Annotated in this window: 88 protein-coding genes; 42 read left to right on the top strand and 46 right to left on the bottom strand. The window is 61.6% G+C overall.

The features are described 5' to 3' along the window. Positions 1-80: 80 nt before the first annotated feature. Positions 81-1,259, top strand: a complete 1,179-nt coding sequence (locus ACW9HX_RS13675; RefSeq protein WP_457381072.1) for an NAD(P)/FAD-dependent oxidoreductase — start codon at positions 81-83, stop codon at positions 1,257-1,259. Positions 1,260-1,377: 118 nt separating this feature from the next. Here the strand turns inward: ACW9HX_RS13675 and ACW9HX_RS13680 are convergent, their stop codons facing one another. Continuing rightward, on the bottom strand, positions 1,378-2,019 hold the full coding sequence (locus ACW9HX_RS13680) for an HD domain-containing protein (protein ID WP_457381014.1): 642 nt from the start codon (positions 2,017-2,019) through the stop codon (positions 1,378-1,380). A gap of 190 nt (positions 2,020-2,209) precedes the next feature. Here ACW9HX_RS13680 and ACW9HX_RS13685 point away from each other — a divergent pair, with 190 nt between their 5' ends. Then, on the top strand, positions 2,210-3,175 hold the full coding sequence (locus tag ACW9HX_RS13685) for a GlxA family transcriptional regulator (protein ID WP_457381073.1): 966 nt from the start codon (positions 2,210-2,212) through the stop codon (positions 3,173-3,175). 223 nt (positions 3,176-3,398) lie between these two features. Here ACW9HX_RS13685 and ACW9HX_RS13690 read toward each other — a convergent pair whose 3' ends face one another. Further along, complete coding sequence (locus tag ACW9HX_RS13690) at positions 3,399-5,810, bottom strand: penicillin acylase family protein (protein WP_457381015.1); 2,412 nt, start codon at positions 5,808-5,810, stop codon at positions 3,399-3,401. A gap of 103 nt (positions 5,811-5,913) precedes the next feature. Next, positions 5,914-6,492 (bottom strand): DUF6436 domain-containing protein, encoded by a 579-nt coding sequence (locus ACW9HX_RS13695; protein ID WP_457381016.1) that lies wholly within the window; start codon positions 6,490-6,492, stop codon positions 5,914-5,916. Between the two features lie 97 nt (positions 6,493-6,589). Between ACW9HX_RS13695 and bipL the strand changes: the two genes are divergently transcribed. Beyond that, entirely contained in the window at positions 6,590-7,543 is a 954-nt protein-coding gene (gene bipL / locus ACW9HX_RS13700) for a phospholipase BipL (RefSeq protein ID WP_457381017.1), read from the top strand. A gap of 119 nt (positions 7,544-7,662) precedes the next feature. Here bipL and ACW9HX_RS13705 read toward each other — a convergent pair whose 3' ends face one another. Next, positions 7,663-8,415 carry a DUF2059 domain-containing protein gene (locus ACW9HX_RS13705; RefSeq protein ID WP_457381018.1) on the bottom strand — a complete coding sequence of 251 codons (753 nt, stop codon included), beginning with the start codon at positions 8,413-8,415 and terminating at the stop codon, positions 7,663-7,665. A 108-nt stretch (positions 8,416-8,523) separates the two neighbouring features. Between ACW9HX_RS13705 and ACW9HX_RS13710 the strand changes: the two genes are divergently transcribed. Both ACW9HX_RS13710 and ACW9HX_RS13715 read left to right on the top strand, forming a co-directional pair. After that, entirely contained in the window at positions 8,524-9,156 is a 633-nt protein-coding gene (locus ACW9HX_RS13710) for a 2OG-Fe(II) oxygenase (protein WP_457381019.1), read from the top strand. Position 9,157: 1 nt separating this feature from the next. Then, a complete protein-coding gene (locus ACW9HX_RS13715) occupies positions 9,158-9,643 on the top strand; it encodes a DUF523 domain-containing protein (RefSeq protein ID WP_457381020.1) in 486 nt (161 codons plus the stop codon). Positions 9,644-9,846: 203 nt separating this feature from the next. Here the strand turns inward: ACW9HX_RS13715 and ACW9HX_RS13720 are convergent, their stop codons facing one another. After that, positions 9,847-10,410: a transporter substrate-binding domain-containing protein gene (locus tag ACW9HX_RS13720; protein WP_457381021.1), complete on the bottom strand. Its 564-nt coding sequence runs from the start codon at positions 10,408-10,410 to the stop codon at positions 9,847-9,849. A gap of 134 nt (positions 10,411-10,544) precedes the next feature. On the opposite strand from ACW9HX_RS13720, the gene ACW9HX_RS13725 reads away from it, so the two are divergent. After that, positions 10,545-10,970 (top strand): DUF4399 domain-containing protein, encoded by a 426-nt coding sequence (locus tag ACW9HX_RS13725; protein ID WP_457381022.1) that lies wholly within the window; start codon positions 10,545-10,547, stop codon positions 10,968-10,970. A 63-nt stretch (positions 10,971-11,033) separates the two neighbouring features. On the opposite strand, the gene serA is transcribed toward ACW9HX_RS13725, so the two are convergent. After that, complete coding sequence (gene serA / locus ACW9HX_RS13730) at positions 11,034-12,263, bottom strand: phosphoglycerate dehydrogenase (protein WP_085709015.1); 1,230 nt, start codon at positions 12,261-12,263, stop codon at positions 11,034-11,036. Positions 12,264-12,469: 206 nt separating this feature from the next. Between serA and ACW9HX_RS13735 the strand changes: the two genes are divergently transcribed. The 4 genes from ACW9HX_RS13735 (at position 12,470) to ACW9HX_RS13750 (ending at position 16,742) form a co-directional block, all read left to right on the top strand. After that, positions 12,470-13,864, top strand: coding sequence for an FAD-binding oxidoreductase (locus tag ACW9HX_RS13735; protein ID WP_457381023.1), 1,395 nt, complete (start codon positions 12,470-12,472; stop codon positions 13,862-13,864). 40 nt (positions 13,865-13,904) lie between these two features. Continuing rightward, positions 13,905-14,570 (top strand): fumarylacetoacetate hydrolase family protein, encoded by a 666-nt coding sequence (locus ACW9HX_RS13740; RefSeq protein WP_096817485.1) that lies wholly within the window; start codon positions 13,905-13,907, stop codon positions 14,568-14,570. 224 nt (positions 14,571-14,794) lie between these two features. After that, entirely contained in the window at positions 14,795-15,718 is a 924-nt protein-coding gene (locus tag ACW9HX_RS13745; RefSeq protein WP_457381024.1) for an SdiA-regulated domain-containing protein, read from the top strand. Positions 15,719-15,824: 106 nt separating this feature from the next. After that, on the top strand, positions 15,825-16,742 hold the full coding sequence (locus tag ACW9HX_RS13750) for an SdiA-regulated domain-containing protein (protein ID WP_457381025.1): 918 nt from the start codon (positions 15,825-15,827) through the stop codon (positions 16,740-16,742). 146 nt (positions 16,743-16,888) lie between these two features. Here ACW9HX_RS13750 and rpiA read toward each other — a convergent pair whose 3' ends face one another. After that, positions 16,889-17,563 carry a ribose-5-phosphate isomerase RpiA gene (rpiA, locus tag ACW9HX_RS13755; RefSeq protein ID WP_096817491.1) on the bottom strand — a complete coding sequence of 225 codons (675 nt, stop codon included), beginning with the start codon at positions 17,561-17,563 and terminating at the stop codon, positions 16,889-16,891. A 148-nt stretch (positions 17,564-17,711) separates the two neighbouring features. Here rpiA and ilvA point away from each other — a divergent pair, with 148 nt between their 5' ends. Then, positions 17,712-19,226 (top strand): threonine ammonia-lyase, biosynthetic, encoded by a 1,515-nt coding sequence (ilvA, locus tag ACW9HX_RS13760; RefSeq protein ID WP_457381026.1) that lies wholly within the window; start codon positions 17,712-17,714, stop codon positions 19,224-19,226. A 39-nt stretch (positions 19,227-19,265) separates the two neighbouring features. Continuing rightward, on the top strand, positions 19,266-19,691 hold the full coding sequence (locus tag ACW9HX_RS13765; RefSeq protein ID WP_457381027.1) for a DUF2269 domain-containing protein: 426 nt from the start codon (positions 19,266-19,268) through the stop codon (positions 19,689-19,691). 118 nt (positions 19,692-19,809) lie between these two features. On the opposite strand, the gene ACW9HX_RS13770 is transcribed toward ACW9HX_RS13765, so the two are convergent. Next, a complete protein-coding gene (locus tag ACW9HX_RS13770) occupies positions 19,810-20,466 on the bottom strand; it encodes a histidinol-phosphatase (RefSeq protein WP_457381028.1) in 657 nt (218 codons plus the stop codon). A 143-nt stretch (positions 20,467-20,609) separates the two neighbouring features. Here ACW9HX_RS13770 and ACW9HX_RS13775 point away from each other — a divergent pair, with 143 nt between their 5' ends. Further along, positions 20,610-21,089, top strand: a complete 480-nt coding sequence (locus ACW9HX_RS13775) for an RNA pyrophosphohydrolase (protein ID WP_003229203.1) — start codon at positions 20,610-20,612, stop codon at positions 21,087-21,089. Between the two features lie 22 nt (positions 21,090-21,111). Continuing rightward, on the top strand, positions 21,112-23,388 hold the full coding sequence (gene ptsP / locus ACW9HX_RS13780) for a phosphoenolpyruvate--protein phosphotransferase (RefSeq protein WP_457381029.1): 2,277 nt from the start codon (positions 21,112-21,114) through the stop codon (positions 23,386-23,388). A gap of 224 nt (positions 23,389-23,612) precedes the next feature. On the opposite strand, the gene ACW9HX_RS13785 is transcribed toward ptsP, so the two are convergent. After that, entirely contained in the window at positions 23,613-24,359 is a 747-nt protein-coding gene (locus ACW9HX_RS13785; RefSeq protein ID WP_457381030.1) for an NRDE family protein, read from the bottom strand. Positions 24,360-24,488: 129 nt separating this feature from the next. Between ACW9HX_RS13785 and ACW9HX_RS13790 the strand changes: the two genes are divergently transcribed. From ACW9HX_RS13790 to ACW9HX_RS13800, 3 genes are all read left to right on the top strand, one after another. Continuing rightward, complete coding sequence (locus tag ACW9HX_RS13790) at positions 24,489-25,271, top strand: sulfite exporter TauE/SafE family protein (RefSeq protein ID WP_457381031.1); 783 nt, start codon at positions 24,489-24,491, stop codon at positions 25,269-25,271. Positions 25,272-25,367: 96 nt separating this feature from the next. Next, positions 25,368-26,183, top strand: a complete 816-nt coding sequence (gene lgt / locus ACW9HX_RS13795) for a prolipoprotein diacylglyceryl transferase (RefSeq protein ID WP_169432340.1) — start codon at positions 25,368-25,370, stop codon at positions 26,181-26,183. Between the two features lie 50 nt (positions 26,184-26,233). Beyond that, positions 26,234-27,205 carry a thymidylate synthase gene (locus ACW9HX_RS13800; RefSeq protein ID WP_114886153.1) on the top strand — a complete coding sequence of 324 codons (972 nt, stop codon included), beginning with the start codon at positions 26,234-26,236 and terminating at the stop codon, positions 27,203-27,205. A gap of 128 nt (positions 27,206-27,333) precedes the next feature. Here ACW9HX_RS13800 and cadR read toward each other — a convergent pair whose 3' ends face one another. Continuing rightward, a complete protein-coding gene (gene cadR / locus ACW9HX_RS13805; RefSeq protein ID WP_064600182.1) occupies positions 27,334-27,783 on the bottom strand; it encodes a Cd(II)/Pb(II)-responsive transcriptional regulator in 450 nt (149 codons plus the stop codon). An 84-nt stretch (positions 27,784-27,867) separates the two neighbouring features. Here cadR and ACW9HX_RS13810 point away from each other — a divergent pair, with 84 nt between their 5' ends. The 8 genes from ACW9HX_RS13810 to ACW9HX_RS13845 all read left to right on the top strand — a co-directional run bounded on the left by ACW9HX_RS13810 (position 27,868) and on the right by ACW9HX_RS13845 (position 37,489). After that, the gene (locus tag ACW9HX_RS13810) at positions 27,868-30,123 is read left to right on the top strand and encodes a heavy metal translocating P-type ATPase (RefSeq protein WP_457381032.1); all 2,256 of its coding nucleotides are present in this window, start codon (positions 27,868-27,870) and stop codon (positions 30,121-30,123) included. Between the two features lie 16 nt (positions 30,124-30,139). Continuing rightward, positions 30,140-31,003, top strand: coding sequence for a LysR family transcriptional regulator (locus tag ACW9HX_RS13815; RefSeq protein WP_102619666.1), 864 nt, complete (start codon positions 30,140-30,142; stop codon positions 31,001-31,003). A gap of 256 nt (positions 31,004-31,259) precedes the next feature. Beyond that, a complete protein-coding gene (locus tag ACW9HX_RS13820; RefSeq protein WP_457381033.1) occupies positions 31,260-32,336 on the top strand; it encodes a putative 2-aminoethylphosphonate ABC transporter ATP-binding protein in 1,077 nt (358 codons plus the stop codon). Further along, on the top strand, positions 32,336-34,060 hold the full coding sequence (locus ACW9HX_RS13825; RefSeq protein ID WP_457381034.1) for a putative 2-aminoethylphosphonate ABC transporter permease subunit: 1,725 nt from the start codon (positions 32,336-32,338) through the stop codon (positions 34,058-34,060). Before ACW9HX_RS13820 ends, ACW9HX_RS13825 begins: the two co-directional genes overlap by 1 nt. Positions 34,061-34,107: 47 nt before the next feature. Continuing rightward, on the top strand, positions 34,108-35,133 hold the full coding sequence (locus ACW9HX_RS13830) for a putative 2-aminoethylphosphonate ABC transporter substrate-binding protein (RefSeq protein ID WP_457381035.1): 1,026 nt from the start codon (positions 34,108-34,110) through the stop codon (positions 35,131-35,133). Positions 35,134-35,277: 144 nt separating this feature from the next. After that, entirely contained in the window at positions 35,278-36,411 is a 1,134-nt protein-coding gene (locus ACW9HX_RS13835) for a TIGR03364 family FAD-dependent oxidoreductase (protein ID WP_457381036.1), read from the top strand. After that, complete coding sequence (locus ACW9HX_RS13840; protein ID WP_457381037.1) at positions 36,411-36,977, top strand: phosphonate degradation HD-domain oxygenase; 567 nt, start codon at positions 36,411-36,413, stop codon at positions 36,975-36,977. Before ACW9HX_RS13835 ends, ACW9HX_RS13840 begins: the two co-directional genes overlap by 1 nt. Before the next feature lie 86 nt (positions 36,978-37,063). Beyond that, positions 37,064-37,489 (top strand): hypothetical protein, encoded by a 426-nt coding sequence (locus tag ACW9HX_RS13845; protein WP_457381038.1) that lies wholly within the window; start codon positions 37,064-37,066, stop codon positions 37,487-37,489. Here ACW9HX_RS13845 and ACW9HX_RS13850 read toward each other — a convergent pair. Both ACW9HX_RS13850 and ACW9HX_RS13855 read right to left on the bottom strand, forming a co-directional pair. Next, positions 37,486-38,871 carry a GTPase/DUF3482 domain-containing protein gene (locus ACW9HX_RS13850; protein ID WP_457381039.1) on the bottom strand — a complete coding sequence of 462 codons (1,386 nt, stop codon included), beginning with the start codon at positions 38,869-38,871 and terminating at the stop codon, positions 37,486-37,488. The two genes, ACW9HX_RS13845 and ACW9HX_RS13850, sit on opposite strands and share 4 nt — an antisense overlap. Beyond that, positions 38,864-40,237 (bottom strand): DUF2868 domain-containing protein, encoded by a 1,374-nt coding sequence (locus ACW9HX_RS13855; protein ID WP_457381040.1) that lies wholly within the window; start codon positions 40,235-40,237, stop codon positions 38,864-38,866. The genes ACW9HX_RS13850 and ACW9HX_RS13855 overlap by 8 nt, the downstream gene beginning before the upstream one ends. Before the next feature lie 85 nt (positions 40,238-40,322). On the opposite strand from ACW9HX_RS13855, the gene ACW9HX_RS13860 reads away from it, so the two are divergent. Further along, positions 40,323-40,835 (top strand): dihydrofolate reductase, encoded by a 513-nt coding sequence (locus ACW9HX_RS13860; RefSeq protein WP_457381041.1) that lies wholly within the window; start codon positions 40,323-40,325, stop codon positions 40,833-40,835. Between the two features lie 40 nt (positions 40,836-40,875). Here the strand turns inward: ACW9HX_RS13860 and ACW9HX_RS13865 are convergent, their stop codons facing one another. After that, a complete protein-coding gene (locus ACW9HX_RS13865; RefSeq protein WP_085697880.1) occupies positions 40,876-42,267 on the bottom strand; it encodes an L-cystine transporter in 1,392 nt (463 codons plus the stop codon). A gap of 240 nt (positions 42,268-42,507) precedes the next feature. Between ACW9HX_RS13865 and ACW9HX_RS13870 the strand changes: the two genes are divergently transcribed. Then, positions 42,508-43,569, top strand: coding sequence for a haloacid dehalogenase-like hydrolase (locus ACW9HX_RS13870; RefSeq protein ID WP_457381042.1), 1,062 nt, complete (start codon positions 42,508-42,510; stop codon positions 43,567-43,569). Between the two features lie 61 nt (positions 43,570-43,630). On the opposite strand, the gene ilvD is transcribed toward ACW9HX_RS13870, so the two are convergent. The 5 genes from ilvD to ACW9HX_RS13895 form a co-directional block, all read right to left on the bottom strand. Beyond that, on the bottom strand, positions 43,631-45,472 hold the full coding sequence (gene ilvD / locus ACW9HX_RS13875; RefSeq protein WP_064380052.1) for a dihydroxy-acid dehydratase: 1,842 nt from the start codon (positions 45,470-45,472) through the stop codon (positions 43,631-43,633). A gap of 266 nt (positions 45,473-45,738) precedes the next feature. Further along, positions 45,739-46,971 (bottom strand): MFS transporter, encoded by a 1,233-nt coding sequence (locus tag ACW9HX_RS13880; RefSeq protein WP_457381043.1) that lies wholly within the window; start codon positions 46,969-46,971, stop codon positions 45,739-45,741. Then, on the bottom strand, positions 46,964-47,920 hold the full coding sequence (locus tag ACW9HX_RS13885) for a diiron oxygenase (RefSeq protein ID WP_457381044.1): 957 nt from the start codon (positions 47,918-47,920) through the stop codon (positions 46,964-46,966). Before ACW9HX_RS13885 ends, ACW9HX_RS13880 begins: the two co-directional genes overlap by 8 nt. Further along, the gene (locus tag ACW9HX_RS13890) at positions 47,917-48,984 is read right to left on the bottom strand and encodes a SagB family peptide dehydrogenase (RefSeq protein WP_457381045.1); all 1,068 of its coding nucleotides are present in this window, start codon (positions 48,982-48,984) and stop codon (positions 47,917-47,919) included. Before ACW9HX_RS13890 ends, ACW9HX_RS13885 begins: the two co-directional genes overlap by 4 nt. 438 nt (positions 48,985-49,422) lie before the next feature. Then, a complete protein-coding gene (locus ACW9HX_RS13895; protein WP_096817544.1) occupies positions 49,423-50,619 on the bottom strand; it encodes a class I SAM-dependent rRNA methyltransferase in 1,197 nt (398 codons plus the stop codon). Positions 50,620-50,885: 266 nt separating this feature from the next. Here ACW9HX_RS13895 and ACW9HX_RS13900 point away from each other — a divergent pair, with 266 nt between their 5' ends. The 3 genes from ACW9HX_RS13900 (at position 50,886) to ACW9HX_RS13910 (ending at position 52,946) form a co-directional block, all read left to right on the top strand. Beyond that, positions 50,886-51,698: an HDOD domain-containing protein gene (locus tag ACW9HX_RS13900; RefSeq protein WP_457381074.1), complete on the top strand. Its 813-nt coding sequence runs from the start codon at positions 50,886-50,888 to the stop codon at positions 51,696-51,698. Positions 51,699-51,742: 44 nt separating this feature from the next. After that, the gene (gene mutM, locus ACW9HX_RS13905) at positions 51,743-52,555 is read left to right on the top strand and encodes a bifunctional DNA-formamidopyrimidine glycosylase/DNA-(apurinic or apyrimidinic site) lyase (RefSeq protein ID WP_457381046.1); all 813 of its coding nucleotides are present in this window, start codon (positions 51,743-51,745) and stop codon (positions 52,553-52,555) included. A 67-nt stretch (positions 52,556-52,622) separates the two neighbouring features. Beyond that, on the top strand, positions 52,623-52,946 hold the full coding sequence (locus tag ACW9HX_RS13910; protein WP_102619681.1) for a multidrug transporter: 324 nt from the start codon (positions 52,623-52,625) through the stop codon (positions 52,944-52,946). 38 nt (positions 52,947-52,984) lie between these two features. Here ACW9HX_RS13910 and ACW9HX_RS13915 read toward each other — a convergent pair whose 3' ends face one another. From ACW9HX_RS13915 to ACW9HX_RS13935, 5 genes are all read right to left on the bottom strand, one after another. Next, entirely contained in the window at positions 52,985-53,236 is a 252-nt protein-coding gene (locus ACW9HX_RS13915) for a YfhL family 4Fe-4S dicluster ferredoxin (protein ID WP_003195146.1), read from the bottom strand. Positions 53,237-53,338: 102 nt separating this feature from the next. Further along, entirely contained in the window at positions 53,339-53,818 is a 480-nt protein-coding gene (coaD, locus tag ACW9HX_RS13920) for a pantetheine-phosphate adenylyltransferase (RefSeq protein ID WP_003229157.1), read from the bottom strand. A 115-nt stretch (positions 53,819-53,933) separates the two neighbouring features. Then, positions 53,934-55,529 carry a GMC family oxidoreductase N-terminal domain-containing protein gene (locus ACW9HX_RS13925; protein ID WP_457381047.1) on the bottom strand — a complete coding sequence of 532 codons (1,596 nt, stop codon included), beginning with the start codon at positions 55,527-55,529 and terminating at the stop codon, positions 53,934-53,936. Positions 55,530-55,570: 41 nt separating this feature from the next. Beyond that, positions 55,571-56,116: a twin-arginine translocation pathway signal protein gene (locus tag ACW9HX_RS13930; protein ID WP_457381048.1), complete on the bottom strand. Its 546-nt coding sequence runs from the start codon at positions 56,114-56,116 to the stop codon at positions 55,571-55,573. 24 nt (positions 56,117-56,140) lie between these two features. Further along, positions 56,141-57,571: a coniferyl aldehyde dehydrogenase gene (locus ACW9HX_RS13935; RefSeq protein WP_457381049.1), complete on the bottom strand. Its 1,431-nt coding sequence runs from the start codon at positions 57,569-57,571 to the stop codon at positions 56,141-56,143. A 146-nt stretch (positions 57,572-57,717) separates the two neighbouring features. On the opposite strand from ACW9HX_RS13935, the gene ACW9HX_RS13940 reads away from it, so the two are divergent. Beyond that, on the top strand, positions 57,718-58,389 hold the full coding sequence (locus ACW9HX_RS13940; RefSeq protein WP_085709051.1) for a TetR/AcrR family transcriptional regulator: 672 nt from the start codon (positions 57,718-57,720) through the stop codon (positions 58,387-58,389). A 27-nt stretch (positions 58,390-58,416) separates the two neighbouring features. Next, positions 58,417-59,271, top strand: coding sequence for a sulfurtransferase (locus ACW9HX_RS13945; protein WP_457381050.1), 855 nt, complete (start codon positions 58,417-58,419; stop codon positions 59,269-59,271). A gap of 6 nt (positions 59,272-59,277) precedes the next feature. On the opposite strand, the gene ACW9HX_RS13950 is transcribed toward ACW9HX_RS13945, so the two are convergent. The 5 genes from ACW9HX_RS13950 to ACW9HX_RS13970 form a co-directional block, all read right to left on the bottom strand. Further along, complete coding sequence (locus ACW9HX_RS13950) at positions 59,278-60,108, bottom strand: AraC family ligand binding domain-containing protein (RefSeq protein WP_457381051.1); 831 nt, start codon at positions 60,106-60,108, stop codon at positions 59,278-59,280. 4 nt (positions 60,109-60,112) lie between these two features. Continuing rightward, positions 60,113-61,111, bottom strand: a complete 999-nt coding sequence (locus ACW9HX_RS13955; RefSeq protein WP_457381052.1) for a hydrolase — start codon at positions 61,109-61,111, stop codon at positions 60,113-60,115. 63 nt (positions 61,112-61,174) lie between these two features. Beyond that, complete coding sequence (gene rsmD / locus ACW9HX_RS13960) at positions 61,175-61,783, bottom strand: 16S rRNA (guanine(966)-N(2))-methyltransferase RsmD (RefSeq protein ID WP_457381053.1); 609 nt, start codon at positions 61,781-61,783, stop codon at positions 61,175-61,177. Next, on the bottom strand, positions 61,783-63,270 hold the full coding sequence (locus ACW9HX_RS13965) for a M16 family metallopeptidase (RefSeq protein ID WP_457381054.1): 1,488 nt from the start codon (positions 63,268-63,270) through the stop codon (positions 61,783-61,785). Before ACW9HX_RS13965 ends, rsmD begins: the two co-directional genes overlap by 1 nt. Next, complete coding sequence (locus ACW9HX_RS13970) at positions 63,263-64,618, bottom strand: M16 family metallopeptidase (RefSeq protein ID WP_457381055.1); 1,356 nt, start codon at positions 64,616-64,618, stop codon at positions 63,263-63,265. The genes ACW9HX_RS13965 and ACW9HX_RS13970 overlap by 8 nt, the downstream gene beginning before the upstream one ends. A gap of 344 nt (positions 64,619-64,962) precedes the next feature. On the opposite strand from ACW9HX_RS13970, the gene ftsY reads away from it, so the two are divergent. The 4 genes from ftsY (at position 64,963) to rpoH (ending at position 69,120) form a co-directional block, all read left to right on the top strand. Further along, a complete protein-coding gene (gene ftsY / locus ACW9HX_RS13975) occupies positions 64,963-66,459 on the top strand; it encodes a signal recognition particle-docking protein FtsY (RefSeq protein WP_457381056.1) in 1,497 nt (498 codons plus the stop codon). After that, positions 66,456-67,127 (top strand): cell division ATP-binding protein FtsE, encoded by a 672-nt coding sequence (ftsE, locus tag ACW9HX_RS13980; protein WP_008065082.1) that lies wholly within the window; start codon positions 66,456-66,458, stop codon positions 67,125-67,127. Before ftsY ends, ftsE begins: the two co-directional genes overlap by 4 nt. After that, positions 67,124-68,149 (top strand): permease-like cell division protein FtsX, encoded by a 1,026-nt coding sequence (ftsX, locus tag ACW9HX_RS13985; RefSeq protein ID WP_457381057.1) that lies wholly within the window; start codon positions 67,124-67,126, stop codon positions 68,147-68,149. The genes ftsE and ftsX overlap by 4 nt, the downstream gene beginning before the upstream one ends. 116 nt (positions 68,150-68,265) lie before the next feature. Continuing rightward, the gene (rpoH, locus tag ACW9HX_RS13990) at positions 68,266-69,120 is read left to right on the top strand and encodes an RNA polymerase sigma factor RpoH (RefSeq protein WP_003229146.1); all 855 of its coding nucleotides are present in this window, start codon (positions 68,266-68,268) and stop codon (positions 69,118-69,120) included. 70 nt (positions 69,121-69,190) lie between these two features. Here the strand turns inward: rpoH and mtgA are convergent, their stop codons facing one another. After that, on the bottom strand, positions 69,191-69,913 hold the full coding sequence (mtgA, locus tag ACW9HX_RS13995; protein ID WP_096817587.1) for a monofunctional biosynthetic peptidoglycan transglycosylase: 723 nt from the start codon (positions 69,911-69,913) through the stop codon (positions 69,191-69,193). Positions 69,914-69,987: 74 nt separating this feature from the next. On the opposite strand from mtgA, the gene ACW9HX_RS14000 reads away from it, so the two are divergent. The 4 genes from ACW9HX_RS14000 (at position 69,988) to trmB (ending at position 72,230) form a co-directional block, all read left to right on the top strand. Further along, positions 69,988-70,368 (top strand): DUF423 domain-containing protein, encoded by a 381-nt coding sequence (locus ACW9HX_RS14000; RefSeq protein ID WP_457381058.1) that lies wholly within the window; start codon positions 69,988-69,990, stop codon positions 70,366-70,368. Between the two features lie 71 nt (positions 70,369-70,439). Continuing rightward, entirely contained in the window at positions 70,440-70,640 is a 201-nt protein-coding gene (gene thiS, locus ACW9HX_RS14005; RefSeq protein WP_007953386.1) for a sulfur carrier protein ThiS, read from the top strand. A 60-nt stretch (positions 70,641-70,700) separates the two neighbouring features. After that, positions 70,701-71,495 carry a thiazole synthase gene (locus ACW9HX_RS14010; RefSeq protein WP_007953385.1) on the top strand — a complete coding sequence of 265 codons (795 nt, stop codon included), beginning with the start codon at positions 70,701-70,703 and terminating at the stop codon, positions 71,493-71,495. A 9-nt stretch (positions 71,496-71,504) separates the two neighbouring features. Then, complete coding sequence (gene trmB / locus ACW9HX_RS14015) at positions 71,505-72,230, top strand: tRNA (guanosine(46)-N7)-methyltransferase TrmB (protein ID WP_085646976.1); 726 nt, start codon at positions 71,505-71,507, stop codon at positions 72,228-72,230. A gap of 60 nt (positions 72,231-72,290) precedes the next feature. On the opposite strand, the gene ACW9HX_RS14020 is transcribed toward trmB, so the two are convergent. From ACW9HX_RS14020 to ACW9HX_RS14070, 11 genes are all read right to left on the bottom strand, one after another. Then, the gene (locus tag ACW9HX_RS14020) at positions 72,291-72,842 is read right to left on the bottom strand and encodes an RNA 2'-phosphotransferase (RefSeq protein WP_457381059.1); all 552 of its coding nucleotides are present in this window, start codon (positions 72,840-72,842) and stop codon (positions 72,291-72,293) included. Positions 72,843-72,871: 29 nt separating this feature from the next. Then, positions 72,872-73,195 (bottom strand): DUF3392 domain-containing protein, encoded by a 324-nt coding sequence (locus tag ACW9HX_RS14025; protein WP_102619691.1) that lies wholly within the window; start codon positions 73,193-73,195, stop codon positions 72,872-72,874. A 20-nt stretch (positions 73,196-73,215) separates the two neighbouring features. Beyond that, the gene (hemW, locus tag ACW9HX_RS14030) at positions 73,216-74,421 is read right to left on the bottom strand and encodes a radical SAM family heme chaperone HemW (RefSeq protein WP_457381060.1); all 1,206 of its coding nucleotides are present in this window, start codon (positions 74,419-74,421) and stop codon (positions 73,216-73,218) included. Further along, a complete protein-coding gene (gene rdgB, locus ACW9HX_RS14035) occupies positions 74,418-75,014 on the bottom strand; it encodes an RdgB/HAM1 family non-canonical purine NTP pyrophosphatase (protein WP_102619693.1) in 597 nt (198 codons plus the stop codon). Before rdgB ends, hemW begins: the two co-directional genes overlap by 4 nt. Continuing rightward, the gene (locus tag ACW9HX_RS14040) at positions 75,011-75,445 is read right to left on the bottom strand and encodes a DUF4426 domain-containing protein (RefSeq protein WP_457381061.1); all 435 of its coding nucleotides are present in this window, start codon (positions 75,443-75,445) and stop codon (positions 75,011-75,013) included. Before ACW9HX_RS14040 ends, rdgB begins: the two co-directional genes overlap by 4 nt. 26 nt (positions 75,446-75,471) lie before the next feature. Further along, entirely contained in the window at positions 75,472-76,092 is a 621-nt protein-coding gene (gene metW / locus ACW9HX_RS14045) for a methionine biosynthesis protein MetW (RefSeq protein WP_457381062.1), read from the bottom strand. 7 nt (positions 76,093-76,099) lie between these two features. Beyond that, positions 76,100-77,239: a homoserine O-succinyltransferase MetX gene (metX, locus tag ACW9HX_RS14050; RefSeq protein WP_457381063.1), complete on the bottom strand. Its 1,140-nt coding sequence runs from the start codon at positions 77,237-77,239 to the stop codon at positions 76,100-76,102. 256 nt (positions 77,240-77,495) lie between these two features. After that, positions 77,496-77,792, bottom strand: a complete 297-nt coding sequence (locus ACW9HX_RS14055) for a DUF167 domain-containing protein (RefSeq protein ID WP_457381064.1) — start codon at positions 77,790-77,792, stop codon at positions 77,496-77,498. Next, positions 77,789-78,379 (bottom strand): YggT family protein, encoded by a 591-nt coding sequence (locus ACW9HX_RS14060; protein WP_096817605.1) that lies wholly within the window; start codon positions 78,377-78,379, stop codon positions 77,789-77,791. Before ACW9HX_RS14060 ends, ACW9HX_RS14055 begins: the two co-directional genes overlap by 4 nt. A gap of 10 nt (positions 78,380-78,389) precedes the next feature. Next, a complete protein-coding gene (gene proC / locus ACW9HX_RS14065) occupies positions 78,390-79,208 on the bottom strand; it encodes a pyrroline-5-carboxylate reductase (protein WP_457381065.1) in 819 nt (272 codons plus the stop codon). Positions 79,209-79,231: 23 nt separating this feature from the next. Then, positions 79,232-79,918, bottom strand: a complete 687-nt coding sequence (locus tag ACW9HX_RS14070) for a YggS family pyridoxal phosphate-dependent enzyme (RefSeq protein WP_457381066.1) — start codon at positions 79,916-79,918, stop codon at positions 79,232-79,234. Between the two features lie 56 nt (positions 79,919-79,974). Here ACW9HX_RS14070 and ACW9HX_RS14075 point away from each other — a divergent pair, with 56 nt between their 5' ends. Further along, positions 79,975-81,009 carry a type IV pilus twitching motility protein PilT gene (locus ACW9HX_RS14075; RefSeq protein ID WP_114886090.1) on the top strand — a complete coding sequence of 345 codons (1,035 nt, stop codon included), beginning with the start codon at positions 79,975-79,977 and terminating at the stop codon, positions 81,007-81,009. A 132-nt stretch (positions 81,010-81,141) separates the two neighbouring features. Here ACW9HX_RS14075 and ACW9HX_RS14080 read toward each other — a convergent pair whose 3' ends face one another. Then, positions 81,142-81,765 carry a C40 family peptidase gene (locus ACW9HX_RS14080; RefSeq protein ID WP_457381067.1) on the bottom strand — a complete coding sequence of 208 codons (624 nt, stop codon included), beginning with the start codon at positions 81,763-81,765 and terminating at the stop codon, positions 81,142-81,144. Positions 81,766-82,013: 248 nt separating this feature from the next. Between ACW9HX_RS14080 and ACW9HX_RS14085 the strand changes: the two genes are divergently transcribed. Continuing rightward, a complete protein-coding gene (locus ACW9HX_RS14085; protein WP_457381068.1) occupies positions 82,014-82,448 on the top strand; it encodes an NINE protein in 435 nt (144 codons plus the stop codon). A 35-nt stretch (positions 82,449-82,483) separates the two neighbouring features. Here the strand turns inward: ACW9HX_RS14085 and ACW9HX_RS14090 are convergent, their stop codons facing one another. From ACW9HX_RS14090 to ACW9HX_RS14110, 5 genes are all read right to left on the bottom strand, one after another. Then, the gene (locus tag ACW9HX_RS14090) at positions 82,484-83,755 is read right to left on the bottom strand and encodes a dihydroorotase (protein ID WP_457381069.1); all 1,272 of its coding nucleotides are present in this window, start codon (positions 83,753-83,755) and stop codon (positions 82,484-82,486) included. Then, positions 83,752-84,756 (bottom strand): aspartate carbamoyltransferase catalytic subunit, encoded by a 1,005-nt coding sequence (locus ACW9HX_RS14095; protein ID WP_095164512.1) that lies wholly within the window; start codon positions 84,754-84,756, stop codon positions 83,752-83,754. The genes ACW9HX_RS14090 and ACW9HX_RS14095 overlap by 4 nt, the downstream gene beginning before the upstream one ends. 27 nt (positions 84,757-84,783) lie before the next feature. After that, positions 84,784-85,287 (bottom strand): bifunctional pyr operon transcriptional regulator/uracil phosphoribosyltransferase PyrR, encoded by a 504-nt coding sequence (gene pyrR / locus ACW9HX_RS14100; RefSeq protein WP_457381070.1) that lies wholly within the window; start codon positions 85,285-85,287, stop codon positions 84,784-84,786. 81 nt (positions 85,288-85,368) lie between these two features. Then, positions 85,369-85,806, bottom strand: coding sequence for a Holliday junction resolvase RuvX (ruvX, locus tag ACW9HX_RS14105; RefSeq protein ID WP_096817618.1), 438 nt, complete (start codon positions 85,804-85,806; stop codon positions 85,369-85,371). Continuing rightward, complete coding sequence (locus tag ACW9HX_RS14110; RefSeq protein WP_457381071.1) at positions 85,806-86,378, bottom strand: YqgE/AlgH family protein; 573 nt, start codon at positions 86,376-86,378, stop codon at positions 85,806-85,808. The genes ruvX and ACW9HX_RS14110 overlap by 1 nt, the downstream gene beginning before the upstream one ends. Positions 86,379-86,493: the final 115 nt, after the last annotated feature.

Raw genomic sequence — 86,493 nt, forward strand, 5'->3', positions numbered from 1 at the left:
TGTGTCAACTGACACACCGCTTTCGCGAGCAAGCCCGCTCCCACAGTTTGTTTTGTGGTGAACAACGTGAGGACACCGTTTTGCGCTCTACCGAAGTCGTGATCATTGGCGCTGGCGCCGCAGGGTTGATGTGTGCACTGACCGCCGCCGGGCGCGGGCGTCAGGTGCTGCTGCTCGACCACGCGAACAAGGCCGGCAAGAAAATCCTTATGTCCGGCGGTGGGCGCTGCAACTTCACCAACATGTACACCGAACCGAGCAATTTCCTCTCGCAGAATTCGCACTTCTGCAAATCCGCGCTGGCCCGCTACACCCAGTGGGATTTCATCGGCATGGTCGCCAAACACGGCGTGCCGTATCACGAGAAAAAGCTCGGCCAGTTGTTCTGCGATAACAAATCCAGCGACATCCTCGGCATGTTGCTGGACGAATGCGATCAGGTCGGCGTCAACCTGCACCTCGACACGTCGATCCAGACCCTCTCGAAAGTCGAGGGCGGTTACCTGCTCGACACCACCCTCGGCCAGATCCAGTGCCAGTCGCTGGTGATCGCCACCGGCGGCCTGTCGATCCCGACCTTGGGTGCCACCGGTTTCGGTTACCAGGTCGCCAAACAATTCGGCCACGACCTGCTGCCGACCCGCGCCGGGCTCGTGCCATTTACCATTACCGATCAGCTCAAGGATTTGTGCACCGAGCTGTCGGGCACCTCGGTGGATTGCCTGGTCAGTTGCAACGACCAGAGTTTTCGCGAAAACATCCTGTTCACGCACCGCGGCCTGAGCGGCCCGGCGATTCTGCAGATTTCCTCGTTCTGGGAGCCGGGCGACACGGTCGAGATCAACCTGCTGCCCGATCACGACGCCGCGAGCTGGCTGCAACAGCAGACTGCCGAACGCCCGAACAGCGAACTGAAAACCCTGCTCGGCGAAATCTTCACCAAGAAGATGGCCAACCTGCTGGCGGATAACTGGTTCGTCTCCAAACCGATGAAGCAGTACACCCACGCCGAACTGGCGGACATCGCCGAGAAACTCGGCAGCTGGAAAGTCGTCCCGGCCGGTACCGAAGGCTACCGCACGGCCGAAGTTACCCTCGGTGGCGTCGACACCCGCGAAGTCTCGTCCAAGACCATGGAATCGCTGAAAAGCCCGGGCCTCTACTTCGTCGGCGAAGTGCTGGACGTCACCGGGCATCTGGGTGGTTTCAACTTCCAGTGGGCGTGGGCCTCGGGTTACGCCGCCGCCCAGTACGTCTGATCCAAAATCAAACGCAAAACCTGTGGGAGCGAGCCTGCTCGCGAATGCGGTGTGTCCTTCAAAATCAATGTTGAATGATATGCCCCCCTCGCGAGCAGGCTCGCTCCCACAGTTGGTTTCAGGCAGACCAGGGAGAGTTGCGAATGACCTCGACGAAATTCATCGGCTTGAACCCCGGCATCTGATCCTTCAGCACATCGGTCTTCACATTGCCGAACGTCGTATGCGGACGGTGACGCAAGCCATCGGCAAACGCGCAGATGATGCACTCCTTGAAGCCCTCACCCCGTGGATGCGCATGCACCACCGCCTCACGCTGCACGGTGGTGAACGCCGCGTAATCCATGCCCAGCACATCCATTTCGACACCCGCCGTCACCAGCGCCACGGTCGGACGCAAATGCTTCGGCACGCCCGGCGTGGTGTGCAGGGCGATAGACAGCCAGACCTGTTCGATGTCGTCGTTGCTCAGCCCGTAAGGCTTGAGAAATGCCGCTGCCGCGTTGGCACCATCGACTTCGAAGCGCTCGTCATCGCTGCGGTGACCTTCGACCAGACCCAGATCGTGGAACATCGCGCCGACGTACAGCAGCTCCGGATCGTAGGTCAGTTGCTGGCGTTCTCCGCTCAACGCGCCGAACAGAAACACCCGGCGCGAGTGGTGGTAAAGCAGGTCGGATTCGATGTCGCGGATGTATTCGGTGGTGGCCCGGGCGAGGGCACTGTCGGGGATCTGGATACCGGCAATCGTGGTGCTCATGGAAGCTTTCCTCTTCGAGAACGCCGTCGCGGCGCTGATGGGCAAAGTCTGTTCTCGGGGGCGAAAGCGGACAATCGATCCATGGCTGCGATCCTTGCCATTCCACCTGCAAATCGTGCCAGCTCGCTTCTGCGGCGCGGATTGGCTAGGGTTGGCGCTGATCCGCCATTCCCCGGGAGTCGACATCGCCATGAACAAAACCGTCGCCATCGTGGTGTTCCCCGGCGTGCAGGCGCTGGACGTCAGCGGGCCCATGGATGTGTTCGCCGAGGCCAACCGCTTTCTGGCGCCGGAGGATCATTACCGGCTCGAAGTGATCGGCGTCGAGCGCGGACCGATGGCGTGCTCCAATGGGCTGACCCTGAGTGCGCATCGGCACTTCAGCGACGTGCCGGACGCTTTCGACTTGCTGCTTGTGGCGGGTGGGCCGCAGTTGCCGTTCCTGGATTTCGGCGAGGCGTTCGATGCGTGGTTGCGCGAGGCCTGTGGGCGGGCGCGGCGGTTCGGCTCGATCTGTAACGGTGCGTTCATGCTCGCCCGTGCCGGGTTGCTGGGCGGGCGCACGGTCACTACCCACTGGAATGACGCCGAGGCGCTGGCGCGGTTGTACCCGTCGAGTCGGGTCGAGGCCGATCGGTTGTACGTCGAGGATGGCCAGCTCTACACCTCGGCCGGGGTGACGGCTGGGATCGATCTGTCGCTGTACCTGCTGGCGCGGGATTATGGTGCCGAAGTGGCGTTGAGCGTGGCCAAGCGATTGGTGGTGTTCACCCAGCGCTCGGGCGGGCAGTCGCAGTTCAGTCCGTTCCTCACGCCCCATGCCGAACCGACGTCGGCGGTGGCGATGGTGCAGTTGTACGTGCTGGCCAATCTCACCGGCGACCTGACCATCGCCGACCTGGCGAATGCCGCGAACATGAGCGCGCGTAACTTCTCCCGGGTGTTTGCCCGGGAAGCGAAAGTCACCCCGGCGGAATTCGTCGAGCGGGCGCGGGTGGATGCGGCGCGGGTGATGCTCGAAAGCACCACGGTGCCGCTGAAGACGGTGGCGTATCAGTGCGGGTTTCGCGATGCGCAACACATGCGCAGCGTGTTCAACCGGCGGCTGGGGGTAACGCCGCAGCAGTTTCGGCTGAATTTTGCGGCGATGGTTTGAGCTGAGGTTGGCTTGAGATCGCTACCCCTCACCCCAGCCCTCTCCCCCTGGGAGAGGGGGCCGATTGGGGAATATTGGAGAGATACGCCGACCTGAGCGAACTCGGCTGAATCCATAATCGACTCCGATCGTTCAGGTCGATGTATGACGCAAGACACCTCGGTCGGCTCCCTCTCCCTCCGGGCGGTCCGACGTTTCGGGAGGGCTGGGGTGAGGGCGGCTTTTAAGGCGCAGCCCGCTTAGGCAGCAACTTCAGCGTACTGCGCGTATTCGCCGTCACCTCTTCCTCACTGAAATGCGCCTGCACATACATCCCGTCCACATACGCCTCCGCCTGATCGTCATAGTGGCTGTCGAACGGCACACCGCTCTGGCCCACCGGGTTGATCGTCAGACTGTGAGCCGGATCCGCGAAGTCCACCAACCGCCGCGTCGATGGCCCATAGGTCACCGGCCACGGCGCCGGGCCGATCTTCGCCGAGAGGTTGTTCGGCACTTCATGGGAGCCCGGCGCGGCGAAGGGGCCGACGTTGAAAATGCGATCCAGCGGTTTCTGCTGACCCAAAGGATGACCATGGGTCAGCGTATGCGCCTTGCCCCACTGCCAGCCAGAGGCATCGTCGCCGAGGGTCTGTTTCAGGTGCGTCATGCTCGCCTGCCACGCGGTGCGCACGGTGTCGGCGCGGGTTTCCTTGCCCGGGGTGTTGCGGTTGTCCCACCACGGCGAGTCGGCGTTGGCGGCCAGTCGTGGCAGCGCTGCGTCGAGCACGCGGGTCGACAGCAAGGTCTCGAGCATGTCGTTGCCCAGCTCATCGCGCATCGCCGCGTCGGCCAGGTCGTAGAGGAACTGGTTGAACACCGTGGCGCTGACGGAATCCAGCGGGTAGTCGCCTTGCCACTGGGCCAGTTGCTCGACCAGTTTCAGCTGCGCCGGGTCGCTCACCACTTCACGCAATACCGGCAGCAACGGTGCCAACAGACGCGGGCCATAACCGGTGGCAGTGCCCAGTTGCAGCTTCTGGTTGGCCTCGTTGTCCCACTTCACAGTCTTGTCGGCGAGCTGACGGTTGAGCTGCTGGCCACGGTCGGCGAGGTTGTAGTAACCGGGAATCTCCATGCCGGTCGGCGATACGGGCTGGAAGTTGGCCGAGACGATATAGCCCCGCGCCGGGTTCTCTTCCTGCGGGTTGGCGCTGAACGGGAAATAGCCGTCCTTGTCCGCCTGATTGCCGCTACCGTCGAGGATGAACTCGGGTTTGACCCCGGCCGGACGCTTGGGTAGCAACGCCGAGGCCCACCAGGCGATATCGCCCTTGGCATTGGCGTAGACGATGTTCAGCCCCGGCGCCTGGACCTTGGCCGCTGCGGCACGGGCCTTGGCCAGGGTGTCGGCACGGTTGAGCTGGTAGAAGCCTTCGAGGATCGGGTTCGGTGTTTCGAGGAAGGCCCACCACATGGCAATCGGGGTTTTCCCGGCGGCGGTGCCGAGGGCGTCATTGACGATCGGCCCGTGAGGCGACTGGCGCAGGGTGATGGTCACCGGCGCCTGGCCTTTCACCGCAATCTGCTGCTCGGTGCTGACCATGTCGGTCCACTGGCCGTGATACCAGACCTGATTCGGATTGTCCGGGTTGACCTTCTCGGCGATCAGGTCCAGGTCATCGTTCTGGAACATGGTCAGGCTCCAGCCGAAATCCAGGTTGTGTCCCAGAAATGCAAATGGCACCAGCGCCTGATGATGGCCGTAGAGTTCAAAACCCGGCGCCGACAGTTGCGCCTCGTACCACACCGACGGCACCGAAAAGCGGATGTGCGGGTCGCCGGCCAACAATGCCTTGCCGCCCTTGCTGCGACTGCCGGCAATCACCCAGGCGTTGCTGCCTTCGAACTGCGGCAGGCCGTTGTCGATCAGTGCCTGCTCGCTGAGGCGGGCGAGGGCGTTCAGGTCTTTCCAGTCATCGGCAGCGAGTGCCGGTGCGCTGCCGGCGCGGCCCTTGGCGAGCACGCCCTTGGGCTGCCAGTCGAGGTCGAAGACGTTGAGGTAATCGGCGCCGAGCTGATCGCGCACATAGGTCAGCAATGGTTCGGTGCGAAACGCGGCGGCGAAGCTGTAAGCCATGTAGCCGGCGACGCTGATGCTGTCTTCGGCGGTGAACGGCCGCTTGGGGATGCCCAGCACGTCGAACTCCATTGGCGAAGCGTGGGAGTCCTGATATTGGTTGATGCCGTCCAGATAGGCTTGCAGGGCCTTCCAGGCCGGCGACTGCTTGTCGAGGCTGGCCACGTAAGTGGCGGCGCGCTCGCGAATGCGCAGGCTGCGGAACAACTTGTCGGTGTCGAGCAGTTTCGGTCCGAGCACTTCGGCCAGTTCGCCCCGGGCCAGGCGGCGCATGGCTTCCATCTGGAACAGTCGGTCCTGGGCGTGCACATAACCGAGTGCGCGATAGAGGTCGGTTTCGTTTTCGGCACGGATGTGCGGCACGCCGCGCTCGTCATAACGCACGGTCACCGAGCCTTGCAGGTTGCGCAACTCCACCTGGCCCTGACGCATCGGTTGCTTGCTGTATACGTACCAGCCGCCGGCGGCGAGCAGTGCAACGATGAGCAAGGCAAGAACGGTGAAGACGCGTTTCATGGTGACTCCTTGTGCATTCGGGGTTGCCGCCCGTGCGGGCTGCAAACAATTAGCACACGCCTCGTGTGCCGTGCATCGCTGTCCTTTAAATGTCCGGAATGCCTTACTTCGTTTCTACTGGCCACGGGCAGTAGCAACCGACCGCCAGCGTGTGGGTGGCATTGACCGGACGATCATCACTCAACGCTTGGAGGATCGGTTCGATAAAACTGTTGCTGGAGTTGCACGTCAGGCCTTCGCTGTAAGGCCCGAAGTACGCCAGTTTGCCGCTACGGTCCCAGATCGCCACGGCCGGGCTGGCGGGAATCTGCTCCGAACCTGGCAACACCGCGATGGTTTTCAATTGGCTGAGCGTTGCGGGCAACTGGCCGTGGCTGCCGGCCTTCTGCACGGCGAAGAACTCCACGCCCTTGGGGCCGAACTGTTCGACCATCTCGGTCAGGTGCTGTTGATTGCCGACGTTACATGGACAGGCCGGATCCCAGAAGTGCACCAAGCGGATGTTGCCGGGGCCGGCGAGGTCGTCGGGCAGGCGCAGCGGATCGCCGGAAAACACCGCAGTGTGTTCGCTGAAGGCCCGCAGGTAGCGGCCCTGAAACCAGTCGTACGCGGCCCACAGCACGCCGGCACACACGATGGCGAGCAGGCTGGCAAACAGTGCGGTGCGGTAGGGCGAGCGCATGGATTTGAGTCCTCAGAGGCGCGCTAGCTTGCCATGCTTGCTTCTACAGATGAATATCGCAGGCCGATAAAGTCTGTTTACCGTTCTGGAATTGCCCATGTCTGTTGCCTTCGATCCCGATCATCTGCGTGCGAGCCTCAAGCCTTTGGCCGAGTGGCAGCCGCTGTCCGAGGAGGCGAAGGCGTATCAGCGGTTCTACAAGACCGACTTTCCGGAGCGCGATGTCTGGCGTGGCATGGGCCGGTTCGACGTCGATGGTTATGAGTTGGTCAGTCATTGCTGGTGGCCGGCGGAAACGGCCAAGGCCACGCTGTTTCTGGTGCACGGTTTTTATGACCACACCGGTCTCTACCGGCATGTGATCGAGTGGGCGCTGAATCAGGGGTTCGCAGTGATTGCCTGCGATCTGCCGGGGCACGGTCTGTCGAGCGGGCCACGGGCGAGCATTCGCGACTTCTCTGAATATCAGGATGCCCTGCAAGGCCTGTTCGCCGAGGCGCACTCGATTGCGCTCCCGCAGCCGTGGCACTTGTGCGGGCAAAGCACCGGCGGGGCGATCATTGTCGATCACGTGCTCAACCATGGCGAAAACAGCCCTGCGCAAGGCCAACTTATTCTGCTGGCACCGTTGGTGCGGCCGCGGGCCTGGGGCTGGTCGCAGTTCAGTTACTACCTGCTCAGGCCTTTTGTCAGGGGCATTGCCCGGCGTTTCAGCGAGAACTCCAACGACCCGGCATTCCTGCCGTTCCTGCAGGCCGATCCGTTGCAACCCAAACGCCTGCCGACGGCGTGGGTCGGTGCGTTGTCACGCTGGATCAAGCGAGTGGAATACGCGAAGAAAAGTCCGCGCCGTCCGCTGATCATTCAGGGCCAGGCGGACATGACGGTGGATTGGCCGCACAACCTGCAAGTGCTGAAGTGGAAGTTCGACCGGCCGCAGATTCTGCTGCTGGCCGAGGCGCGGCATCACCTGGCCAATGAGACGGCGGAAATGCGCGAGGAATATTTCGAGTTCCTGAACAAGCGGATCAAGGGCCGTCATTCCCAGTGATCCTGATGGCCCTTTCGCGAGCAAGCCCGCTCCCACATTTAACCGTACTCATCCAGCATCAACTCGGTCGAATGTGGGAGCGGGCTTGCTCGCGAAGGCGGTCTGTCAGGTCATAAAGATTACTGGCTGAGGTTCGAGGTGCTTTGCCCCACGGCCAACCCGGCGCGAATCGCCGCCAGCGCGGCCTGATAGTAGGCCTTGCCTTCGGTAGATTCGGCAAAGGTCGCGAACTCTTCCAGTTCTTCATCCGACAGGTCGCGATAGACGTACAGCAGCGTGTTGTTCAGGTCGGCACCGATCTGATCCATCAGGCGCTGGCGCTGGCCGTTCAACATGCCCTGGGCCTGACCGCCGCCGAGCAGGCCGGGGATCATCGAGCTCAGGCTGTCCGCTGCCACACCGGCAATCGCCAGGCTGACTTCGGCACCGGCTTCACGGGCAGGCAGGGCCTGGGCGAGGTGGCCGATGATCAGCAGGCGGCTGTCGCTGGCCGGCATCTTCGGCAGGCCCTTGGCGTTTTTCGCCAATTGGTCGCGGCGGGTCGCCAGCAGTTCGGCGGCGACGATCTTCTTGCCCAGCGGTGACTGGAAGAACGACAAGGCCGGTTTCGGATCGGCGAGGTTCTTGCGCAATTGTGCTTCGGCCCGTTGATCCACGGCCTGAGGAGCAAAGCGCTGATTGCTGTTGTTCACCAGCGCCTGAAACACTGCCGGCGGCAAGCTGTTCTGGTAACGCTGTTGCGCGGCGCTCAGGGCGTCATTGAAATGCGCGCGTTGGTCCGGCCAGCCGGCGACCTTGTACAGCTGGTCGTGGCCGTCTGCCCAGGCGGGCAAAGCGCAGAACATCAACAGTGAAAAAAGCAAACGGCGCATAGGGACTCCTGTCAGCAGCGGACTATTCTCCGTGCGGTGCCAGTACTTGTCGAGAATTCGTATCAAGCCGCCGCGTGGCTCTGTCGGAATTCCTGGCACAGGCATACTATGCGCGCCATGCAAATATCCTCTGAACACCCGCTGCTGTTACGTATCGTCGACGATCTGGCCGAACGTGGCTGGTCGCAGCAGAACATTTTCCTGCCTGCCGATTTGACCCGCGCGCTGGCCGCCGAGTGCCGCAAACGTGAAGCCGAAGGCGAGCTGGCGCCGGCAGGAGTCGGACGCGGGCCGCTGTCGGAGGTTCGCGAGGGCATTCGGGGTGACCATATCCAATGGATCGACCCCGGCCAGGCTGAGGCCAGCGACCGCTACCTGAACCTGATGGACAGCCTGCGTGAGGCGCTCAATCGCGGACTGTTCCTCGGTCTTGAAGACTTCGAATGCCATTTCGCCCTGTACCCGCCGGGTGCGTTCTACCGCAAGCATGTCGACCGTTTTCGCGACGATGACCGGCGTATGGTGTCGGCAGTGATCTATCTCAATGACGGCTGGCTGCCGGAGGATGGCGGGCAACTGCGCATGTATCTGGAGAACGACCGCGTTCATGACGTGCAACCAACGGGCGGTTGTCTGGTGGTGTTTCTCTCCGGCGAAGTCCCCCATGAAGTGTTGCCAGCCAACCGCGAGCGACTGTCGCTGACAGGCTGGTTCCGCCGTCGTGGCAACGAGCCTTTCTGAGATGCAGAAGATTCTCGTGAGTCGCTGCCTGTTGGGCCATCGCGTGCGTTATGACGGCGGGGCCAGCGGGCCGTTCGATCTGCTGGAACAGTGGATTGCCGAAGGGCGCGTCGTGCCGCTGTGCCCGGAAGTGGCGGGTGGTTTGCCGACACCCCGGGCGGCGGCGGAGATTCCGGGCGGGCAGGGCGGTGAAGTGCTCGATGGCCTCGCTGCGGTGATCACCACCGAGGGTGAGGACGTCAGTGCGCAGTTTCTCGACGGCGCACGGCAGGCGCTGGAATTGGTGCAAAAGCACGGGATTCACGTGGCGGTGCTCAAGGCCAACAGTCCTTCGTGCGGGAATCTGCTGACCTATGACGGGACATTCAGTGGGGTGAAGGTGAGTGGCGAGGGGGTTACTGCTGCGTTGCTGAAGCGCCATGGGGTGCAGGTCTTCAGTGAGCTTGAGTTGGTTGAGGCGGCGGTGGCTTTGGAAATATTCGACTGATCCGAGAGCGCTGCCCTCACCCCAGCCCTCTCCCGGTGGGAGAGGGGGCCGACCGAGCGGTCTGACGCTATACATCGACCTGAAAAATCGAGTCGATTATGGATTCACCAAAGCATTAACAGGTCGGCAGATTTCTAGAGTATCCCCGAGTCAGTTCCCTCTCCCTCCGGGAGAGGGCTAGGGTGAGGGGCTCTTTGAGGCCCTTAATTCTTCAACCATTTCTCAGTCAAAGCCTCCAACCGCCCATCCGCCCTGATCCGCTGCAACGCATTCTCAAGGCTCGCGTGAAACGCCGGGTTACCCTTCTGAAACGGAATCGCCAGCTCCACCGGCGGCCCAACCTTCGGTTTCTCTTCAGTCAGTGTCTGTACCAGAACCAATGGGCGGGGCTGCTCATCCTTTTTCGCCAGCAGCTGCGCATTGACCTGCGTGTAAGGCTCGCTCACGTCGAAACGATCCTTGAGTTCCGGGGTCAGTGCTATGTGGTTGAGCGCGACGTCGTACTTGCCGCTTTCGACGCCCTGGAACAGATCGGCTTCGTCGGTGACGATGAAGTCGGCGCGAACATCCAGCTCGTTGGCCAGCAGTTGCCCAAGCTCGACCTCGAACCCCGTGAGTGTGTCGCCGTCCTTGAAATTGAAGGGCGGTGTATTAGCCTCAAGGGCAATGCGCAACTCGCCACGGTCGTAGACGTCATCAATCAGTTCGGCGTGAGCCAGCGGGCTCAGAAGGGGAAGCAGGCAGATCAGGCCAGGCAGAAAGCGCATGGTCACTCCTTTGAAATCATTGTCGCGGCCTGCTGTTCAGGCTCGCTTTGCTATGGTTGTCGAGTGCCTTCGACAACGAATGGTCATGAAGTTGTCATGACCGCGCGGATTTTACGGAAAAACTGGAGAAGAGAATGAAAACATTCATGTCACGCGCCGCTTTGGCAGGGCTTCTGTTAAGTGCTTCGATGCTGGCCAGCGCCGCTACACCGGCGCCGGCAGGTGCTTCAGTGAGTATCGTCGAGCCGAGCAGCGGTGCCGTTGTGGACAAGACATTCAAGGTCAAGTTTGAAGTCAAAGGCATTGCCCTTGCGCCGGCCGGCGACCCTACCGCGAACACCGGGCACCATCACTTGCTGGTCGATGCCAAGGAGATTGTCCCGGCGGGCAGCGTAATCCCGGCCGATGCCAACCACATCCACTTCGGCAAGGCCCAGACCGAAACCGAACTGACCCTGACGCCTGGCAAGCACACCTTGCAGCTGGAACTGGGCGACAAGGGCCACATGGCCTTCGACCCGCCAATCGTTTCGGAAAAGATCACCGTGACGGTGAAATGACTTTTCCACCGGCATGAAAAAGGGAGCTCCGAGGAGCTCCCTTTTTTGTGGCTCAGCGCGGAATCAGAACAGCACGCGGCTACGGATGGTGCCGTTGACGTGTTGCAGCTTCTCTTGCGCCAGCTCCGAGTATTCGGCGTCGACGTCGATCACCACGTAGCCGACCTTCTCGTTGGTCTGCAGGAACTGACCGGAGATGTTGATGCCGTTTTCGGCGAAGACCTTGTTGATCTCGCTCATCACACCCGGGATGTTCTCGTGGATGTGCAGCAGGCGGTGCTTGCCAGGGTGAGCCGGCAGGGCCACTTCCGGGAAGTTCACCGACGATACGGACGTACCGTTGTCGCTGTACTTGACCAGTTTCTCTGCCACTTCCAGACCGATGTTGGCCTGCGCTTCAGCGGTGGAGCCGCCGATGTGCGGGGTCAGGATCACGTTGTCCAGGCCGCGCAGCGGGCTTTCGAACTCTTCATCGTTGGAGCGCGGCTCGACCGGGAACACGTCGATGGCGGCGCCGATCAGGTGCTTGTCCTTGATCGCGGCGGCCAGGTGATCCAGCTCGACCACGGTACCGCGTGCAGCGTTGATCAGGATGCCGCCCTTCTTGATGGCGCGGATTTCCTTCTCGCCGATCATCCACTGGGTCGCAGCGGTTTCCGGTACGTGCAGGGTGACGATGTCGGACATGCCCAGCAGCTCGTGCAGGTTGCCGACCTGGGTCGCGTTGCCCAGTGGCAGCTTGGTCACGGTGTCGTAGAAGAACACCTGCATGCCCAGACCTTCAGCCAGGACCGACAGCTGAGTACCGATCGAGCCGTAGCCGACGATGCCCAGTTTCTTGCCGCGGATCTCGAAGGAGTTGGCCGCCGACTTGATCCAGCCGCCACGGTGGCAGGAAGCGTTTTTCTCAGGGATGCCGCGCAGCAGCAGGATCGCTTCGGCCAGCACAAGCTCGGCAACGGAGCGGGTGTTGGAGTACGGCGCGTTGAACACGGCGATACCGCGCTCGCGGGCCGCTTCCAGATCAACCTGGTTGGTGCCGATGCAGAAACAGCCGACTGCCACCAGCTTCTTCGCGTGATCGAAGATCTCTTCGGTCAGTTGGGTGCGCGAACGAATGCCGATGAAGTGAGCGTCAGCGATCTTTTCCTTGAGCTGGTCTTCCGGCAGGGAGCCAGTCAGGTATTCGATGCTGGTGTAGCCCGCCGCCTTGAGGACGTCGACAGCCGATTGGTGGACGCCTTCGAGAAGAAGGAACTTGATCTTGCTCTTATCGAGAGAAGTCTTGCTCATCTGCGTAAACCTGTATCCCGGAGAAAAATGGCAGGGAGGGGAGCAGCCTGGAGCTGACCCGCACGGCAAGAATGCCGTCGCCGCAGAACAGGCCTTGGGCACTGGCCTGCGGGGTCGGTATGCTAGCATAGCCGCCCCGCTAATCACTCATTCCTGCGACGTGAAGCGTTCTCAGGATGACCATGAATTGTTCGAGAGTTCCGTCGATGACCAATCCTGTCCTGATTGATGAACTGAAGACCCTGGTCGAGCCTGGCAAGGTCCTGACCGATGCCGACTCCCTGAACGCGTACGGCAAGGATTGGACCAAGCACTTCGCCCCGGCGCCCAGCGCCATCGTGTTCCCCAAGACCATCGAGCAGGTGCAGGCCATCGTCCGCTGGGCCAACGAACATAAAGTGGCGCTGGTGCCATCGGGCGGCCGCACCGGCCTTTCCGCCGCGGCCGTGGCCGCCAATGGCGAAGTGGTCGTGTCGTTCGACTACATGAACCAGATTCTCGACATCAACCTCACCGACCGCACCGCCGTCTGTCAGCCGGGCGTTGTCACCGAGCAACTGCAGAACGCGGCCGAAGAACATGATTTGTACTACCCGGTGGACTTCGCGTCGGCCGGTTCCAGCCAGATTGGCGGCAATATCGGCACCAATGCCGGCGGGATCAAGGTCATTCGCTACGGCATGACCCGCAATTGGGTCGCAGGCATGAAAGTGGTCACCGGCAAGGGCGATGTGCTGGAACTGAACAAGGATCTGATCAAGAACGCCACCGGTTACGATCTTCGGCAGCTGTTCATTGGCGCCGAAGGCACCCTCGGCTTCGTGGTCGAAGCCACCATGCGCCTGGATCGTGCACCGAAAAACCTGACCGCAATGGTCCTCGGCACCGCCGATTTCGATTCGATCATGCCGGTGCTGCACGCCTTTCAGGGCCGACTCGACCTGACCGCGTTCGAGTTTTTCTCCGACAAGGCCCTGGCCAAGGTCATGGGCCGTGGCGATGTTCCGGCGCCGTTCGACACCGACTGCCCGTTCTATGCGTTGCTGGAGTTCGAGGCGACCACCGAAGAAGTGGCCAACACCGCCCTGGAAACCTTCGAGCACTGCGTGGAGCAGGGCTGGGTGCTGGACGGTGTCATGAGCCAGAGCGAAACCCAGTTGCAGAACCTGTGGAAGCTGCGCGAGTACATCTCCGAAACCATCTCCCACTGGACACCGTACAAGAACGACATCTCGGTCACTGTCTCGAAAGTCCCGGCGTTCCTGCGGGAAATCGACGCGATCGTCGGCAAACACTATCCGGATTTCGAAATCGTCTGGTTCGGCCACATCGGCGACGGCAACCTGCACCTGAACATCCTCAAGCCGGACAACCTGAGCAAGGACGAGTTTTTCGCCAAGTGCGCCACCGTCAACAAGTGGGTGTTCGAAACCGTCGAGAAGTACAACGGTTCGATTTCCGCCGAACACGGTGTGGGCATGACCAAACGCGATTACTTGACCTACAGCCGCTCGCCGGTGGAAATCGAATACATGAAAGCGGTCAAGGCGGTGTTCGACCCGAACGGCATCATGAACCCGGGCAAGATCTTCGCGGTTTGATCTGCAATCCCTGATGAATCAATGAAGGCAGGAGTCGGTAATGAGCTATCAGCACCAGTATGTCGACGGTACGCGGATTCATTTTCCGCTGGGGAAAGTGGTGTGCATCGGCCGTAACTACGCCGAACATGCCAAGGAACTGGACAACCCGGTCCCGACCGAGCCGTTGCTGTTCATCAAGCCAGGTAGTTGCGTAGTGCCGCTGGAAGGCGGTTTCAGCATTCCGACCGAGCGTGGCTCCGTGCATTACGAAGCGGAAATCGCTGTGTTGATCGGCAAACCACTGTCGACCAAGCCAAGCCGCGAAGAAGTGCTGGACGCGATCTCGGGTTTCGCCCCGGCGCTGGACCTGACCCTGCGCGACAAGCAGGCCGAACTCAAGTCCAAGGGCCTGCCGTGGGAAATCGCCAAGTCGTTCGACGGCGCGGCGGTGATTGCGCCGTTCGTGGTCGGCAGCACCTTTGCCGACCTGACCGACATCGGCATTCGCCTGACCATCAATGGCGAAGTGCGCCAGGACGGCAACAGCAGCGCGATGCTCAACCCGATCGTGCCGATGATCCAGCACATGGCCGGCTGCTTCTCGCTGCAGGCCGGTGACGTGATCCTGACCGGCACGCCGGTGGGCGTCGGGCCGTTGAACGTTGGCGATGACATCGTGCTGGAACTGCCGGGCGCCAGTCGCTTCACCAGCAGCGTTCGCTGATCCGGACGCCGCGCCCTCCGAATGGGAGATTGCAGGCTTGAGCTGAGCTCTCAGGCCAGCAATCTCCCGTTTTTGTTTTGTGATCCCGCCTGCAAAGGCGCAGGGCGATCCCGCCATTTGCCGTTTTTTTCACATCCTGTCCGGATAATTCCGGTCATTCTGGCGTCTGAGCCGGCCTCTTTGTGCTATTACCCATAGCCTGAATTTTCGGAACGCGTCCTCTGATGTCATCTCAAACTCAGCTCAACACTGCTCGCCGTTCACGTTTCGCCTTGCGCTGGTACTACTGGCTGCTGCTGGTAGTCGCTGCCGGTTATGGTCTGGCGTATGCGATGCATTGGGATGACCGGGGCCTGTTGTGGCTGCGCGAGCGCTTCGAAAGTCCGGCTGAACGCACGGCGAGTGTCTGGCTGCCGGACTATCGGGTGGTGATCGACGCCAAGCTGCTGCCGGGCATGGAAAAGGACGAGGCGTCGGACCTGTCCTACGACCCGCAGAGCAAGACTCTGTTCTCGGTGATGGGCAAGAACCCGTTCCTGGTCGAGCTGACCTTGCAGGGTGACGTGCTGCGCAAGATGCCACTGGTGGGCTGGACCAACCCGGAAGGCGTGACGGTCATGGGCAATGGCTTGCTGGCCATAGTCGATGAACGTGAGCACATGCTGTCGATCGTCAAGGTCGATGCCAATACCCGCGAACTGAAGCGCGACGACTTCCCGAAGTACGACCTCGGTCCTTCGAAAAACCAGAACAAGGCTTTCGAAGCCATCACCTGGGATGCCCGCAACCAGCGACTGTTGCTGGGCGAAGAGCGGCCACCGGCGCTGTTCACCTGGAAAAGCGACGGCAGCCAGACCCTCACCGGCGACAAGCAAAAACTGCCGAACGACGAACTGGACATCCGCAACCTCTCAGCCCTGGCCATCGATCCGCGCACCGGACATACCCTGGTGCTGTCTGCCGATTCGCATCTGCTGCTGGAGCTGGACGAGAAGGGCGAGCAGGTCAGCTTCATGACCCTGCTGGGCGGTTTCAACGGTCTGAAGCAGACCATCCCCCGCGCCGAAGGCGTGACCATGGATGAGGCGGGCACGCTGTACATGGTCAGCGAACCGAACCTGTTCTACCGCTTCGAAAAGCAGAAATAATCCGCCTGCCGCAGCAAGGTTGTAGTCCGAGGCAAGTGGCCATTAAGCTTCGATTCAGACAGGCGTGATATTTCATCCGCCTGTTTTGATCCCGAGCCCAGCCCGAATGCGTCGATTTGCCCGTCCCAAACCTCTTCTGATCATCCTGACGGTGATTGCCCTGATCGCGTTGATTGCGATCGGCCAATACCTGCGTCTGTTCGAGCGTGCCTGGTTCAATCTGCATACTCTTTGGCAGCCACAGAGCAGCGAATCCATTGGTCTGGATCAGTATCGGGTGGACATTGAGTCGCGGGTGATTGAAGGGTTGAATGATGACGTCTCCGCACTGACCTACGACCCGGTGCGCAAAAGCCTGTTCACCGTCACCAACAAGAATGCCGAGCTGATCGAGCTGTCGCTGGACGGGCAGATTCTGCGCCGTGTCGCGCTGATCGGCTTCGGTGATCCGGAGGCGGTGGAGTTCATCAGCGCCGACACTTACGTGATCACCGACGAGCGCCAGCAGCGCCTGATCAAGATTCATCTGGAGCACGACACCTCGTTCCTCGATGCAGCGGACGCCGAGCAAATGACCCTCGGCGTGCACATGAGCGGCAACAAAGGGTTTGAAGGCCTGGCCTATGACTCGGTGGGCAAGCGTCTGTTCGTGGCCAAGGAGCGCGATCCGATGCTGATCTACGAGGTGCACGGCTTTCCGCACTTCAATCCGGAAAAGTCCTACGCGGTGCATGTGATCAACAACCCCAAGCGCGACGCCGGGATGTTCGTGCGTGACCTGTCGAGCCTGCAATACGACGAGCGCAGCGGCCATCTGCTGGCGCTGTCGGACGAGTCACGGCTGATTCTGGAGCTGGATGTGGATGGGCGCCCGTTGAGCACGATGTCATTGAACGGTGGCCGGCAAGGACTGAAGAAAACCGTGCCACAGGCGGAAGGCATCGCGATGGATGACGACGGGACGTTGTATCTGGTGAGCGAGCCGAATCTGTTTTATGTCTTCAAGAAGCCTGCGCAAAACTAATTCGCACCACAAAACACTGTGGGAGCGAGCTTGCTCGCGATGAGGGGGTGTCAGTCGCCAAACATGTCGACTGACATACCGCTATCGCTAGCAAGCTAGCTCCCACAGGTTTTTCATCTGCCCACAAAGATGTGGGCAGTTTCGGCTTACTCGGCCTTCAGAGTCTTCACGCCTTCGCTGGTGCCCAGCAGCAGCAGATCCGCCGGACGCGCCGCGAACAGGCCGTTGGTGACCACGCCGACGATCGCATTGATCTGCGCTTCCAGCTCTACGGGGTTGGTGATCTGCAGATTGTGCACGTCGAGGATGATGTTGCCGTTGTCGGTCAGCACGCCTTCACGGTAGACCGGGTCGCCGCCCAGTTTCACCAGTTGGCGGGCAACGTGGCTGCGAGCCATCGGGATCACTTCCACCGGCAGCGGGAACGCGCCGAGCACCGGCACCAGTTTGCTGCCGTCGGCGATGCAGATGAAGGTCTTGGCCACGGCCGCAACGATCTTCTCGCGGGTCAGGGCTGCGCCGCCGCCCTTGATCAGGTTCAGGTGCTCGTCGCTTTCGTCGGCGCCGTCGATGTAGAACTCCAGGTCGCTGACCGTGTTCAGTTCGTACACCGGAATCCCGTGGCCCTTGAGGCGCGCGGCGGTGGCTTCGGAACTGGCGACCGCGCCATCGAACGCGCCCTTGTGCTGGGCCAGGGCGTCGATGAAGCAGTTGGCGGTGGAGCCGGTGCCGACCCCGACGATGCTTTTGTCGTCGAGTTTCGGAAGGATGAAGTCGACGGCGGCCTGGGCCACGGCCTGTTTGAGTTGATCCTGGGTCATGCGGGCTCCGGAAGCGGGCAAGGTAAGAACGGAAAGGCCGGCATTATAGCCTCAAGCCGGGCTAAAACCTCTGGATTCGTGTGGTCGTGCGCCCGAAAGCCGGGTTAGACTCGTTGGCCCTGCCCAACCCGCTCAGTGATGCTTTCCGATGCTCGAACAGTACGTCAAAAAGATCCTCACCTCGCGCGTTTATGACGTTGCCGTAGAAACCCCGCTGCAGAACGCTCGCCAGCTCTCCGAGCGGCTGGGCAACGACATCTGGCTCAAGCGCGAAGACTTGCAGCCGGTGTTCTCGTTCAAGATTCGCGGCGCCTACAACAAGCTGACCCAGTTGAGCGACGAAGAGCGCGCCCGTGGCGTGGTCACCGCATCGGCGGGCAACCACGCGCAGGGTCTGGCCCTGGCGGCGAAAGTGCTGGGCGTGAAAGCGACCATCGTGATGCCCAAGACCACCCCGGAGATCAAGGTCGAAGGCGTGCGCTCCCGTGGCGGCAAGGTGGTGCTGCACGGTGATTCGTTCCCGGAAGCCCTGGCTTACTCGCTGAAACTGGTCGATGAAAAAGGCTACGTCTACATCCACCCGTACGACGATCCGCACACCATTGCCGGGCAGGGCACCGTGGCGATGGAAATTCTGCGCCAGCACCCGCAGCCATTGGATGCGATCTTCGTTCCGGTGGGCGGTGGCGGTCTGATCGCCGGTATTGCGGCGTACGTGAAATACCTGCGGCCGGACATCAAGGTCATCGGCGTCGAGCCCGACGACTCCAACTGCCTGCAGGCGGCGATGGCGGCGGGCGAGCGCGTTGTGCTGCCGACCGTGGGCATCTTCGCCGACGGCGTGGCGGTGGCGCAGATCGGCCAGCACACCTTCGATATCTGCAAGGATTACGTCGATGAAGTGATCACTGTCAGCACCGACGAAATCTGCGCGGCGATCAAGGACATCTACGACGACACCCGTTCGATCACCGAACCGGCCGGCGCCCTGGGTGTGGCCGGGATCAAGAAGTACGTCGAGCAGCGTGGCGTCAGCGGCCAGACCTTCGTCGCCATCGACTCCGGGGCCAACGTCAACTTCGACCGTTTGCGCCACGTCGCCGAGCGCGCCGAGCTGGGTGAGGGCCGCGAAGCGATTATCGCCGTGACCATCCCGGAGAAGGCCGGCAGCTTCAAGGCGTTCTGCGAAGCCATCGGCAAGCGCCAGATCACTGAATTCAACTACCGCTACAACACCGGCAGCGAAGCGCACATCTTCGTCGGCGTGCAGACCCATCCGGAAAACGACCCGCGCAGCGCGCTGCTGGCGAGCCTGACCGAGCAAGGTTTCCCGGTACTCGACCTCACCGACAATGAACTGGCCAAGTTGCACATTCGCCACATGGTCGGCGGGCGCGCGGCGCAGGTGGTGGATGAAGTGGTGTTGCGCTTCGAGTTCCCGGAGCGTCCGGGCGCGCTGTTCAACTTCCTCAACAAACTCGGCGGGCGCTGGAACATCTCGATGTTCCACTACCGCAACCACGGCGCGGCAGATGGCCGTGTGGTCGCCGGTCTGCAAGTGCCTTACGAAGAGCGTCACCTGGTTCCCGCAGCACTGGCGGAAATCGGCTACCCGTACTGGGACGAAAGCGACAACCCGGCCTATCAGCTGTTTCTTGGCTGAGCGGCTACGCTGATGGGCAGGCCATAAGGAAATCTGACAATGGAAACGTTAACTGCCCTGAAAACCGCGCACATGGTCGCCACCGTGGTTCTGCTGGCGGGTGCGCTGGGGCTGGGCGTCTGGGTTTTCCTCGCCCGGCGCAAGGGTGATGCCACGGCGGGCAGCCGCACCTTGCAGCGGCCACGGGTGTTTGTCTGGCTGCTGATGGGCCTGGCACTGCTGAGCATGCCGTTCACCGGCTGGTGGATGGTGCATCTGGTGGGCTGGCCACTGGGGCAGACGTGGATTCTGGCGTCCAGCGTGCTGTACACCGTGGCGGCGCTGGCGTGGCTCTGGCTGTTGGTGCGGTTGAATCGTTTGCGCAAGACGCCGGGTGGCGTCGGCAAGTTCAGTTTGGCCTTGGCGCTGTTCAGTTTTGCCTGCTTTGTCGCGATTGCCGGGTTGATGGGCGCCAAGCCGGTTTAAGGCTTGAGACCGCGTCGCCCCCTTCGCGAGCAAGCCCGCTCCCACAGGGGATTTGTGTACGACACAGATCGAATGTGGGAGCGGGCTTGCTCCGGGCGGCGTTCCGACGAAGGCAATTTCAGCCGCGCAGACTGATCACCGGCCAGCCACGCTTCTCGGCTTCGGCACGCAGATTCGGGTCCGGATCGACCGCTACGGCATTCGCCACCTGCTCCAGTAGCGGCAAATCATTCATCGAGTCGCTGTAGAAGTAGCTGTCTTCCAGCGAATGCCCGGTTTCTTCCAGCCAGCGGTTCAGGCGCGTCACCTTGCCTTCGCGAAAGCACGGAATGTCGGTGCTGCGCCCGGTGTAGCGGCCATCCTGCATCTCGCACTCGGTGGCGATCAGGGTTTCAACGCCCAGGCGCACGGCAATCGGTGCGGTGACGAAACGGTTGGTGGCGGTGATGATCACCAGTTTGTCGCCGGCGTCGCGGTGCTTTTTCAGCAGTTCCAGGGCTTTAGGCAGGACGATCGGCTCGATGCAGTCACGCATGTAGTCGCTGTGCCATTGATCGAGCACGGCCATTTCGGTGCGGCCGAGAATTTCCAGGCAGAAGTTCAGGTACGCGGCGTTATCCAGTTTGCCCGCCAGGTAGTCCTGATAGAACTCGTCGTTGCGTGCCTTGTAGGCGATCGGGTCGAGGAAGCCGCGCTCGCACAGATAATCGCCCCAAGCGTGATCGCTGTCGCCGCCCAGAAGGGTGTTGTCCAAATCGAATAAAGCCAGGCGCATTGCAGTTACCCGCTGAAAAGTCAGTAAAAAGGCCACAAGAATACGGTCTTTTCACAAGAGTGCACATAAGCTCGGAACCTTCGTTGCCGCCTTCACAAGCTTTGTGGAACAATGCGGCGACATGCGTTTGCGAGGTTGTTGCCGTGATCGACCCCGATGGTTTCCGTCCTAATGTCGGGATCATTCTGACGAATGACGCCGGACAGGTGCTATGGGCTCGCCGTATCAATCAAGATGCCTGGCAGTTTCCGCAAGGTGGGATCAATCCCGAGGAGACGCCGGAAGACGCCTTGTACCGCGAGTTGAACGAAGAAGTGGGCCTGGAACGCGAAGATGTTGAAATTCTCGCCTGTACCCGGGGCTGGTTGCGCTATCGTTTGCCGCAACGTCTGGTGCGAACCCACAGCCAACCGCTGTGCATCGGCCAGAAACAGAAATGGTTTCTCCTGCGCCTGATCTCCAACGAGCAGCGGGTGCGGATGGATTTGACCGGTAAACCGGAGTTCGATGGCTGGCGCTGGGTCAGCTATTGGTATCCGTTGGGCCAGGTGGTGACATTCAAGCGCGAGGTGTATCGCCGCGCTCTCAAAGAGCTTGCCCCGCGCCTTTTAGCGCGCGACTGACGACGGAGTTCGACCCCGAGCCATGCTCAATACGCTGCGCAAGATCGTCCAGGAAGTTAACTCCGCCAAGGATCTCAAGGCGGCGTTGGGGATTATTGTATTGCGCGTCAAAGAGGCCATGGGCAGCCAGGTCTGCTCGGTCTACTTGCTTGATCCCGAGACCAACCGCTTCGTCCTGATGGCCACCGAGGGCTTGAACAAGCGCTCGATCGGCAAGGTCAGCATGGCACCCAACGAAGGTCTGGTCGGCCTGGTCGGCACGCGTGAAGAACCCCTTAACCTCGAAAACGCCGCGGATCACCCGCGCTACCGCTACTTCGCCGAAACCGGCGAGGAGCGCTACGCCTCGTTCCTCGGAGCACCGATCATTCACCACCGCCGCGTCGTCGGCGTGTTGGTCATCCAGCAGAAAGAACGCCGCCAGTTCGATGAGGGTGAAGAAGCCTTCCTCGTGACCATGAGCGCGCAGCTCGCCGGGGTAATCGCCCACGCCGAGGCCACGGGTTCGATCCGTGGCCTGGGCCGTCAGGGCAAGGGCATCCAGGAAGCCAAGTTCGTCGGCGTGCCGGGTTCGCCGGGTGCGGCAGTCGGTACGGCGGTGGTCATGTTGCCGCCGGCGGATCTGGACGTGGTGCCGGACAAGACCGTCACCGACATCGACGCGGAACTGGCGCTGTTCAAGACTGCCATCGAAGGTGTGCGCGCCGACATGCGTGCGTTGTCGGCGAAACTGGCGACCCAGTTGCGTCCGGAAGAGCGTGCTCTGTTCGACGTCTACCTGATGATGCTCGACGATGCCTCGCTGGGCAGCGAAATCACTAACGTGATCAAGACTGGCCAGTGGGCCCAGGGCGCGCTGCGCCAGGTCGTGACGGACCACGTCAATCGTTTCGATTTGATGGACGACGAATACCTGCGAGAGCGGGCGTCGGACGTCAAGGACTTGGGCCGTCGCTTGCTCGCCTATTTACAGGAAGAGCGTCAGCAGAACCTGGTCTACCCGGAAAAAACCATTCTGGTCAGCGAAGAACTGACGCCGGCAATGCTCGGCGAGGTGCCCGAGGGCACGCTGGTCGGTCTGGTTTCGGTACTCGGCTCGGGCAACTCCCACGTGGCAATCCTGGCCCGGGCCATGGGCATTCCGACGGTCATGGGTCTGGTCGACCTGCCGTATGCCAAGGTCGACGGCATCGACATGATCGTCGATGGCACCAAGGGCGATGTCTACACCAACCCCAGCGAAGTGCTACGCAAGCAATTCGCCGACGTGGTTGAAGAAGAGAAACAATTGGCGCTGGGTCTCGATACCCTGCGCGACCTGCCGTGCGTGACCCTCGATGGCCACCGCATGCCGCTGTGGGTCAACACCGGCTTGCTGGCGGACGTGGCGCGGGCGCAGAAGCGTGGCGCCGAAGGCGTCGGCCTGTACCGCACCGAAGTGCCGTTCATGATCAACCAGCGTTTCCCGAGCGAGAAGGAACAACTGGCGATCTACCGCGAGCAGCTCGCCGCGTTCCACCCGCAACCGGTGACCATGCGCAGCCTGGACATCGGCGGGGACAAGTCGCTGTCGTACTTCCCGATCAAGGAAGACAACCCGTTCCTCGGCTGGCGCGGGATCCGCGTCACCCTCGACCACCCGGAAATCTTCCTGGTGCAGACCCGCGCGATGCTCAAGGCCAGCGAAGGCCTGAACAACCTGCGGATCCTGCTGCCGATGATTTCCGGCATCCACGAGCTCGAAGAGGCGCTGCACCTGATCCACCGTGCCTGGGGCGAAGTGCGCGACGAAGGCACCGACGTGCCGATGCCGCCGGTGGGTGTGATGATCGAAATTCCTGCGGCGGTCTACCAGACCAGGGAACTGGCGCGGATGGTGGACTTCCTGTCGGTCGGCTCCAACGACCTGACCCAGTACCTGCTGGCGGTTGACCGCAACAACCCACGAGTGGCCGATCTCTACGACTACCTGCACCCGGCGGTGCTGCAAGCCCTGCAAACCGTGGTGCGTGACGCCCATGCCGAAGGCAAGCCGGTGAGCATCTGCGGCGAGATGGCCGGTGACCCGGCGGCAGCGGTGCTGTTGATGGCAATGGGCTTCGACAGCCTGTCGATGAACGCCACCAACCTGCCGAAGGTGAAATGGATGCTGCGCCAGATTAACCTGAGCAAGGCCAAGGACCTGCTGGCGGAACTGATGACCATCGACAACCCGCAAGTTATCCACAGCTCGCTGCAACTGGCGCTGAAGAACCTTGGGTTGGCGAAGATGGTCAATCCGGCGGCGGTCAAGGTCTGAAGTCAAAAGCCTGAGATCAAAAGCTTACCCTCACCCTAACCCTCTCCCGGAGGGAGAGGGGACTGATCGCGAGATGCTGCAGATATGCATCGACCTGAACGAGTTGTATTGAATCCATAATCGACTCGATCTTTCAGGTCGATGTAAGGCTCAAGACACCTCGGTCGGCTCCCTCTCCCTCCGGGAGAGGGCTGGGCGGGCGGCGTTCCGATGAGGGCAGGCTCCTAAACACAAATTTCCACCTCCCCCAAATGCCCGCCATACGGCCCAAAACTACGCTCCACCATCCGCCGCGTCCCATCAGCCTGCACAATCAACGCCGTACTCGCCCGAGTCCCGTAGCTCTGGCTGGCAATAAACACACTCGACAGCAACGACTCGGTCGCCAGGCCCACGCCGGTGTCCGGCAGATCAGCAAACGGTGCCGTTTGCGCATCCCCCAACAACGCTAACAGCCGCTCGGGCTGCGGATCATCCAGCACAGCACTCAATGCAGCCTTGGCCTTGAGCAGTTTCGGCCACGGCGTATCCAGGCCCGCGTTTGAAAGTCCATAAATGCCTGGCTGCAGCATCACCGGCTCCGATGACCGGGCGTTGAAGTGCCACAGCTCGTGGACGTTGCCCAGCAGCAGGTTGAACCCGGCATATTCCGGCGAGCGGGCGACAACGTCGGATAAATAGTCATCGATCGACAGGTTTCCGGTCAGAAACCCCGCCACCAACTCGCCCCGAGAACGTCGGGCCGGTGGCTGATGCGGATCGCGAATGTTGGTCAGCGCCGCAAAACGACCGTTGGCGCCAAGACCGAGCCAGGTGCCCCCAGCCTCAAGATCACGCCCGGCGTGAACATGTGGTGATTCGGGCCACTGGGCCAGCGGCAGGCTGGGCCGGGCGTAGAACTCGTCACGGTTGGCCGCGACGATCAGCGGTTGGGCATGCCCCGGCCGCCAGGCGAAAACGATCAGGCACATAAGGTGGTCCTTGTGTGTTTTCTGCCCACTCTACGCAGACATCGTCCGTGCATCCATCGCCAGTTCCGCCTGAGGCCATGCATCCGTTACCATGCCGCTCCGGTTTTGGGGATGCGCCCTGGAGGCAGCATGGAATTTCTGCTCTATCTGGCGCTGGGTGCCTGTGCCGGCGTGCTGGCGGGATTGTTCGGGGTCGGCGGCGGGATCATTATCGTTCCCGTGCTGGTGTTCAGTTTCACCTTGCAGGGTTTCGATCCGTCGATCCTTACCCACCTGGCGGTCGGCACGTCGCTGGCGACGATCATCTTCACCTCGGTCAACGCCGTGCGTGAACATCATCGACGCGGGGCGGTGCGCTGGCCGATCTTCCGGTGGATGACCGTCGGGATTCTGCTCGGCGCCGGTTTTGGGGCGCTGACGGCTGAAGCGATCTCCGGGCCCAACCTGCAAAAGATCATCGGTGTGTTCGCCCTGGTGATCGCCGCGCAGTTGGCACTGGACGTCAAACCCAAGGCCAGCCGAACGGTACCCGGTAAACTCGGTCTGACCGTGGCCGGCAGTGTGATCGGCTGGGCGTCGGCGATTTTCGGGATCGGCGGCGGCTCGCTGACCGTGCCGTTCCTGACCTGGCGCAGCGTGCCGATGCAGCAGGCCGTGGCGACATCGTCGGCCTGTGGCCTGCCGATTGCCGTGGCAAGTGCAATAAGTTTCATGATTCTGGGCTGGCATGATCCGTTGCTGCCGGCCCATAGTCTCGGGTTTGTGTATCTGCCGGCGCTGCTGGGCATTGCCCTGACCAGCATGGTGTTCGCCCGTATCGGCGCGCGGCTGGCGCACAAATTGTCGCCGAAGTTGCTGAAACGGCTGTTCGCCGCTTTGCTGTTCTGCGTGGGGCTGAGCTTTCTGTTCTGAAGCGTCTGTTCCGAGCAGGCCACAATCCTGGCTTAATCCTGAGGTGGCAGCGTCGCCCGGGAATTTTGAAGATTTGAACTCTAACGAGGAGTCGCAATGCTGCCTTACCCGCAGATCGACCCGGTGGCCCTGGCCATCGGTCCGCTGAAAATCCACTGGTACGGCCTGATGTATCTGGTCGGCATTGGCGGTGCGTGGCTGCTGGCGTCGCGCCGGCTCAACCGTTTCGACCCGACCTGGACCAAGGAGAAACTCTCCGACCTGGTGTTCTGGCTGTCGATGGGCGTGATTGTCGGCGGGCGACTGGGCTATGTGCTGTTCTACGATCTGAGCGCCTATATCGCCAATCCGACGCTGATTTTCGAAGTGTGGAAGGGCGGCATGTCGTTCCACGGCGGCTTCATCGGCGTGATGCTGGCGGCGTTGTGGTTCGGCAAGCGTAACGGCAAGTCGTTCTTCCAGCTGATGGACTTCGTCGCGCCGATGGTGCCGATCGGTCTGGGTGCCGGGCGTATCGGCAACTTCATCAACGCCGAGCTGTGGGGCAAGGCCACCGACGTGCCGTGGGCCATGGTGTTCCCGCCGTTCAGCGACCCGGCGCAACTGCCGCGTCACCCGTCGCAGCTATATCAGTTCGCGCTCGAAGGCGTGGCACTGTTCCTGATCCTCTGGCTGTTCTCGCGCAAGCCGCGCCCAACCATGGCGGTCTCGGGCATGTTCGCGCTGTTCTATGGCATCTTCCGTTTCATCGTCGAATTCGTCCGCGTGCCGGACGCGCAACTGGGCTATCTCGCCTGGAACTGGCTGACCATGGGTCAGGTACTCTGCGTACCGATGATCATCGGTGGGCTGTTCCTGATCTGGCTGGCCTACCGCCGTGCCCCGTCGGCGCCGGTTGCACCGACAGCTTAAATATTCGAACCCCGGCGCGGTTGGCCGGGGCTCAAGGACACAGGTAACTCATGAAGCAATATCTCGATCTGGTGTCGCACGTCATCAACAACGGCACCAAACAGGCCAACCGTACCGGCGTGAACACCATCAGCTTTCCGGGCGCCATGCTGCGCTTCGATCTGCAGGAAGGTTTTCCGGCGATCACCACCCGCAAGATGGCGTTCAAATCGGCCATCGGCGAGATGTGCGGCTTTCTGCGTGGCGTGAACAACGCCGCCGAATTCCGTGCGCTGGGCTGCAAGGTCTGGGATCAGAACGCCAACGAAAACGCTCAATGGCTGGCCAACCCGTTCCGCCAGGGCGAAGACGACCTCGGCGAAATCTACGGTGTGCAATGGCGCAAATGGCCGGCGTACAAGCAGATCCCGCTGAGCAACACCGCCGCCATCGAACAAACTTTGAGCAATGGCTACAAGCAGATTGCCCAGGGCGAAGAGGACGGCCAGGCCTATGTGGTGCTGTACAAAGCCATCGATCAGGTGCGCCAGTGCGTCGACACGATCATCAAGGACCCTGGCAGCCGCCGCATCCTGTTCCACGGCTGGAACTGCGCCCAGCTTGATGAAATGGCCTTGCCGCCGTGCCATCTGCTCTATCAGTTCCACCCGAATGTCGAGACCAAAGAGATCTCTCTGACGCTCTACATCCGCTCCAACGACCTGGGCCTGGGCACGCCGTTCAACCTCACCGAAGGCGCCGCGCTGCTGAGCCTGATCGGTCGCCTGACCGGCTACACGCCGCGCTGGTTCACCTATTTCATCGGTGACGCCCATGTCTACGAAAACCACCTCGACATGCTCAATGAACAGCTCAAGCGCGAGCCGTTCGCCATGCCGAAGCTGAAGATTTCGGATCGTGTGCCGGAATTCGCCAAGACAGGTGTGTACCAGCCGGAATGGCTGGAGCTGGTGGAGCCGGGCGACTTCTCGCTGGAAGGCTACGAGCACCATGCGCCGATGACTGCGCCGATGGCGGTCTGACAGGCATCAAGCAATACCCCTTGGGGAGCGTGCTTGCTCGAGAAGGCAGTTTTTGGGTCGGTAGAGGTGTTGGTTGATACACCGTTTTCTCGAGCAAGCCCGCTCCCACATTTGGTTCTGAGTAAGTATCAATGGCCGTGACTGCGGCCCACATGCGAATGCTCGACTTCCGTCGCCACAACCCCGCCACTGACTTCCAGCCGCTGCAAAATCCCGCATTGATCCGCCTCCGGCCCTTCGCCACAACGCTGGCGCAGGTCGAGCAGTTGCGTCTGCAACGCCAACAACCCGTCGATCCGCGCCTTTACGTGCTGGATGTGCTCGTCGATCAGCGCATTCACGCTCTCGCACTGATCCTGCGGGCTGTCGCGCAAGGCGAGCAGGCTGCGGATTTCTTCGAGGGTCATGTCGAGGGTGCGGCAGTTGCGGATAAAGGTCAGGCGCTCGGCGTGGGCCTGGGTGTAGACGCGGTAGTTGCCGTCGCTGCGGGCCGGTTCCGGCAGCAGGTTTTCGCGTTCGTAGTAACGAATGGTTTCCACGGCGCAATCGGTCTGTTTGGCCAGTTCTCCGATCTTCATGGCAGCGATCTCCAAAAGGGTGCTTGACCCTATAGTGGCTACAGGGTCTTTACTTGGCAACAGGCACCTTCATGGACGCGACCAATGAGCGATTCCCAGCACACCCACAAGCCCGGCGACGGGCACGATCACAGTCATAAACTGCAGCCTGTGCATAAACATTCCCACGGTGGCGATTCCTGCTGCTCGTCGAAAGCCGTCGCGCCTTCGTTGATTCAGTTGAGCGAGGCACCGAGCGCCGACGCCCGGCTGAGCAGTTTCCGCATCGAGGCGATGGACTGCCCGACCGAGCAGACGCTGATCCAGAACAAGCTCGGCAAACTGGCCGGGATCCAGCAGCTGGAATTCAACCTGATCAACCGCGTACTCGGCGTAACCCACAATCTGCCGGACACCGCACCGATCATCGACGCGATCAAATCCCTCGGCATGCAGGCCGAGCCGCTGGAGGCGGGCGTTGATGCCCCGGCCGCCGCTCCGGTGAAAAAGCACTGGTGGCCATTGGCGCTGTCCGGCGTCGGTGCGCTCGCTGCCGAAGTGATCCACTTCACCAGCGCAGCCCCGACCTGGGTGGTGGCAATCATCGCGCTGATCTCGATCCTCAGCGGCGGCCTCACCACCTACAAGAAGGGCTGGATCGCCCTGAAAAACCGCAATCTCAACATCAACGCCCTGATGAGCATCGCCGTGACCGGCGCCGTGTTGATCGGCCAGTGGCCGGAAGCGGCGATGGTGATGTTTCTGTTCACCGTGGCCGAGCTGATCGAAGCGCGCTCGCTGGATCGCGCGCGCAACGCCATCAGCGGCCTGATGCAGATGACGCCGGAGCAAGCCACTGTGTTGCAGGCGGACGGCAACTGGGTCGAACTGGATGTGAAAAGCATCGATCTCGGCGCCCGCGTGCGGGTGAAACCCGGTGAACGTATCGCGCTGGACGGTGAAGTCGTCAGCGGCAGTTCGACCATCGATCAGGCGCCGATCACCGGTGAAAGCCTGCCAGTGGAGAAAACCGTCGGCGACAAAGTCTTCGCGGGCACCATCAACCAGGCCGGTTCGCTGGAATACACAGTGACCGCAGCGGCGAACAATTCCACCCTGGCGCGGATCATCCACGCCGTGGAACAGGCACAAGGTGCGCGGGCGCCGACCCAGCGCTTCGTCGATCAATTCTCGAAAATCTACACCCCGGTGGTCTTCGTCCTGGCCCTGGCCGTGGCGATCATCCCGCCGCTGTTCATGGGCGCCGCATGGTTCGACTGGATCTACCGCGCGCTGGTGCTGCTGGTGGTCGCTTGCCCGTGCGCACTGGTGATTTCCACTCCAGTGACCATCGTCAGCGGCCTCGCGGCGGCGGCGCGCAAAGGCATTCTGGTCAAGGGCGGCGTGTATTTGGAGGGCGGTTTCAAGCTCGATTATCTGGCCCTCGACAAGACCGGCACCATCACCCACGGCAAACCGGTGCAGACCGACTACCTGTCCCTCGACCCGACCGCCGACGACACGGCACCGGCCATTGCCGCCGCGCTGGCCGGGCGTTCCGATCACCCGGTGTCGCTGGCCATCGCCAACGCGGCTGTGGATAAAGGTTTTGCGGCTCTGGTTGTGGATAACTTCGAAGCGCTGGCCGGCCGTGGGGTAAAAGGCGAGGTCAACGGTCAGGTCTACCACTTGGGCAACCACCGTCTGGTCGAAGAGCTGGGCCTGTGCTCGCCGCAACTGGAAGAAAAGCTGTTCGCTCTGGAGAAGCAGGGCAAGTCCGTGGTGCTGCTACTCGACCGTTCCGGCCCGCTGGCGCTGTTCGCCGTGGCCGACACGGTCAAGGAAACCAGCCGCGAGGCGATTCGCCAACTGCACGAACTGGGCGTGAAAACCCTGATGCTGACCGGCGACAACGTCCACACCGCGCAGGCGATTGCGGCGCAGGTCGGGATCGATCAGGCCAAGGGCGATTTGCTGCCCACCGACAAGTTGCAAGCCATCGAAGAGCTGTACGCGCAGGGCCGTCGGGTCGGCATGGTCGGCGACGGCATCAACGATGCGCCGGCACTGGCTCGGGCCGAGATCGGTTTTGCGATGGCGGCGGCCGGTACCGATACGGCGATTGAAACCGCCGATGTCGCCCTGATGGACGACGATCTGCGCAAGATTCCAGCCTTCATCAGTCTGTCCCGCAACACGGCCAGTATCCTCAAACAGAACATTGCGTTGGCATTGGTGATCAAGGCTATCTTTCTTGGGGTAACCTTCGCCGGGCTCGCCACCATGTGGATGGCGGTGTTCGCCGACATGGGCGTGAGCCTGCTGGTGGTGTTCAACGGTTTGCGCCTGTTGCGCAAATAGAGGAAGAGGGACGGTTGTGCTGAGTGCCGAGCTGAAAGCGTTTTACATGGTGGCCCGGCTGGGCAGCATCACGCTGGCGGCGAAAAAGCTCGGTCTCAGTCAACCGACCGTGACCACCCAGATCCGCAATCTGGAAAGCCAGTATTCGGTGGAGCTGTTCTACCGTGGCGGCCGGCGTCTGAGCGTCAGCGACGAAGGTGCGCGGCTGTTGCCGATGGTCAAGGCGCTGTTGCAGCAGGAGGCCGACATCGAATTCTTCCTGCGCAACAGCGGTCAGGTGCAGGGCACCCTGCGCATCGCCGCCACCGCGCCGTATTACATCCTCGATCTGGTGAAGACCTTTCGCGAGCGCCTGCCGCAGGTGGAGGTCTCGGTGGAAATCGGCAACTCGCAGCAAGTGCTCGAAGCGCTGGAGGATTACCGGGTAGATGTCGCGGCATCGTCGCAGTTGCTCGATGATGCACGGCTGATCCGCCGGGTGCTCGGCAGCGATCCGCTGGTGCTGGCGGTGCATCGCAATCATCCGCTGGCGGCGCACGACCATGTCACGCTGAGCGCACTGGCCGGGCATACCTTGCTGATGCGCGAGCCGGGCTCGACCACCCGTCGCCTGACCGAAGAATTGCTGGCCGGCGCCGGGGTCAGTTTCGGCCCGTTGCTGGAAATCGGCAGCCGTGAATCGATCCGCGAGGCGGTGCTGCGCAATATCGGCATCAGCATCATTGCCCGCCAGGAAGTGCCGCATGATCCGCAGTTGCGGGTGCTGACACTGGAGAATGCGCCGCAGATTCCCGAATATCTGTACTGCCTCAAGGAACGCAAGAACGCCCGGTTGCCGGCGGCGTTTCTCGGGCTGGCGCAGGAAATGTCCCCGGCCTGAGATCTTCAGTGCCTGTTCGGGCCCCATCGCTGGCAAGCCAGCTCCCACAGGAATCTTCAGTGAATACAAATTTTGTAAACACCCGAGAAACTGTGGGAGCTGGCTTGCCAGCGATGGGGCCAGATCAAACAACACATGATCTGAAGTTCTGAACCAAAATCCCTGAATACCACTATCGGTCGATTTTGCCTTGTTGCCATATGACCGACGCATTACAACTCTAGGATTCGTCTCATCTGCTTGATGAGGCCTGTCCATGAACCCTGCAATCGCAACTGCCCTGACCAACCCCGGCGCACCGATGAAAGTGCGCGGCGTGCAGAAGCGCTTCGGCGCTTTCACGGCGCTGGATAACGTCTCCCTCGATGTCGCGGCCGGTGAGCTGGTGTGTCTGCTCGGCCCGTCGGGGTGCGGCAAGACCACGCTGCTGCGTTGCATTGCCGGTCTGGAAAAGCAGGACAGCGGCGAGTTGTACCTCGGCGAGCGCGACGTTTCCCATCTCGCACCCCAGGCTCGCGATTACGGCATCCTGTTCCAGTCTTACGCTCTGTTCCCCAATCTGACCGTCGAAGCGAACATTGCCTACGGCCTCGCCGGCAGCGGTCGCGATGAAGTGCGCCGTCGCGTCGGTCAGATGCTGGAACTGGTCGGCCTCACCGGCAGTGAGAAAAAGTACCCGGGCCAGTTGTCCGGCGGCCAGCAACAACGTGTGGCACTGGCCCGCGCCTTGGCCCCCGCGCCGTCGCTGCTGTTGCTCGACGAACCGATGTCGGCCCTCGACGCCCGGGTCCGCGAGCATCTGTGCACCGAGCTGCGCCAACTGCAACGCAACCTCGGCATCACCACCCTGATGGTCACCCACAATCAGGATGAAGCCATGCTGATGGCAGACCGCATCGCCGTGATGAACAACGGCAAGGTCGAGCAGTACGCCACCCCGCAGGAAATCTACAACCGCCCGGCCACACCATTCGTGGCCGAGTTCGTCGGCCAGGGCAACTGGCTGCCGTTCCAGCGCAGCAGCGACAGCCACGCCAAGGTCGGCGGGATGAACCTGCGCCTGGCCGACGGCAGCGTCCACAGCCCGTCGGGTCGACTGTTCTGCCGCCCTGAAGCGATCAACGTCAATCCGCTGGTGCATGAGGAAAACCTGTTCCCGGCCAAGGTCCGTGAGATCACTTTCCTCGGCAACCGCTGCCGCATGAGCTTCGAGCTCGATCAATTGCCCGGTCACTCCTTGCTCGCCGAGCTGGCGCCGGAAGCCATGCCGCGCCTAGGCGCCCAGCAGATCATGGTCGCCTTGCCGCCACGCAGCCTGCAGGTGTTCGCCTGATGAACAGCAACCTCGCACTGCCGCTACCGCATAAGCAGGCGCGGCAGGTGTCCGGGGCCGAGGTCGGTGACCGGATCTTCGTCCTCGGCGGCAAACTCCTGCTGTTGGTGTTGCTCGGTGTGGCGGTGTTGTTGCCCTTGCTGGCGATCTTCTGGCGCGGCTTCAGCAGCGAAGCCGGGCAGGGCGGTGGCTGGCTCGCCGCGAAGGAGCTGGTGACCAGCGACAATTTCCACTGGCTGCTCGGCAACAGCCTGAAGGTTTCCCTCAGCGTCGCGGCCATCGTCGTACCGCTGGCCTACCTGTTTGCTTACGCCTTGCAGCGCACGTTGATTCCCGCAAAAGGCATCTGGCGCGGGATTTCGCTGCTGCCGCTGATGGCGCCGTCGATGTTGCCGGGGATTGCCCTGGTCTATCTGTTCGGCAATCAGGGCATGTTGCGCGGGCTGCTGTCGGACAACATCTACGGTTTCTGGGGGATTGTTCTGGGTGAGGTGATCTACACCTTCCCACACGCCTTGATGATTCTGCTGTCAGCCCTGTCGTTGGCAGATGCACGACTGTTCGACGCGGCGTCGAGCATGGGCGCGAGCCCGGCGAAGGCCTTTCGCAGCATCACCTGGCCAGCGACTCGTCAGGCCATATTCGCTGCGTTCTGCCTGGTGTTCACCCTGACCATCACTGATTTCGGTGTACCGGTGGTGGTCGGTGGCGACTATCAAGTGTTGGCGCTGGAAGCCTACAAAGCCGTGGTCGGCCAACAGCAATTCGGTCGCGGCGCGCTGATCGGCATGGTTCTGCTGCTGCCGGCGCTGTTCAGTTTCGGCGTCGATGCCTGGCTGCGTCGTCGTCACGGCGACGCCATGAGTGGCCGGGCCCAAGTGTTCAAACCGGCGCCGTCGAAGAAACGCGATGCCTGTTATCTGGCCATCGTCCTGTTGATCAGCGCCGCGTTACTGCTGGTGTTCGGCATGGCGGTGTTCTCGTCGCTGGTGAAGTTCTGGCCGTACAACCTGTCGCTGTCGCTCAACCACTATCAGTTCAACGAGACCGCCGGCGGTGGCTGGCTGGCCTACGGCAACAGTTTGAAGATGGCGCTGGGCACGGCATTGATCGGCAGCGTGCTGATCTTCACCGGCGCTTACCTGATGGAAAAGACCCGCAGCCAGCGAGGCCTCAATCTGACCCTGCGCATGCTCAGTTTCGTACCGATGGCGGTGCCGGGGCTGGTGCTGGGGCTGGGTTACGTCTTCTTCTTCAACCTCACCGGCAACCCGCTGCACGTGCTGTACGGGACCATGACCCTGCTGATCGTCTGCACCATTGCTCACTATTTGACCACCGCGCAGATGACCGCCACCACCGCGCTGCGTCAGCTCGACGCCGAGTTCGAAGCTGCCGCGCTGTCGCTCAAGGCGCCGCTGTACCGGCATTACTTGAAGGTCACCGTACCGATCTGCCTGCCGGCGCTGCTGGACATCGTGCGCTACCTGTTCGTCTCGGCCATGACCACCGTGTCGGCGGCGATTTTCCTCTACAGCCCCGACACCATCCTCGCGGCGGTGGCTGTGCTGAACATGGATGACGCCGGCAACGTCGGCGGCGCGGCGGCGATGTCGACCCTGATTCTGTTCACCTCGGCGGGCGTGTCCTTGCTGCTGGCGTGGGCTTCGCGCGGCTTGCTGCGCCGTTCCCAGGCCTGGCGGCAAACGGCGCCCGGCCACTGATCCACGACTTGTCCCTATAGCCTCAACTCACCTACAGGAAAACGATCATGTTCAAGCCTATGGCCCTGGCCGCTGCTGTGCTCGCTACTTTCAGCCTGAATGCCTTCGCGGCAAAAACCGAGTTGACGGTGTACACCGCCCTCGAAGCCGAGCAGTTGAAGTCCTACAAAGAGGCCTTCGAAAAGGCCAACCCGGACGTCGAGATCAAGTGGGTGCGCGACTCCACCGGGATCATCACCGCCAAACTGCTGGCCGAAAAAGAGCGTCCACAGGCTGACGCGGTGTGGGGCCTGGCGGCGTCGAGCCTGGCGATCCTCGATCAGCAAGGCATGCTGCAAAGCTATGCGCCGAAGGACCTGGGCAAGATCGGCGCAAACTACCGCGACGCCGCCAACCCGCCAGCCTGGGTCGGCATGGACGTCTGGGCCGCAACCATTTGCTTCAACACCGTCGAAGCCGAGAAACAGGGCCTGAGCAAACCGGTGAGCTGGCAGGACCTGACCAAGCCCGAGTACAAAGGCAAGATCGTGATGCCGAACCCGGCCTCGTCCGGCACTGGTTTCCTCGACGTCAGCGCCTGGCTGCAAACCTTCGGCGAGAAACAGGGCTGGGCCTACATGGACGGCCTGCACCAGAACATCGGCCAGTACGTTCACTCCGGTTCCAAGCCTTGCAAACTGGCGGCGGCGGGTGAGTTCCCGATCGGCATTTCCTTCGAATACCCGGCCGTTCAGCTCAAGCGTCAGGGCGCACCGCTGGACATCATCCTGCCGAAGGAAGGCCTGGGCTGGGAGATCGAAGCCACCGCCGTGATCAAAGGCACGCCGCACGAAGAAGCCGCGAAGAAGCTGGCTGACTTCTCCGCCAGCGCCCCGGCGATGGATCTGTACAAGGAAAACTTCGCCGTCCTCGCCCAACCGGGCATCGCCAAGCCGCAGACCGAGCTGCCGGCCGACTACGAGCAGCGCCTGATCAAGAACGACTTCGCCTGGGCCTCGAAGAACCGCGACGAGATCCTGACCGAATGGCGCAAGCGTTATGACGGCAAGTCCGAGAAAGTCGCTGCCAAGTAAGATCTTCATCGACTGACAGGGGCCTCTTCGCGAGCAAGCCCGCTCCCACATTGGCCGGTGTGAAACACACATTGTGTGAACACCGCCAAACTTGTGGGAGCTGGCTTGCCAGCGAAAGCGGTCTCGCATTCAGAGCACCTCTAGATGACACAACACAAAGACTTGCTGATCGTCGGCGCCGGCATCCTGGGCCTGTCCCACGCCTACGCGGCCGCCCGACGTGGTCTCAAGGTCGCGGTTTTCGAACGCACCGCCACGCCACTCGGCGCCTCGGTTCGCAACTTCGGCCAGGCACTGGTCACCGGCCAGCCACCGGGCCCGATGCTCGAACTGGCCAAGGCCAGTCGCGAAATCTGGGGCCAGTGGGCGCAGCTCGCCGGCCTGCAACTCAAGCGCAACGGCTCGTACCTGTTCGCTCGCACCGAGGCCGAAGAGCACTTGCTCGATGCCTTCTGCGCCGGACGCGCCGTTGAGCATGACTACCGCGTCGAACTGCTGCGCGGTGCCGCGTTGCGTGATCTGTACGGCGGCCAGTTCAGCCATCACCGCGCCGCGTTGCACGGCATGGACGATCAACAGTTGTATTCCCGGGAAGCGATTCCGGCGCTGATCGATTACTTGCGCCGCGAACTCAACGTCGAGTTTCACTTCAACACACTGGTGCGCGACGTCGAACCGGGACGCCTGCAAAGCACTGCCGGAACTTTCACTGCCGAACAGATCATCGTCTGTTCCGGCCACGATTATCAGACCTTGCTGGCCGAACCGATTGCCGCCCTCGACCCGCAAATCTGCCGTCTGCAAATGCTCCGCGCCCGGCCGCAGATTGACCTGAACCTGCAACACGCCTTGCTTACCGGCCTCAGCTGCGTGCACTACGGCGCTTTCGCCGACCTGCCGGAAGCCGCAGCAGTGCAGGCGCAGATCCTGCGCGAGCAACCGCACCTGCAGGAAAACGGCATTCATCTGCTGATCAGCCCGACGCCGTATGGCGAACTGATCATCGGCGACTCGCACCATTACGGCAGCGATCCGTCGCCGTTCAACGCCGAGCAGGTCGACAACTGGATGCTCGAACTGGCCGAACAGACCCTCGGCTGCAAGGTGCAAGTGGTCGAGCGCTGGCAGGGTGTCTATGGTTCCCGGGGGCCGGGACCATTTTCGTTCCTGCGCCCGGCGCCGGGGCTGAGTGTGGCGCTGATGCACAGCGGCGTTGGCATGAGCGTCGGCCCGGCCATGGCCGGGCGCAATGTTGCACAGCTTTTTGGAGAGCGCTGATGTTGAGTCACGAGCAAGTCATCGACCGGGTGTTCGGACTTTATGAGCGTTTCGGCGCCAGCGACTACATCGGCGAACCGGTGTCGCAGATCGAGCACATGTCTCAGGCAGCTGAGCTGGCGATCGCCGAAGGCTTCGATGACGAAGTGGTGCTGGCGGCGTTCTTCCACGACATCGGCCATTTGTGCGCCGAGGGCGCGGAGAACATGGGTGGTTACGGCGTGGTCAGCCACGAATGCCTCGGTGCGGACTATTTGCGTGAAGCCGGATTCAGCGAGCGCCTGGCGCGGCTGGTGGAGTATCACGTCCAGGCCAAACGCTATCTGACGCTCAGGGAGGCGGGTTATTACGAGCGCTTGAGCGAAGCCAGCCGCCGCACCCTGGAATATCAGGGCGGGGTGATGACCGAGGCCGAAGCCGATGCGTTCGAGCAGGATCCGTTGTGCGCTGTCAGTTTGAGGATGCGTCAGTGGGATGAGCTGGCGAAGGAAATGGCGGTGCCGGTGATGGATCTTTCGGTGTTGAAGCGCAAGGCCTTGACCGTGCTGTCCCGCGAGGCGCGCTGAACCTTCTTACGCCAATCCGGGAAACGGTGCATGGCGCGTATTGCCCCTTCGGCCCAGACTGTTTTTTTGCCGAAAGGAGCGCACGGATGCGTTTTTTGAAAGTGATTGCCCGGGATCGATCGGGCAACGGCGCAGGGGACAGTGTCCAGCTGCGCGTTCATGTAAGCGAACAGGACTGGCGCGAAGCCTCGGCCCGTGAAGTGGCGCAACTGCGCAGCTTCTCCAGCACCTACCTGAAATGCGCCTGGTTCAACGCGGCCGATGAGGACGCCCGGCATCTGCGGATCTTTGCCTTGAACCCCGGCGGCGATGGGACGCCGGAATCAGTGAGGCTGCACTTTCACGAGGGTGAAACCATCGTTTACAAAGCCGCTGTCCATGACCTGGATAACGATGGCGGCTTCGAGGTTGTCCTGTATTCGGACGTGGACAACGACGGGCGCGCCAATCGCACGGATCGCAGCCGGGTGTCGGCGCTGGTCAAACAGTTCCTCAAGCTTGGCTGGCTCTAGAGTTCGAGGACCTTGCCCACCAGTCCTTCAATCTGTTCCTGACGCTGGGCCTGATTCAGTTTCGGATGAGGATTGAGTGATGACCACTGCGGGTGAGCCCGGGCAATGTTCAGCGCCTCCGGCAACTTGCCTTCGCGCCAGGTCTTGTCCTGTGGCGTTGCCACCTGAACGGTGTCCATCGCCGCATGTCCACGGGCGTTCAGCGCTTGCAGCAGTTGCCGTTGACGCAGGGCCAGCAGACGCAACACGTTGTCGTCGACCGTCAGCTCCCGCTGCCCTTTGATCTTGCCCAGCAGGCGATTGCCATAACTGCGGGCGGTTTGCAGGGCGCCGCCGGCAATTGCGCCGGCCAGGGCTGCGGCGCCAAGAGTAATGCCGCCCACCAGCAGATCCACGCCTGCACCGGCCGCTGCGCCAGCGGCGATTCCGCCACCGACCCGCACGCCCAGTTGCTTGAGGGTTTCCGGGTTGAACAGGTCATCGCCCCAACGGCCGTCGAGCAACGGCAGATCGCTGGCGGCGGCGTCTTGCGGGCGGAAGGCGTAGAGCTTGAGCAGCGCTTCGACACATTTCTGTTCGCGCTGGCGCACGGCTTTGCGCAGTTCGCTAATGGCCTGTTGTTCCTGTTCGGCGTTGCTCGCCACACTGCGTCGGCACGCGGCGCAGTCGATCAGCAATTCGGCGATCAGGCGTGCGGCACTTTGCTTGCGAGCGAGGCGCTGGGCCTGTTGATCGGCGATCAGACGTTCAAGTTGTGGGCGGGCGTTTTCCAGCAATAGCGCGAGGCTTTCGTACAGCCTCCGCTCGCCATCTTCGGGCGGGGCAACGCTGTCGAAGCGCACCAGTGCATGCAGGCCCAGCCGCGCCAGAGCTTCACGCCAGTCCGGCTCGCGGTGGTTGGCGCTGCTGACGAAATTCAACACCGGCAGCAAGGGCTTGCCGCAACTGGCCAGTACTTCCAGTTCGTCGCGGTACTTGGCCAGTACCGGTTCACGGGCGTCGATCACGTACAGGCCGGCATCGGAATCAAGCAATTGCCGCAGCACTTTGGCTTCCTGTTCGAAACGCTGGCGCGCCTCGCTGCCGTCGAGAAACCGCGCCAGTCGCGCCGGGCCATCGAGGCGTTCACCGGGGCGCTCCAGACGCTCGAGAAAATCCAGCAGGGCGATGGCGTCTTCCAAACCCGGCGTATCGTAGAGGTCGAGCAACGGCTCGCCATCCACCGACAACCGCGCGCCTTCGACATGCCGGGTGGTGCTCGGCCGATGGGAGACTTCGCCGAAGCCGACGTCGCGAGTCAGGGTGCGCAACAGCGAAGTCTTGCCGACGTTGGTGTGGCCGACCACCGCCAGTTTCAGTGGCGCTTTCCAGGCATCAGTCATGTCCGTGCTCCAGCCAGTTCAACGGGGCGCAATCGGCGAATGGCAACTCCAACTTTTGCAGTGCCACATGCCAGTCGCCGAGGCGCTCGGCGTCCAGCGCCTGTCCTTGCGGCGCCTGCAACAGCCAGACCCGGGTCGCGGCGGCGTTGCGCGCCAGCTCGGCGATCAGTGCCAGGCTGCCGCGATCCGGCGAACGCCGTGGGTCGCAGGCGATCGCGAGTCGCGCCGGCGGGAAGCGGCTGAGTTGTTCGAGTAGTTTGTTGCGTGATTCGCGACTGTCGAGGATGCCGGCGTTGCTGACGTTTTTCGGCAGCGTCGGTGGCCATGGGTGTTGATCGTCGAGCTCGATTGCCACCAGCAACGCGCCATCGCTGGCGTGTTCGCCAACAGTGCTTTCGACGCGGTGCAATTGCGCAGGTTCGGGGTCGGTGATGCCGAGGCGTTCGCTGGTCGGCATCAGGCGTTCACGCAGTTGGGCGTAACCGGGCAGGTTCAGGTCCAGACGCAACGCGGCTTTGCCACTGTTCCAGCGCCAGAAGCAAAACAGCGCCAACAGCAGACGCGGCAGCACGCCGTACACCACCAGCACGCCGACCAGCCAGGTCGCCCAGGCCTGACGGGCGCTTTCGATGTTCAGTGCGGCGTCGCCGCTGGCGCGGATCATGTCCACGGTCGGCACGTTGAAACCCAGCAGCGCCGGCAACGTGCCGAGGGCCTGGGTCACGCCGATGAAAGTGTCTGCACTGAGTATTGTGGTTTCCCAGACGAAGCCGTAGCGCCGGGTCGCCATCAGGGTCAGCAGCAAAACCAACGCGCTGAACATCGCCAGCAACCACAGGCCATTGACCAGCGTGCCGAGCGCCCAGCGATTGAGTTTCTGGCGTTGCAACATCAGCAGCAGGGCCGGGGCCAGTTGCGCAGCCTTGGCATCGCGGGCGAGTTTTTCGCTGAGCCACAGCCACAAACGGCCGAGGGTGGCGCCATGTTCGCCGGCAAAGATCAGCCCCAGCGCCCAACTCAACAGCAAGATCAGGTTCAGCCCGAGCAGACTGCCCAGAGCCCAGAACACATTGACCGGCGTCTGGCCCAGTGCGGCAAAGGCCAAGCCGGCACCGCTCAATATCGCGAGGATCGCCAGCAACACCAGCGCCAGGCGTGCGCCTTGCAGCCAGTGCTTGAGCGCAGAGGTCAGGCCATCGCGCTCGGCCAGCCACAGGGCGCGGCGTTGAATGCGTCCCGGCAGATCGCCGCCGGCCGCGCGGGCCAGGCGATTGGCTTCCAGATCGTCCAGCGGGCCTGCGTGTTCTTCGCGCAGGCGCACGGTTTCGGTGAGCCAGAGGTTTTGCAGTGAAGTCAGTTCAGTCACGCGGCATCCCGTTGCTTGATTGAGCCGTGAGCATAACCGCTGTGGCGCTTATCGGGGTAAGCGCGGCTCTGGTATCCTCGCCGGCATGACTAAATCACTCCCCCTCAGCCTGATCGCAGCCCTTGGTGAAAACCGTGTGATCGGCGTCGACAACAGCATGCCCTGGCACCTGCCGGGGGACTTCAAATACTTCAAGGCCACGACGCTCGGCAAGCCGATCATCATGGGCCGCAAGACCTGGGATTCGCTGGGTCGTCCGTTGCCGGGGCGCTTGAACATCGTGGTCAGCCGTCAGACCGATCTGGTGCTGGAAGGCGCGGAAGTCTATCCGTCGCTGGAAGCTGCCGTGGTTCGCGCTGAAGAATGGGCTAAACAGCAGGGCGTCGACGAGTTGATGCTGATTGGCGGGGCGCAACTGTATGCGCAGGGAATGGCGCAGGCGGATCGCTTGTACCTGACCCGTGTGGCACTGAGCCCGGAAGGCGATGCGTGGTTTCCGGAGTTCGATCTGAACCAGTGGAAACTGGTGTCGAACGTGCCGAATCCGGCTGAAGGCGACAAACCGGCTTACAACTTCGAAGTCTGGGAAAAAGCCTGAATCTGTGGCGAGGGAGCACGCTCCCTCGCCACAACGTCAATCAAGCCTGAGCAAGCTCCGCATGCTCATCGGCATCCAGCAGGGCCTTGTCGGTCTGCTGCATCACCTGGCTGGTAATCGCGCCAGCGGTGATCGAACCACTCACGTTCAGCGCCGTACGACCCATGTCGATCAGTGGCTCGACCGAAATCAGCAACGCCACCAGCGAAACCGGCAAGCCCATGGCCGGCAGCACGATCAGTGCCGCGAAGGTCGCACCGCCACCCACGCCCGCCACACCGGCCGAACTCAGGGTCACAATCGCCACCAGCGTCGCGATCCACAGTGGATCCAGCGGGTTGATGCCCACGGTTGGCGCAACCATCACCGCCAACATTGCCGGGTACAGACCGGCGCAGCCGTTCTGGCCGATGGTCGCACCGAACGATGCGGCGAAGCTTGCAACCGATTGCGGAATACCCAGACGGCGGGTCTGCGCTTCGATGCTCAGCGGAATGCTCGCCGCGCTGGAACGGCTGGTGAACGCGAACGTCAACACCGGCCAGATCTTGCGGAAGAAACGCAGCGGGTTGATCCCGGCCGCCGAAACCAGCAGACCGTGCACCACGAACATCAGGCCCAGACCGAGATACGACACCACCACGAAACTGCCGAGCTTGATGATGTCTTGCAGGTTGGAACCGGCAACCACCTTGGTCATCAGCGCCAGCACGCCGTACGGGGTCAGCTTCATCACCAGACGCACCAGACGCATCACCCAGGCTTGCAGGGTGTCGATGGCGTTGATCACTTTTTGACCTTTCTCGACGTCATCCTTGAGCAGTTGCAGCGCGGCAACACCCATGAACGCAGCGAAGATCACCACGCTGATGATCGAGGTCGGCTTGGCCCGGGCCAGGTCGGCGAACGGGTTCTGCGGGATGAACGACAGCAGCAGTTGCGGCACATTCAGGTCGGCGACCTTGCCGGCATAGTCGGTCTGAATGGTTTGCAGACGGGCCATTTCCTGAGTGCCGGCGACCAGGCCTTCGGCGGTCAGGCCGAACAGGTTGGTCAGGCCGATACCGATCAGCGCCGCAATCGCGGTGGTGAACAGCAGTGTGCCGATGGTCAGGAAGCTGATCTTGCCCAGCGACGAAGCGTTGTGCAGGCGGGCCACGGCGCTGAGGATCGAGGCGAACACCAGCGGGATCACGATCATTTGCAGCAATTGCACGTAACCGTTGCCGACCAGATCGAACCAGCCGATCGAGGCTTTCAGCACCGGGTTGCCGGCACCGTAAATCGTGTGCAGCGCGACGCCGAATGCCACGCCCAGCACCAGCGCGAGCAGGACTTTCTTCGCCAGGCTCCACGTGGTGTGACGGGTTTGCGCCAGGCCGAAGAGCAGGGCGAGGAACACCAGCAAGTTGAGAATCAGGGGCAGATTCATGAGGACTCCAGAAAAGACTGTGCCAACAACCTTCCGGGGCTGTTGCGAACCGGCAAGCCTAACAGTTTGATTTCCAATGATTTAATACCGAAATCAAAGGTCGTCCGTCGTTTTTGGAATAAGCGGGTGTCGCTCTCGGGGATGCAGCTGGCGCGGAAGGGACGTGGACAGTCGCTGGCAGACGAGGACTGTCACATTTATTTGTTAGCGTCGATTTCTTTGACCCAGGGAGAAGCGCCAATGAAGTTTGCACCGAAATTTCTGGCTGTCGCACTGACTGTGGGGATGGGCCTGGCCACTCAGGCTTTCGCCACCGACCTGAAACACTGGCCTGCGGATCAGGCCAAGGCGCTGGACGCGATGATCGCCGCCAACGCCAACAAGGGTAACTATGCGGTGTTCGACATGGACAACACCAGTTACCGCTACGACCTCGAAGAGTCGTTGCTGCCGTTCATGGAAAACAAGGGCCTGATCACCCGCGAGAAACTCGACCCCTCCCTGAAGCTGATGCCGTTCAAGGACACCGCCGACCATAAGGAAAGCCTGTTCAGCTACTACTACCGCCTCTGCGAAGTCGATGACATGGTCTGCTATCCATGGGTCGCGCAGGTGTTTTCCGGTTTCACCCTCAAGGAGCTCAAGGGCTACGTTGATGAGCTGATGGCCTCGGGCAAGCCGGTACCGACGACTTATTACGATGGCGATGTGGTTAAAAACCTCGACGTCCAGCCGCCGAAAGTCTTCGCCGGTCAGGCCGAGCTGTACAACAAGCTGATGGAGAACGGCATCGAGGTCTATGTGATGACCGCCGCCTCCGAAGAACTGGTGCGGATGGTCGCGGCCGATCCGAAGTACGGCTACAACGTCAAACCGCAGAACGTGATCGGTGTATCGCTGCTGCTCAAGGATCCGAAGACCGGCGAACTGACCACTGCGCGCAAGCAGATCACCGCCGGCAAGTATGACGAGAAGGCCAACCTTGGCCTGGAACTGACGCCTTACCTGTGGACCCCGGCGACCTGGATGGCCGGCAAACAAGCAGCGATCCTGACTTACATCGACGAGTGGAAAAAACCGGTACTGGTGGGCGGTGACACCCCGAGCAGCGACGGCTACATGCTGTTCCACAGCGTCGACGTGGCCAAGGGCGGTATTCACTTGTGGGTCAACCGCAAGGACAAGTACATGACCCAGCTCAACGGCATGATGGCCAAGCACGCAGCGGCCCAGGCGAAAGAAGGTTTGCCGGTGACGGCGGACAAGAACTGGGTGATCGTGAAGCCGGAAGAGATTCAGTAAGTCTCAAGGCAAAAAAATGCCCCGCACTTGGCGGGGCATTTTTGTTTCTGCGATTTGACCCTTACAGGCCGTCGAGCATCGCCTTGTTGCGCACCGCACCCTTGTCGGCGCTGGTCGCCAGCAGGGCGTAGGCCTTGAGGGCGGTGGTCACTTTGCGTGGACGCTTCTCGACCGGTTTCCAGCCTTTCTTGTCCTGCTCGACCCGGCGTGCAGCCAGTTCTTCGTCGCTGATCAACAGGTTGATCGAGCGGTTGGGGATGTCGATCAGCACCTTGTCACCGTCCTGCACCAGACCGATCGCACCGCCGGCTGCAGCTTCTGGCGAAGCGTGGCCGATAGACAGGCCGGAAGTGCCGCCGGAGAAACGGCCATCGGTCAGCAGGGCACAGGCTTTGCCCAAGCCTTTGGATTTCAGGTAGGAGGTCGGGTAGAGCATTTCCTGCATGCCCGGGCCGCCTTTCGGGCCTTCGTAGCGAATGATGACGATGTCGCCTTCCTTCACTTCGTCGGCGAGGATGCCGCGCACGGCGCTGTCCTGGCTTTCGAAGATCTTCGCGTTGCCTTCGAACACGTGAATCGACTCGTCGACGCCGGCGGTTTTCACCACGCAGCCGTCCAGGGCGATGTTGCCGTACAGCACGGCCAGGCCGCCTTCTTTCGAGTAGGCGTGTTCGAAGCTGCGGATGCAGCCGTTTTCACGGTCGTCGTCCAGGGTTTCCCAGCGGGTCGACTGGCTGAACGCGGTCTGCGTCGGAATGCCGGCCGGGCCGGCCTTGAAGAAGTGGTGCACGGCTTCATCGTCGGTCTGGGTGATGTCCCACTTGGCGATGGCTTCTTCCATGCTGCGGCTGTGCACGGTCGGCAGGTCCGTGTGCAGCAGGCCGCCACGGGCCAGCGAACCGAGGATGCTGAAGATGCCGCCGGCGCGGTGCACGTCTTCCATGTGGTACTTCTGGATGTTCGGCGCGACCTTGCACAGCTGCGGCACCTTGCGCGACAGACGATCGATGTCGCGCAGGTCGAAGTCGATCTCGGCTTCCTGGGCGGCGGCCAGCAAGTGCAGGATGGTATTGGTCGAACCGCCCATGGCGATGTCGAGCATCATGGCGTTCTCGAACGCCTTGAAGTTGGCGATGTTGCGCGGCAGTACCGACTCGTCGTTCTCGCCGTAGTAGCGTTTGCACAGTTCGACGATGGTGCGGCCGGCCTGCAGGAACAGCTGTTCGCGGTCGCTGTGGGTGGCCAGGGTCGAACCGTTGCCCGGCAGTGCGAGACCCAGGGCCTCGGTCAGGCAGTTCATCGAGTTGGCGGTGAACATGCCGGAGCACGAACCGCAGGTCGGGCAGGCGCTGCGCTCGTACTCGGCAACCTTCTCGTCAGAAGCGCTGGAGTCGGCGGCGATGACCATGGCGTCGACGAGGTCGAGACCGTGGCTGGCCAGTTTGGTCTTGCCGGCTTCCATCGGGCCGCCGGATACGAAGATCACCGGAATGTTCAGGCGCAGGGCGGCCATCAGCATGCCCGGGGTGATTTTGTCGCAGTTGGAGATGCAGACAATGGCGTCGGCGCAGTGGGCGTTGACCATGTACTCGACGGAGTCGGCGATGATCTCGCGGCTCGGCAGCGAATACAGCATGCCGTCGTGGCCCATGGCGATGCCGTCGTCCACGGCGATGGTGTTGAATTCTTTCGCCACACCGCCGGCGCGTTCGATTTCACGGGCAACAAGCTGGCCCAGATCCTTCAGGTGGACGTGGCCCGGTACGAACTGGGTGAAGGAGTTGGCAATCGCGATGATCGGCTTCTTGAAGTCGTCATCTTTCATCCCGGTGGCGCGCCACAGTGCGCGGGCGCCGGCCATATTGCGGCCGTGGGTGGATGTTTTCGAACGGTAATCTGGCATGGAGCACTCCGGGCGGCTAATCACTTACTAATCAGGTGCAAAAAGGGAGTGAGCTTCTATTGACGTCTGGAACACTCAGAAATGGCCGTGTGTCCTGATGTTGCCGATGACGTTGCGGGATCGCCGCTGGTCTCAGCCTGAGCTCATAAACCCGCCGGGGATGAATGGCGATGAATCTCGCGATTCTACACCGCTGGCGTCAGGAGGGAATGGCGCAAAACGTTGTTCCAGCGCTGACGCCCCGTGCGGAATGACGACCGGCAGGTTTAATCGCCTCCCGGCTGCGCAATGGCATCGGCTTGCAGGACTCTGACGCGGCGGCTGATCCGGTTGTTCAGGGCGAGTGCCACACCACTGAGCAAGAAAAAGCTGTAACCCAGGGTGGATTGCAGGTTGGTCGTGCTCAGGCTGATCAAGGCACTGATCAAGCCACCGCAGATGAAAATGATCGTGCTGCCGGCTGAGGCCGAAGTGCCAGCGTTGTCCGGAAACAGGCTCATGGCCCGGGAGGTGGCGGCCGGCCGGGCAATGGTGGTGCCGGCGGTGCAGATCAGCATCGGGATCAGCACTGTCGCCGGAGCCAGTGCAAAACTTGATGACAGGTACAGCATGGTCACGCCGGCGAACAGTATCAGGCTCAGGCCGACCACAATCTGCTGGCCGCTGCTGAGGCGCCTGCTGAGCACGCTGGCGAGGATGCCCCCCGTGACGTAAGCCGCGCCGTAGATCAGCAGGATCAAGGAAAATTCGTAGGCGGACAGTTGCAGTCGGTCCATGAAGATCAGCGGCGAAATCACGATGAATGAAAAGTGGCAGGCGAACGCGAATGCCGAAATCAGCCAGTAGCTGACGAAGTTGAAATCTCCCAGGACCCGCCGGTAAGCCGTGAGGAAGTTTGTACGTGTGCCACTGGCGGTCGGTCGGGTGTTCTCCAGAAACAGCCAGGCCTTCAGCAACACCACGGCTGAAAGTGCGATGAACACCCAGAAGCTGCCGCGCCAGCCCAACGTTGCCTGTATGAAAGTGCCTGCCAGCGGCGATACCGAGATGAAAATCCCGCCGGCGGTGACCATCAGGATTCGCAGGCGGTCACGTTCCTCGCCTTTGAACAGATCCTGGACCAGCGCCTGGGACAGCACGAAGCAGCCGCAGCCCAGCGCCTGAACGACCCGGAACATCAGGAACAGCGAATAGTCAGTGGTCATCACGCAGCCGAGGGCGCCGAGCATTGAAACGCTCATGCCGGCGAGCAGCAGCCCTTTGCGTCCGATCACATCCGACAGCGGCCCGATCAGCAACTGGGCGAAGGCGATGCCGACGGCGAACAGGCTGATGGACAGCGCGATGTCCGCCGGGGTGTTGCGAAAATGTTCGGCCAGCGCCGGGAACGAAGGCAGCAGGACATCCAGCGGAAATACACCCAGCAATACCATCGCCAGCAACAGGCTGACGGCGCCGCGACGTTGTCGGGTCGTCCCCCCGGGTTTTCCTTTATCCATCGATCAATCCTGCCTTGGCGAAAAGTATCCGGTTTTGAGGTTCCGCGAAAAATCCGGCTTTCTTCAGTGCATTCAATGTAGAGACGCTGCCTGTCCGTGCACGTAATCGGGTGGCTTGCACTGTTGCCAACTCGCCGAGTATTTCCGGCACGGCACTGGCGGCAATCCCGGCGTCCCGCAAGCTTTGTTGCAGCCACTGTTCGTCGGCTTCGAAGAAGATCCCGATGATCTCAAGCAGGGTGACGGCGACGAACGTTCGTTGCTGAGGGACCAGATTCAGCCAGAGGTAGTGGAACACTTCAGTGAAGTAGCGACTGTGGCGCGCTTCGTCAGTGAGGTGATCGCGCAGCATGTCGTTGACCCCGGACACCAGGCTGTCCCGGCAGACGTCGAGCAGCTCCCGGGCAATGATGGTTTCCGAAACGAAGCCGAGCAGAAACCATGTCAGCGGTCGCTGCTCTTGAGGGGTTCTGGCGATCAGCCCGTTCATCTGCACGATTCGCCTGGGCATCACCGGGCGCCCGGTGATGGCGTAGTACCCGGCGATCTGTTCCGCTATCCGATGCGAGAACAGGGCGTGGTAACCCTCATCGGTGTAGAGCTGAAGCGCGGCGGTTTTCATGGCCGGCGGAACATCGACCGACAGTTCACCGTGGACAATGACTTCCACGGCACGATTGACAATGCGGTGTTCGAGCAGGGTGGTGTAGTCGAGAAAGTGCACCAGATGATTGGCCGTGAGCCGATGCAATACCGAGCGGCCCGCCGCTTCGATGGTCGGGTGGGAGAGATAGGGCAGAAATGTCGGCGGAAACCAGTGACGGGTTTCCAGTTGTTGCGTGATGTCAGCTGGCAAGCGGTAATCGTGGGCACTGGTACGCACAGATGCGCGAGTGTTCCAGTCGCCCAGTGAAAACTCGAAGGCCGGGGCTTGGGAGAGAAGGCTCATGCTTGCGTCTCGCGCAACAGGTCGCGCATTTCCTGGCACATCGCCTGACCATCGCTTTCGCCGCATCCGACAAAGAACAGGGGTTGTTCGTGACCGTTCTCGAGTCGCAGCAATGTGTCGACCTGATCGTCGGCGAATGCGCCTGTGAGCCAGGTGTTCATGCCAAGCGCGGTGGCGGCCAGTTGAAACGTCTGTGAAAGATGCCCGGCCTCGACGAACGCCATTCGATAGGCGCGCGAGTGCGGATACTTCCACCAGAGCCTGTCGAAGCGGGCGGTGATGAACAGGCCCAGTGGCAGGTTATTGATGAAGTGCTGGCCTCCCAGCAGATTGCCCAGCGCTGTGTCGGGCGGCGGGTTGATCAGGCTCAAGGCGTGTTCGGCCGGGTGATAGGCATACACGCCAGGTGCAAGGCCTTCGACGTTCTGGATCAACAGGTAACCTTCGCAGGCATTGAGCCCGCCACCGGAAGGGCTGCTACGGCGTGCGTCGAGTCCTTTGGCGATGCTGTCGTCGCCTTCGCGCTCGTGCAGATAGCCGAGAGTCAGGTACAGCAAGGCCCCGACATCACCCAGCTGAACGGGTGAGCCGGTGAAGGACCGGCAGGTTTTCCGCCGGATCAAGGCATTCGACAGACTGTCGTCATTCAGTGTCGACGGCGCGGGGAGAGCGATGCGTCTGCCTGGATCGCGATCAGCCGTGTCATCGGCCGGGGGCGAGGAGGCGAGTACCTCGTTGCAATGTTCCAGATATTGCCTGGCCCATTCATGAATGTTTTGTGGAATATATTCACAGGGGATGTTGCGGGTGCCGATGTGATAGATCTTCGACAGTTCATCCCAGCCCCAGATGGGAGTGTTTGTAGACGATGTTGTCAGTATTCCGGCATTGAATAACTGTGCGTCTATGATGTTGTTGTTGTCGTACAGCTCGGGGTTGTTGATTAGTTGTGCCAAACGGGATGAATAGTCCAGACCAAGTTCGTGTTGAGTATGATCCTTGTAGTTCCAGACGATTTGGCCCGGCGTGCGCGGCAATATGAATAGATAGGGATTTATTTGCATGTTAAAGCAGTGCTCTCTGGATGGGTGATCAAAGACGCTGGGTAGCCGGCGATACCCAGCGTCAGCCTTACTTAACGGGTTTTAGCAGCAACCAGAAAAGCCAGGTTTGCGATTTTGCGGGATTCCAGAGTAATTGCTTTCATGTTTGAACTCCTTGTTCATTGATGCTTCGTTGTTTGTTGAGTGCCACCTCGTGGTGACGACTTAATAATAGTTTGTAATGGATTAATCGCAAGTGGATATTAAGTAGGAATATTCCAGTAATTTTGTCGGAGTGATCTTTCGCTTGAAAAGGTCTTGTAAGTTAGATGTTGGTAAATGCTGGATTTAAGGAAAAGTCCTGCATGTTGATCGGACGGTAAATGTAGGAAAACCAATAATTAAAGGCAAAAAGAAGGGGAGCCTGTTGGCTCCCCTTCTTTATATGCATCGATACCGTTAGCTGTTTGGCAGCAGACGGCAGGTGATGCTCTTGATGTAGCGGGTTTCCGGAATGGCCGGGTGCACCGGATGATCCGGACCCTGACCACCGCGCTCCAGCAACTGGATGTTGCGGTCGAGGTGACGGGCGCTGGTCAGCAGGATGTTCTGCAGATCGTCTTCCGGCAGGTGCATCGAGCACGAAGCACTGAACAGGATGCCGTCCTTGTTGAGCAGGCGCATGGCTTGCTCGTTCAGACGACGGTAGGCGCCTTCACCGTTTTTCATGTCCTTCTTGCGTTTGATGAACGCAGGCGGGTCGGCAACGATCACGTCGAAGCGCTCTTCGCTGGCCTTGAGTTCCTTCAGGGCTTCGAAGACGTCGCCTTCGATGCAGGTCATCTTGTCGGCGAAGCCGTTCAGCGCGGCATTGCGCTCAACGCCATCGAGGGCGAAACCCGATGCATCGACGCAGAACACTTCGCTGGCGCCGAATGCCGCAGCCTGAACACCCCAGCCACCGATGTAGCTGTACAGGTCCAGCACGCGTTTGCCTTTGGCGTAAGGGGCCAGGCGTGCGCGGTTCATGCGGTGGTCGTAGAACCAGCCGGTTTTCTGGCCCTGAATCACTGGGGCTTCGAATTTCACGCCGTTCTCTTCCAGCGCCACCCACTCCGGCACCAGGCCGAACACGGTTTCGGTGTAACGCTCGAGGCCTTCGGCATCACGGGCGGCGGAGTCGTTCTTGAAGAGGATGCCGCTTGGCTTGAGCACTTGGGTCAGCGCCGCGATCACGTCATCTTTATGCGCTTCCATGGTCGCGGAAGCGATCTGCACCACGAGGATATCGCCGAAACGGTCGACGACCAGGCCTGGCAGCAGATCGGAGTCACCGTAAACCAGACGATAGAAAGGCTTGTCGAACAGGCGATCGCGCAGCGACAGGGCCACGTTCAGGCGGTGCACCAGCAGCGACTTGTCCAGCGGCAGCTTGATGTCGCGCGACAGCAGGCGGGCGCAGATCAGGTTGTTCGGGCTCATGGCGACGATGCCCAGCGGCTTGCCGCCGGCGGCTTCGAGGATCGCCTGGTCGCCGGCCTTGAAGCCGTGCAACGGGGTCGCGGCCACGTCGATTTCGTTGCTGTAGATCCACAGGTGACCGGCGCGCAGGCGACGGTCGGCGTTGGCTTTGAGGCGCAAGCTAGGCAGGGACATGACGTCGCTCCGGAAAAAAGAGCGGGAGTATACCGTGTTGCGCTGCACGCGGGTTCGGTGCTGGACATGTGGCGCGCAAACCCGGCCTGCCAGCGGATGAAGGCAAAATTCGCCCAATGGTCTTGAATGAAAGTTTCCGCCGATCTGCCCCCAAAGTGTCGTTCGTCGGTTTTTAGGGGTTAGAATCGCCGCCTGTCCCAGAGTGTGTACTTATGTCCCAAGAGCTGACCACCGAACAGATTCAACAGTCCCTGCAAGGCATCAGCGTGCCTGCGCAACCGCAGATCATGGTGGATCTGCAAATGGAGCAGTACATGCCCGACCCGGACCTGGAGACGATCGCCAAGTTGATCTCCCAGGATCCCGGTCTGTCCGGCTCGCTGCTGAAAATCGTCAACTCGCCGTATTACGGCCTGAGCAACAAGATCACTTCGATCAAGCGCGCGGTGAACCTGCTGGGCAGTCGTTCGATCATCAACCTGATCAACGCGATGTCGATCAAGGGTGAAATGAACGATGACACCATCGTCACCCTGAACCGTTTCTGGGATACCGCCCAGGACGTGGCCATGACCTGCCTGACCCTGGCCAAGCGCGTCGGCACCGAGGCGAGCGACGAAGCTTACGCCTTGGGGCTGTTCCATGACTGCGGTGTGCCGCTGATGCTCCAGCGTTTCCCGGATTACATGACGACGCTCGAAAAGGCCTATGCCAACGCGGGGGCGGAGCGCCGGGTCGTGGACACCGAGAACGATGTCTACAACACCAATCACTCGGTGGTCGGTTACTACACCGCCAAGTCCTGGCGCCTGCCTGAGCATGTCAGCGCGGCGATCGCGAACCACCACAATGCCTTGGCGATCTTCAGCGACGAGACCTCGCGCAACAGTCAGATGAAAAACCTGCTGGCGATCCTGAAAATGGCCGAGCACATCTGCGCGTCTTACCGGGTACTGGGCAACCAGACCGAAGACTTCGAATGGCAGGCTGTGGGGCCTCTGGTGCTCGAATACATCGGCCTTTCGGATTACGACTTCGAAACGTTGAAGCAGACGATCCGCGAACTTGGCGCGCACTGATCCAAGAGCTCATGATTCCAGAAGACCAATGATTCGAGACACCCATGCCTGAATTGCCGGAAGTCGAAACCACCCGCCGCGGGATCGCCCCGCACCTGGAAGGCCAGCGCGTCAGCCGGGTGATCGTGCGTGACCGGCGGCTGCGCTGGCCGATTCCCGAAGACCTCGATGTGCGCCTGTCCGGGCAGCGCATCGTGCTGGTCGAACGGCGCGCCAAGTACCTGCTGATCAACGCTGAGGTCGGCACGCTGATCAGCCACTTGGGCATGTCGGGCAATCTGCGCTTGGTTGAAGTCGGTCTGCCGGCCGCCAAGCATGAGCATGTCGACATCGAGCTGGAGTCCGGCCTGGCCCTGCGCTACACCGATCCGCGGCGCTTCGGCGCGATGCTCTGGAGCAACGATCCGCTCAATCACGAATTGCTGATTCGCCTGGGGCCGGAGCCGTTGACCGATCTGTTCGATGGCGAGCGGTTGTTTCAGCTGTCACGCGGACGGTCGATGGCGGTCAAGCCGTTCATCATGGACAACGCGGTGGTGGTGGGGGTCGGCAATATTTACGCGACCGAAGCGTTGTTCGCCGCCGGTATCGATCCGCGTCGCGAAGCCAAGGGCATTTCCCGGGCGCGTTACTTGAAGCTGGCGATCGAGATCAAACGCATCCTCGCCGCCGCCATCGAGCGAGGCGGCACCACGTTGCGCGATTTCATCGGCGGCGACGGGCAGCCGGGGTATTTCCAGCAGGAGTTGTTCGTTTACGGTCGCGGTGGCGAGCACTGCAAGGTCTGCGGTACCGGCCTGCGGGAAGTGAAACTGGGCCAGCGGGCCAGTGTCTTCTGTCCGCGCTGCCAGACCTGACGAAAAGCTGAAAAAGTCCTACGGTCTATAGTGAGTTGTCTCACTGTTCAGCCCGAAGGATCGTGCCATGAAATCCTCGCAAGCCCTGTTTCTCGCACTGCTGCTGTGTTCCGGCCTGACCGTTCATGCCACGGAGGGCGGCAGCGGTGACCCGCGATACGCCATCCAGAATCCACCGGCCTACGCCATGATCGGCGATCTGCTGATTGCTCGCCCCTTGCTGGTGGCGGCGACAGTGATCGGTGCGGGGGCGTTTGTGGTGTCGTTGCCGTTTACCGCGCTGGGTGGCGGTGTCGGCGATGCGGGGGAGGCGCTGGTGGTGGCGCCGGCGAAAGCGGCGTTCGTGCGCTGCCTGGGCTGTACCGGGGAAGGATTCGAGCAGCGTGAATGACGCGATCGCAGCCTGGCGCTGCGATCGGCGTCAGAGGCTCAAGCCTTGCCGGTAATCTTGCGGTACTTCTCCATCAACTGTTCTTCAGTCTCCGGATGGGCTTCGTCCAGTGGAATGCAATCCACCGGGCAGACCTGCTGGCACTGCGGCTCGTCGTAGTGGCCGACGCACTGGGTGCACAGGTTCGGGTCGATCACGTAGATCTCTTCGCCCTGGGAAATGGCGGCGTTCGGGCACTCAGGTTCGCAGACGTCGCAGTTGATGCAATCGTCGGTGATGATCAGGGACATGCTAACTCCAGCCGGGGCGGCAGGCCCGGGCGCTATAAATCAATGCGCGCAATTGTGCCGCATTGGCGCCCGCAGTGCACGCGGGCGCCGTTTGAACGGTCGTTACTTCTTGAAGCGCAGGGTCAGGGCGTCAGCCACCGCCGGGTGGACGAACTTGCTGATATCGCCGCCCAGGGCTGCAATTTCCCGCACCAGCGTCGAGGAAATGAACGAATAACGTTCGGACGGGGTGAGAAACAGGCTCTCCACATCCGGGGCCAACTGGCGGTTCATGTTGGCCAGCTGGAATTCGTATTCGAAGTCCGACACCGCGCGCAGACCACGCAGGAACACATTGGCGTTCTGCTCTTTGGCGAAATGCGCCAGCAGTGTCGAGAAGCCGACCACTTCCACGTTCGGCAGGTGTTTGGTGACCTCGCGGGCCAGCTCGACCCGTTGTTCCAGCGGGAACAGCGGATTCTTCTTGGGGCTGGCGGCGACGGCGATGATCACATGGTCGAACAGGCGCGAGGCGCGTTCGACCAGATCGCCATGGCCCTTGGTAATAGGGTCGAAGGTACCTGGGTACAACACTCGGTTCATCGCGTCGTCCTGGCGGGAATCCGTTGGGGAGTCGGATGGTATCGCAGCCGTCCCGGTCGGCCAAGTCGCCTTTTGGGTAAGAAAGCACTATAGACGGTACGAATCTTCGGCTTTTTCACGGGTTTCTCAACCGTTCGCCGAGGGATGTCGCCAGTTGCGCCGTCAGACCATACACCGACAACTGCGGGTTGGCGCCGATGCTGGTGGGGAACAGCGAGCCGTCGTGAATCGACAGATTACGCAGCTGATGATGCCGGCCCAGGCTGTCGGTGACCGCGGTCTTCGGGTCTTCGCCCATCGCACAACCGCCCATGACGTGGGCGCTGCCCAGGCGGGTGCGGTATAGCTCGAGGCTCAAACCGTCGATCATCGCGCGCGCCTCGGCCAGGCTGTTCACGTAGCGCGCATCCGCGTGCATCGGCATCACCGCTTTGGCGCCGCCGGCGAACTGGATTTCGGCCATGACGTGGAAGGCCCGGCGCAAACCGTCCCAGGCGTAGGACGACACCTGATAATCGAGTACTGGCGAGCCATCCCCGCGCAATTCGACGCTGCCGCCCTGGCTGTCCTGGTGAAACCCGTCACGCAGCAATGCGAGCATGGCGTGGGTGTGCGGGAGGTCGGCCATGTGCTGCGCGTTTTCCTGGCCAAAGCCGCCGAGCAGGGTGGCGGCCAGCGCCGGGTGCAGCGGTGGTACTTCGAGTTTGAAGGCCATCGGCCCGGTGGTGCCGTCCTTCCATTGGAAATGGTCGGAGTAGATCGACTGTGGCGCCCCGTAAAACGGGTTGATGACCTCGTCGAAGCGCCCGGCGGACATGTTCACCGGGTGCAGAAAGGTGCGTTTGCCGAGGCGCTGATGTGGGTCCGGCGCGTCCGAGCGCAGCAGCAGGGCGGGGCTGTTGATGCCGCCGCCGGCCAGCACGTAATGGCGAGCCTTGACCGTGATCTTGCGCCCGGTCGGTTCGACACAGCGTTCGTCCATCGCCACGCATTGCAGTCCGGTGACCCTGTCGCCGCTGATCAACAGTTTTTCGGCGCGAGCCAGATAGAGCAACTCACCGCCCTTTTCCAGAGTCGCCGGAATGGTCGTGACCATCATCGATTGCTTGGCGTTGGTCGGGCAGCCCATGCCGCAGTAGCCAAGGTTCCAGCAGCCACGCACATTGCGCGGGATCACGTGCCAGCTGTAGCCGAGTTTTTCGCAGCCTTTGCGGATCACATCGTTGTTGGCGTTGGGTGGCACCATCCAGGGCGCGACGCCGAGGCGCTGCTCCATTTTTTCGAACCACGGCGCCATGTCGGCGGCGCTGTGGCCTTTGACGTTGTGTTCTTTGGCCCAGTGTTCAAGGGTCGGCTCGGGCGTGCGAAAGCTCGAGGTCCAGTTGATCAGGGTGGTGCCGCCGACCGCACGGCCCTGGAGGATGGTGATCGCGCCGTCCTTGCTCATGCGGCCGATGCCTTCCTGATAGAGGCTACTGTAGGCCTTGTCTTCCAGCATCTTGAAGTCGCTGCTGGTCTTGAGCGGGCCTTCTTCGATCAGCAGCACCTTGTAGCCGGCGGCGCTGAGGATTTCCGCCGTGGTGCCACCGCCGGCACCGCTGCCGATGATGGCCACGTCGGCTTCCAGGGTCAGGTCATCGGTCAGTTGTGCGCCGTTGTAGGTTTTCCAGCCACGGGCAAGGCCTTCGCGAAACGGGTCGGGTACGGGCATCAATCAGGCTCTCTTATTATTTTTCGGAGGAGGCGCGAGCTTCAAACCGTGGGCGGGCCGGGGTAACCGCAGTGCGCCCAGGATTCGGCGCGGGTGTACCAGGCCATCATCACCATTTGCTGCAGGGAGCTGTGGCCCATGCGCAGCAGGCTCAGCGAACTGTTTTCCCAGCGATCGAGGAAGTGCCGGATCGCCTCGGGGCTGGCGTTTTCCCAGCTGCCCCAGACTCCGGTGAGCGGCCCACGGGTCACGGCCATGCCCAGCACGTCGAACAGTTGCCGGGTCAGCTTGAGCATTTCCGGCGACAGGTGATCGAGGCTGTAGTCCAGTGACTTCAGGGTTCCGTCGACAGCGGCGGGCATCTTTTCCACCGCGACGGCGCCATCCAGCATCACCGGAATCAGCGCGCGCAGAAACAGCAGGTCACCGCTGCGCAACGTGGCGAATCCGTTGGCCGATACGCTCGATGAGCAGCCGCCGAGGCTGGCGCCAAGGCCGGCGGTGGCGAGGAAAGCTGTAGCGCCCAGGCTGAACTTCAGCAGGCCACGGCGTGAAAGTGCAGGTGTTTCGGTCAGGCTTGGGTGCATTGTTGTTATTACCCGGCGGTGACGTTAGCGAATGAACAGTTTCTGGATCAGTTTCTGAATGGATTTGCCGTACGGCGGATAAATCAGCTTCGCCGCGTTGAAGCGCTGTTTAACCAGCACGCCCTTGGCCTTGCTGAAGGTCAGAAAGCCTTCGTGCCCGTGGTAATGGCCCATCCCCGAAGGCCCGATACCGCCGAACGGCATGTCGTCCTGGGCCACATGCAGCAACGTATCGTTGAGGCAGACACCACCAGAATGGGTTTCGTGGAGCACGCGGTTCTGTTCGCGTTTGTCGTAGCCGAAGTAGTAAAGAGCCAGAGGACGTGGCCGCTGATTGATGTAAGCAAATGCCTGATCCAGATCCTGATACGGCACGATCGGTAGCAGCGGGCCGAAGATCTCGTCCTGCATTACTGTCATCTCGTCGCTGACATTCAGCAGCAGGCTGTGAGGCATGCGCCGGCCCTGGCCCTGGTCGAACAGCGGAATCAGCAGCGCGCCCTTGCTGGTAGCGTCGCTGAGGTAGCTGTTCAGTCGCGCCAGTTGGCGCTCGTTGATGATTGCGGTGTAGTCCGGGTTGTCGGCGAGTGTCGGATAAAACCCGCGCACGGCCTGGCGGTAGGCCTCGACGAAACCGCCAACCCGATCTTCCGGCACCAGTACATAGTCCGGGGCCACGCAGGTCTGGCCGGCGTTGAGGGTCTTGCCGAAGGCGATGCGTTCGGCGGCGTCCTTGAGCGGCACGTCGTGAGAGACAATGGCCGGCGACTTGCCGCCCAGCTCCAGGGTCACCGGCGTCAGGTTTTCCGCCGCCGCGCGCATCACATGCTTGCCGATGCTGGTGGCGCCGGTGAACAGCAGGTGATCGAAGCGCAGTTTCGAGAAAGCCACGCCGACATCGGCCTCGCCGAGCACCACGCAGACCAGGTCTTCGGGGAAGATCCGCGCCAGCAATTCCTTGAGCAGCAGGCCGGTGGCCGGGGTCGATTCGCTGAGCTTGAGCATCACCCGGTTGCCTGCCGCGAGTGCACCGGTCAGCGGACCCATGGCCAGGAACAGCGGGTAGTTCCACGGCACGATAACGCCCACTACGCCCAGCGGCTGATACAGGACTTTCGCCGATGCCGGCTGGAAGGCGACGCCGACCTTGCGCCGCGAAGGCTTCATCCACTGGCTGATATGCCGGCTGGCGTAATGAATGCCGTGCAAGCTCGGCATCAGCTCGGCGAGCAGGGTTTCATCGGCGCTGCGGTGGCTGAAATCGGAGCTGATTGCCTCGACCAAGGCCTGCCGTTCGCTGCTCAGCAGGTCGCGCAAGGCCTTGAGCCATTGCTGGCGCTGGGCGGCAGGCGGCATCGGGTTGGCGGCGTAGGCTGCGCGCTGCGCGTTGAACAACCGGTTGAGCTCTTCCAGCGGCTGTTGCAACGATTGCAGGTAGGCAATATCAGCGGTCATTGTCGGCTCCGGATTTGTTGTTGTGAGGAACTTTCTAGAGTCTATGCTCTAGAAAGTCAAATGACTTCCTTGTGCGTCATGGTTTTATCCAATTCCGGTTAGGTCGTAAGATGCCCCCCAACGCACTCTGAATTAAAGCTCAAGCCATGGCCCCACGGATCAAAACCAGCGAGCGCATCGTGCAGAACAGCCTCGAGCTGTTCAATCAGCAGGGCGAGCGCAGCATCAGCACCAATCACATCGCGGCCCACATGGAGATTTCTCCGGGCAACCTGTACTACCACTTCCCCAACAAGCAGGCGATCATCGCCGTGTTGTTCAGTGAGTACGAAAGCCTTGTGGACAGCTTTCTGCGCCCGCCTCAGGGACGTGCGGCGACAGTCGAAGACAAGCGTTTCTACCTCAAGGAATTGCTGTCGGCGATGTGGCGCTACCGCTTTCTGCATCGCGATCTGGAGCATCTGCTCGACAGCGATCCGGACCTGGCCGGACGTTACCGGCGCTTTTCCCAGCGCTGCGTGATTCAGGGCGCGGCGATCTATGAAGGCTTCGTTGCCGCCGGGATCCTGAAGATGGACCGGGTGCAGATCGAATCCCTGACCCTCAACGCGTGGATCATCCTTACCTCCTGGGTGCGCTTTCTGTGCACGACCCGGGAAAACTCCAATCACCTCAGCGAACAGGCCATTAAACGTGGCGTGTACCAGGTGCTGGTGCTGGAAGCGGGGTTTGTCACCGAGCAAGCCCGCGATGAGGTCAACGCACTGTTCGAAGAATTCTACGTACCGTTGGCCCAGGCCCTCGAAGAAAGGTCCTGATCCATCCGCTCACAGGAGTCGTTCGCTATGCCGATTGCGCAACTGATCAGCCCGACAACGCTGGATGCCCGCAAGGAGCAACCGGGGCTGGTGATTCTCGATTGCCGTTTTGCCCTCGAAGACCCGGACTACGGTCAGCGCAGCTATGCCGAGGGGCACATTGCCGGGGCAAGCTTCGCCGATCTTGAGCGGGACCTCAGCGGCCCGGTGACCAAGGGCGTGACCGGGCGCCATCCGTTGCCGGAGCCGGCAGCGTTGATCGAACGCCTGCAAGCCTTCGGTATCAACAACGACAGCGAAGTGGTTCTGTATGACGACGGCCCGGGTGCCTATGCAGCTCGGGCCTGGTGGTTGCTGGCGTGGCTGGGCAAGCGCGACGGCGTGTTCATTCTCGATGGCGGGCTCAAGGCCTGGCACGCGGCCGGTCTGCCGCTGAGCCTGGATGCGCCTTCGGTGACGCGCGGGACGTTCAGCGGGCATCCGGACAAAAAACTGCTGCTCAGCGCCGAGCAATTGCAGCAGCGCCTTGGCCAGCCGGCCCTGACTCTGCTCGATGCCCGCGCACTGCCGCGTTTCAAGGGTGAAGTGGAGCCGATCGACCCGATCGCCGGGCACATCCCCGGCGCGCAATGTGCGGCGTTTACCGAAAACCTGGGTAGCGACGGACGCTTCCTGCCGGCCGATCAGCTCAAGCAGCGCTTTGCCGCGAAACTCGGCGCACGTTCGCCGGCGGATCTGGTGGCGTATTGCGGCTCCGGGGTGACGGCGTGTCACAACCTGTTTGCACTGTGCCTGGCGGGTTATCCGTTGGGTTCGTTGTATGCCGGATCGTGGAGCGAGTGGATCAACGAGCCTACGCGCGGTATTGCTACGGGCGAGTAAACGCGCTCAGCTCTCCAGCCGCGCACTGCGATAGGCCGCCGGGCCCACGCCATAAACCTGTTTGAACTGCCGGCTAAGATGGCTCTGGTCGGCAAAGCCCAGTTGCGTGGCGACTTCCACCGGCAGGCAGCCGCTCTGCAACAAGCCCCGTGCACGGGCGATCCGCTGTTGCATCAGCCAGGTGTGCGGTGGCATGCCGGTGGCGCGGCGGAACACCCGGGCGAAGTGGAAGGGCGACAGGTTCACCGCTGCCGCCAGTTCTTCCAGCGAGGGTGGCGCTGCCAGTTGCGCGTGCAGCAATTCCTTGGCCATTGCCACCGCTCGATGTTCCTTGCCGGGTTTGCCGTTGATCTGCACCGCCGCGTGACGTTGCAGCAGCAACATCATCATTTCACGCCACACTGTTTGCTGTTGCAGCGCGGTGGCGGGGCTTTCCAGCAAGCGGTGCAACTGGCTGAAGCCGTTGACCAGATCCGGATCCCGATACAGCGTTGCGCCAAAAGCCGGCATTGGTGCGGTCGGCAGCTCCAGTTCTTCGAGCAGCGAGACAATCTTGCCGGTATCCGGATAGAACGCCCGGTACAGCCAGCCGTCTTCAGTGCCTTTGTGGCCGGTGTGCAATTCGTCCGGGTTGATCAGCACCAGTGTGCCACTGCCCGCCAGGTGTTCGGCGCCGCGATAACGATAGCGCTGGGCGCCGGCCATGATCATGCCGATCACGTAGCCGTCGTGGACGTGTGGGGCGAAGCGATGCTCGATGTAGCGTGCCGACAACAGTTCGACGCCGGCCAGCGGCGCGGTTTGCCAGAAACGGATCGACTCGCCCTGTTCGCTCATGACGTCACTCGCGCCCCGTCTCGGCGAGCCATTGGGGAATGCGCCGTTCCAGGTAATAACCCGGTTGGCGGAACGAACCGTCGACGAAACCGACATGTCCGCCCTTGTTCTGCAATTCGAACGAGGTCGAGCTCGACAGCTCACTGACTGAAGGCAGGCTGTGGGGAAACACGAAAGGATCGTCCGCTGCCTGAATGATCAGGGTCGGTGTACGGATTTCCCCAAGAAAGTAGCGGCTCGAGGCTCGGCGATAGTAATCCTCGGCATCGGCGAAGCCGTGCAGCGGTGCGGTCACACGGCCATCGAAGTCCCAGAAGGTGCGCATGTTCTCCAGCGAGCCGAGGGCAGCCAGTGCGGCAAGACCATCCTCGCGGCCGTCGTGCTGGAACTGGCGCTGCTTGTTCTTGATGTAGGCCACCATCTCGCGCATGAAGTGCGCCTGATAGACCTTCGAAAAACCCTGGCCGATACGATCGGCGCATTGATCGAGGCGAAACGGTACCGAAACCGCCACTGCGCCGAGCACGCCGCTGGCACTGCCGGTTTCCCCCAGGTGCTTGAGCAGTACATTGCCGCCGAGGGAATAACCAACCGCATACAGCGGCGCCAATGGCCGCTTGGCTTTCAGATGGCGGATGGTTTCGGCGAGGTCTTCGCTGGCGCCGGAATGGTAACTGCGCGGCAACAGGTTCGGTTCGCCCGAGCAGCCGCGCCAGTTCAGCGCAACACTGGCCCAGCCTTGAGCGGCGAGCGCTGCCTGGATCCCGGCGACGTAAGGCGAGTTGGAAGAGCCGGTCAGCCCATGCAGCACCAGCACCAGTGGCGCTTCGGCACTGTGCGGGCCGTGCCAGTCAAGGTCGAGGAAATCGCCGTCGTCGAGCCACAGCCGCTCGCGCTGGCGATCAAGGTGTACGGTTTTGCGCCACAACGGGCCCCACAAGGTTTGCAGGTGCGGATTGCCGAGGCCGAAGGCGGGGATGAACGGTTTTGACGAAGCGGACACGATTGCTCTCGATGCAGCGCAGCGAGCCTCGGCTGAGACTCGCCGCTTTTTCAGGCCGGTCGGTTAACCGGCGATCACTGCCATACGTTGCCACAACGCGTAGTACACCCGCCCGGATTTCTGCTCGCGGTGCAGGCGCCAGTTGCCTGGCAGGCCGAGGGTCGATGGCGCGGTTTCGCTTTCAGTGTAGATCCACGAATCATCGGCCAGCCATTGGCGCTCTTCCAGCAGCGTGCAGACGGAAGGCAGCAGATTCTGGTTGAACGGCGGGTCGAGGAACACCAGATCGAACGCGGTCGCCGTCTGGGTTTCCAGGTAGCGCAAGGCATCGGCGGTCTGCACGTGGCCGTTGGTGCAGCGCAGCGTTCCGAGGTGTTCTTTCAGGCTGGAGACTGCGACATGGCTGGCATCCAGCGCCTGCCCCATGGACGCACCACGGGACAGCGCTTCCAGAAACAGCGCGCCGCTGCCGGCGAACGGATCGAGCACCTTGGCCCCGGCAACATACGGCGCGAGCCAGTTGAACAGGGTTTCGCGCACACGGTCCGGCGTCGGGCGCAGGCCCGGCGCATCAGGGAAGCTCAGTTTGCGGCTGCGCCATTCGCCGCCGATGATGCGCAACTGGTTCACACCGTTGTGCAGTTTTTGTACAGGTTTCTTTGGACTGGCCATTAATGCTCCGGAACCCCGAGCGGCTGCTCGGCAGGTTTATCAGATGGGGCCGGTAACGGCTTTTGCGGCACGGTCGGGCCAGCGCTGACGATGACCATTTTGTCCGTGCTCAGGTGTTTGTTCAGGGCGTCGCGGACTTGCTCGACGGTCAGGCTCTGGGACTGACGCATGAAGTCGTCCAGATAACTCAACGGCAGATTGTAAAAGCCCATGGCACCGAGCTGGCCGACGATATCGGCGTTGCTCGCGGTGGACAGCGGGAAGCTGCCGGCCAGTTCGCGTTTGGCGTCGTCGAGCTCTTTCTGGGTTGGGCCTGTCTTCAGGTAGTCGGCGAGCACGTCCTGCACCAGTTTCAGGGTGCCTTCGCTCATTTCCGCGCGGGTCTGCAGATTGATCATGAACGGGCCGCGCGCCTGCATCGGGCTGAACGCCGAATACACGCCGTAGGCCAGGCCGCGCTTCTCGCGGACTTCGCTCATCAAACGGGTGCCGAAACCACCGCCGCCGAGGATCTGGTTGCCCATCGACAGTGCGGCGTAGTCCGGGTCGTCACGGTCGATGCCCAATTGTGCGAGCATCAAGTTGGTCTGCTTGGACGGGAACTCGATGTGGCCGACGCTGGCCTTCGGTTCCTGCGGCTGGGCGATCTTCGCCAGCGCCGGGCCTTTCGGCAGGGCAGCGGACACCTGATTGGCAATCGCCTCGGCCTCGGCACGGGACAAGTCGCCGACCAGCGCAATCACCACGTTGCCGGCGGCATACGCCTTGGCGTGGAACTCACGCAGTTGCGCCAATGTGATTTTCGGCACGCTTTGCGCGCTGCCATCGCTGGAGTGCGCGTACGGGTGATCGCCATACAGACGCTTCATCAATTCCAGGCTGGCGAGCTTGCCGGGGTTCTGTTTCTGGTACTCGAAACCGGCGAGCATCTGGTTCTTGATGCGTGCGAAGGAATCGGCCGGGAAGGTCGGTTTGCCGATGACTTCCGAGAACAGCTTCAGTGCCGGCTCGCGCTTGTCGGCGGCACTCAGACTGCGCAGAGAGGCGATGGCCATGTCCTTGTAGGCGCCGTTGCCGAAATCCGCACCGAGGCCTTCAAAGCCCTGGGCGATGGCACCGACATCCTTGCCCGCCACGCCTTCGTTGAGCATTGCGTTGGTCAGCAGGGCCAGGCCCGGCGCGTTGCCGTCCTGGCTGCTGCCGGCGGAAAAGATCAGGCGCATGTCGAACATCGGCAGTTCGCGAGCCTCGACGAACAGCACCTTGGCGCCTTCGGCGGTGTTCCAGGTCTGCACGTCGAGCTTGCGGCTGGCCGGAGCCTTGCCGTCGAGTTCGGCCAGCGATTGCAGTTTCTGACTGGACTTGGCGTTATCCAGCGCTTCGCTGGCCTTGCTGTTGTCGCTCGGCGCCAGATACAGCGCGGCGGAGCCAATGACTGCCACAGCGATCAGGCCGAGCAGCAGGCGTGGGGTTTTGCGCTCACTCATGAGTCGTCTCCAGTGGCAGGACGTGGGCGACGCTGAGACGTTCGCGGGTGAAATACAGCTTGGCGGCGTTCTGGATGTCTTGCGGGGTGACGCTTTCCAGATCGGCCAGTTCGGTGTCCATCAGCTTCCACGACAGACCGACGGTCTCCAGTTGGCCGATGGCGGTGGCCTGGCTGGTGATCGAGTCGCGCTCGAAAACCAGACCGGCGATGACTTGCGCTCGTACGCGCTCCAGCTCTTCAGCGGACGGCGCGGTGGTTTTCAGTTGTTCCAGCAGTTTCCACAGGCCGGCTTCAGCCTGGGCCATGGTCTTTTTCTTCTGGGTGTTCGGCGTGGCGGACAGGGTGAACAGGCTGTCACCGCGGGTATAAGCGTCGTAGCTCGACGAGCCTCCGGACACCAATTCTTCGCCGCGCTCCAGTTGGGTCGGGATGCGACCGCTGTAGCCGCCGTCCAGAAGGGCCGAGATCAGGCGCAAGGCGTTGATCGAGCGCTTGTCTTCGGCGGTGGCCAGGCTCGGCACGTTAAAACCGAGCATCAGGCTGGGCAGTTGGGTCTGTACGTGCAGGGTGAGCTGGCGCTCGCCGGGTTCGGCCAGTTCCAGCGGTTTTTTCGCCGGTGGCACGTCGCGTTTCGGAATCGGGCCGAAATAGCGCTGGGCGAGGGTTTTCACTTCGTCCGGGGTCACGTCACCGACCACCACCAGCGTGGCGTTGTTCGGCACATACCAGGACTGATACCAGTGGCGCAGCTCTTCGACCTTCATCCGCTCAAGGTCAGCCATCCAGCCGATGGTCGGCGTGTGATAGCCGCTGGCCGGGTAGGCCATGGCCTTGTAGCGCTCATAGGCCTTGGACATCGGCTTGTCGTCGGTGCGCAGGCGGCGCTCTTCCTTGATGACTTCGATTTCCTTGGCGAACTCGTCGGCCGGCAGGCGCAGATTGGCCATGCGGTCGGCTTCCAGTTCGAAGGCCACACCCAGACGATCGCGTGCCAGTACCTGGTAATAAGCGGTGAAGTCATCGCTGGTGAAGGCGTTCTCTTCGGCACCGAGGTCGCGCAGGATCAGCGAGGCCTCACCAGGGCCGACTTTCTCGCTGCCCTTGAACATCATGTGCTCGAGGGCGTGTGACAGACCGGTCTGGCCCGGGGTTTCGTAGCTGGAACCGACCTTGTACCAGACCTGCGACACCACTACCGGTGCGCGATGGTCCTCGCGCACGACGACCTTCAAGCCGTTGTCGAGGGTGAATTCGTGGGTCGGTTGCGGGTCGGCCGCCAGGGCCGAAAGGGGCAGGCAGACTGTGCTGAGCAGCAGGCCTGCGGCGCGGCGGGCTAGAGCATTCATTCGTTTTTAAACCTGTTGGGCTGCCCGCTTGGTCTTAGCCTAGGCGGGCGAGGAGGTGCTAGGATACTGATCCGTTTTACCGGCGACCACGCCTATCCGGTTTTGAAACTTGATCAGGTTGTATTGGTTTACGGCAGAAGGCCTTGGTTTATCAGCTAAACTTCGCTTTTTCGCCGATTTTGCCGGCTAGTCCTTCATTAAAACGATTCCTTTGAGGTGCCGTTGGCGCTTCGACAAAATGTTGCGCGTGAACAAGCTGGGTGAAACACAGTCTGTTCTGCATCGAATATTTATTTGCCGGGGCGCCCCTGTGGCGCGTCGCTACCGTGAGATAGCCGTCCTCCATGTTTGGTTCCAACGACGACAAGAAGACCCCAGCTGCGGCTGGCGAGAAGAAAAGCCTGTTCGGATGGCTGCGTAAGAAACCGCAGGAACCCGTCGTCGAACAGCCGACTGCCATTCCTGAGCCGGCCTCCGCGCCAGCACCCGTTATAGAAGAAGCACCGGCTCCGGTTGTGCTGCCGATTGCCGAGCCGGTGTTGCAACCGGTGGCCGAAGTCGAGCTTGAAGCGCCGGCTGCCGCCGAACTGCCGCTGACCCCGGCTGCCCAGCCGTGGCTGACCTTGCCGGTGGCAGAAGAGCCTGTGGCGCTGGTCGAAGAGGCTGCGCCGCACATCACGCCACCGATTCCGGCACCGGTTGCATTCACTCCCGAGCCTGCTCAAGCGCCGGTGGTCGAACCTGCTCCTGTCATTCCCGAGCCTGTGGTCGCTGCGCCGGTTGCACCGATTGTCGCTGCTCCCGAGCCTGCACCTGCACCTGCACCTGCACCTGCACCTGCACCGGTCGTCCCTGCGCCCGCCGCTGTCGTCGAAACTCCGGTGGAGGCCCCGCGCACCGAAGAAACCAAGGCCGGCTTCTTCGCCCGTCTCAAGCAAGGCCTGTCCAAGACCAGTGCCAGCATCGGCGAGGGTATGGCCAGCCTGTTTCTCGGCAAGAAAGCCATCGATGACGATCTGCTCGACGACCTCGAAACTCGTCTGTTGACCGCCGACGTTGGCGTCGAAGCAACTTCGGTGATCATCCAGCGCCTGACCCAGAAGGTCGCGCGTAAAGAGCTGGCCGATTCCGACGCACTGTACAAATCCCTGCAGGCCGAGTTGGCTGCGATGCTCAAACCGGTCGAGCAGCCGCTGAAAATCGTTTCGCAGAACAAGCCGTTCGTGATCCTGGTGGTTGGCGTCAACGGCGCCGGCAAGACCACCACCATCGGCAAGCTGGCGAAGAAGCTGCAACTGGAAGGCAAGAAAGTCATGCTGGCCGCCGGTGATACCTTCCGCGCCGCCGCTGTCGAGCAGTTGCAGGTCTGGGGTGAGCGCAACAAGATTCCGGTGATCGCCCAGCACACCGGCGCGGACTCGGCCTCGGTGATCTTCGACGCTGTGCAGGCCGCCAAGGCCCGTGGCATTGACGTGCTGATTGCCGACACCGCCGGTCGTCTGCACACCAAAGACAACCTGATGGAAGAGCTGAAGAAGGTTCGCCGGGTCATCGGCAAGCTCGACGCCGATGCGCCGCACGAAGTGCTGCTGGTACTCGACGCCGGCACCGGTCAGAACGCCATCAACCAGGCCAAGCAATTCAACCAGACCGTCGAACTGACCGGCCTGGCGCTGACCAAGCTCGACGGCACCGCCAAGGGCGGGGTGATTTTCGCCCTGGCCAAGCAATTCGGCCTGCCGATCCGCTACATCGGCGTCGGTGAAGGCATCGACGATCTGCGTACCTTTGAAGCCGAACCCTTTGTCCAGGCACTGTTTGCCGAGCGGGAGCGTTCATGATTCGTTTCGAACAGGTCGGTAAACGCTACCCGAACGGTCACGTCGGCTTGCATGAGCTGAGCTTTCGAGTCCGTCGCGGCGAGTTCCTGTTTGTCACCGGCCATTCCGGTGCCGGTAAATCCACATTGTTGCGCCTGCTGCTGGCGATGGAGCGTCCGACCAGCGGCAAACTGCTGCTGGCCGGGCAAGACCTGAGCACCATCAGCAATGCGCAGATTCCGTTCCTGCGCCGGCAGATCGGCGTGGTGTTCCAGAATCACCAACTGTTGTTCGATCGCACGGTGTTCAACAACGTCGCGCTGCCATTGCAGATCCTCGGGCTGTCCAAGGCGGAAATCGCCAAGCGCGTCGATTCGGCGCTGGAGCGTGTGGCGCTGTCGGACAAGACCGATCTGTACCCCGGCGACCTGTCCACCGGTCAGCAACAGCGCGTCGGGATTGCCCGCGCCATTGTTCACCGTCCGGCTCTGCTGCTGGCGGACGAACCGACCGGTAACCTCGACCCGCGTCTGGCGGCCGAGATCATGGGAGTGTTCGAAGATATCAACCGTCTGGGCACCAGCGTGCTGATCGCCAGTCACGACCTGGCCCTGATTGCGCGTATGCGCCATCGCATGCTGACCCTGCAACGCGGCCGATTGATCGGTGACGGGGAGGCTGGCGAATGAGTGCGACACGCAGTCCGAAGGTTTCCGAGCGCGTGGCCCCGAAAGCCGCCGATCCGCAGCCGCCGAAGAAGAAAAAGCATGACGATGACGATGGCCCGGATTTCGCCACGTTGTTCCGTGCCTGGGTCGAAAGCCATCGTGCCAGCCTGCTCGACAGCCTGCGCCGCCTCGGCAAGCAGCCGATCGGCAGCTTCTTCACCTGCATGGTGATGGCGGTCGCACTGAGTCTGCCGATGGGGCTGTCGCTGTTGCTGAATAACGTCGAGCGTCTGGGCGGTTCGTGGCAGCGTGCGGCGCAGATCTCGCTGTACCTGGAGCTCGACGCCAGCCCGGCTCAGGGCGAGAAGCTGCGGGATCAGATCAAAGGCATGCCCGGTGTAGCTGATGCTGAATATGTCGGCCGCGACCAGGCACTGGAAGAGTTCCAGCAGCAGTCCGGACTGGGCGAAGCCCTGCGCGAGCTGCCGGAAAACCCGTTGCCGGGTGTGGTGCTGGTCACGCCGAACGAGGTCGACAAGTCGACATTGGAAGCATTAAGACAAAAACTTTCCGAGTTGCCCAAGGTACAACAGGCGCAACTTGATCTAGTCTGGGTCGAGCGTCTGGCCGCCATCCTCAAGCTCGGTGACCGGTTTGTCTTCGGTCTGACGGTGCTGCTGGTTTCTGCATTACTTTTGGTGATAGGCAATACCATTCGTCTTCATATCGAAAACCGCCGCACCGAGATAGAAGTGATTAAACTCGTCGGCGGCACCGACAGCTATGTACGTCGTCCCTTCCTTTATATGGGCGCGTTGTATGGTTTCGGTGCGGGGCTGTTGTCCTGGGGTGTGCTGGCGTTCGGCCTGAACTGGCTGAACGATGCGGTGGTTGGACTGGCCGGCTTGTACGGCAGTGATTTCGCACTGGCCGGAGTGCCAGTTGCCGACGGTCTGTCGCTCTTGCTTGGCGCGGTGCTGTTGGGTTATATCGGTGCATGGATTGCAGTCGCACGTCATCTCAGGGAGCTGGCGCCGAAGTAGAATCTTTTTTTGCGCGTGATTGACCTTGCGGTTTTTTAGGGAACTTGTACCTGAGTTCCCGGTCAATTTTTCGCAGTGCCGAAAGGCGCGAGTATGTAAGTCGGAGGTTTTTTCGTATGACCAATTCTTTGCAACCTGCGTATGCATTGGTTCCGGGCGCAAACCTGGAAGCCTATGTACACACCGTCAACAGCATTCCATTGCTGACGCCGGAGCAGGAGCGTGAACTGGCCGAGAGTCTCTACTATGAGCAGGATTTGGGGGCGGCTCGGCAGATGGTGCTCGCCCACCTGCGATTTGTCGTACACATTGCCCGTAGCTATTCCGGCTATGGCCTGGCTCAGGCTGACCTGATCCAGGAAGGCAACGTCGGCCTGATGAAGGCCGTGAAGCGTTTCAACCCGGAAATGGGCGTGCGTCTGGTGTCCTTCGCGGTGCACTGGATCAAGGCCGAGATTCACGAGTTCATCCTGCGTAACTGGCGGATCGTGAAAGTCGCGACCACCAAGGCCCAGCGCAAGCTGTTCTTCAACCTGCGCAGTCAGAAGAAACGTCTGGCCTGGCTGAACAACGAGGAAGTCCACCGTGTGGCGGAAAGCCTCGGCGTCGAGCCGCGTGAAGTGCGTGAGATGGAAAGTCGCCTGACCGGTCATGACATGGCCTTCGACCCGGCTGCCGAAGCCGACGACGACAGTGCTTTCCAGTCGCCGGCCAACTACCTGGAAGACCACCGGTACGACCCGGCGCGTCAACTGGAAGATGCCGACTGGAGCGACAACTCCAATCACAACCTGCACGAAGCGCTGGAAGTACTGGACGAACGCAGCCGTGACATCCTCTACCAGCGCTGGCTGGCAGAAGAGAAAGCCACGCTGCACGACCTGGCGCAGAAGTACAACGTGTCGGCCGAGCGGATCCGTCAGCTCGAGAAGAGTGCGATGAACAAGCTCAAGTTGTCGATTGCCGCGTAACCGGTAGTCCGGCAATAAAAAACGCCCCGATCAGTGATGATCGGGGCGTTTTTGTTTGCGCTTCAGAAAGTCATTGGGCCCAGGGTGCCCGCCGCGAATCATTGAGTGTCAGCAAATAGCTGTCGCCACCCAGCTGGCTCATTTGCTGGCGAATCCACCCCGCCCGGCGTGAAACATAGGATGTCGGGTGGCTGGCGCTCCAGACCCGGGGATTAGGCAATACGGCTGCCAGATAGCTCGCCTGTTGTCGGGATAATGACTTGGCGCCTACGCCAAAGTGGTGCCTTGCCGCTGCTTCGGCACCAAACACGCCGTCATCCCACTCGACGCTGTTCAGGTACACCTCAAGAATCCGCTGCTTGGGCCAGAACACTTCGATCAATGCGGTAAACCACGCTTCCAGGCCCTTGCGCAGATAGCTGCGGCCCGACCACAAAAACAGGTTCTTCGACACTTGCTGGCTCAAGGTGCTGGCGCCGCGGATCGAGCCGCCGAGTTCGTTGTGAGCCAGTGCGGCCTTGATTGCACTCAGGTCAAAACCCCAGTGCTCCGGGAATTTCTGGTCTTCGCCGGCAATCACCGCGACCTTCAGGTCATCGGAGATCTCGTCCCACGGCTTCCAGGTTCGCTGCAGATCGATCGGCTCGCCGTCGACCCAGGATTCGATCTTGCGCTCGACCATCAGCGCCGTGCCCGGTGGCGGCACGAAGCGAAACACCAACACCAGCAATACGCTGCCGCCCGCGAACCAGAGCAGGGCCTTCGTGAAACGACGGAGAAATAAACGCAGCATAGAGATGGCTTGGCCGAACCGGTTGAGCGGGCCATTATACAGACCCTGCCGATCGAGTCTGACTGGAGTTATACATGCTGCGTAGCTTTCTGATGCTGGCTGCCTTCTTTGGTTTCACCGGTGTCGGCCTCGGCGCATTCGCCGCCCATGGCCTGAAAAACCGCCTGACCCCTGAGTATCTCGCGATCTTCCACACCGGCGTCACCTATCAACTGGTGCATGCGCTGGCGCTGTTCGGCGTTGCGCTGCTGGCCACGCAGCTTCAGGGGCGTCTGGTGGCCTGGGCCGGCATCTCGTTCAGCGTCGGTATCCTGCTGTTCTCCGGCAGCCTGTACCTGCTGACAACCGTCGGCATCGGCAAGCTCGGCATCATCACTCCGTTCGGCGGCCTGGCGTTCCTGATTGGCTGGCTGTGCCTCGGGCTTGCCGCCTGGCGCCTGCAGCCAACCGCTTGACGCTTGGTGCTGACCTTTAGGTCATGATCGGGCTAGAATGCCACCCCCTAAAAATGATGGCGGCGTTGCGCATGCGCATTCAGTTGAACGGTGAATCCTTTGAACTGCCCGACGGTGAAACCGTTGCGGCCCTGCTGACCCGTCTGGACCTGACCGGACGCCGCGTCGCGGTCGAGCTCAATCTGGATATCGTCCCGCGCAGCCAGCATGCCGACACCACGCTCAATGACGGCGACAACGTCGAAGTCGTGCACGCCATCGGCGGCGGCTAGTTGTCTGGCCTGCATGGGCCGAGAATTCTGCAAGACCCTCACCCCAACAGAGGATTTCCCATGAGCATCGTTCGTAGCGACAAGCCTTTCGTTCTGGCCGGTCGTACTTACCAGTCGCGTTTGCTGGTCGGTACCGGCAAGTACCGTGACATGGAAGAAACCCGTCTGGCCATCGAAGCCTCGGGTGCCGAGATTGTCACCTTCGCCGTGCGCCGCACCAACCTGGGCCAGATCGAAGGCGAGCCGAACCTGCTTGAAGTGCTGTCGCCGGATCGTTACACCTTCCTGCCGAACACCGCTGGCTGCTACGACGCTGTCGAGGCTGTGCGCACCTGCCGCCTGGCCCGTGAGCTGCTCGATGGCCACAACTTGGTGAAGCTGGAAGTGCTGGCCGACCAGAAAACCCTGTTCCCCAACGTGATCGAAACCCTCAAGGCCGCCGAAGTGCTGGTCAAGGAAGGCTTCGACGTGATGGTCTACACCAGCGACGACCCGATCATCGCCCGACAACTGGCGGAAATCGGCTGCATCGCAGTGATGCCGCTGGCCGGTCTGATCGGTTCGGGCCTGGGGATCTGCAACCCGTACAACCTGCAGATCATCCTTGAAGAAGCCAAGATTCCGGTGCTGGTGGATGCCGGTGTCGGTACCGCTTCCGACGCCACCATCTCCATGGAACTGGGCTGTGACGCCGTGCTGATGAACTCGGCCATCGCCCACGCCCAGCAGCCGATCATGATGGCTGAAGCCATGAAACACGCGATCGTCGCGGGCCGCCTGGCCTACCTCGCCGGCCGCATGCCGAAAAAACTCTATGCCAGCGCCTCTTCGCCGCTGGATGGTCTGATCAAGTAAGAGCTATTGATGACTGAATCGAACGACACGCCAATCCAGACGGAAGAAGGCGACGAGCGCCAACACCGCCGCATCAAGAGTTTCGTGATGCGCGCCGGGCGCATGACCGAAGGCCAGCAACGCGGCCTGGATCAGGGCGCGCCAAAGTTCGTCCTGCCGCTGGCCGACGCGCCTGTGGATTACGACCAGGTGTTCGGCCGTTCCGCGCCGCGTTCGCTGGAGATCGGTTTCGGCATGGGCCACTCGCTGCTGGAAATGGCAGCCGCTGCGCCGGAACAGGATTTCATCGGTGTCGAGGTCCACCGTCCGGGTGTCGGCGCGCTGCTCAACGGCGTGCTGACTCAGGGCCTGACCAACCTGCGGGTCTACGATTGCGACGCGATCGAAGTACTCAATCGCTGCATCGCCGACAACAGCCTCGATCGCCTGATGCTGTTCTTCCCGGATCCGTGGCACAAAAGCCGTCACCACAAGCGCCGTATCGTTCAGGCGTCCTTCGCTGAACTGGTGCGCAGCAAGCTGAAGGTTGGCGGCATTCTGCACATGGCCACCGACTGGGAACCGTACGCCGAATACATGCTGGAAGTGATGAACGTCGCTCCGGGTTATCGCAACCTGGCCGAAGACGGCAAATGCGTGCCACGCCCGGCCGAGCGCCCGATCACCAAGTTCGAACGCCGCGGCGAACGTCTTGGGCATGGCGTGTGGGATCTGAAGTTCGAAAAGCTCGCTTAAGCCTTATGCAATAAAACTGTGGGAGCCATTGGCTCCCACAGTTGTTTTAGCAGTACTCGGTCATTGCATCGTAGAAAGGAATTCCGCCGGAACCCGCTCAGTCAGCCAGACACCATTGTCGGCCTGATAGAACTTGAAACCCTGTTCCTGCATCTGTCGCGCGGCGACCTGCAGAATCACGACCGTTCCATAACGTTGCCCAACTGCCGAAGCGGTGGCGGTTTCCTGGGACAGATGCACGTGATGGCGTGATCCCGGGATCAATCCCTGCTCGTTGATCGAGTCCATGAAGCGCGTCGCCGTACCGTGATAGAGCGTTTCCGGAGGCTGTTTTTCTTCGAACTGCAACTCCACGCTTTTCGTCGAGTGTCCCTGAACCGCACGAATCGACTGACCGTCGGCGGAGATCGAAAAGCGCTTCTTGTCACTGCTGGCCACGACGTTTTCGATCAGCGTGCGATCCAGCGTTCTGCCGTCGCGCGCTGCGCCACCGATCAAGGCGTCGATGTCTGCCCAGCCTTCAGAGTCCAGCGTCAGACCAATCGCCTGTGGCTCATGGCGCAGCACGAAGCTGAGAAATTTGCTTGTTTCGTCCAGCAGTTTCTTGTTCATGAACTTCCCTGTCAGTTTTCAATGCGCGGTCAGCGGCGGTCGGCAACTACGCCGATCAAAACGAGCACCACCAACAACACCGGCGCCAGGCTGTAGTTGTTGAACTGGCTCAGCCCCTTCACCACCCAAGGCGTGGCATAGATCAGCGCCGCGCCGCTGCCGATCAGGCACAGCAGGGCCATCAGCGGGACGCGCAGGGCGCCGGCGATGCTGCCGAGACGTTGGTCGACCCAGGCCTTGAAGTCGGCGCCGAACAGCACCAGCAGACAGCCCACCAGTGCCAGGGCGATTTCCGAAAGGTTGCTGCGACTCCAGCGGGATACGGTGGCGAGCAGGTCGAGAATCAAATCCATGCGGTTTCCCCGGGAGCTAATCAGCTCAGAAATTTCTGCAGCAAGTCATTGAGAAAGAGTTGTCCGCGTTCGGTGGCCGCCAGACGTGACGGTTCGACCTGCAACAGACCGCTTTGTTCGGCATCGCGGCGGTGTTCGTCGAGGCTCTCCAGCGGCAGGCCAGTACGCTCGGGATACAGGCGCGATTCGACGCCGGCGGTGAGGCGCAGGGCGTTCATCAGGAACTCGAACGGCATCTCGTCGTTGGTCAGGGCTTTCTCGCCGGCCTGGAAGCTTTTTGCCGGGTTGAGGTAGTCCTTCGGCAAGCGCGTCTTCCAGGTCCGCACGATGCGCCCGTCCGGGTGACTGAGCTTGCCGTGGGCGCCGGCACCGATGCCGATGAAATCGCCGAAACTCCAGTAATTGAGGTTATGCCGCGCCGGGCGACCCGGTTGGGCATAGGCGGAGACTTCGTATTGCGCGTAACCGTGTTCGGCCAGCAGCGCCTGTCCGGCCTCTTGAATGTCCCACAGCGTGTCGTCTTCCGGCAGCACCGGCGGCTGGTTCCAGAACACGGTGTTTGGCTCCAGCGTCAGCTGATACCAGGAAATATGCGTAGGCTTCAGTTCGATCGCCTGGCGCAGATCACTCAGGGCATCGTCCAGCGACTGGTCCGGTAATCCGTGCATCAGGTCGAGGTTGAAGTTATCGAACCCGGCCTGGCGCGCCATGCCGGCGGCGCGGATAGCTTCGTCGCCGTTGTGGATGCGGCCGAGGGCCTTGAGCTTTTCCTGCTGGAAGCTCTGGATGCCGATCGACAGGCGATTGATCCCCAGTTTGCGATAGGCGACGAACTTCTCTTGCTCGAAAGTCCCAGGGTTGGCTTCCAAAGTGATTTCGATGTCATCGGCAAACGGAATGCGTTGTTTCACACCTTCCAGCAAGCGGCCGAGGGCTTCGGCACTGAACAGGCTCGGTGTGCCGCCGCCAAAGAAGATCGAACTCAACTCACGGCCGTACACCGCGTGCAGATCCAGATCGAGGTCGGCCAGCATTGCGTCGACGTATTCCTGCTCCGGCAGCACCGGGCTGGCGGTGTGGGAGTTGAAGTCGCAATACGGACATTTGCGCACACACCACGGGATGTGGATGTACAGCGCCAGGGGCGGCAGCGTCGGCAACGGCGCCCGAGGCGAGGAGGCGGCGCCACCGACGATCAGTGGCGACGCAGAAGAATCACGGGTCATTTCAAGCCCAGGCGCAGGCGCAGCAGATCCATTGCACGGGCGCGGTGGCTGATCTGGTTCTTGTCGCTCGGGCTCAGCTCGGCGCTGGACACGTTACGCTCCGGGACCCAGAACAACGGGTCGTAGCCGAAACCGTGCTCGCCACTGGCGGCGGTCAGGATGCGCCCGTGCCAGAGGCCTTCGCACAGGATCGGCAGCGGATCGTCGGCGTGACGCACCAGCGCCAGCACGCAGACGAACTGTGCGCCGCGCTCGGCTTCAGGCACATCTTTCAAGGCGTCGAGCAGTTTGGCATTGTTCGCCGCGTCGCCCTTGCCGTCGGCGTAGCGCGCCGAGTAGATGCCCGGCGCACCGCCGAGGAAATCCACCGCCAGGCCCGAATCGTCGGCCAGCGCCGGCAGCCCGGAGATGCGCGCGGCGTTGCGGGCCTTGAGGATTGCGTTCTCGACGAACGACAGGCCGGTTTCTTCCGGCTCCACGCTGCTGAACTCGCCAATCGAGCGCAGTTGCACCGATTCGCCGAGCATGGCCTGGAGTTCCTTGAGTTTGCCGGCGTTATGGCTGGCCAGTACGAGTTGCTTGAGGTTCATCATTCGCCGGGGAAAAGCTCTTGGTTGAAATTGATAGTGTTGATCTTGTCACCGTTCTGCACCTTGATTTCAAAGGTGCGGGTTTCCTGCTGTTCCACCGGGTACTGGGCGATGTAATAGATTGCGCCCTGTTCGGTGACCTGGCGGAAACTCAGGGTCACGGTCTGGCTGGTCAGATCCTTGACCGTGCCAGTGACGTTGGCGATCAACGGCTTGCCGTCCTTGATCACCGAGACATTGATCACGCCCTGGTTCTTGCTGCGGATCAGTTCGGCAGCCTTGGCGATGTCCGGTTGCAGGTACGTCGAGTTGAAGGTGTTGTAGTGCACCGTCACGTCGCCAAAGGTTTCCTGGCGTTCGCTCTTGATGGCGTCGGCGGCCATGGCCGAAAGGCTCAGGCAGGCGGCCAGCAGCGCGGTAATCAAGCGTCCCATGTTCGTTCTCCTCGCAATGTCGTGGTTCAGACCGCGATTCTGTGATCCTGCAGCCCCGGGCTGCTGACGCGGTAGATACCGATCTCACCTAACAGATTAGGCCATAGCTTACTGGCCCACCCGTGGCGGTGCTGTTGATCCACGGCAAGCCGATCAATGACCTTCGCATCACGTTCGCGACAAAGTTCTTCAAAGTCTTCGAAGGTGCAGAAGTGGATGTTCGGCGTGTTGTACCAGGTGTACGGCAGGAACTCGGACACCGGCATGCGGCCCTTGCTCGCCAGGTACCAGCGGCAGCGCCAGTGACCGAAGTTGGGGAAGGTGATGATGCACTGGCGACCGACCCGCAGCATTTCGTCGAGGATCTTGTCCGGGTAGTGCACGGCTTGCAGGGCCTGGGTCATGACCACGATGTCGAAACTGTTGCTGGCGAAGTTGCCCAGGCCTTTGTCCAGGTCCTGCTCGATGACGTTGATGCCCTTGGCCACGCACTCGGCGATGTTGTCGGCGTCGTTTTCCAGGCCATAACCGGTGACGTTCTTGTTGTCGCGCAGCCAGGTCAGCAGTTCGCCGTCGCCGCAACCGAGGTCGAGGACGCGGCTGCCGGCGGGGATCCATTCCTGGATGATTTCCAGATCAGCTCTCATGGCTTTCTCACAACGTGATTCGGTTCATGTAATTGCCGAACGCCTGCAAATAGCGCGGGATCGGAATCAGGAAGGCGTCGTGGCCCTGGGGCGCATCGATTTCCAGATAGCTGACGTCCTTGCGCGCAGCCATCAGCGCGTCCACCAGTTCCCGCGAGCGGGCCGGGGAGAAGCGCCAGTCGGTGGTGAACGACATCACGCAGAACTTGGCTTTCGCGCCTTCGAAGGTTTTCGCCAGGTTATCGTCGAAGTTCGCCGCCGGATCGAAGTAGTCCAGTGCCTTGGTCATCAACAGATAAGTGTTGGCATCGAAGCGTCCGGAGAACTCTTCGCCCTGATAGCGCAGGTAGCTTTCGACCTGGAACTCGACGCTGTGGAAGTCGTAGTTGAGCTTTTCGCTCTTCAGGCCACGGCCGAATTTCTCGCCCATGGAGTCGTCGGACAGGTAGGTAATGTGCCCGACCATTCGTGCCAGCATCAGGCCGCGCTTGGGGATCACACCTTGTTCCTGGAACGAGCCGCCGTGGAATTCCGGGTCGGTGAGAATCGCCTGGCGCGCCACTTCGTTGAAGGCGATGTTCTGCGCCGACAACTTGGGGGCCGAGGCGATGGCCAGGCAGTGGCGGACGCGATCCGGGTAAGTGATGGTCCATTGCAGCGCCTGCATGCCGCCCAGGCTGCCGCCGATCACCGCGGCCCATTGGCCGATGCCGAGCAGGTCGGCCAGGCGCGCCTGGCTGTGGACCCAGTCTTCCACGGTCAGCACCGGGAAGTCGGCGCCGAATGGCTTGCCGGTTTCCGGGTTGATACTGCTCGGGCCGGTGGAGCCGTTGCAACCGCCGAGGTTGTTCAGGCTGACCACGAAGAACTTGTTGGTGTCGATCGGTTTGCCGGGGCCGATGCAGCTGTCCCACCAACCGGGCTTGCGGTCGTCGACGCTATGGTAGCCGGCGGCGTGGTGGTGGCCGGACAAGGCGTGGCAGATCAACACGGCGTTGCTCGCTTGCGCGTTGAGCGTGCCGTAGGTTTCGTAGATCAGGTCATAAGCGGCTAGCGAACGGCCGCAGGCCAAGGCCAGCGGATCGCTGAAGTGCGCCATTTGCGGCGTCACCAGACCAACAGAATCGGGGGGGAAGGCAGCTGGCATCGACCCTGCTCTCGTTGAAATGAGGCGTAAGTCTAAAGAGCATGGGGGTTAGCGGCAAGCAGCCCTCACCCTAACCCTCCCGAAGCGTCGGACCGCCCGGAGGGAGAGGGGACTGACTGCGGTGATCTTTCGAGCTGCATCGACCTGATATTTTCGAGTTGAACTCAAGTTTCGGAAACAACAATTATCGGCTCCCTCTCCTGGGGGAGAGGGCTGGGCGGGCGGCGTTCCGATGAGGGGGGCGGCGACACAAGAATCAAGACGATTGCGCAACCAATCCCGGCAAATCCGGCAGTTTTTTGGGGGCGTGGATGCGCACACGCTTCTGCCGATTCAACTCGCCACTGAGCAAACTGACCTGACTTTTGGAAACCCCAAAAGCCTTGGCCAGAAACCCCATCAGATACGCATTGGCCTTGCCCTCGACCGGCGGCGCGGTCAGGCGGATCTTCAGGCGGTCGCCGTGCAGCCCGGCGAAATCATCGCTGCGGGCTGCCGGTTGCAGGTGACACTCAAGGATCAAGTCATCACCGTCCCAACGGAACCAGCTCACATCAACAGGCGCAGGATTTCCGGCATCATCGTCATCGCCGCGAGGTTGTTGATCACCAGCATGTCGATCAGCTTCAACGCGAGGAAGGCGAAAATCGGCGACAAGTCCAGGCCACCCATGCTCGGCAGGAAGCGGCGAAACGGCGCCAGGGCCGGTTCGCAGATCTGGTTGACCAGTTCGGCGCCTGGGTTATGGCTGCCCGGAGCGACCCACGACAGGATCACGCTGATGATCAGGGCGAAGAAGAAAATCTTCAGGAACAGCGCGGTCACGCCGATGATCGACCAGATGAACAACTGCAGCGGGTTGCCGGTGGTGCCGTAGGTCAGCAGCAGGGTCAGCGCCATCAGCGCCAGTTGCACGAGGATTGCCAGTACCAGCGACGACATGTCGAGGCCGAAGACGCTCGGGATGATCCGGCGCAGTGGCTTGAGCAGCGGCTGGGTGGCCTTGACCACGAACTGGCACAGCGGGTTGTAGAAATTCGCCCGTACCAGTTGCAGGACGAAGCGCAACAGCACGATCAGCAGGTACAGGCTGCCAAGGGTTTGCAGCACGTAGACCGCTGCGGTGTTCAATCCAATCATGTAAGGCTCCTTATTTGCCCAGTTGTTCGGCCATCTCGGCCGAGCGGTGCGCGGCGGCGCCGAGTGCTTTTTCCACCAGGGCTTCGAAGCCGCCGGCCTGGAACGATTTGATTGCGGCTTCGGTGGTGCCCGCTGGCGAGGTCACGCGGCGGCGCAGTTCGGCGGCGTCTACGTCGCTGGAAACCGCCATGTGCGCGGCGCCCAGCGCAGTCTGCAGGGTCAGTTGCTCGGCGGTTTCCTTCGGCAGGCCGAGTTTGACGCCGGCGGCGGTCATGGCTTCGATCAGCAGGAAGAAGTACGCCGGGCCGGAGCCGGAAACGGCGGTGACCGCGTCCAGTTGCTGCTCTTCGTTCAGCCACAGGGCGATGCCCACGGCGGACAGCAGCTCTTCAGCCTGCTGGCGCTGTTCGGCGCTCACTTCGCCGGTGGCGTACAAGCCGCTCACACCCTGACGCAGCAGCGCCGGGGTGTTGGGCATGCAGCGCACGATCGGCTGCTCGCCAAGCCATGCGGTCATGCTGGCGCAGGTGATGCCGGCGGCGATGGACACCACCAGTTGATTCGGTTTCAGGCTCGGGCGGATTGCTTCGCAAACGGCTTTCATGGCCTGAGGTTTGACCGCCAGCACGACAACATCGACACCGTCGATGGCCTGGGCGTTGTCGGCGAAGGTTTCGATGCCGTGTTCGGCGCTGACCCGGTTGCGGGTTTCTTCGCCCGGATCGCTGGCGCGGATGTGTGCGGCTTCCAGACCCTTGGCCCGCAGGCCGCCGATCAGGCTGGCGGCCATGTTGCCGGCACCGATAAAGGCAATACGCGTGTTGCTCATGTCAGGTCCTTATCTGGAAAATTTCAAGATTGGGAATAATCGCGAGCACCAAACAGGGCCGTACCGATACGGACCCAGGTGGCGCCCTGGGCAATGGCCGACTCGAGGTCGTGGCTCATGCCCATGGAAAGTGTGTCGAGCGGCAGATCGAGGCTGGCCTGCAACGTCTGGACGGCGGCGAATGCAGCGTCTTGCTCGGCGCGATCCTCGGTTGGCTCGGGAATCGCCATCAACCCGCGCAGTTTCAGGCGAGGCAGGGCGTTGATGGCCTGGGCCAGCGCCGGCAGGTCGGCCGGGGTGCAGCCGGACTTGCTGGCCTCACCGCTGACGTTGACCTGGATGCAGATGTTCAGTGGCGGCAGATCCGCCGGGCGTTGTTCGGACAGGCGTTGGGCGATTTTCAGACGATCCACGGAGTGCACCCAGGCGAAGTGCTCGGCAATCGAGCGGGTCTTGTTCGACTGAATGGGGCCGATGAAGTGCCAGATCAAGGGCAGGTCGGCCAGTTCGAGCTGTTTGCCCAGGGCTTCCTGCAGGTAGTTCTCGCCGAAGTCGCGCAGGCCGGCGGCGTACGCTTCACGCAGGGCTTCGGCGGGTTTGGTCTTGCTCACAGCCAGCAGCTGGACGCTGTTTTCATCGCGGCCGGCGGCTTTGGTCGCTGCCTGGATGCGCGAACTAACCAGTGAGATGTTGTCTGCTATCGTGGACATCAAGAGGCGCCAGCGGTCTGAAGGTTCGCGGCATTCTACTGGAATTGAGGGACGCTATGGATATCACTGAACTGCTGGCCTTCAGCGCCAAACAGGGCGCTTCCGACCTGCACCTGTCGGCCGGCCTGCCGCCGATGATCCGCGTGGATGGCGATGTGCGGCGGATCAATCTGCCGGCGCTGGATCACAAGCAGGTGCATGAGCTGATCTACGACATCATGAACGACACCCAGCGGGTGGAGTTCGAGAAACATCTGGAAACCGACTTTTCCTTCGAGGTGCCGGGGGTTGCACGCTTTCGGGTCAATGCCTTCAATCAGAACCGTGGCGCCGGCGCGGTATTCCGGACGATTCCGTCGAAAGTGCTGAGCATGGAGGATCTCGCCATGGGCGATGTCTTTCGCAAGATCACCGATGCGCCACGGGGGCTGGTGCTGGTGACCGGGCCGACCGGTTCCGGCAAATCCACCACCCTGGCGGCGATGATCGATTACCTCAACACCCACCGTCATCACCACATCCTGACCATCGAAGACCCCATCGAATTCGTTCACGAATCGCGCAAATGCCTGATCAATCAGCGTGAAGTCCACCGCGATACCCGTAGTTTCGCCACGGCCCTGCGTTCGGCGCTGCGTGAGGATCCGGACGTGATCCTGGTGGGCGAGATGCGCGACCTGGAAACCATCCGCCTGGCGTTGACCGCCGCTGAGACCGGGCACTTGGTGTTTGGCACACTGCACACCACGTCGGCGGCCAAGACCATCGACCGGGTGGTGGATGTGTTTCCGGGGGACGAGAAATCCATGGTGCGTTCGATGCTGTCCGAGTCGCTGCTGGCCGTGGTGTCGCAGACGCTGATCAAGAAGATCGGCGGCGGGCGGGTGGCGGCGCACGAGATCATGCTGGGCACATCGGCGATCCGTAACCTGATCCGCGAGGACAAGGTGGCGCAGATGTATTCGGCGATTCAGACCGGCGGGTCGCTGGGGATGCAGACACTCGACATGTGCCTGAAAGACCTGGTGACCAAGGGCTTGATCAGTCGCGAACATGCGCGGGAGAAGGCGCGGACGCCGGACAATTTCTGAGGGATATTTCGGTGTTGCTACCCGAGCAAGCCCGCTCCCACATTTGATTTGCGAACGACGCAGATTCAATGTGGGAGCGGGCTTGCTCGCGAAGAGGGCAGTACTGATCAAGCAGATTCTGGACCTGTTACATCAGCGCTGAACCACGCGCATCTGCTTGCTGCCCGGTTCTTTAGGCAGCACCCGCTTGGCAACCACGTAATGCTGTTCCCAATACGGCTTGTTCAGCGTATCGATGCTCACCGCTTTGCCACGGCGCGGCGCGTGGATGAAGCGGTCGTTGCCCAGGTAGATGGCAACGTGATTGACCCGACGGCTCTTGATGTTGAAGAAAATCAGGTCGCCCGGCTTGAGATCCTTGCGTTCGACTTTCTCGCCATGACCGCTGGCCATGGCGTTCGAAGTGCGGGGCAGGTCGAAAGTGGCGTCGTTGAACGCGTATTTCACCAGGCCGCTGCAATCGAAGCCTTTACTCGGGCTGCTGCCGCCCCAACGGTAAGGTGTACCGAGGACGTTCACCGCGCGGCTAAGGACCTTGCTGCTTTCCTTGTTGGCCATCGGTGGAACCAGCTTGCCGTTACCCTTGCTGGCGAGCGTGGTGTGTTTCGTTTGCTTGCCTTTGTTCGATGGAGCAGAGGCATGGGATTTAGGGGTGAAGCCGTTGACGTTGGGAAGACGTTGCTCACGATTGGTGGCGTGGGCGGCCAGTGGCATTAATAGGCAAATGGTTAGCCATGTCTTGAAAAATGGACGCATTAGGCAGGGCTCTTATGTGTTAGCGCGCAACTTTATAACAGCTTTTTTGTCCCTTCCGAGGCCGTTGGTCGATTCAAAAGGCGGGCAACGGAACCAAACAAGCGGCAAATAGACGCAATTGTCGGACAGAAGTCAGGTGCTATAAGGCTTTGACGGAACACAAGGTAGCATTTGCCGTACGTCGGCAACCTGTAAAAAAGTCACAAAGAATTCAAGAATATTTATCTATCGTGTGAATCGAGGTCTTCATGAACCACTATCAACTGCCCCGCGTGCAGGAAAAAGACACCCATAGCAAAGTGATTGGTTACCTGCTGTGGATCTTCGGTTTTACCGGATCTCACCGCTTCTATTACGGCAAGCCCGTGACCGGAACGATCTGGTTTTTCACCTTCGGGTTGCTGGGGATCGGCTGGCTGATCGACGTGTTCCTGATCCCGGCGATGGATCGGGAAGCAGACCTGCGATTTGCGGCGGGGCCGATCGAATACAACGTGGCGTGGATTCTGCTGACGTTCCTCGGTGTGTTCGGCGTGCACCGGATGTACCAGGGCAAGTGGATCAGCGGCCTGTTGTACCTACTGACAGGCGGGTTGTTCTTTATTGGCGTGCTGTATGACTTCTGGACGCTGAACGACCAGGTCTCGGTGCGTAACGCGCAGAATCGCGGCGCATTTCAGTAAGTGATGGCGAGGGAGCAAGCTCCCTCGCCATTTTCTTATGCCTGATGGCTGATCCGGCCATCCACCAGGGTGTAACGCACCACACTCGGCAGGCTATGGCCAAGGAACGGGCAGTTCTCGCCTTTCGACAGCCAGGTCTCGCCGGCCACGGTCGAGGCCTTCGGATCGAACAGCACGATATCCGCTGCACCACCCACCGCCAGTTTGCCCGCCGGCAGGCGCAGGGCCTCGGCCGGGCCGGCGCTCAGGCGCGCCAGCAGGGTCGGCAGATCAAGCAGACCATCTTCGACCAGCGTCATCGCCAGCGGCAGTAACAGCTCGACGCTGCTGATGCCCGGCTCGGTCGCACCGAACGGTGCCAGTTTCGCATCGCGCTCATGGGGCTGGTGATGGCTGGAAATCGCCGAGACCACGCCGGACTTCACCGCTTCACGCAGACCATCGCGGTCGGCGCGGGTGCGCAGCGGCGGTTGCACGTGATACAGGCTGCTGAAGTCGATCAGCGCTTCGTCCGTCAGGATCAGCTGATACAGGGCGACATCCGCCGTGACTTTCAAACCACGGGCCTGGGCCTGAGCGATCAAGGCCACGCCGCGAGCGCTGGTGAGCTGGCTGAAGTGCGCGCGCACGCCGGTTTGCTCCACCAGCAGCAGATCCCGGGCCAAAGCCACGGTTTCAGCTGTTTCCGGGATGCCCGGCAGGCCGAGGAAGCTGGCGGTGGCGCCTTCGTGGGCCAGGCCGCCGTCGGCCAGGTCGTGATCCTGCGAGTTGAAAATTACCGTCAGGTCGAAGGTTGCCGCGTAGTCCAGCGCCCGGCACAGCGTGCGGGTGTTGCGGAAGCTTTCCAGACCGTTGCCGAACGCCACGCAACCGGCGTCGCGCAGGGCGACCAGCTCGGCCAGCTGTTCGCCGTCCAGACCTTTGCTCAGGGCGCCGATCGGGAACACCTTGGTGTTGCCGGCTTCGCGGGCGCGGTCGAGGATCAGTTCGGCCACGGCGGAAGTGTCGAGTACCGGTTTGGTCTTCGGCGGGCAGCACAGGCTGGTCACGCCACCGGCCGCCGCAGCGCGGGTTTCGCTGGCGATGGTGCCTTTGCGGCTGTAGCCCGGCTCGCGCAGGGCGACGTTGAGGTCGACGAGACCGGGAGCGGCGACAAGGCCTTGGGCGTCGATGGTTTCGACGGCAGTGAAACCGGCCGGTGCGGCGCCGAGGGCGACGATCTTGCAGGCTTCAACGTGAATATCGGTGACTTGATCCAGGCCGCTGCTTGGATCGATGACGCGGGCGCCGAGAATGCTGAGCTTCACTGGGCGTTCTCCTGCTCGAATTGACGCTGCGCTGTTTGTCCGCTCATGGCCATCGACAACACGGCCATACGGATCGCAATGCCGTAGGTGACTTGATTGAGGATCACCGAGTGCGGACCGTCGGCCACCGCCGACTCGATCTCCACGCCACGGTTGATCGGCCCCGGGTGCATGACGATGCAATCGGGCTTGGCGCCGGCCAGGCGCGCGGTGGTCAGGCCGAACAGGCGGTAGAACTCGCCTTCGCTCGGCAGCAGGCCGCCGGTCATGCGCTCACGCTGCAGGCGCAGCATGATCACCACGTCGACGTCTTTCAGGCCTTCGGTCATGTCGGTGTAGACCTTCACGCCGTACTGCTCGATGCCGATCGGCAGCAGGGTTTTCGGCGCGATCACGCGGATGTCCGGGCAGCCGAGGGTCTTCAGGGCGAGCATGTTCGAGCGTGCCACCCGCGAGTGCAGGATGTCGCCGACGATGGCCACCGAGAGGTTTTCGAAACTGCCCTTGTGCCGACGGATGGTCAGCATGTCGAGCATGCCCTGGGTCGGGTGGGCGTGACGGCCGTCGCCGCCGTTGATGATCGCCACTTGCGGGCAGACATGCTCGGCGATGAAGTGCGCGGCGCCCGAGTCACCGTGGCGCACGACGAACATGTCGGCGGCCATGGCTTCGAGGTTGCGCAGGGTGTCGAGCAGGGTTTCGCCCTTGCTGGCCGACGAGGTCGACACGTTCAGGGTGATCACGTCCGCCGACAGCCGCTGGGCCGCCAGTTCGAAAGTGGTGCGGGTGCGGGTGGAGTTTTCGAAGAACACGTTGCACACGGTCTTGCCGCGCAGCAACGGGACCTTCTTGACTGCCCGGGCGCCGACTTCGAGGAACGAGTCGGCGGTGTCGAGGATTTCCGTCAGCAACTCGCGGCGCAGGCCGTCGAGCGAGAGGAAGTGGCGCAGCTGGCCCTGATCATTGAGCTGCAGCGGGCGCTTGGTATCTAGAGGCGTCATCGCGAAGGGGACTCTCAATAGGGCGGATTAAAGGGCGAGGTCTTGCAGTTCGAGGGCCAGCTCCGGACCGGACAGCTTGACCCGCTCGTGGGCGGCCAGCGACAGGGTCGCGCCGACGACGTTCGGGCGGATCGGCAGTTCGCCGGCGTCCAGGTCCAGCAGGCAGACCAGCGTCACGCTGGCCGGACGGCCGTAGTCGAACAGTTCGTTCATGGCGGCGCGGATGGTGCGGCCGCTCATCAGTACGTCGTCGATCAGCACCAGATGCTGGCCTTCGATTTCGAAGGGCAGGGCAGACGGGCGCACTTGCGGGTGCAGGCCGTTCTGGCTGAAGTCGTCGCGGTAGAAGGAAACATCCAGCGTGCCCAGTGGCGCATCGCTGCCCAGCTCTTCGAGCAGGGCCTGGGCGACCCAGACGCCGCCGGTGCGGATGCCGATGTAACGCGGTTCGCTGATATCACGCTGGGCAAGGTGCGCCTTGAGGCGGGTCGCCATCTGGCTGATCAGATCGGCGGGATTGGGCAGGCTCATGGTTGCTCCTTCTTGGGGTCGAGCCGGTTCTCGCGAATCGAAGCTCGGGTTGTAACCAAAAGAAAAGCGCCGTAGCGCTTGTCAGGATTCAAATAGTGCGGTGTTTTCGTCAAGCCAGCCTTGCAGCAGCAGGGCGGCGGCGATGGCGTCCACCGGGTTGTCGCGGTAACTGCCTTTCTGCCCGCCGCGCACCAGTCGCTCGCCCTTGGCTTCGAAGGTCGTCAGGCGCTCGTCGTGGGTGTAGAAGGGCAGGTTGTAGCGGCCGTTGAGGCGACGGGCGAACTTCTCGGCGCGCAGGCACATCTCGCTGGGTGTGCCGTCCATGTTCAGCGGCAGGCCGACCACCACGGCGTCAGGTTTCCATTCCTTTATAAGGGCTTCGACCTGGTTCCAGTCCGGCACACCGTTCTGTGCCTTCAAGGTGCACAGTTCGCGGGCCTGGCCGGTAATCACCTGGCCGACCGCCACGCCGATCTGTTTGGTGCCGTAGTCGAAGCCGAGGATCAGGCGCAGGGCCATCAGGCGTGCCCTGCCTGGCTGGTCAGCAGATTGAGGTTGATCCCCAAATGCTTGGCCGCCGCTTCCAGGCGCAGTTCGCTGCTGGTGTTGAACAGGATGTCGGCGTCGTACGGGCAGGTCAGCCAGGCGTTGTCGGCCATTTCAGCCTCCAGTTGTCCGGCTTCCCAACCGGCGTAACCGAGGGCGATCAGGCTTTTCGCCGGGCCTACGCCGTCAGCGATGGCGAACAGCACGTCTTGCGAGGTGGACAGTGCCAGCTCGCCGTCGAGTTCGACGGTGGCCTGGAAGGTCTTGCCCGCCGGGTGCAGGACAAAGCCGCGATCGGTCTGCACCGGGCCGCCGATGAAGATCGGCACATGCTGGCACAGCGCTGGCGGATCGATGTCCGGGCGCAATTGCTCGAGGATGTCGGCCAGATTCAGCTCTTGCGGTCGGTTGACCACCAGCCCCATGGCGCCATTGGCCGTGTGCTCGACGATGTAGGTCAAGGTGTGGGCAAAGTTCGGGTCGGCCATGTGTGGCATGGCGATCAGGAAGTGATGCTTGAGGTAGCTGGGGCTGACGTTTTTCATGTGCGGTAGTGTGGCGTCGAAGGGGCAAACTGACAAGCTGAGGATCAGAGAACAACGTAGATCAAATGTGGGAGCGGGCTTGCTCGCGAAGGCGTCAGGTCAGGCAACCTAAATG

It is taken from the genome of Pseudomonas sp. SDO52101_S400 (genome assembly GCF_054071635.1).

Bases quoted from the DNA above. Each gene is read 5' to 3' on its own strand.
- ACW9HX_RS13860 (WP_457381041.1), top strand. From the start codon at position 40,323: ATGACTAAATCACTCCCCCTCAGCCTGATCGCAGCCCTTGGTGAAAAC.
- metW (WP_457381062.1), bottom strand. From the start codon at position 76,092: ATGAGAGCTGATCTGGAAATCATCCAGGAATGGATCCCCGCCGGCAGC.
- ACW9HX_RS13845 (WP_457381038.1), top strand. From the start codon at position 37,064: ATGCGTTTTTTGAAAGTGATTGCCCGGGATCGATCGGGCAACGGCGCA.
- ftsY (WP_457381056.1), top strand. From the start codon at position 64,963: ATGTTTGGTTCCAACGACGACAAGAAGACCCCAGCTGCGGCTGGCGAG.
- ilvA (WP_457381026.1), top strand. From the start codon at position 17,712: ATGCTCGAACAGTACGTCAAAAAGATCCTCACCTCGCGCGTTTATGAC.
- ACW9HX_RS13840 (WP_457381037.1), top strand. From the start codon at position 36,411: ATGTTGAGTCACGAGCAAGTCATCGACCGGGTGTTCGGACTTTATGAG.
- ACW9HX_RS13895 (WP_096817544.1), bottom strand. From the start codon at position 50,619: ATGTCCCTGCCTAGCTTGCGCCTCAAAGCCAACGCCGACCGTCGCCTG.
- thiS (WP_007953386.1), top strand. From the start codon at position 70,440: ATGCGCATTCAGTTGAACGGTGAATCCTTTGAACTGCCCGACGGTGAA.
- ACW9HX_RS13835 (WP_457381036.1), top strand. From the start codon at position 35,278: ATGACACAACACAAAGACTTGCTGATCGTCGGCGCCGGCATCCTGGGC.
- ACW9HX_RS13790 (WP_457381031.1), top strand. From the start codon at position 24,489: ATGGAATTTCTGCTCTATCTGGCGCTGGGTGCCTGTGCCGGCGTGCTG.
- ACW9HX_RS13740 (WP_096817485.1), top strand. From the start codon at position 13,905: ATGAGCTATCAGCACCAGTATGTCGACGGTACGCGGATTCATTTTCCG.
- ACW9HX_RS13820 (WP_457381033.1), top strand. From the start codon at position 31,260: ATGAACCCTGCAATCGCAACTGCCCTGACCAACCCCGGCGCACCGATG.
- ilvD (WP_064380052.1), bottom strand. From the start codon at position 45,472: ATGCCAGATTACCGTTCGAAAACATCCACCCACGGCCGCAATATGGCC.
- rpoH (WP_003229146.1), top strand. From the start codon at position 68,266: ATGACCAATTCTTTGCAACCTGCGTATGCATTGGTTCCGGGCGCAAAC.
- ACW9HX_RS13810 (WP_457381032.1), top strand. From the start codon at position 27,868: ATGAGCGATTCCCAGCACACCCACAAGCCCGGCGACGGGCACGATCAC.
- ACW9HX_RS14110 (WP_457381071.1), bottom strand. From the start codon at position 86,378: ATGAAAAACGTCAGCCCCAGCTACCTCAAGCATCACTTCCTGATCGCC.
- ptsP (WP_457381029.1), top strand. From the start codon at position 21,112: ATGCTCAATACGCTGCGCAAGATCGTCCAGGAAGTTAACTCCGCCAAG.
- cadR (WP_064600182.1), bottom strand. From the start codon at position 27,783: ATGAAGATCGGAGAACTGGCCAAACAGACCGATTGCGCCGTGGAAACC.
- ACW9HX_RS13965 (WP_457381054.1), bottom strand. From the start codon at position 63,270: ATGAGTGAGCGCAAAACCCCACGCCTGCTGCTCGGCCTGATCGCTGTG.
- ACW9HX_RS13690 (WP_457381015.1), bottom strand. From the start codon at position 5,810: ATGAAACGCGTCTTCACCGTTCTTGCCTTGCTCATCGTTGCACTGCTC.
- ACW9HX_RS13725 (WP_457381022.1), top strand. From the start codon at position 10,545: ATGAAAACATTCATGTCACGCGCCGCTTTGGCAGGGCTTCTGTTAAGT.
- ACW9HX_RS14070 (WP_457381066.1), bottom strand. From the start codon at position 79,918: ATGTCCACGATAGCAGACAACATCTCACTGGTTAGTTCGCGCATCCAG.
- coaD (WP_003229157.1), bottom strand. From the start codon at position 53,818: ATGAACCGAGTGTTGTACCCAGGTACCTTCGACCCTATTACCAAGGGC.
- ftsE (WP_008065082.1), top strand. From the start codon at position 66,456: ATGATTCGTTTCGAACAGGTCGGTAAACGCTACCCGAACGGTCACGTC.
- ACW9HX_RS14010 (WP_007953385.1), top strand. From the start codon at position 70,701: ATGAGCATCGTTCGTAGCGACAAGCCTTTCGTTCTGGCCGGTCGTACT.
- ACW9HX_RS13765 (WP_457381027.1), top strand. From the start codon at position 19,266: ATGGAAACGTTAACTGCCCTGAAAACCGCGCACATGGTCGCCACCGTG.
- ACW9HX_RS13910 (WP_102619681.1), top strand. From the start codon at position 52,623: ATGAAATCCTCGCAAGCCCTGTTTCTCGCACTGCTGCTGTGTTCCGGC.
- ACW9HX_RS13925 (WP_457381047.1), bottom strand. From the start codon at position 55,529: ATGCCCGTACCCGACCCGTTTCGCGAAGGCCTTGCCCGTGGCTGGAAA.
- ACW9HX_RS13750 (WP_457381025.1), top strand. From the start codon at position 15,825: ATGCGTCGATTTGCCCGTCCCAAACCTCTTCTGATCATCCTGACGGTG.
- ACW9HX_RS13825 (WP_457381034.1), top strand. From the start codon at position 32,336: ATGAACAGCAACCTCGCACTGCCGCTACCGCATAAGCAGGCGCGGCAG.
- ACW9HX_RS13785 (WP_457381030.1), bottom strand. From the start codon at position 24,359: ATGTGCCTGATCGTTTTCGCCTGGCGGCCGGGGCATGCCCAACCGCTG.
- ACW9HX_RS14080 (WP_457381067.1), bottom strand. From the start codon at position 81,765: ATGCGTCCATTTTTCAAGACATGGCTAACCATTTGCCTATTAATGCCA.
- ACW9HX_RS13915 (WP_003195146.1), bottom strand. From the start codon at position 53,236: ATGTCCCTGATCATCACCGACGATTGCATCAACTGCGACGTCTGCGAA.
- ACW9HX_RS13880 (WP_457381043.1), bottom strand. From the start codon at position 46,971: ATGGATAAAGGAAAACCCGGGGGGACGACCCGACAACGTCGCGGCGCC.
- ACW9HX_RS13830 (WP_457381035.1), top strand. From the start codon at position 34,108: ATGTTCAAGCCTATGGCCCTGGCCGCTGCTGTGCTCGCTACTTTCAGC.
- ACW9HX_RS14000 (WP_457381058.1), top strand. From the start codon at position 69,988: ATGCTGCGTAGCTTTCTGATGCTGGCTGCCTTCTTTGGTTTCACCGGT.
- ACW9HX_RS14095 (WP_095164512.1), bottom strand. From the start codon at position 84,756: ATGACGCCTCTAGATACCAAGCGCCCGCTGCAGCTCAATGATCAGGGC.
- ACW9HX_RS13890 (WP_457381045.1), bottom strand. From the start codon at position 48,984: ATGCAAATAAATCCCTATCTATTCATATTGCCGCGCACGCCGGGCCAA.
- ACW9HX_RS14020 (WP_457381059.1), bottom strand. From the start codon at position 72,842: ATGAACAAGAAACTGCTGGACGAAACAAGCAAATTTCTCAGCTTCGTG.
- ACW9HX_RS13770 (WP_457381028.1), bottom strand. From the start codon at position 20,466: ATGCGCCTGGCTTTATTCGATTTGGACAACACCCTTCTGGGCGGCGAC.
- ACW9HX_RS13685 (WP_457381073.1), top strand. From the start codon at position 2,210: ATGAACAAAACCGTCGCCATCGTGGTGTTCCCCGGCGTGCAGGCGCTG.
- ACW9HX_RS13930 (WP_457381048.1), bottom strand. From the start codon at position 56,116: ATGCACCCAAGCCTGACCGAAACACCTGCACTTTCACGCCGTGGCCTG.
- ACW9HX_RS13720 (WP_457381021.1), bottom strand. From the start codon at position 10,410: ATGCGCTTTCTGCCTGGCCTGATCTGCCTGCTTCCCCTTCTGAGCCCG.
- pyrR (WP_457381070.1), bottom strand. From the start codon at position 85,287: ATGAGCCTGCCCAATCCCGCCGATCTGATCAGCCAGATGGCGACCCGC.
- ACW9HX_RS13800 (WP_114886153.1), top strand. From the start codon at position 26,234: ATGAAGCAATATCTCGATCTGGTGTCGCACGTCATCAACAACGGCACC.
- ACW9HX_RS14075 (WP_114886090.1), top strand. From the start codon at position 79,975: ATGGATATCACTGAACTGCTGGCCTTCAGCGCCAAACAGGGCGCTTCC.
- trmB (WP_085646976.1), top strand. From the start codon at position 71,505: ATGACTGAATCGAACGACACGCCAATCCAGACGGAAGAAGGCGACGAG.
- ACW9HX_RS13950 (WP_457381051.1), bottom strand. From the start codon at position 60,108: ATGAGCGAACAGGGCGAGTCGATCCGTTTCTGGCAAACCGCGCCGCTG.
- lgt (WP_169432340.1), top strand. From the start codon at position 25,368: ATGCTGCCTTACCCGCAGATCGACCCGGTGGCCCTGGCCATCGGTCCG.
- rdgB (WP_102619693.1), bottom strand. From the start codon at position 75,014: ATGATGAACCTCAAGCAACTCGTACTGGCCAGCCATAACGCCGGCAAA.
- rpiA (WP_096817491.1), bottom strand. From the start codon at position 17,563: ATGACCCAGGATCAACTCAAACAGGCCGTGGCCCAGGCCGCCGTCGAC.
- metX (WP_457381063.1), bottom strand. From the start codon at position 77,239: ATGCCAGCTGCCTTCCCCCCCGATTCTGTTGGTCTGGTGACGCCGCAA.
- ACW9HX_RS14025 (WP_102619691.1), bottom strand. From the start codon at position 73,195: ATGGATTTGATTCTCGACCTGCTCGCCACCGTATCCCGCTGGAGTCGC.
- hemW (WP_457381060.1), bottom strand. From the start codon at position 74,421: ATGACCCGTGATTCTTCTGCGTCGCCACTGATCGTCGGTGGCGCCGCC.
- bipL (WP_457381017.1), top strand. From the start codon at position 6,590: ATGTCTGTTGCCTTCGATCCCGATCATCTGCGTGCGAGCCTCAAGCCT.
- ACW9HX_RS13850 (WP_457381039.1), bottom strand. From the start codon at position 38,871: ATGACTGATGCCTGGAAAGCGCCACTGAAACTGGCGGTGGTCGGCCAC.
- proC (WP_457381065.1), bottom strand. From the start codon at position 79,208: ATGAGCAACACGCGTATTGCCTTTATCGGTGCCGGCAACATGGCCGCC.
- ACW9HX_RS13745 (WP_457381024.1), top strand. From the start codon at position 14,795: ATGTCATCTCAAACTCAGCTCAACACTGCTCGCCGTTCACGTTTCGCC.
- ACW9HX_RS13705 (WP_457381018.1), bottom strand. From the start codon at position 8,415: ATGCGCCGTTTGCTTTTTTCACTGTTGATGTTCTGCGCTTTGCCCGCC.
- serA (WP_085709015.1), bottom strand. From the start codon at position 12,263: ATGAGCAAGACTTCTCTCGATAAGAGCAAGATCAAGTTCCTTCTTCTC.
- ACW9HX_RS13865 (WP_085697880.1), bottom strand. From the start codon at position 42,267: ATGAATCTGCCCCTGATTCTCAACTTGCTGGTGTTCCTCGCCCTGCTC.
- ACW9HX_RS13870 (WP_457381042.1), top strand. From the start codon at position 42,508: ATGAAGTTTGCACCGAAATTTCTGGCTGTCGCACTGACTGTGGGGATG.
- ACW9HX_RS13735 (WP_457381023.1), top strand. From the start codon at position 12,470: ATGACCAATCCTGTCCTGATTGATGAACTGAAGACCCTGGTCGAGCCT.
- ACW9HX_RS13970 (WP_457381055.1), bottom strand. From the start codon at position 64,618: ATGAATGCTCTAGCCCGCCGCGCCGCAGGCCTGCTGCTCAGCACAGTC.
- mtgA (WP_096817587.1), bottom strand. From the start codon at position 69,913: ATGCTGCGTTTATTTCTCCGTCGTTTCACGAAGGCCCTGCTCTGGTTC.
- ruvX (WP_096817618.1), bottom strand. From the start codon at position 85,806: ATGGCCCTGCGCCTGATCCTCGGCTTCGACTACGGCACCAAACAGATC.
- mutM (WP_457381046.1), top strand. From the start codon at position 51,743: ATGCCTGAATTGCCGGAAGTCGAAACCACCCGCCGCGGGATCGCCCCG.
- ACW9HX_RS13695 (WP_457381016.1), bottom strand. From the start codon at position 6,492: ATGCGCTCGCCCTACCGCACCGCACTGTTTGCCAGCCTGCTCGCCATC.
- ACW9HX_RS13945 (WP_457381050.1), top strand. From the start codon at position 58,417: ATGCCGATTGCGCAACTGATCAGCCCGACAACGCTGGATGCCCGCAAG.
- ACW9HX_RS13710 (WP_457381019.1), top strand. From the start codon at position 8,524: ATGCGCGCCATGCAAATATCCTCTGAACACCCGCTGCTGTTACGTATC.
- ACW9HX_RS13715 (WP_457381020.1), top strand. From the start codon at position 9,158: ATGCAGAAGATTCTCGTGAGTCGCTGCCTGTTGGGCCATCGCGTGCGT.
- ACW9HX_RS13680 (WP_457381014.1), bottom strand. From the start codon at position 2,019: ATGAGCACCACGATTGCCGGTATCCAGATCCCCGACAGTGCCCTCGCC.
- ACW9HX_RS14060 (WP_096817605.1), bottom strand. From the start codon at position 78,379: ATGATTGGATTGAACACCGCAGCGGTCTACGTGCTGCAAACCCTTGGC.
- ACW9HX_RS14040 (WP_457381061.1), bottom strand. From the start codon at position 75,445: ATGGGACGCTTGATTACCGCGCTGCTGGCCGCCTGCCTGAGCCTTTCG.
- ACW9HX_RS13885 (WP_457381044.1), bottom strand. From the start codon at position 47,920: ATGAGCCTTCTCTCCCAAGCCCCGGCCTTCGAGTTTTCACTGGGCGAC.
- ACW9HX_RS13940 (WP_085709051.1), top strand. From the start codon at position 57,718: ATGGCCCCACGGATCAAAACCAGCGAGCGCATCGTGCAGAACAGCCTC.
- ftsX (WP_457381057.1), top strand. From the start codon at position 67,124: ATGAGTGCGACACGCAGTCCGAAGGTTTCCGAGCGCGTGGCCCCGAAA.
- rsmD (WP_457381053.1), bottom strand. From the start codon at position 61,783: ATGGCCAGTCCAAAGAAACCTGTACAAAAACTGCACAACGGTGTGAAC.
- ACW9HX_RS14085 (WP_457381068.1), top strand. From the start codon at position 82,014: ATGAACCACTATCAACTGCCCCGCGTGCAGGAAAAAGACACCCATAGC.
- ACW9HX_RS13935 (WP_457381049.1), bottom strand. From the start codon at position 57,571: ATGACCGCTGATATTGCCTACCTGCAATCGTTGCAACAGCCGCTGGAA.